The organism is Butyricicoccus sp. AM32-19, from assembly GCF_003480365.1.
In the GTDB taxonomy this organism is placed as follows: Bacteria; Bacillota; Clostridia; order Oscillospirales; family Butyricicoccaceae; genus Agathobaculum; species Agathobaculum butyriciproducens.
In genome coordinates this window covers 1-93260 of sequence record NZ_QUIX01000013.1, presented here as the reverse complement: position 1 = coordinate 93260, position 93260 = coordinate 1, and the positions used below count along the sequence as shown (strand labels likewise).

Sequence of the window (93260 nt, the reverse complement as noted above, 5' to 3'; positions counted from 1 at the left end):
ACGCCTACATCTAAGCAGCAACGAAAGTTGCTGCTTTTTCTATACTACTGAGAGGAAAAGCGCCGATGTATCAGTATATTTTATTTGATTTGGATGGCACACTTACCGATTCACGCGAGGGCATTACTAAATCGGTGCAGTATGCGCTGGATAAAATGGGCATCCACGAGCCGGAGCTCAAGCCTCTGGAGCGCTTTATCGGTCCGCCACTGTACGACGAATTCCGCCGCAGCTACGGCTTCGATGACGCCGAGGCAAAGCAGGCAATTGAGTTCTACCGTGAGCGATTCGGCGTGATCGGTTGGAAGGAGAACATGCTCTACAACGGGATTCCGGAGCTGCTGAAGGCATTGACGGACGCCGGAAAGACCCTGTCTACTGCATCGTCCAAACCGGCGTTTTTCATTGATAAAATCGTCAAATACTTTGATATTGCGCAGTATTTCACCGTGGTTTCCGGTGCAACGCTGGATGGCACAATCGGCACAAAGGCACAGGTCACACAGCAGGCGCTCGACCGTTTGCAGGTGCAGGATCTGTCACAGGCTGTACTGGTCGGTGACCGCCTGCACGATGTGGAAGGTGCAAAGCAATGCGGTATTGACTGCATCGGCGTGACGTTCGGCTTTGGCGGCCGAGAGGAGCTGGAGGACGCAGGCGCGAAGCATGTAGTCGACCGCGCGGAGGAACTGCTGCCGCTGCTGCTCTGAATTTCCATAAAAAGCTGTCTTTCGAGACAGCTTTTTTGCGTTTTCGAGCAGAGAAAACCGCGCAAAAATCTGCAAATTATGCAGGTTTTCTCTCCTATTATGGGGCACATTGTGCTATAATATAAACTGAATAAAAGTGCATTGAAAGGAGTTCTCTCCGTGGCAGATATTACCGTACAAAACCTGACCAAATATTATGGTGACCGCCTGATCCTGAAGGACATTTCCTTCGACATTCAGCCGGGCGAAAAGGTTGCTATTTTAGGCGCAAACGGCGCCGGAAAGACCACTTTACTCAATATTTTGACCGGCAGACTGTCGTATGACGGCGGACACGTTGCGTTCGGACAGGGACGAACCGCAGGTGTCATTGATCAGATGCCGGATTTTCCGCCGGAATCGACCGTGGAGGATATTCTCCGTCTGGCGTTCAAGGAGTCCGACGAAGTTGCGGCAGCAATGGACGCGCTGACCGATGAAATGACGCGCAAGCCGGATGACGCATCGCTGCTCAAGCGTTACGCGCAGCTGGAAACGCGGCTGGAAATCCTCGGCGGCTACAACCGAGATTACGAGATCAATCGTGTGTGCAACGGTCTTGAAATCGCGCAGGAAATGCGCTCGCAGAAGTTTGACTTGCTCTCCGGCGGCGAAAAAACGCGCATCAACCTCGCCCGCATCATTCTCGAACAGACCGACGTGCTGCTGCTCGATGAGCCGACCAACCACCTCGACATGGACGCTGTGGACTGGCTGGGCAATTATTTGGAGAATTACCGCGGCACCGTGCTCATTATCTCGCATGACCGCTGGTTTATCGACCAGTGCTGCGACCGCGTGATTGAAATCCACGATTGCACCTGCGATTTCTACAACGGCAATTACTCGTACTATGCGGTCGAGCGTGAGCGTCGCCGTGAGGAGCAGCTCAAGCACCACGAGCACGAGCTGGCGGAGAAAAAGCGTCTGGAGGCGACTGCGCGTTCCATGCACGAGCACGGCACCGAGCATCTGGCAAAGCGTGCCGCGTCCATCGAGAAGCGCATTGCGCGTATGAAGGTCACTGACCGGCCCAAGACCGACAAAAAGATGACCGTCACGTTTGGTGACCCGAACTACGAGACTGAGGAAGTGCTCAAGGTTCGTGATATTACAAAGAGTTATGACGGACGAGAAATATTACACAATGTATCGTTCAACATCCGCAACCGCGAGCGTGTCGCGCTGCTTGGCGCAAACGGCGCCGGAAAGACCACCATGCTGAAAATCCTGCTCGGCGAGGAAGTGCCGGATGGCGGCGTCATCCGCAAGGGCGTTGGACTCAAGCCGGCGTACCTGCCGCAGCAGGTGTATTTTGCCAATCCGCACCGCAACCTCATCGACACGCTCATCTACGACAAGAACGTATCCATGCAGGTGGCGCGAAACCGGCTCGGTTCGTTCCAGTTTACCGGTGAAACCCAGCTGAAAACCGTGGATATGCTGTCCGGCGGTGAGAAAAGCCGTTTGCGCCTGTGTGAACTGATGTACGATCCGCTCAATCTGCTCATCCTCGACGAGCCGACCAACCACCTTGACCTTGCATCTCGCGAGTGGATTGAGGAGGCGGTTGAGGCATTCGACGGCACGCTGCTGTTTGTTTCGCATGACCGCTACTTCGTCGAGCGCTTTGCAACCCGCGTGCTCTACCTCGAAAACGGTTACCTGACCGACTTTATCGGCTCGTACAGTGTGTTCCTCGACTGGCGCGCCAAGGGCGGCGGCGCACTGCCGGAAGCGGCGCCCGCACCGGCGCCCAAAAAGAAAAAGGCCGCCGTCCCGACACTGGACGACGGACCCAAGCCGCCCGAAAAACCTAAGCGCACCGGCGGCACAAAGAATCTGCAAAAGCTGCTGAACACGCTTGAGCGCGAGATTTCACAGCTGGAAACGCAGTCGTCCGACCTCGAACAGCAGATGGTGGACGCGGCATCGGATTCCGGCAAGCTGCTCGAGCTGATGACCGAAAAAGAAGCCTGTGACGAAAAACTCGCCGCAAAAATGGACGAATGGGAAGCCGTTGCGGCCGAGCTGGAGGAACTGCAATGAAAGAAAAAAGGGTATGGATAGGGCTTGCGGTGCTGTTCGCTGTCATTGGCGTGCCGCAGCTGTTCTGGAAGCCGTCGCGGTTCGGCGGTATTTTCCTGCTGGCGCTTGCCATCGGCTGTACGGGGGAATGGCTGATGCTTTGCGGACGCGAAAAGCATAAGGCGTGTCGCCTTTTGTCGCGCGTGGGACGCGTACTGTTTGCATTGTTTGTGCTGTCGTTTGCGGCGGTGCAGATGTTTGTGATCGGCATAGCATTCGACGAGGATGACCCGTCAGCTGCGCCGCAGGCGGATTACTATCTGGTACTGGGTGCGCTCGTCAATCCGAACGGACAGCCGTCGGCGGCTCTGGCGGCACGATGCGATACGGCGATCGCGGTGCTGAACGTCAATCCGGGCAGTCAGGCCATCCTGTGCGGCGGTCAGGGCGGCGATGAGCCGTGCACCGAAGCTGCCGCCATGCAGGATTACATGGTCGCGCACGGCGCAGACGCAGAACGGCTGATCCTGGAGGACAAGTCGAGCACGACCATCCAGAATATCGCCAACGCAAAAAAGCTGTTGCCCGAGGGCGCAGCGGTTGCCGTAATTACAAATGATTATCATCTTGCCCGTGCACGCCGCCTGCTGGCGCATGCCGGTCTGGGCGACGCAGGCGTTCCCGCGAAAACGCCGTATCCGGGGCAGTGGATGGCGGTAAGGTGCCGCGAATACTGCTCCATCATGGGCTTGATATTCACCGGACGCTGGTAAACGCAATTTTGATGAATTTTCCGTGCTTCACACGATTTGGAGATAGAATATGTTTGAAAAACTGAAAGTCTTAGCGGCGCGGCTGGACGAGCTGGAAATGCGGCTTTCCGCGCCGGATTTATACGACGACCCCGACCGGGCGGCCAAGCTGCTGCGCGAGCGCAACGAACTCGAGCCGATCGTCACGGCGTTCCGCGAATACGAGCAGGCACAGCGCACGCTTGCGGACGCGACCGAAATGCTGTCCGACCCGGACATGAAGGAGCTGGCGCAGGAGGAGCTGCAGCAGGCGAAAAGCGACATTGCCCGTATGGAGGACGAACTGAAAATCCTGCTGCTGCCCAAGGACCCGAACGACGAGAAGAATATCTACGTTGAGATTCGCGGCGGTGCAGGCGGCGAGGAAAGCGCGCTGTTTGCCGCTGACCTCTACCGCATGTATACGATGTACGCCGACAAGCGCGGCTGGCAGACCGAGGTCATGAACAAATCCGAGACCGAACTCGGCGGCTATAAGGAAATCGTGTTCCGCGTGGCAGGCGACAAGGTGTACTCGCGGCTCAAGTTCGAGAGCGGCGTACACCGCGTGCAGCGTGTGCCCGAGACCGAAAGTCAGGGCCGCGTTCACACCTCGACAACCACCGTGGCTGTCCTTCCCGAAGCGGAAGAACTCGACTTCTACATCGACCCGAAGGATTTACGCATCGACACGTTCCGCGCATCCGGTGCGGGCGGTCAGCACATCAATAAGACCTCATCGGCTATCCGTGTCACCCATATTCCGACAAATACGGTCGTAGAGTGCCAGGATGAGCGCAGCCAGCACAAAAACAAGGACAAGGCGCTGTCCGTTCTGCGTTCGCGGCTGTACGAGGCCGAGGTGGAAAAGCAGCGTGCGGCCATCGCCGCCGACCGAAAAAGCCAGGTCGGCACCGGCGACCGTTCGGAGCGCATCCGCACCTACAATTTCCCGGAGAATCGCGTGTCCGATCACCGCATCAAGCTGACCATCTACAAGCTGGATCAGTTCCTGAACGGCGATATGGACGAGATTTTAGACGCACTCATCGCGGCTGACACAGCGGAAAAGCTGAAAGAGCAGAGCGAAATGTAGCCTTAGAACTGGATTTCGTCATCCTCATTGTCCCAATCGTCCCACTTGTCCTCGGTCTGGCTCTCCAACTCAGCATTCAGATCGGACATATCGCCGAACTCTACGCGGCATATAATTTTCGTGCAGGTGGTGAACAGCACGCGGACGTAAAACCGCTTGGGCACGCGCTCGTAAATGCGCGATGCGCTTTCCGTGCCGCCGGCCTTGGTCTGCGGGCTGTTGGCAATGTAGCCGACCTTGCCGATGTACGGCAGAAACGCGCGGATGGCATCACTGTCATACGGGTTGCTCGGCTCCTTGATGCATCGGATAAGATTGCCGATCTTGAACGGTTCGAGGCCGTAATAGTGATTAAAGCCTGTTATCGTGACGAAAATGTTCTTGTTCTTTGCCATGCGAAGCACTCCTTTCTTTTATAATTGGAGTATAGCATGGTGAATGTACGATAAACCTCTCTTTGGTGGGAAACAAGGGTCACAGACCCTTATAATAAAAGGAGGATTTTCATGTTAAGAAGTGGTGTAATTTTACTTGTTCTGGGCATCGCCGTATTTCTTGCGGCGAGTGTGCAGCTGTTTCGCGGCGGGACGAAGAAAGTCCACTGGTGTATTTCGTGCGTGCTGGCAATCCTGCTCGTGGGGAGCGGGATTTGGAACGCAAACCGTTATTTTGACCTCGGTATCGGCGTGCCAAAGACGTTTTCTGCGGAAAACTGGGCGAAAACCGCACCGAGCCAGCGGCATTTCATGGTCAGCGACCTGCAGGACAGCATCGAACTTGTCGGCATGAGCGCAGACGAGGTGCGTGAGCTGCTCGGCACGCCGGACTATACAGACACCGATACCTGCCTTTCGTACCTCATTGCACAGCCGTTTGATGAGGTAACGCTCGACCTGACGCTGGAAAACGGCATCGTCACCAAAGTGGAAGAAAAAGACCATTGATATCATAAATGGAAGTGTAAACTGATGAAAACAACTCTTTTGACACCGGAAACCGACGAAAACGCGGTAAAAACCGCCGCAGAACTGATTCGAGCGGGCGAGGTCGTCGGCATGCCGACCGAAACCGTATACGGCCTTGCGGCGAATGCGCTGAACGGCGAGGCGGTAAAGAAAATTTTCCTTGCGAAAGGCCGTCCGCAGGATAACCCGCTGATCGTCCACATCGCGGATTTCGAGCAGATTTACGACCTGTGTCCGGCGGTTCCGCCGCAGGCAAAGCAGCTTGCCGAGGCGTTCTGGCCGGGTCCGCTGACCATGATCGTGCCCAAGGGCGACTGCATTCCGGACGAGGTTTCGTGCGGACTGGACACCGTGGGCATCCGCCTGCCGTCGCACCCGATGGCGCGTGCGCTGATTCGGGAGAGCGGCGTACCGCTGGCGGCTCCGTCCGCGAATACGTCCGGCAGACCGTCCACGACCACGGCGGCGCACGTCATGCATGATATGGACGGCAAGATTGCGGCTGTATTGGACGGCGGCGCGTGCGGCGTCGGCGTGGAGAGCACGGTAATCACACTCGCGCTCGAGCGTCCGCGTCTGCTGCGTCCGGGCGGCATCACGCTCGAACAGCTGCGCTCGGTGCTCGGCGAGGTGGATGTTGACCGCGCGCTGTACGAGAAGATCGGGGATGACGTGAAGGTGTCGGCGCCCGGCATGAAATACCGGCATTATGCGCCGAAAGCGCCCGTAACGGTCGTGCGCGGCGATCCGCAGGACACGGCAAAGTACATTGCAGCGCATATCGGGGACTCCACCGGCGTACTGTGCTTTGATGAGTACAAGAATATGTTCCCGAACTGCATCGTGGAGTGCTTCGGCTCGAGGGACGATCTCGGTGCACAGGCGCGCGAGGTATTCGACCGCCTGCGGGCGTTCGATGATACCAGCGTAACGCAGATTTGGGCGCAGTGCCCCTCAGATGAAGGTCTCGGTCTTGCAGTGGCGAACCGTATCAAGAAAGCGGCGGGGTTTTCGGTGGTGGAGGTTTAACATGGCTATTCCGAAATATGATGAAATGTATGCGGATTTTTTGCGTGTATTAGCAGATAATCGAATACATAGCCTATCTGATATACAGGATGCGATTGCTAAAAAACGTCATCTGACAGAGGATGAATTGGCGGAGAGGGCACCTAACAAACCGGGAACTGTGTTCAGCAATAGAGTAGCTTGGACAAAGGCATATCTGATGAAAGCAGAGTTGATTTGTTCTGCGAAGCGTGGTTATTGCCGAATCACAACAGATGGGCAAAAACTCCTTTCCAAACGCTTGAAAAAGATAGATAATACGGTTTTAAGCCGCTATAAAGGATTTACAGAATATCTGAATTCTGAAAAAGTTCAAGATGAAAATGTTGAATTACGTTGTGAAAGTCCCCAAAGCGACGTACAACCTTTGATAGATGAAGCACCGGATGAACTGATTACAAAAGCAGTTGATACACTAAACAAATCGCTGGCTGATGAATTGCTTCAAGAGATTATGGAACAAACGCCGGCATTTTTTGAATGGTTGGTGCCATACTTGTTGGGTAAAATGGGATATGGCGTTTCAGAACGAGATCTCAGCAAAATAAGCCATCAATCGCGTGATGGTGGCATAGATGGCGTGATTCGGCAAGATAAATTGGGCTTTAGTAAAATCTATATTCAAGCGAAAAGATGGGACCCGCAAGTGGTAGTAGGCCGCCCGGAACTGCAAAAATTTTATGGTGCCTTACCGAGCGGGACTGCACACGGATTGTTTATCACAACAGCACGGTTTTCGGATGATGCGAAAAAATATGCTGAAAATAGAGGAAACATTGTTTTGGTGGATGGGATACGCTTGGTCAATCTGATGATTGAACATAATGTTGGCGTTTCGGTTGAGACACAATATGTGATAAAAAAGATAGATTCGGACTTCTTTAAGGGAGAATAATCAGGAAGTGAAACTAATGAAAATCATCGGCTTGACCGGCGGCAGCGGCACCGGCAAAGGCACGGTTGCCGCGCGTATGCGCGCTCTCGGGGCAGGCTGGGTGGACGCGGATGCCGTCTACCGCACGCTCTGCGCGGAGAACCGCGAAATGCTGTCCGCGCTCGATACCGCCTTCGGCGGCGTAACCGACGCGAACGGCGTACTTGACCGTCCGAAACTCGCGAAAATCGTGTTTTCCGACCTTGCAAAGCTGCAGCAGCTCAACGAAATCACCACACCGTATATTCGCACGGCTTCGCTCGAGGCCATCCGCGCGCAGAGCGCGTGTCCAATCGTGCTGTACGATGCGCCGACCCTGTTTGAAGCCGGTGCGGATGACTTCTGCGACAAAATCATCGCTGTGCTCGCGCCGCACGACACGCGCGTTGCCCGTATCATCGAGCGGGACGGTCTGTCCGATGAAGCCGCACGCGCCCGCATCGATGCGCAGCCGAACGACGCGTTTTACCGCGAAAAATGCGATTTTATCATCGAAAACAACGGCGATCTCGATGCACTCTATCGGGACACCGATGCTTTATACAGTCAACTCATTAAGTGATTCGGATTAAAAAAGGAGAATGCAACATGACTTCCGAACAGCTTTTTTACGACAAAAAGACCGGCTTTGACCGTCTGACCGACGAGGACAAGCAGGGCATTCAGACCTACGCCGAGGGTTACAAAAAATTCCTCGACGAGAGCAAAACCGAGCGTGACGCTGTGCTGGAAATCGCCCGCATGGCTGAGAGCAAGGGCTTCCGTGCCTGGACGCGTGACGACACGCTTCGTCCGGGCGACAAGATCTACCGCATCAACCGCCACAAGGGCATCATGCTGGCTGTTATTGGTGAAAAGAGCCTCGCCGAGGGTGTGCGCCTGACCGCCGCGCACCTCGATGCACCGCGCGTTGACATCCGCACCGTGCCGCTGTACGAGGACAACGGCATGGCGTTCTTCAAGACCCACTACTACGGCGGCATCAAGAAGTACCAGTGGACGGCCATTCCGCTCGAGCTGCGCGGCGTTGTCTGCGTGTGCGAGAACGGCGAGGTCAAGCGCGTGCAGGTGCGCGTAGGCGACAAGCCGACCGACCCGAAGTTCGTTATCACCGACCTGCTCCCGCACCTTGCAACCGAGCAGATGACCCGCAAGGCGACTGAGGTCATCAAGGGCGAGGGTCTGAACATCCTCATCGGCTCGGTTCCGAGCGAAACCGTGGACGAAAAGTGCAGCGAGAAGATCAAACTCGCCATCATGGAGCACCTCAACCGCGAGTACGGCATGACCGAAGCGGATTTCCTGTCTGCAGAGCTGTGCTGCGTTCCGGCGTTTGACGCCTGCGACATCGGCTTTGACCGCTCGTTTGTCGGCGCGTACGGCCACGACGACCGCGTTTGCTCCTACCCGGCGGCAACCTCTCTGTTCGACCTGACCGAGACTCCGGCACATACCGGCGTCTGCCTGCTGGTGGACAAGGAGGAGATCGGCTCGGACGGCGTAACCGGCATGCAGTCCCGCGCGTTCGACACCTTTATGGCCGACCTCTGCCGCGCCCAGGACGTGCTGCTCGACGAGTGCTTTGAGAACTCGGTCTGCCTGTCTGCCGACGTTTGCAACGCCTTTGACCCCAACTATCCGGAGGTCTCCGAGAAGCGCAACGATGCGCGCGCAAACTGCGGCTTCGCGCTCGTCAAGTACACGGGCGCACGCGGCAAGTCCGGCACCTCGGATGCAACCGCTGAGCTGATGGCGCGCATCCGCTGCATCTTTGACAAGGCGGGCGTTATCTGGCAGACCGGTCAGCTTGGCAAGGTTGATCAGGGCGGCGGCGGCACGGTTGCCATGTACCTCGCAAACCGCAACATTGACACCGTAGACGCAGGCGTTCCGGTGCTCTCCATGCACGCACCGTTCGAGTGCATTGCCAAGCTGGATCTGTATATGGCATACAAGGGCTTTGGTGCGTTCTACCGCGATTAAACGAGATAAAACGGAGGTTTTACCATGCTGTTGATTCAAAACGGACGGGTTCTCGACCCGTATACGCAGATGGATGCGCTGTGTGATGTGCTGATCGGTGACGACGGCGTTATCGCGCAGGTGGCAGAGCACATCGACGCGCCCGCGGGCTGCACGGTGTATGACGCGAGCGGGCTGACGGTATCTCCCGGCTTTGTGGACGGCCATGTGCACTTCCGCGATCCGGGTCAGACCCAGAAAGAGGACGTGCTGACCGGTGCAGCGGCGGCAGCCGCGGGCGGCTATGCCACGGTAATCTGCATGGCGAACACCGTGCCGACCTGTGACACACCCGAGATCATCCGCTACGTTACCGACAAGGCGAAGGACTGTCCGGTGCAGGTTTTGCAGGCAGGCTCGGTCACCAAGGGCCTGAAAGGGCAGGAGCTGACCGACTTTGACGCACTGCTCGAAGCGGGCGCGCCGTGCCTGACCGATGACGGCATCAATCTGACGAGTGCGGCGCTGTGCCGCACCGCCATGGCGGAAGCCGCCAAGCGCGGCACGCTGCTCTCCTTCCACGAGGAGGAGCCGTCGCTCGTGCCGTCCCCGGGTGTGAACTACGGCTCGGCGGCCGCCAAGCATTTCGGCGTACCGGGCGCAATGGCGAGCGCGGAATCTGCAATGATCGGCCGTGACATTGCGCTGGCGCTCGATACCGGCGCACGGGTGCTGTTCCAGCACGTTTCGTCCGCGCAGTCTGTCGCGCTCATTCGGGCGGGCAAGGCGATGGGCGCGAAGATTTACGCCGAGGTCACGCCGCATCATCTGTCGCTGACCGAGGATGATGTGCCGGCACACGGCACTTATGCGCGCATGAATCCGCCGCTCCGCAAGGAGGCTGACCGTCAGGCGCTGATTGCGGCTCTGGCGGACGGCACCATCGACATGGTGGCAACCGACCATGCGCCGCACACCGCGGAGGAGAAGGCCCGCGAGTTCGCAAAGGCGCCGTCCGGCATCACCGGCCTGGAAACCGCATTCTCGGTGTGCAATACTTACCTCGTTCAGACCGGCAAGCTCACGCCGATGCAGCTTGTTGACCGCATGAGCAAGGCTCCTGCCGAGATTTACGGTCTGACCGACCGTGCTGTGCAGGCAGGCAATTTCGCCCGTCTGGTGCTGCTGGACTGGGATACCGAGAAGGTATACGAAACGTATAAATCCAAGGGAATCAACACGCCGTATACCGGTAAAAAACTCACCGGTTCGCCGAAGGCGATCGTTACCGGCACGAAAGTTACCGAATAAAGCCTGAAAAGGGACCCGAGAGGGTCCCTCGAGGCTGTCAAAAAACTATCGTTTTTCGAACAGCCTTTCGCTCGAAACCACGCTTTCGAGCGAATACTGAAGAAAAACCGCGCCCTGCGGGCACATTTTTTCTTCCCTTGTATAAATTCCGAGATACATGCTCCCGGAATTTATGAATTTGCTTCGCAAATTCTATTTTATGCGTGCTACCGCACGAAACGTAAAAATTAAAATAATACTTTTTTGACAGACTGAAGGGACCCGAGAGGGTCCCTCTTTGACATTCTGCGCGGAAGCAAAAAACTTGCGAAAAAATTTTGCAAAACCTATTGACAAATAAGCTGTATCCGCGCTATAATATACAAGCTGATTGCGATAAACCATCCAAACAGCGTGTGCCAGCATTTTATATTCCTCAATAGCTCAGTTGGTAGAGCATGCGGCTGTTAACCGCAGGGTCGTTGGTTCGAGTCCAACTTGAGGAGCCACTTTATAGGGGTATAGCTCAGCTGGTAGAGCATCGGTCTCCAAAACCGAGTGCCGTGGGTTCGATCCCTACTGCCCCTGCCAATGCTGCTATAGCTCAGTCGGTAGAGTGCATCCTTGGTAAGGATGAGGTCACCAGTTCAAATCTGGTTAGCAGCTCCATGAAGAACCGCTTATAAGCGGTTCTTTTTTTATGAAAAAATCCGCAAATGAGGGAGAAAAACAGATATGAAGCTGCGAAACTCTTTGTTTCTGCTGCTGACGGCCACGATTTGGGGTGTGGCGTTCGTGGCGCAGAGCGTCGGCATGCAGTATGTCGGACCGTTCACCTTTGTGTTCGCGCGCAACGTCATCGGCGGACTGGTCCTGCTGCCGGTCATCGCGGTGTTGGGCAAAAGCGGCGGCCCGCATCCGAAGCAAGCGCCCGAGGAGCACCGCAAAGCCCGCAAAACGCTCGTTATCGGCGGTATGTGCTGCGGCACGGCGCTGTGCGCGGGCAGCATCACCCAGCAGTTCGCGCTGCTGTATACGCCAGTCGGCAAGGCCGGATTCCTCACCGCGTGCTACATCCTGATCGTGCCGCTGCTCGGCCTGCTGTTCGGCCGCAGATGCGGTGTGAAGCATTGGTGCGGCGTTGCGCTGGCAATGGCCGGGCTGTACTTCCTGTGCATGACGGGCGGCAGCTTCGGCTTCGCGATGGGCGACCTCATCGGTCTGTCGTGTGCGCTGCTGTTCTCCATCCATATCACAGTCATCGACCATTTTTCGCCGCTGGTGGACGGCGTGAAGATGGCGTGCATCCAGTTCTGGGTCTGCGCATTCGTTGCGGGTGTCGGCATGCTGATTTTCGAGCATCCCACCTGGGCGAACATCCTCGCGGCATGGAAGCCCATCCTGTATGCAGGCGCGATGTCGTCCGGCGTGGGGTATACCCTGCAGATTGTCGGTCAGAAGGGCATGAACCCGGCGGTAGCATCGCTTATCATGAGTCTGGAGTCGGTTATCTCGGTTATCGCAGGCTGGCTTATTCTCGGTCAGGCGCTGTCCGGCCGAGAGATTTTCGGCTGTGTGCTGATGTTTGGCGCTATCGTGCTGGCACAGCTGCCGGAACAGAAAAAACAGAGCGTATAATGCAAAAGACAGACGGAGAGACGGTTATTTACCGTCTCTGAGGCTGTCGAAAAACTAACGTTTTCCGAGCAGCTTCTCGCTCGAAACCACGCTTTCGAGCGAAACCGAAGAAAAACCGCGCCCTGACGGGCACATTTTTTCTTCCCTTGTATAAATTCCGAGATACACAAGGTGAATTGCCGCATAGCGGCAAGAGAGGGTGGCCTGGGCCATGCTCCCGGAATTTATGAATTTGCAAAGCAAATTCGATTGAATGCGTGCTGCCGCACGAAGCATAAAAATCAAATATTGCTTTTTCGACAAGCTAAGAGACGGTTATTTACCGTCTCTTTTTTGCGTTTTGTGCTCGCCAATCATCGTATAGAGCGCTTCCAGCGCATCCGAAAGCGTGCCGACCTCATCAATCAGTCCGAGTGCGGCGGCCTGATTGCCGGAGATCACGGTGCCGACATCGGCGGTCAGCTGACCGGTTTCGCGCATAAGCTGCTGCAGACGCTCGGCGGTGATATGTGAGTGCGAGGTGATGAAATCCACAATGCGCTCCTGAATTTTTGCCAGATACTCGAATGCCTGCGGCACAGCAATGATCGTGCCGTTCATCCGCACCGGATGAATGGTCATAGCGGCGGAAACGGCAATAAAGCTCTTTTTGGCGGCAACGGCCAGCGGTACGCCGATCGAATGCCCGCCGCCGAGCACGAGCGACACGGTCGGCTTTTTCATGCCTGCAATTAGCTCAGCGATGGCAAGTCCGGCTTCTACATCGCCGCCTACCGTGTTGAGCAGCACGAGCAGACCGTCGATCTCCTCCGCCTGCTCCACTGCCGCAATCTGCGGGATGAGGTGCTCGTACTTGGTGGTTTTGTTCTGTGCGGGCAGTTCCATGTGGCCCTCGATCTGGCCGACAATGGTGATGCAGTGTATCGTTCCGCGCGCTGTTTTTGCCGTAATCGAGCCGGTTTCCGCGATGGCATTCTGTTCCGGTGCGGCAATGGACGGGGTTTCTTCGGACATAGATGATCCCTCCTGAAGTGGTGAATTTGCCCTAATCACAAGTTTTCCACAAGGTGCGGTGGATTATGCAGCGGTGGTTTTTCCACAGCCGATATTACAATGCGTAGTCGAAAAACCGAGATATACGGCGGCTTGCGAGGGTGTATACAAAAAGTTATCCACTTTATGCACAAGGTTATCCCCAGATACCCTGTGGAAAGTCCTGTGGATAAAGTGGATTACCAGTTTTTGTGACAGGTTTTTACAGCGGTATCCTGCGGAGCGGTCGCCGCTCTCTGATTTGCGCCAGACTATCTAACAAGGAAAAGGTAGGCGTTCAAAAAGGAAGGGCACTCATTTAATCCGAGCACGGCGCGGAAACAAGGTTTAGCAGCCTACGGGCAAACCGCAGATGTCTCTTCCTTTTTGTCCCCGCCGCGGACACGGCAATTCCCTGCTGAATTTCAGCGAAAAACACCATGCCCGGACAGGGTGAACCGCCTGCACGGTTCAAGTGCCCCAGCCGATCAGCGCAAAATAATGGATAGCTGCCGCTGTTCGACAAACACCACTTGCCGTTCTACTCCAAATTTGCTACAATAGAGGTACATATATGTACAGCTCGGCTGTGCATATGCTGCAAAATGACAAAAATTATGGAGTTGATATCAATGAGCAATCCTATCGTTACGATTGAAATGGAAAATGGCGGCGTAATCCGCGCAGAGCTGTACCCGGAAGTTGCACCGAACACGGTTCGCAACTTTGTTTCTCTGGTGCAGAAGGGCTTTTATGACGGCACGATCTTCCATCGTGTCATCCCGGGCTTTATGATTCAGGGCGGTGACCCGGAAGGCACCGGCATGGGCGGCCCCGGTTATGAGATCCGCGGCGAGTTTACCGCAAACGGCTTCCAGAATGACCTGAACCACACCCGCGGCGTTCTGTCTATGGCGCGTACCGCTGCACCGGACTCCGCAGGCAGCCAGTTCTTTATTATGACCGAGGACGCACCGCATCTGGACGGTCAGTATGCTTCCTTCGGCATGGTTATCGACGGCATGGACATTGTTGATGCCATCGTTAACACCAAGCGCGACTGGCACGACCGTCCGCGTGAGGAGCAGAAGATGAAGTCCGTTACCGTGGATACGCAGGGCGTAGAGTACGAGGCTCCGGAGACCCTGTAACAGAGGGAGAGGATCGGTATTGTACTATACCAATAAGGAGATTTTTGTCCTGTCTGCGGATGGCTGCATGGATACCGAACGCGGCGGACTGGAATCCATTCTGGCCGGCAACGACGAGGGCGCAAAAGGCTGCTGTTTTTCGGTTGCCATGTCATCGGACGGTATTGCTGTGCTTTCGTCGGACGGCTGTGTTGCCGCGCCCGACGGCACGAGGCTGCCCGTCCGCGATTACAGCTACGCGGAGCTGCATCAGGCGGCGCCGCAGCTGACGCCGGTTAGTCAGGCGATCGAGCTGGCACGCACCTGTCAGGGCAAGATTGCCATCACCGTGCACGATCAGACCATGCTGCGGCAGCTGCGTATGACGCTGCGGTATGCGGATTGTCTGGATGACACGATCATCATCGGTCTGGGACTGGTGGAAGCAGCTCGTGTTGCGTCTGCCAACCCGGATTTACATATCATGGGTGAGATGCCCAATCTGCCGAGCGAGATTGACGCGCTGGTCAATGCCGCGCAGACAACCGGTTTGTTCGGTCTGCGGGCCGAGCCGAAGGATTTGTCCGAGCGGCTGGTTTCGGCGTGCCGACAGGCGGGGCTGTTCACCATGAGCCGGTGCACGGACGATCCCAATACGCTTGCGGAACTCATCCGCAAAGGCGTAAACTTTATCGAAACACGCCGGCCGGACATCACGGCGGCGCTGCTGCCTGCCGGTGAGGCTGAACCGCACGGTATTCTGCTGAGATACTGATGAAATCCCGTAAAAGGACGCACATAGTGCGTCCTTTTCAGCTTGTCGAAAAAGTCAGATTTCTATTTTGTGCTTCGTGCGACAGCACGCATAAAATAGAATTTGCGCAGCAAATTCATAAAAACCGGGGGCGTGTACCTCGGTTTTTATACAAGGGAAGAAAAAATGTGTCCGGAGGGCGCGGTTTTTCTTCAGCATTCGATCGAAAGCGTGGTTTCGATCGAGAGGCTGCTCGAAAAACGATAGTTTTTCGACAGCCTCAAAGGACGCACAATGTGCGTCCTTTTAAAGTTAATTCGCGCGATAGCGCACATCAAATAGAATTTGCTGTGCAAATTCTAAAAATCCGGGGATATGTGCCACGCAGCGCGGCCGAGAAGCCGCGCAAGGATAGCGTTCGGCTTTTTGACTTATAGAGGGAAAAAGTTTCGACCATCGGGAGGAACTTTTGGACGACTTTGGAACGGCCTGCGGTCCGTTCCTCTTGTCGGCGAAACTGCAGTTTTGCGACAGCCTGAGGGCGGACCAACGGTCCGCCTTTTTTCTATCCCTTTCCGCTTGAAATCCTGCAAAATTTGCGTAAATTTCAGTACCACACACTGTCAGAATGTGCTATACTTAATATGTATAGGTGCCTGCACCTGTCAACCAATATTTGCATCATTTTAGGTAGGAGAGCTCCATGAGATCACTGCGAATTTTACCGGCGCTGCTGTTCCTTTTGCTGCTGGGCGGCTGTGTGTTTCCTTCGGGCGATGAGCTGCTGGCTGCGCCCAAACCATCCAGCAATTACCAAAGCCTGCAGACTGAGCTGGAAAAGCAGCTGGCACAGGGCGTATCCTACGCCTCGCCGAGCGAGGGCGAAAACCGTTCGTCTATTCAGCTTGCCGATCTGGACAACGACGGCGTAGAGGAGGCCATCACGTTTTTCCGCGGCGCCACCTCGGCGACGAGCAACAAATTTACGGTAGCTGTTTACCGCAAGCAGGATGACAGCTACGTCTGCACCGGCACGATCGACGGCCGCGGAACGGCATTGCGTTCGGTCGAATTTCCGGTACTTGAGCCGAGCGGCAAGCGCGGCATGGTCCTCACCTGGCGCCTGCCGGGAGACGGAACAGGTGCGCTTACCATGTGCGATTTTGACGAAAACTGCACGCCGGATATCATTCTTGAAACCGAATATACCGCTATGGAGCTGACCGATCTGACCGGCAATGGCGCAAAGGATCTGCTGCTGATTACGAGCGACACCTCCGGCAAGCGCGTGGCACGCCTGTATCAGTATGACAACGGCTCCATGCTGCCGGCCGGTGAGACGGCGACCAGTCAGGGGACAGCTGCGGTTGAGCGCATGCAGTCCGGCCGTGTGCAGGACAGCAAGACCGCCGTGTTCGCTGAGGAAAAGGTGGCGAATGGCGCCGGTCTGACGACGGATATTTTCGTCTACTCGAACGACACGCTGCGCAATCTGGCACTGGACGGCGAGGATACCGCCAGCCACAGCACCTACCGTCCGGTGGCGGTCTACGCGAGCGACGTCAACGGCGACGGCATCACCGAGCTGCCGCGTGCAGTGCTGATGGCGGGCTATAAGGACACATCCTCGTCCGATGCGGTGTATATGCTCGACTGGTATGCCTACGGCATCGGCAAGGTTCCGGCCAAGGTTGCAACCACTTATCAGAACATTTCGGATGCGTGGAGCCTGCTGATCGACCAGAAATGGCATGACCGCATCACCGCAATCAAGGCAAACGACGGCGGACTCAGCTATGTGGAATTTTTTGAGTACCGCAAGAACAAAATGTCCATCCCGCTGTTTAACATTTACTGCGCGACCGGCTCCAACCGTGAATACTACGCCGAGCGCACCGATTTGATCCAGCTGGGACAGACCACGCAGGCCATCTACTTCGCCAAGCTGACAAATGAAGGCGAGCAGAGCGAGCTGGCGCTGACCGGAGACGAGATCAAAGCCCGATTCTCGCTGGTCAACCAGGCGTGGAACAATTAAGAATCATCAAACGCCGCAGAAACGCGGCAGTTACCAATAAGCGCTAAAAGTACAGGAGGATATTACAATGAAGCGCAAAATTCTGGTTCTGGAAGATGAAGAAAATATCCGCTCCTTTCTGGTTCTCAACCTGAAACGCAGCGGTTACGAGGTAATAGAGGCCGAAACCGGCGAAATAGCACTGGAAAAGTACCATGAAAATCAGGATATCGCGGTTGCGGTGCTGGATGTTATGCTGCCCGGCATCGACGGCTACGAGGTCTGCCGTGCCATGCGCGGCGCGGGCTATCAGGCGGGCGTTATCATGCTGACCGCCCGCACGCAGGAAGCGGATAAGGTAACCGGTCTGATGAACGGTGCGGACGATTATGTCACCAAGCCGTTTTCGGTTATTGAACTGGCGGCTCGTGTGGATGCGCTGTACCGCCGCGTATCCGGTTCGCCGTTCTCCGAGGATGACGTGATCAAGTCCGGTCCGTTCAAGCTCAATCTGCGTGCCCGCGAGGTGCTCAAGAACGGTGTGAAGATCGAGCTGACGCAGATCGAATACGGTCTGCTCAAGGCGTTCATGCAGAACATCGGCAAGGCGCTTTCGCGCGATGAGCTGCTCGAAATGGTCTGGGGACACCACTATGTGGGCGAGCTGAAGATTGTGGATGTGAATATCCGCCGTCTGCGGATTAAAATTGAGGATTCGCCGGCGGACCCGACCCATATTGTAACGGTCCGCGGCTACGGTTATATGTGGGAGGGCTGATATAGCCAATCGCCGCACCCGCGGCGGGGGGAACGGCGGCGGTTTCGCCGCGGAAACCAAAAGGGTAGACACCTGCGGTTTCTACCCTCTTGGAACTCCCGTTTCCCTTTGTTTCCTAATCTGGTGCAGACCAGAGACCGGCGACCGCTCCGAAATAGGGGAACGGCAGTCGGGTTACCGTTGCGTGTCTTTCGCAACCTTTTCGCAATTCACCTTGTGCCGCTCTCTGCGTGGAGTAAACCGCATGTGTAGCAGTCAGAAAACAGCTTGAGCGGCTGAGGTTGCGTAATGGGCGGCCAACGGCCGCACCTACGGAAGATGAATAGTACGCCCGTTCCCCTATAGTCTCAGTTATGAATTATCGCCGTGCCCTCTAAGGGAAAGAGGAAGATTCACAAGAAGGAGGAAACCGCAGGTTGCTTCCTTCTTGTGCCCCCGCCGGGTAGGCGAATTCCCGCGCGGCGTCAGCGCACATTCCGCCGCTTGGTAAGCGGCATTAGAAAGGTCATTTTCTATGACAAATCGCAAGCAAAAACGCAAACCGGAACCGTCTCCGAAGCCGGAGGCACCGAAGGTGCAGCACTCGCCAGGCGGCATCAAGGGCCGCTGGCTGGTGAACTCTTTGTCCTTCGTGCTCGTCATTCTGGCTGTTGTGGTCATTTTGATCTCTGTCGGTGTTTCGGGATATTACTATGCCACCGTGCGCGACAACCTCGCGTCACGCGCGGCCACAACGTCGGACACGTTCCGCAAATACTTCACCGACACCTACGATCAGTTTTACACGCAGGCGGAGGCAACCGTCACCACATTTCAGGATCAGGACAAGTTTGAACAGCAGTTTCTGGACGCAAACGGCCGCATTCTGCTGTCCACCTCCGGATTATCCGGTGGCGGCGTTGCTTCGACCGAGGATGCGTCGCAGGCGCTTTCCGGCCAGAAAACCGCGGTTTTCACTGGCAGAGACCCGCTTTCTGGCGAGCGCGTGATGAGCGTCACAGCGCCGCTGCTGAGTGCGCGCGGCGATCTGGTCGGCGGCGTGCGGTATATCACCTCGCTGCGTATCGTCGAACGGCAGATCTGGATGATCGTCGGCTTCTCTCTGCTGGCGTGCCTGCTGTTCCTCATGCTGGTTGTGGCGTCGAACAGCTATTTTATCCGGTCGATCGTCGATCCGGTGCTCAAGATCAACACCATCGCCAAGGAGATCGCGGCCGGACGTTACGGCGTGCGGCTGCAGAAGACCTATGATGACGAGATTGGTGAGCTGTGCGATACCATCAATTATATGTCGGACGAGATCAGCCGCGCCGAACGCATGAAAAACGATTTCATTTCTTCGGTTTCACACGAACTGCGTACACCGCTGACCGCCATCGGCGGCTGGAGTGAGACACTGCTGGCCGGCGGCGGCGAGGACCCGGAGGAGGTCATGCAGGGCCTGACGATCATCCAGAAGGAGGCGGGCCGTCTGACCCGCATGGTCGAGGAGCTGCTGGACTTTGCGCGCATCGAATCCGGCCGCATGAAGCTGGAGATCGAGACGTTTGATATGTCCATCGAGCTGTATGAAGCGGTCTATATGTATGAAAATCTGCTCAAAAAGAGCGGAATCCGCCTGCTGTACGACGAAGATGTGGATGCAAACTATTACATCAACGGCGATCGCCACCGCATGAAGCAGGTGTTTCTGAATATTCTGGACAACGCCGCGAAATACGGCGGCGACGGCAAGCAGATTGATATTGACCTTAAACGTGATGGCGGCAACATCGTTGCGTCTGTGCGCGACTACGGTCAGGGTATTCCCGAAGCGGAGCTGCCGTTCGTCAAGGAGAAATTCTACAAGGGGTCATCCAAGCAGCGCGGCAGCGGCATCGGCCTTGCCGTGACGGAGGAAATCGTTTCCATGCACGGCGGTACGCTGGATATCGCGTCCGAGGTCGGCAAGGGAACGACGGTTACCGTCACCATGCCGTCCGCCAAGTCCGAGGAGGCGCTTGGCATTACCGGTGCCATTTCGAAGGCATCTGAAACCCCGTTTACCGAAGGAGAGCATTCATGACAACGCAAAAGAAAACCACCATCGGTGGTCAGGCAATCATCGAGGGTATTGTAATGAAGGGACCTAAGAAGTCCTGCACGGTTGTGCGTAAGGCGAACGGCGAGCTTGTCAGCAAGACCGAACCGACGCCGAGCCGTGCCCCGATTTGGGAAAAGCCGATCTTCCGCGGCGCGTATACGCTGTTCACTGCTATGAAGGAGGGCATGCAGGCCATCAACTACTCCGCGTCCTTCTTTGAGGACGAGGAAGCCGATGTGCCGCCGTCCAAGTTTGAACTCTGGCTGGAAAAGAAATTCGGCTCGGAGGGTCTGAACAAGATCATCCTGAGCATTTCAACTGTCATCGGCATTGCCCTGCCGATCGGCCTGTTCATCCTGCTGCCGAGCTTTCTCGGCGGTTTTGTGCCGAAAACCTGGGGTGTGCTCGCGCGCAATGTGCTCGAGGGCTGCGTGCGCGTCATTCTGTTCCTGCTGTTCATGTGGTCAGTGTCGCATATGAAGGACATCCGCCGCACGTTCGAGTACCACGGCGCAGAGCACAAGACCATTTTCTGCTACGAAGCAGGCGAAGAACTGACCGTTGAAAATGTCCGAAAACAGGGAAAATATCACCCGAGATGCGGCACCAGCTTCATGTTTGTGCTGATTATCATTGCGACCATCGTTTCATCGATCGTCTTTTCCATCATCGACATTACCAATCCGTTCGTGCGTATGCTCGCGCATTTGATCCTGCTGCCGCTTGTTGTCGGCATAAGCTACGAGTTTAACCGCTACGCCGGCCGCTCGGAGAGCCTGCTCTCGCGTGCGCTGCGCTGGCCGGGACTGATGGTGCAGCACCTGACTGTATTCGAGCCGGACGATTCCATGATCGAGGTTGCGATCACCGCGATGAAGGCGGTCATTCCGGATGACGGCTCGGACGAGTGGTAAGCGCCATGCACTATTATTTTGCGCCGATGGAAGGCGTGACCGGTGCGGTCTATCGCCGGACGCACCACGAATTTTTCTCAGGTGTGGACAAGTATTTCATGCCGTTTATCACACCGACCACGAATGAAAAGCTGACGCCGCGGCAAAAGCGCGATGTCCTGCCGGAGTACAACGAGGGCGTGCCTGCGGTTCCGCAGCTGCTCACCAAGTCTGCCGCGGACTGCATCTGGGCGGTGAATGCACTGCATGACCTCGGGTATCCCGAGGTCAATCTCAACCTTGGCTGTCCGTCCGGCACGGTGACGGCCAAGGGAAAGGGAGCCGGATTTCTCGCACATCCGGACGAGCTGGACCGGTTTTTTGACGAAGTCTTCGCAAAATGCGAGGGGATTTCGGTAAAAACCCGTCTCGGCGTGCATGAGGCAAGCGAGTTTGACAAGCTGCTCGAGATTTACAACCGCTATCCCATCACCGAGCTGACCATCCATCCGCGTGTGCGGCAGGATTTCTACAAGGGCAAGGTGCGCGAGAGCGATTTCGCGGCGGCGCTTTCGCGCTGCAGCATGCCCGTGTGCTACAACGGCGATCTCATCACCGAGCGGGACGTAAGCGCCGTCAGCGAACGCTATCCCGATTTGCCGGCGGTGATGATCGGTCGTGCGCTGATCGCCGATCCGTCTCTCGTGGCGCGCATGACCGGCGGCAAGGCCGCGGACGCAAAAACGCTCGAGACCTTCCACGATACATTGTTCATGCGATACTGCGAAGCCTTCGGCGACAGCCGGATTGCCATGCTGCGCATGAAAGAAATCTGGTTTTACCATCTGAATCTGTTTGAAAACAGCGAAAAACCGGGAAAATCGATTAAAAAAGCCAAAAATGCCGCAGAATTTCAGTCGGCGGCCGCAGCCGTGTTCCGTAATTGCAGGGTGCGGGCGAACGCCGTGCCGCTGTGGTTCAAACCCGCGCAAATTTTAGGAGTTGACCCTGTGTGACCAAGACTATCAACGATGTTTACATGCAGCTTTTCCGCCGTTTGAAAGAGGGCGGCGACCCGATGCCGCAGCTGACCGCGCGGGAGATTACCGCCTACGCCTGCAAAGCGGACAAAAAGCAGACGGCCGGCTGGTCCCATTTCTACGTTGAGGATACGACCGTGGATTACGCCGGTTTGCTGTGCGACCGCTGTCTGGACGGCGAACCGCTGGCGTACATTATCGGCGAATGGGATTTTTACGGCCTGACCTTCAAGGTGGATCGTTCGGTGCTCATTCCGCGCTCGGATACCGAGCGCCTGTGCGAGCTGGTCATTGAGCAGGCCAAAGAGCGGGTTTCACCGCGTATTCTCGATTTGTGCTGCGGCTCGGGCTGCATCGGCATTGCGGCGGCGCACACGGTCGAGGATGCCCGTGTGACCGCGATCGACCTATCGGACGGTGCGCTGCACATTACCCGCGAGAACGCCCGTGATCTGGGCGTGAGCAGCCGTTTGCTGACCATGAAGGCCGATGTCATGCACGCACCTCCGCGCGGACTTGGGCAGTTTGATATCATCGTTTCCAATCCGCCGTACGTCACCGAGGACGAAATGCAGATGCTCGACCGCAGCGTAGCCGATTTTGAGCCGCATGAGGCGCTTTACGGCGGCGAGGACGGTCTGGATTTCTATCATGCCATCTGCGACAGCTGGGGTGAACTGCTGGTGCCGAACGGCAGGCTGCTGTTCGAGTGCGGCTGGCAGCAGGCCGATGACGTGGCCGGCATCATGCAGCGGCACGGCTACAAGGATGTCACTATCACCGAGGATTACAGCGGCGTGCCTCGCATTGTGTACGGCACGAATAACCGTCCGGATGTGGATTTGACGAGGGATGCGTAAATCGGGATTTGCGGGAGTGTCGCCGTTATGGTTAGAGAATTGCGGAAAGAAGATATAAATAAGGTTGCAGATATATGGTTGGACACCAATATAAAGGCACATTCCTTCATCCCTGCGCAATATTGGAAAAGTAATTTTGAATCGCGCGTTGTAAAATGAAGTTGCGCATTTAGTCAAATAAAAGGTCCACAGCGAGGGCCTCTGTGTTAGAATCAAATTCAACACAGAGGCCCTCGCTATGGACTATCCCAATCATATGTAAAGGAAAGTAGTAGATTAGCTATCAGCTGCGGGAGAACTTACGGAAGAATTCTTCCCAAATGCGGAACGACATTTCCGGCATAGTAGCATGCGGCATGTAGTCCACCTGCGTGAACTGCACGGGAGCCGTGCCCTCACGGTCGAAGTAATGATCTTTGAAGCGACCATTGACCGTGTTGGCGCACTGTGCCCAATCAGCAGGGATCATATCTGCCTTACCATTGCGTTTCAGCCACAGCTCGACGGTCAGACCGGTTTCGTTCTCGTGGGCGGGTTCACTCGGAATGAGCCATTCCTCATTCATGCCCCAGAACATCCAGATTGGAAGCTGTACGCCGTTTTCGGCGGCATACGGTAGGGAAGTCATTTTCTCATACGCACCGCCGAAGAATGCACCCGAGCAGGGGGCGACAGCGGCAAAGCGCTCGGTCAGTCCCAACGCCAGCATTTCGGTCATCAGCGAGCCCCACGAGTGACCGGTTGCGAACACGCGGTGCTCGTCCACCGGATACTCGGCAATCATCTTGTCCAGCAGGAACGAGAAGAATTTCAGTTCATCCGGGCGGTCGTCCTCAAGGAACACGTTCCATGCGTTGAGCGGCGCCCAGTCTGACATGAGACCCTGCTCAGGCATGTCAACCTTGGCATGCAGTGCGGACGGAAACACAACAATGAAACCATGTTTGTCCGCCACATCATACCAACCGCTGTTGCCGGCGTAGATTTCACCGGTACAGGTGTAGCCATGCATCGCGAGCACGAGCGGCACCTTCTTTTCGGGATTTTGCCGTACCGACTGCGGAATGTAAACATACCATTCGCGCATCCAGCCGTCAAATTCCTCGTAGTGGTACTCCATGCCGAGGTCGCGGACCGGATCCTTTGTCACGCGCAGTTCACCGCCGGGACTGCTCATCCAGCGGCGCTGACGATAGAGAAAGTCCTTCCAGATACGGCGCTGCAGGCGTTTGGCATACTGCTCGGATGCACCGGGAATACTGCTGTGGCAGACACGGTACGCTTCCTTCTCCTGATTAGGCGCGTAAGGTGTTTCCTTCACGCGGTAATACTCGTACTGATCGGGAGACAGCTGACGGCCTTCTTCGGCTTCACATGCATTGCGCCAGTAGGTGAGGATAGCGTCGCCGGTACCGGTAGATACGGTCGGATCGTCGATAATCCACGCGGGCATCGGGATATCCTGCTTGTGAATGTCCTTGCGATGTTCCGGATCCTCAAAGCCGTCCAGATTGAGGGCATACGCCTGTCCGCAGTCGGTCAGATACTGCTCGGAAACTGCCGAGCCGCCGACCGAAGCCACACCTGCGAAGAACGCCGGATCGTAAGCCGCCGCCATATTGGCGAGCACGCCGCCTTCCTTACAGCCAACCAGATAGAACTTGGATTCGTGGACACAGAACAGCTTGCGGTCTGCGGCGGCAAGGGCTGCTGCGTTGATATACGCAACATCGCCATCCGGTGTGCCGTAGGCTTCGTTCGTGTTCCATGTGCCGTTTTCCGGCTCAAGGAAGAACACGATCAGACGTTCCTTGCACTCCTCGGTGTCCGCGATCTCACACCAGCCGCTGTGCTCGAGCAGATCATCGGCGGTCTGGCCGTTTTCTCCCAGCACAAGAATACCGGCGGTGGATTCGCGGATATCATGCGGCACATAGGCCAGCATGCGGCGCTTTTTGCCCGCGTACTCTACCGGCAGCTCAAATGTGCCGGAGAACTTGGGGGCGTAGGGATTTTTCGGGTCGCATATGTCTAAAATTTTATGGGTATACATGTTGTTCACGCTTTCTGTTACGCCGTACGGCCGGTGAGATCCTTCATAATGCCGTCGTATTCCTTATCCAGATGGTAAACCAGCATAAGGATGATAACCAAGGCCCATGCGATCATGTTGCCGTAAATGTAAAGGTTCTTGACCATGCTTATTGCGGAGGGAATCTCCATTTCCAGACCGGTAAAGCCGGAAACCTCCATCAGCTGACCAACAAGCCAGCCTGCAACGCCGCCGCCGAACTTCTGGCCGACAGTGAATGCGGAGAAGATGAGGGCCTGTACACGGATACCGGTCTTCCAGTGACCGTACTCGATAACATCAGCCAGCATGGTGAAGATGCAGCCGTAGAACGGGGCTTCGCCGATACCGCGCATAACAGCAGCGGCCATAACCATGGTCATATTCTGCGGTGCAAACAGGACAACGACCTGACCGAGCACGCAGAGCACTGCGCCGAACAGAACCAGATTGCGCTTGCCGAACTTCTTGATGAACGGGGCAAGACAGATGATAGCAATAATCTTCGGAATGTTCTCGAAACTCTGCATAACGCCCATGACTTCGACGTTACCCAGCATATACTGTGCGTAGTAAGTAGCAACGATGCCGTTTACGTTCTGGTACAGAGCAACGGCTATCATCGTGAGTGTAAGTACGATGAAATACTTGTTCTTCAGGGTAGCCTTCAGGCGCTGTGCGAACGGCATAGCCTCGGCTTCCTTGGCTGCATCAGTGTGGAAACGCTCCTGACAGCCCTTGTAGCAGAACAGCAGCATGAAGAAAGCAACGATGGAGTAAATCGCGCAGACCGTGATCCATGCCTTCTGACCGCCGCCGAGCATGTTGATGAACGGCAGGGTGAGTGCGGTAACGATCAGGTTACCGATCGGGGACATGGCCATGCGGAACAGATTGAGTTTAGCAAGGTCATCGTCATTGCGAGTCATCATCGGTGCCAGATTGGAATACGGCAGGTTGAGTGCGGTATATACGCCGGTGGTGCACAGGTTATAGGTGATGAATACATAGATCGCCTGCACCATCGTGCTTGAATGTGGCGGCACGCAGAACATCAGCACGGAGGCAATACCGTAAGGTGCGGCCATCCAGAGTATCCACGCACGAGCCTTGCCCTTCGGGGAGTTTACCTTGTCTACAATCTGGGCGATCAGCAGGTCGCTGATGCCGTCAAATACACGAGATGCTAACAGAATCGTTCCGACAAGTGCCGCAGACATGCCGATTACGTTCGTGTAGAAGTATACGATCAGACTGGAGGTGATTGCAAATACGACGTTGCAGGCGGTGTCGCCCATGCCGTATGCGATTTTTTCCATCAGACTGGTTTTGAATGAGGTGTCATTCATTGAAAGCTGTTTTTTCGTCATTTTCCTTACCACCTTTTTGTTCAGAATCGGCTGCGCAGCGTTTCTGTTTGGGATTTGACTATAGTATAGTACGAAAAGAACGAAGAAAATACGGGATATTCATTTTAGACATAGCAATATATTTTGTATTTACTCGGAGGAGAAACCGTGCTTTTGTCGCATAATATGAAATGACAGATAGAAAAAGGTCAAAAAACAGATATTTTAGAAAAGGTTTATGTAAAATTCATCTTTCTGATGCGGAAGAGCCGTACCTCAAGCGGCTGCAGTGTTGTCTCGAGCCGCAGAGCGGTATCCACCTGTTCGGTGGTCAGTGTGCGGTGTGCGGAAGCGTGCTCGGCCAGATATTGCAGGAAGGCTCGGTCAGGGGACGGCGGTGCACCGGCGGCAAGCCACAGGTCGAACGAGGAACCCGAGGTGCGGGTGATTTCCTGCTGCTCAATCTGGTACAGACCGCGTCTGAGAGCGGGAAATGTGACCTGAAACCGCACGATCTTGCCGCTCTCGAATACCGAATAGGCGTCTTCCGGATGCTCTAGACGGCGGTAGCGATAGCGGTAAATGTTGTCGTAATGGGTGTAATTATATAGAATCAGCTGCCATTCCCGTTCGCTTTGGGTGAAATACCAGCCGTCACCGGAAGCAATGCAGCAGTTGCCGAGCTGTCCGAGCAGGCGCAGTGCCTCATAGCCGCTCTTCGGCACGCCGTTATAGGTGAACAGACCGTAGCCGCCGTGGTACATGGAATCGAAGTTCGCACGCTCGTCCATCAGATCGGAGATTGTCCAGTAGCCGAAGGCGGATACGGCATCCATATTTTCGCAGATGTTTTTGGTCAGCCAGACGGATTTGTAGCAGGTGTCGCTCGAAAGGTCGCGCTGCCATAGCGTGGAGTTCCATTCCTCGATGAAAATGTCCATGTCGGGCAATTCAAATTCGCGGCATATACCGTTCAGGTCATAGAGGAAGGTTTTAACGAAATTTGTATCCTTGGATAATACGGATGGGATAGACTGCTGACTGAGCGTATAGCTCATAAAATTTGCATCGGCGGACGAAGATTCATGCGGATAGCTTTGCACGGTCAGGAAATCCGGCAGACAGTCGTGGGCGGTGGCATACTGCAGAAAGACACGCATACCGCGCGGGTCCCATACCACACTGGACATGGCGCCCGGGCCGCCGAATTGCAGCCGTGTATCGACAGCTTTGACCGCATGGTACACGCAGTCATACAGTTCGAGATATTCATCCATGGTCATGCAGTCGAAGAACACATAGTTAATCTGAAAGGTAGAGAACTTCCACTGGGATACCTCGTCCCAGCCGTATCGGCAGATTGCATGCCGCAGAATAGCTTCAACCAGTGCGCCGAATGCTGTGCAGTCCGCACATGCAGCGGTGATCGAGCCGGTCTCGAAGATGCTGGTCTGTGCTTTCGCCAGTTCCCGGGGAATAAAGCTGAATTCCAGGAACGGGCGCAGCCCCTGCTCGAGCAGGAAGTCGATGACCATATCGAAGTAGGTGAAGCAGCACTTCACTTGGCCGTTTTCCATACCCTGATAGATGTGAAGCTCCTGATCGAGCATGCCGTGGAACCGCAGATAGCGGAAGCCGATCTCCTGCTGGATTTTGATAATCTGCTGTTGAATAGCGGCGGTCAGCAGATGCTTGGCGTATCCGGCGTTGAGCAGGGTTTTCCACGTATGACGAAGCCTGCGCGGCTGTACATTCTCATCAACCGTGATGTACCGCGTTTCGTGCGGCAGCTCGCGCTGCGGATCGGGCGGAACGGCAAACTGCAGCAGATAGGTAACGCCGTCCTGCAGTAAAGTTTCCTCGCCGGATGGGTCAGCGGCGGCTTTCTGGGTGGCATGCTGGCGGTATTGCCGCGGTGTCAGGCCGTGTTTCTGACGAAAATGTTCGATGAAAGCACTGGCGTTGTGAAATCCGCAGTCGTAGGCGATCTGAGTAATGGAGTGATCCGTGCTGCGCAGCTGCTTTTCGGCGTGTTCCAGACGCAGCCCCATGACATACTGGGAGTAGGTCATATCCAGATTCTGCTTGAGGAATCGGGACAGATAGCCTTCGGACAGAAACTCGCGTGCAGCAAGCTCGCGCAGGGAAATATCCTCATTCCAGTTGGAATGAATATGATCCATGATGCGCTTCATGCGGCGCATGGTCTCCTCGCGCTTGGTATTGCTTTTTGGCACATCGGAAATGAGGAAATGCTCTGTCAGCAGATCAACGAGCTTGAGTACATTGGTGACAATACCGGAGGCGTTCTGCTCCGGATTCTGAAAGAAATCCTGAAAAATCGTTGCAAATAATACGCGGATGGTCTGGTACTCCTGCTTTTCATTCTGGCTGGAGGCGTAGCAGAAGCAGACATTCTGTCTGCTCCAGCTGGCAAGCTGCAGCAGATTTTCGGGGATCTGCATGGCGATCATCTCGGCATTTTCCGAGCAGTTCACCTGATATAATTCAAACGGGTTGACAACCAGCAGCGCGCCTGCGGGCATGGAGTACTCGGCGGACTGGTATCGGATTGAGCTGTTTCCGTGCAGCCCAAAAAACAGCGTCAAACCGCTGCTGAACTCTGATCGGCAGATCTGGTCATGAAATGCCTGAAAGATAATCTGTTCCCGTTTGGTGCGCATGGCTGTTCCTGCTTTCTGTCGAATGTAGTGGTTTTATTGTAGCATACGGCTTCGGAAAAGTACAAGTGCGGCCTCGCGCGGAGCATAGAGACGGCACAAGTCTATTATAAAAAAGCTGCCCATGAGGTAGCTGTCTATAAAGCGGGTTTTGAGAAACAAATACTATGGCAATTGCCGGACAAGGGTTGCTGACAAAAGGGATATGTACCGTAAGATATACTATCTAACAGATGGGGTGATTTTATATGCGAAAAGGAGCAGTATATAACTGCTCCTTTGAGGCTGTCGAAAAACTATCGTTTTTCGAGCAGCCTCTCGATCGAAACCACGCTTTCGATCGAATGCTGAAGAAAAACCGCGCCCTCCGGACACAATTTTTCTTCCCTTGTATAAAAACCGAGGTACACAAGGTGAATTGCAGCATAGCGGCAAGAGAGGGTGGTCTGGACCACGCCCCCGGTTTTTATGAATTTGCTGCGCAAATTCTATTTTATGCGTGCTGTCGCACGAAGCACAAAATAGAAATCTGACTTTTCGACAAGCTGAAAGGAGCAGTATATAACTGCTCCTTTTTTCATGCCATCCGGCGTATTTGGTTTTACTTTTGAACGATTTTCTCGCACCAGCGCTGCATGATTGCTGCGATCTCGGCACGAGTTGCGGTGCCGGTCGGGGCAAGAAGGTTGTCGCTCTTGCCATTCAGCACGCCCGCGCCGACAGCCCACTGCAATGCGGGAATTGCGTACTCGCTTGCCTGCAGGGCATCCGCGTAGCTGAGAATGTTGGTGTCCTCGCCTACGCTTACGTCAATGCCCTTGCTCTGTGCGTAGCGGTACAGGATTGCTGCCGCTTGTTCACGGGTGACGGCTGCATTCGGTCGGAACGTGTCGTCTGCGTAGCCGGTTACGACCTTGTTTGCCGCTGCCCAGCCGACCGCCTTGGCGTACCATGCGTCCACCTTAACGTCGGAGAAGCTGGCCGAAGCGCTCTGCGGCTTGCCCTCCAGATTGAACAGAATCTGCACAAGCATACCGCGTGTCAGATTGCTGTTCGGTGCAAAGGAAGTGCCGGAAACGCCGTTCATTATGCTGTGCGTCAGCACATAGTCGATGGATACATGATACCACTTACCGGTGTCAACGTCCTTAAACGGTGCCGACGGACAATCCTTGCCACCGTCACACGGCTTGGTTTCGCCGGACGCGGCAAATGCCACATTGACCTTGGAGGACGGCATCTTAAAGGTGTATTTGCCGCTGCCGAGGTCGGTCAGCGCAACGGACTTGCCGTTTGAGTCCGTGACGGTCAGCGTACCCTCGTCGGAAACGGTCAGCGTTACGGTGTCGCCTGCCGCCGCCTTAGTCTTATCCGCTTTGACGATGTTCGCCAGTGCAGACGGGATAACGATATCGTAAGTGGTCGGCGCAACGGCTCCGCCGCCGCCACCACCGCCGCCGCCGGAGGTACCGCCGGTGCTCTTAAAGCTTGCGCTGACGGAAACCGCTGCCGCATCGACCTTGTAAGTGCCGCCCGGCTGCTTGGTCGCGCCGGAAACGGTCAGCTTATCGAGCGTGTAGCCGGTTGCCGGATCTGCGGCAATGGTGAGTATATCGCCTGCCGCCAGCTTTGCGCCGTCTGTCAGAACGGTGTCGCCCAGCTTGACCGTCAGTGTGCCGTTTTGCGGTGCGGTAATGGTCAGAGAAACCATCGAATAGATGTCGGCCTTAAACGTGATAGTGCTGACAACATTTTCCATGCGGATACTCCAACTGCCGTCTGTCTGCAATGCGCAGCGCGTTACCGTACCGCCTTGGAAATCCAGATTGCGGATCAGGTATCCCTTTGCGGGGAGCATTGCAAATTCGATCGTGCCGCCTTTGCGAATCTGACGTTCCGTGCCGTAATCATTGGGTGTTCTGGAACTCGTGCGGAAGGTATACTTTGCGTTGTCGGCAGGCAGATCAAACAGCGTTACATTCTCAAAATCCACTTGCACCTTGCTGTTTTCGGTCGGAGTGAGCGTGAAAGTGTTGGAGAGCTCGTCTGCTGCCGTGCCGTTTACCGTCCACGCCCGAACCATCTTACCGGAATCCGGTGCGGCGGTCAGCGTCAGCGGAGCGCCCTTGGGTACCTGAATGCCGCCGGAGGCGTCAATGGTCGTGCCATCCGCGCGTTTAACGGTCAGCTTGCCGCCGTCACCGCAGACGGTCGTAAGCGTCACCATCTGGCTGACGCCGAATGCTGCGTCAATGATGTGGTTCTCCGTCACGTTGTTCAGGTTGAGTGTCAGCGCGTTGCCTCCTGCTGTGCCATCCAGCGTCCAGCCGGTCAGATATGCGCCGCTGCTCGGCTGTGCGGTGAGAACAACCGCCGCATGGTGCGGAACGGTCAGCTTGCCGCCAGTAATAGCAACGTCTGCACCGTTTACCTTGGCGGAAACCGCGCCATTGCCGCTGATATTGACGGTGACGGTGTGTGTCGGAATCGGCACAAAGCGGACGTAAACCGAGGTGTTGCCGGTCAGCGGGTCAATGACATAGGTTGTGCTCTCCTCCGTACCGATGGCAGTGGTGCCTGCCGCGTCTGCGTACCAGTTTTCGACCATGTAACCCGTATCGGGTACTGCCGTAAACGCAACGCGTGTACCGGATTTTGCCTTGCCGTTCTCGTCCGGACCGGAAACCGTCAGCGTGCCGTTATCCGCGCCGCTGGTCGGGATCACGCCGTAGGTTACGGTGTATTCCGCGTCCGCGATTTCGTAGCACGCAATGATTTCGGTGTCCTCGGTGACGGTCAGGGTGTAGGTCGTTGCATCGGGTTTGTGCATCGTGCCGTTTACCTTCCAGCCGATGAAGGTGTAGCCGCTTGCCGGTGCGGACGCGGTGAACTTGATTTCCGTATCACCCTTGACGGTGCTGCCGCTTGTCAGCGATTTATCATTCGTAATGCCGCCGCCGGTCTGCGCCGAGAAGGTCACTTCGTAGGATTTGCGCTCAAGCTTTACGCGGATATCCGCGCCTTGTGTTGCCGAAACGTCACAAGCGAGGCTGTTGCCGGTATACGGCTTGCCGTTTTGCTCGTAAGCGGCGCCGTTCAGCGTCCAGCCTGCGATTTTGTAGCCGTCACCCAGATTTTCGACCGTTACGGTCAGCTTGCCCTCGGCGGTGACGTTGTTGCCGCTGGCAATGGCATCGGGCTGACTCATGCCGGCACGCAGGAAGGCGGCGGACAGGCTTGCACCATGACCGGTGTCGCTGTCTTCGGCAATGCCGAAGGTAACAGCACTGCTGATCTCGGTGAACTGCACCTTGACCTCGTGTACGGTATCGCTATCCGTGATGTTGAGCGTCGGTGCGCCTGCCTGCTCGGTGCCGTCCAGATACCATCTCTGCACCTTGTAGCCCTGATTGGGCTGTGCGGTGAACATAACCTCCGAGCCGCTGAGAACTTCATTGCCGCTCCGGAGCGGGGTATTCGTGCCGTTGCGGGTCGCTACAGCGGAAAGTGTGCCGTTTTCGCCGGAATTGTCGTCCTCCGGTGTGGTATCCACAACCGAGAAAGTGATTTTCGCGGTCGGGATTTTCTCAAACACAACGGAAACAGTCACATCCTCGGTGATTCCGTCGGCGTTCGGTGTATAGGTGTACGTCTGGTCATCCGAGTTTACAACCGCCGAACCGGAAACATCATTGTCGTTTACCGTCCAGCCTGCAACGCGATAGCCGATCTTCGGCTGCGCGGTGAAGGTCAGCGCGTCCTTGCTGCCGCAGGGCAGATAGAAGCTGCTGCCGGTATGAGAGGCGCAGGTCAGCGTGCCGTTTTCACCTGCCAAAAGCGTGATTTTCGGCTGCTGACGGAAGGTTACGACCAGAGCAGCGTTGCCGTTCAGCGAGGGGATTTGATAGGTACCGCTTGCAGTCGGCGTAACGGCGTTGCCGTTCAGCTTCCAGTCGGCAATCTCATAGCCGATGTTCGCCTTGGCGGTGAACTGAATGGTCGAGCCTTGAAGCTGGCTTTCGCCGCTCGTCAGCGCACCTGCGCCCAGCTTGACCGCCGATACCGTACCTGCCGCATCGGTGATTGCGGAGCCGTCCGCCATCTTGCCCTGAAAGGCTACGGTATAGCGGTTGAGTGCGGTGCATTTTACAACGAAGGTGGTGTCATGGCGCAGATCATGCAGCGCCATGACGCGGTTATCGGTGCTGAGCGTGCCTGCTGTGTCAGGTGTTGCCGTCCACGAATCCACCAGCAGACCGTCCGGCGGCGTTACGGTGATGACCGGATTTTCACCGGTGTGTGCCGTGTAGGTGAACACACCGTTCATGCCGGTCAGCTCGGTACCGCCGACCGAGACTTTTGCGCCGGTCAGCGGATTGCCGTCATTGTCCACCGGCTTAATGGTCACAACCGGATGGCTGTTTTCGACAAAATATACGGTTACTGTCACATTCTCGGTGAATTTATCGAATGTATAAGTGCTGCCGGTGTAATTGTGCGTGCCATCTGCGGTTTTGAGCGTTTCGCCGTTGACCACCCAATGGTCGATGGCAAATCCGTCCTTGGGCTGCGCCGACACGCGGATGGTCTGACTGTAATTGACGTTTCCGCCCGAGACAAACGCACTGCCGAGTGCACCGTCCGTCAGGTAGTTAGCAGAAACCGTACCCATGGTATCGTTATTCGATTGATAGGTAAACGCGCTGGCTCCGGCGGTAAATTCTACGGAAACATCGGTATCTGCGCCCAAATTGTCAATAGTATAGCTGATATTGTTGTAATATGTGCTGCCGCTGTCTGCAACGTAATCCGTGCCAACCTTCCAGCGGCTGACGGTGTAGCCTGCCTTGGGTGCGGCGGTGAAGGTCACCTTGCTGCCTTTGGGCAGGCTGCTGCCGCTGGAAACCGGAAGCACTGCGCTCGCGGCATCCGCCTGATAGGTGATGGAAACCGTGCCGTTGGTATCGCCCTTGGCGTTTACGGTGTAGCTTTCGCCGGAAAGCGTGTAAACCGCGTTTTTCAGCAGGATATTGTACTTCTCCTGCAAGGATTGAATCTTCTTCGAATCCTTTAGCGCGATATAGATGGGGTATTTACCCGGAAGGGCTGCGGTGGTGCCTTCGGAGGTCAGCGTGTAGTCCGTGTCTGCCGTTAGGGTGTCGTTGTCCCATGCCGCAAGACCGGAAACCTCTGCGGCGGCAGGCGTGCGGTTGGTGTCGTTCAGCGCCTTGCTCGTATCGGCAGCGGACAGCGTGAGCGTGCCCTTGCTTACGATAATAACCTTGGAATCGGTAAGATTCTGACAGGTTGCCGTAATGCGGTAGTTCGTCACCAGTTTGGGCGTAAATACGCCGTTTTCGAGGGTATAGTCTGTGGCGGATACTGCCGAAACGTACTTGCCGCTTACCAGCTTTTCCACCGTATAGGTAGCTGCGACATTCTGCGAAGTGCCATTTTGACTGGTCAGCGTTGCGGCGAGATTTGCGCTCTCACCGTAGGTGACATTCGCGGGTGCGGTCAGCGACAGCACCGAGTGGTCTGTCTTGTTCAGCACGAAATAGACATTCACAGACGCGGTGCTCGGCGCGTAGACGTCATCGCCGGAGTACATGGCGGTGATGGTTGCCGCGCCCTCACCGCGCGGCTGGAAATCGGGCTTGGAAGCGTTGGCTTGGTTGGTATCAAGGTCTACCGTAATGGTTTGTCCCTCAATGCCCGCACCGGAAATGATAAAGGTGACGGTGCCGGTCATGCCGGTCGGCTTGCTGCCGTTTTCCAATACCGAGGCGGTCAGCGGATATTGCTTACCGGTGATATTTTCGGTTTTCGTGTTCGTGCCGGTGGTTTCGGTCGCCTGATAGACCGGTGCCAGCGTGTTGACGTCCGTTCTGCCGACAAGAGTGCTCGCATAGCGCAGCGTAAACGGCAGGTAGGTCGTGCCGCTGTCCTTGGTGTACAGATATGCGATTTCGCCGTTTCCGTTCGCCTCGTAGAAGGTGTAGCCGGAATACGCGCTGTCGGTCGGCTGGAATTTGTGTACAGCGGTGTACGATACGCCATTATAGGGAATAGAGGTGCTGTCACTGACCGGATTGCCGAGCGCCAGCGTTTTCGTATCGGTTTTGCCGTCTGCGTCCGTTTCGGTGAGGATCGCCTGCGGTCCTTCGGATTGAATATCCAAAGCGCTGCCGATTTTGTCGGCGGAAAGCGCCGTGTCCTTATCCAGCAGACCATTGCTCAGCGTCGGCGCGGGACCTTTATAGGCGTAATACGCCGCACCGTCAAACCAGAAAAATTGGTTGCCGCCAGAGAGCAGGGAATAGGTCTTATCACCGCTCGTCAGCGTTACCGCCTTCTGACCGGTGACAGTGGTTCCCGCACTGGTCGTCAGCGTGCCGCCGGACAGCCAAACGGTGCCGTTCTTCGGTGTGATTTGAATGCTGGTCGGCACGCGAGAAACGTCCAGTGCTGCAGATTTGGTGTACAGCGAACGGTTTTTCACATACACGCGGCAGCGGTATGCATAGCCGTTCATCTCCTCTGCAGCGGTGATGGTGAGCGACGGGCCGTTCGCGCCGGAAACACCGGTGCTGTTTTTCAGTTCGCGCCACTGCGACTTGCTGTCGGTCGTTTTCACCTGCCACTGATAGCTGATCGGCTTGGCGCCGCTGTCATCGGTGTAGGTCGCGGCGGTGGTGAAGGTCGCAGTTTTACCTGCGGCGGTCGAGGCGTCCTTCGGGTGGGTGGTGATCTCAAAATTCGCCGTACCGTTCAGCGTAGTAGCGTAGGCGATTGGGCTGTCGATACTGCTGCCCTTGGTTGGACTGACCGCGCGTACGCTGAACCGGTAATCGGTGTTGGCATCGAGGTCGGTCACCTGATATTGTGTTACCGTATAGGGGACTGTTGCGATCTTGTTGTATTCGCCATGCTGGTCAATCATGCTGATCTCGTAATATGCTGCGCCGCCGCTGGATTCCCATTCCAAATCCACCGTGCTGGTGCTGACCTCGGTAACGGTCAGATTCTGGGGCATTCTGGGTGGCTGATTGACGTTTTTGACCTCGTAGCCGACGATCCAGACCGGTGTTCCGTCAAGCTGTGCGTTGTTGACGATCAGCTTCCATTCGAAGCCGTACTGCGTTGCCTCAGCAGGCAGGGAATCGACCGTGCCGGAGAACGCCGTGCCGTCCGCGCTGGACTTGCTCCAGCCGCCGCCTGCGCCGGTGCTGCCGGTCACGCCGACATAGCCCTTATTGCCGAGCAGTGCGCCGCCGCCGCCAACCTTGTAGTTCAGCTCCAGATTAAAGGCGTGGCTGTGTTCTTTGCCGGTCGTCTTGGTGATCTCCTGCGTGGTATCGGCAGTGGTGCTGCTTGCGCCCGTGTGCGCATAGGCACCGCCAAAGGTAAACTCGCGCGTACCGGCGGGTTGATTGGCGTAGGTTTCCGGTTCGCCGGGCGTGGAGTAAAGCAGGTTGCCGGAAATCGGCTCCAGCCCCTTGGTTTCCGCGGCGATCTCGTCATAGCTTTCCACATCGAGCACCGCAACGGTTGGATCGAGTGCTGCGGGCAGGATGGTAGTGCTCCACTGCTTACTGTCCGGGTCGTACATCTCATAAATATAGTACTGATACGGTATGGTGTACACAACGGCCATATCGCCGCCGCCTGCCTGCGCGTTGTAGGTGACGGAGTGCTCGATTTCGGTCGATTCTGCGTAGTCATAGCTGTAGCTTGCGGACAGCTCAACCTCGTATTCGCCGCCGGCGAGCGCCTGTACCTCGAGCGAGTGATATACGCCGAGCGCCTGCGAAACGCTTGCGGTTTTGGTGTCGCCGGTGGATTTGCTTGTGCCGTAGGCGGTGCCGCCGTTGCCGATGTAGTCATACGTTTCGTTGAGGTCGGCAAAGTACGGCGTCGCCTGCAGGACTGCGTATACCTCGGGATTGGTGTATACCGTATAGTCGGCAACGTAGCGCATGGTGATCGAGTCGTTGCCGAAATCCGGCAGTGCCAGACTGACGAACGTGCCCGTATTGTCATTGCGGCGGCTGGATTCCGCGATAACGCCCTCCTGCGTGCTGTAGAATATGTGGTTTTTGGTGCTGTCTGATGCGCCGCTCTTTGCGCCGGTCAGATATGCCGCACCGAGGTCCATCCAGTAGTAATCATCGCTGCCGTTGACCGGCTCCTTGCGGTGTACGCCGGCAACATAAACGAAGGATTCGCGCCATTTGTTGTACTGATCTACCGCACTTTTGTCGGATGGGTTGCTATCCACTACGCCCGCCTGCACATCGCTGATCCAGACCTGTTCCTTGGCCTTGTTCTTGCCGTTGATGTTGACCTGCGAGGTGCACACGCTGACGGACGAAAGCTGGGTCGTGATACCGCCGGTGGTGTCAAAATCGTAGATTTCTCCGCCGAGCAGTACCTCATCGTTGCTGTTGTTTGCACCGATGCCCTCCATATCCGCGCAGCCGAGCGCGATAGGCGCATGGATCGGACGGTAATAGTCCTCATCCGGGTCATCAATGTAGCTTTGAGCGATTTTCTTGCCGCTGTCACCGAGTGCCTGTGTGCGGTACTCGGACAGCTTAAATTTTTTCGACTGCGGATCGTAGTAGGCAAAGCGGTACGCAGCGGTCGTATACGCGCCGGAGTCGTGCGCGGAAGAGGCGTTATTGCTCTGATAACCCGCTGTGATGAGCACCGTACCGGTGATGCCGGTATCCGGCAGGGAGAACGTGCCGAACGCGCAGTTTGCGGATACCATCGCATGCTCGCCATCGGCAAGCGATACGGTATCCAGACCGCTGACCGGCGTGAGCGTGCCGGATTCCTCGGTGAATACGGTCAGGTGCGCCGCCGAGGCCACATTGCTGTTGTCGGTCGGTGCGGATGCGGTAACGGCAATTTCCTCCTTGCCGTCGCGGTCGAGGTCGCCGCCGGCAAGCGTCACGACCGGGATTTTCTCGATCTGCCACTGCCACTGCGTTGCCTGCTGATACGAGGATGATTTACCGGCATTGATTTTTAACTCGTCAATGCGTTTCATGGAAGATTTCATGGAAGCGGTGTCGAATACGTCCACATAGGCGTAGCGCGTGCCGTTTTCGTCTTTCCAGCGTCCGGCGTAGACGAACAGCTCGTCCTTGCCGTCGCCGTTCACATCTGCTGCGGCAACGTCCATGATGGCGTCCATTTCCTGCACATAACGGCGGGTAAAGTACGCCATGCCGTCGCCGTAGGTCATTTCTGCGGTAGCGATCGGGGATAGCGTACCGGCAGGGGAACGCTTGCCGTTATCGTTTACCTTAAACAGCGCGAGTTCGAATTTACCGTCGTACTTTTTGCTGCCGATGGTGGTTTTTTCGCCGCGACCGTAAGCACGAAGCTCGGCAACGTAATTATCCTTGCCGCCGCCATTGTTGAACGCGGTGCTGGTGGCATAAATGCCGGAAAAGCCGTTTGTGTTGTAATCGGTCACATTTGCGGAATTAGAGCTGAGCTTGCTGACATAGGTGTTGCCCTTGTCAGAGGGCAGCCCGTAGCCGTTGACGGCATAGCGGATATATGCGCCGTCCAGATTGCCCTGCACATTGCTCTTGTTGTCGCCGTCCCATACAGCGGAATCGCGGTTGTTGGTCTCCATGCGGTCGAAGCCGTCCCGGATGAGGTAGCGGTTCGCCTGCGAACCGCTCGCCGCAACATAGACCTCGCTGGCGGTGAACGCCTGCGAAACGTGCTTCTTGCTGTACGGCGCTGTCAGAGACGCGCCCTTGTCCTCGGCATTGAGCGACAGACCGAGCGCCGCATAGGTGCTGCTGTCGATCTCGCGCTCCGGTATATTGGCTGCCGCTGCCTTTGGCAGTACGATCTGCGGCAGCATTGACAGCAGCAGCGCCGCTGTCAATGTCAAGCTGATCCCTCTTTTGTATTTCATTCTGTTATGCCTCCTTTATTGTATTCCGGCTGCTGCCGCAGCAGGCGGATGAGCTCCTGTGTGATTTGATCGGATGGGACGGTATCGGGCGGTCCCACGGGATAGAAGTGTACGCCGAGCCGCCGCGCTTCTGTGGAAAACTCGGGCCGGCGGCACAGCCACAGTATGCGCTCTCCGGGCAGACGGCTGCACAGAAAATCGCACGCGGTCAGTCCCGCCGCGCCTTGATAGCCGACTACCGCCAGCCGGATCGGCACGCCGTCCCGCAGGGCATAGGCAAGCCGAACGTCGCCGCGCCGGTCGGGTGCATCGGCAAAATACAGCACCGGACAGCCGCACGCCTGTTCTGCTGCGCGGAACTGCTCGCGGTTGATGCCGCAGCAGGCAATATTCATGCAGATTCCCTCCTTATGGTGTTGATCGCGCTGCGTAATGCCGCGGTGGAAGCATCGCGCAGCAGGAATGCCGTCACGCGATAGCGGAACGCGAACACCGCGTATTCCATCTCATCTGCGATCCAGAGGATCGGCAGCAGCGGCGCCCGCTGGCGCAACTCGCGTACCGCTGTCAGACCGTCCGGACCATCCAGTGCTACAACTGCCGCATCGTAGGCGGCGGCGCAGCCGGAGAGCGCGGAAAGCGCGTTGAATTCATCAACCGGCAAAGGCTCTTCGGGAATAGCAGCGCACAGCCGCGCCTCCCACAAGTCACCGTCCAGATATCGTGCCAGCAGTGCCAGATGCATATGTTCTCCTCCTCATCAGTACGCAAAATTTACTCACAAATCGCTCTTGTTCAATTATGCGGGATTGCCATAAAAAGACAGACTCCGTATCGAGTCTGGCTGATTATAGTAAACTACGCTGTCCAGCCCGCGGCAAGCGGTTTTACCGAATGGCTGCTTTTAGCGACCAAACGGTTGCTCGACCGCGTTGTTTTTGTGCTATAATGAAAATGGAATAGTTTATTCAGGAGGCGTTGTATGCTGCGTATCGCAATTATAGATGATCTGTCCGCCGACCGCGCGGTTCTGCGGGAGGCGCTCGAGCGGGAGCTTGCACCGCGCGGCGCTGCGTTCACCATCGAGGAGTTTGCCTCCGGCGAGGAATTTACCGCCGCGTTCGTGCCCAGACGGTATGACGCCGCATTTATTGATATTTACATGGGCGAGGTCAGCGGCATGGAGGTCGCGCGGCTGCTGTATCACCGCGACCCGGCTTGCCGGATCATTTTCCTTACCACCAGCCAGGAGTTTATGTTGGAAAGCTATGCGGTGCGCGCCACCTACTATTTGGTTAAGCCCTTTGCCGAGGAGCGCCTGCGGCAGGCGTTGGATTTCTGCTTTCCTGCGCCCGATCCGTCCGATCTTTTGACTGTACCCACCAAAAGCGGCGTGCAGATGCTTTCCCGGCGGGAGATTGTGTGCATCGAGTCGATCGCACGGCATGGCGTGGTGCGCCTGTGTGAGTACAGTATTGAGAGTGCAGCGACCTTTGCCGAACTGACCGCGCCGCTGGAGACGGACAACCGTTTTCTCGGCATCGGGCGCGGTATTTTAATCCAACTCGGGCATATAGCCGCGCAGGAGGGCAGTGATTTTATTATGGATAACGGACTTCGTCTGCCGATTGCGCGGCGCTGCCGCAGCGAGGTGCTGCGCAGCTTTCAGGCGTTTGCCCTGCGGGAAATGGAGAGGGGATTATGAGAGCATATGCGAAGCTGATTTTGCCGCTGCTGTGCGCGGCAGCGTGTACCGGCGCGGCATTGGCGTACGAACTGCCGGACCTGCCGGAGCACGGCGCGGAGCAGCCGCCTGCTGTTGCGGAAAATCAGCCTGCCGATACGGAAACCATCGAGGAAACGCTGGAAGTATCGGACGAAAATGAGGAAAACGGCGCGATTCAGCCGTCAGAACCCGATATGGACAGCGGCTTTTTGATCGAGCCGGAACCCGAACCGCCCGAATCCACGCCCGAACCGGAACCGAAAACCATCGTGCTGACGCGCTTCGACACACAGGTGAATGTTGACGTAGCCGCGATTGCCTGCGGAGATGCGAACGCGCTGCACGCCTTTTTCTGTGATGCGAGAGACGGCTTGTGCGGCTATGATGCGGATGGCACACCCTACGACTTTTTCACCGGAGCGTGGGAGCTGTCGGCGGTCGATTGGAATACGCCCGGCGTGTATGATGCTGTGGCGCCGCTGCTTTTGGTCGATGGGGAGGACAGAGCGTGCTTTTCGCTTGCCGAGGGCGTGGAAGCGCCGATGATTCGCTGTCGCGTGAGCGTACAGCAGACCGGAAAGCCGGAGATCGGTGAGTTTATCACGGCACGCGGTCAGATGATTTTTCCGTGGGTGCTGACCGAGGAGCAAAAGGCGCAGCGCGACCGGTTCACGGTATGGCTTAAGCGGGAAAACGGTGCATGGGAGGCGCTGACGCGCGGGATTTCGGTCGGGACGGACGCGCTGAAACTCTATCCGCAGACCTGCGGACTGATATCGGGAACGACCTGTGCATTGCAGGTGGAATATCCCGGAGGGCAGACCGGCATTCTGACCTTTACATACGACGTCGCTCCGCTCAAGCACGGCTACAGTGCGGGCAGCCGCGACGGCGGCGGTGAGGATACCTATCTGCCGGATATTATTCAGCCATCGCCCGGCGGCTCACATTCGGGCGGCTCGCATCATCGACCGAGTACCTCCGAACCGGCGGCGGACGAGCCGGAAACGCCGTCGACCGAAACGCCGGAGGAGCCGATAAAACCGACCGAGGAACCCGAAAATACAGAGGAACCGGCACAGACCGCGCCCGTCCTCGAGCAGGACACCGCAGACGGCGCGGTGCTCTCCGGCACGCGCCTGCGGGCGCTCATCGACATGGACGAGCCGCTGACACTGAACAAAAACGGCGTTGCCTTCTCGCTGCCGTCCGATGCGCTGCGGGCGCTGGAGCTGACCGATGCGGATACTCTTGCGGTTACGCTCACTCGATCGGCAGAGGGCAGAGCACAGGCGGAACTGCGACTGAACGGAGAGAAGATCGACCTGCCGGACGGTATGACGCTGACGACCGATGAGGCAGAAGCACCTGCCGAACCGGAACAGAAGCTGCCGTTTGCGGCTGCAGGCGCGGCCGTGCTGGCGGCAGTTTTCGGTCTGATGTGGTGGAGGAAACACCTGTGAGCCGGTTCTTTCGCCGTTTGCTGACGGCTTTGCTGGTATTTACGGCGGCATCTGCGTTCTGCCTGCTGTTGTACCACTATGACAACAAATATACGCAGTCTGCGCCGCAGGCAATCGCCGGAACGCTGTTCGTTTCTGAGGACGATTTGGCGGCGTATCCGGTGCGCAGCCTGTGGAACGGCTGGAATTTCTATCCCGATGTGCTGCTTTCCCCGAAAACCTGCGAAAACCGCGATAAAAGCACCGTTCGTTCCGTGCAGATTGGCGCATACAGCAATTTTGCTTTCGGCAGCACGGAACGGACGCCGCATGGCTGCGGCACCTATATGCTGACGCTGCTGCTGCCCGAAACGCCGCGGCGGTATTTGATCGAGCTGCCCGAGATCTTTTCCGCTTACCGGTTTTATATTGATGACGAGCTGGTGCTCTCCGCGGGCGAGACGAACGCCGAGCAGTACCGCTCGCGGCTGCAAAACCGTGCGGTCAGCTTTAAGGGCAGCGGCACGGTGCGCCTGCTGCTGGCGGTGCGAGATGAAAGCTGGATATACAGCGGTATGACCTATCCGCCGGCGTTCGGCACAGCGCTGGGCGTGAATACCCAGCGTGCGGTGCGCGTGTGCATCTCCGCCGCTATGCTGACACTTATGCTGCTGTTTGCGTCCTTTGCGCTGTGGCTGTGTCTCGGCTCCATGCGGTGCCCGCCCAATTCACGGCTGTTTCTGCTGCTGAGTCTGAGCGCGGCAGTGCTGCTGTCCGGTCCGGTCGTTCATGCGCTGAAGGCGCTGCCGGTGCAGCCTTGGTACACCATCGAGCTGGTCAGCGGCTACCTGACCACGCTGCTGATCGTTCTGCTGCATGGACGTATTTGTGCGCTGCCGAATGCCGTGCGCAAGGCGGCGGTTCTGGTCTGCGCCGGCATATGTGGTGCGGCGCTGCTGTGCGGTGCGTGTGCCGCGCACCTGTCCGAATGGGGTATCCGCGCATTTTCCGATCTGACGGTGCTGTTTCGGCTGGCGGTGACAGTCTATCTGCTCGGCTCGGCCCTCTATGCGGCGCGCCGACGGGAATGGCACGCCGGAGCGCTGTTCTGCGCGGATATTTTCTACGGCACGCTGTTTTTGTGGGACTGCCTGCTGCCTGCCTACGAGCCGATTCTCGGCAAATGGTTTTATGAATGGGGTTGTCTGCTGTTGGTGTGCGTGCTGGGCGCGGTGTTCTGGCAGGATATCGCACAGGGCTACCGACGCAGCCTGACCTTTACGGAGGAGCAGCGGCAGATGGCGCGGCAGCTTGCCATGCAGAAGGCGCATTTTGCGCAGATTTCGGAGAAGATTGAGGAAAGCCGCCGCCAGCGGCACGATTTCCGACAGCATCTGCGCACGATTGCGGGTATGGCGGGCGATCCGGAGGCGCAGCTCGCGTATATCAGCCGCATTACTGCGCTGTCCGAAGCGACCCGACCGGAAAGCTACTGCCACGATCCGGCGGTGGATGCGATGCTGTACTATTATGTCAGCTCTGCGCGGCGCACAGGAATTCGGGTGTCGGTTCGCGCCGAGCTGTCCGAGGATACTGCTGCGTTCAGCGTGCAGTTCTGCACCATACTGGGGAATCTGCTGGAAAATGCGCTGGAGGCGTGCTGGAGACTGCCCGAAAGCACGGAAAAGTCCATCTGCCTGCACATGAAGCAGCAGTTTCGGCGGCTGTATGTGGTGCTCGAAAACAGCTATGACGGCGAGGTGAACCGGCGCGGCAGTGCGTTCCTTTCGCGCAAGCATACGGGCAGCGGAATCGGAACCGCCTCGGTGCGCGAGCTGACTCGCCGTCTTGGCGGAACGGTGGAGTTCGAGCCGCAGGAAAGCATATTCCGCGTGGTGCTCATCCTGCCGGAACGTGCGGATGAAGAAGAATAGCGAGGAAAACACCTGCTTGGACGTAGCCCCATGTCCTATTTATGAAACAGAACAAGAACCCGATACCGTGCTTTACACCGTATCGGGTTCTTGTCATCTTCGTTATTCGCTGCGGCTCTCGGACTTACTCCTCGTTTTTCGGCTTTTTCTTCTTCGAGGCAGTCTGCGTGCGCAGATATTGATATGCCTACTGGATGAAATACGGCGTTGCATTGAACAGATAGGTCGAGTTCAAATACGCGTCTACCAGTTCTTCAATGGTGCCCGGCCGATAGCCGTGCATTCCCCGTTCCATACGCAGGCTGTACCCATCGTGCTTCGCCTCCAGACGCATGAATTTCTTTGTGTCTCGGTTTACTTTAGCAAGGCGGTTCAAATAGTCTTTCGCCTTGTCGAACTGGTTCTGCTTGTAGTACAGAATGGCCAGCGGAAGCAGCATCTGCGTTTCCTCATATCCGCCGTACTTTTTGTGCAGCGCCAGCGCATGCATTTCGTCCTCGGTATAGGCGTACAGGTGCATCAGCTGATCACGAACGCCGAGGCTATCACCCTCGGACAGCTTCAGCAGGCGTTCTCCCTCGTTGATTGCGCAGCGCATCATGCCGCACTCGATCAATGTTTGAAAATAGGTATAGCAGACCCGCATATACGGTCTGGTTCTATAGCTCGCCAGCTCCAGATAATCGGATGCGTCTTCCGGCTCGGTCTGTTTCGGCTGCAACCGGCTGTTGTGCTGCGACATAAAGGTTATCGCCAGACGATGCATGCTGTCCTCATCAGTGATTTCGTCCTCATGCTCGCGCAGGAACTGCTGAAGCTCTCTTATCGTCTTTTCTGTATCTCTGCTGCGCATAAGCTGCATCTCATCTTTTCATTTTGCCGTTGGGTTCACTGTTTCTGCATCGAAACGGTGAAAACAGGTTATCCGCATAGCGGCTTTCCACACTGCCGTGATGTATAAGCTCTACTCAGATGAGCGGTTTCTCACTCCGATGGAAATCTTCACTATAATTGAACAAGAGTGCTTTAATTGTGCGGTGTTTCCCAAGGTCTCTGCACAGGAAATGCACTGTGCAGGGACCTGCTGCTCTGCGTACATTTGAATCGGTGTACACAAAAGATATTGTCAATCTGCACAATTTGAAATACAGTGTTTTAAGCAAAGTGCCGTATTTGTAAAAAAACTAAAAATTATCACCCCTAATGTGAAGATTGTGTGTTTTCTAATTTCGGCGGCTTTGATAAAATTATCACAAAGAAATGACACATGAGGAGGGAAGAGCAGCATGGAGTATGTACTGGAAATGAAAGATATCAGCAAGTCTTTCCCGGGCGTAAAGGCGCTTGATCATGTGCAGCTTCAAGTGAAGCCGGGCGAGGTTCACGCGCTGATGGGCGAGAACGGTGCCGGTAAATCCACCCTGATGAAAATTCTGATGGGCATTTACACCAAGGACGAGGGCGGCGAGATCATCTTCAACGGTCAGCCGTATCACGTTTCTAACCCGAAGGAAGCCATGGACCATGGTGTTGCCATGATCCATCAGGAGCTGAACCCGATTCTGGATATGTCCGTGTATGAAAATATCTTCGTCGGACGCGAGCTCCGCAAAAACGGTCTGGTCGATGCAAAGACAGAGATCGCAGAAGCGGAAAAGCTCATCAAGGAGTGCGGTCTGCACGTTTCCCCGAAGGAAAAGCTGCGCAACCTCACCGTTGCACAGTGCCAATTGATCGAGATCATCAAGGCAATTTCCATCAACGCCAAGGTCATTGTCATGGACGAGCCGACCGCCGCTATCACCGACCGTGAGGTCGAGCTGCTGTTCGAGCATATCCGCAGCCTGACGGCAAAGGGCGTTGCAATCATCTACATTTCGCACCGCATGGACGAGATCTTCTCCATCTGCGACCGCGTCAGCGTTTACCGCGATGGTCAGTACATCGGCTCGGGCGATACTAAGGATCTGGACGAGTCGCAGCTCATCAAGATGATGGTCGGCCGCGAAATCACCGATGTATTCCCCAAGCTGGATGCGGAGATCGGCGATGTGATCTTTGAGGCAAAGAACATCGTTCGCGCCGACAACAAGGTAAAGGGCGTCAGCCTTTCGGTTCGCCGCGGCGAGATTCTCGGCATCGGCGGTCTGGTAGGCGCAGGTCGAAGCGAACTGGTGGAAGGCATCTTCGGTATGCACGAGCTGTCGCAGGGTGAGATTTTTGTCAAGGGCAAAAAAATCAAGGTCCACTCTCCGAAGGATATCATCAAGGAGGGCGTGGCCCTCATCACCGAGGACCGTAAGGTCACCGGTTTGAACCTCAGCGGTTCGGTAAACGACAATATCGCCATGGTAGCGATCAAGAAGCTGCTCAGCCATGGCCTTTATAACAAGGGCAAGGCACGCGCCGCTTCCATGGAGTACATCAAAAAGCTGAATATCAAAACTCCTTCCGGCGACCAGATCGCGGGCAACCTGTCCGGCGGCAACCAGCAGAAGATCGTTATCGCCAAGTGGCTGCTGAACGATCCGGACGTCATCATTCTCGATGAGCCGACCCGCGGCATTGACGTCGGTGCTAAGCGCGATATTTATCTGCTGCTCGGCAAGCTGGTGCAGCAGGGCAAGGCGGTTATCATGATTTCGTCCGAGATCCCCGAACTGATGGGCGTCTGCGACCGCATCATGGTAATGTGCGAAGGCAATCTCTCCGGCGAGGTGAAGCGCAACGAGTTCTCGCAGGAACGCATCATGACGCTGGCATCCGCGCTTGAAGTATAAAGGAAGGGGAACAACATGAAACAGAAAAATCTTAAAGGACTGATCAGTGAATACTTCATCTTCCTGATCTTTATCGTACTGGTCGTTGCGCTGACCATTCTGAAGCCCAGCTTCATCAGCCCGAACAACCTCGTCAACATCCTCAAGCAGGCTTCCATCAACGGCATTCTGGCGTTCGGCATGATGTTCGTCATTATTGCGGGCGGATTTGATATGTCGGTCGGCTCTACCGTAGCATTCACCGGCATTCTGGCAGCGCTGCTCGGCAAGGGTGACCTGCCGCTGATCGTGCCGCTGGTCATTGCGATGCTGGCCGGTCTGGCAGTCGGCATGGTAAACGGTATCGGCGTTGCCATCGGCGATTTGCCCCCGTTTATTATGACACTCGGCTCGATGACGGCTGTGCGTGGTCTGGCGCTGCTGACCTCCAACGGCAAGCCGATCACCGGCATCAGCAAGGGCTACAAGGCTGTCGCTGCATCTTCTATCGCAGGCATTCCGATGCTGTCCATCTTTCTTGTAATCGTTATCATCATCTGTGCATTTGTTTTATCTAAAACGGTTTACGGACGACGTGTTTACGCTTGCGGCGGCAATCTGCAGGCAGCCCGCGTTTCCGGCATCAACACCACCGCGATCCGCATCTCCACGTTCGCCATTGCCGGCCTGCTGGCTGGTCTGTGCGGCTTCCTGATGACCTCCCGCGTTACCATCGGCCAGCCGACCGCAGCCGAGAGCTACGAGATGGATGCCATCACCGCGTGCGTAGTCGGCGGCGTATCCATGACCGGCGGCGTAGGCAAGCCGTGGGGCGTTGTCATCGGCTGTCTGCTGATCACCGTTATCGCAAACGGTCTGGATATCATGGGCGTATCGTCCCACTGGCAGAAGATCGTCAAGGGCGTTATCATCGTGGTAGCCGTTCTGATCGACGTAAAGGGCAAGACCAAGAAAAACTGATTTCCATTGTTGACTGTGAGGACCGCAGGAGCGTGCGAACGCTCCTCTCTCCTCCTATCATAACCACAACTTCTCTAAGGAGGAAAAAGAAAATGAAAAAGAGACTTCTCGCTATGCTGCTTACCGGTGCCATGACTCTGAGTCTGGCTGCCTGCGGTGGTACTTCCACCGGTTCTGATGCAGGCACCGATTCCGGTGCTGATTCCGGCAGCGATTCCTACAAGATCGCCCTCATCCAGCAGCACCAGACCAACGCATTCCAGATTGCCGTATCCGAGGCTGCTGAGGCCAAGGCTGACGAGCTGGGCGTTGACCTGACCATTCTGAGTGCCGATCAGGACGCCGCTACCCAGATCAGCCAGATTGAGCAGTGCGTATCCGAGGGCTATGATGCCATCCTGTTCGAGCCTGTTGATCCGGACGGCCTTGCTGATGCTGCAAAGTCCGCAGCTGATTCCGGCGTTGTTATGATCAACATCATCTCGGCCTGCACCGACTGGCAGAACAACGGCATCTCCGCTGTTTCCTACGGCAACAACGTAAAGGCCGGCGAAACCGAGATGGAGCAGGTTGCAAAGCTCCTCGGCGGCAAGGGCAACATCGCTATCCTGACCGGCCCGTCCGGCGACGCAGGCGGTCTGCAGCGTATGGAAGGCTACGAGAACATTCTGAAGAACTACCCCGAGATCAAGCAGGTCGTTGCTCCGGCTGACTGCCAGTGGGATACCGCAAGCGCACAGTCCACTGTTGAGAGCTGGCTGTCCGCTTACGATCTGGATGCTATCGTTTGTGAGAACGACGGCATGGCAGTAGGCGCCGGCAACGCAGCAGGTGCAAACTCCGGTATCGTTATCACAGGCGTTGACGGCACGCCGGACGGCTTTGAGGCTATTCAGGACGGCCGCATCACCGGTACCGTTTCTCAGAACGGCGGCGCTATGGCTGCAAACGGCATCGAGGCTGCTGTTAAGCTGCTCAAGGGTGAAACCCTCGACACTACCGAGATCGTAACCGACAACACCTGGATCGACTCCAGCAACGTAGGCGATTACGAGTAATCTCTCGGAAACACTTTGCAAATCCTTGTAAACAGTGTTATTATGAATAAGAAAAAGGGAAAACGGATACGTTTTCCCTTTTTCTTATCAACAAGCGAAATTCATTTTCCTAAAATTACCTTCAAAGGGGAATATGTATGTTAAGGGTCGTACTGGCAGATGATGAAAAAAAGGTCCTGCTGCTGATGCGCAAGCTGATTGACTGGGAAGGTCTTGGCTTTGAGATTGTCGGCATAGCGAGCGACGGTATAAGCGCACTCGATCAAGTGCGCGAAAAGAAGCCGCACTTGCTGGTGACCGATATCCGCATGCCCGGCTGCGACGGCATTGACCTCATTCGGCAGGCAAAGCAGATTCAGCCGGGACTGCATTTTATCATCGTCAGCGGCTACCGCCAGTTTGAATATGCGCAGAATGCGCTCAAATACGGCGTAGAAGGCTATCTGCTTAAGCCGCTCAAGCAGGAGGAAATGGTCGATTTGCTGATCAGCCTCAAGGAGAAGATGGGCGAGGAAGCAGCGATAGAGTACCGCTTGAAAAAGAGCAGCGAGCGCGAGCAGGAGCGCATCATCGACACCCTGATGACTGAGGTGCGCGGCGGTGTACGCACCTCGAGCACCGTGCGCTCGTTTGATCTGGAGCGTGGTCTGCCCGAAGGCGGCAGCTACTTTGCGGCTGTTATCAAGCCGAATATTCCGTCCGCGGCAGAAAATCAGGACGGCTTCCGTGCCATGCAGAAGCACGCGCTCGAGATCGTCCGGCAGGAGCTGGGACAGATGGACTGCGGCTTTGTGGCATCGGCACGCCGCGAGGGTATCGTGGCGGCCGTGTATACGCCGGAGTATCAGCCGGTCGAGGTCAAGCGGTGCTTCACCAAGATACGCAAGGAGATCGAAAAGCAGCGCGACCTGTTCTGGGGCATTCGCGCCGCCGTCTGCCTTGGCAGTCGGCAGAGCACCGCAGAAAAGCTGTCCGTTTCGCTGAAGGAGGCGCTTTGGCTGTGCATCGACGGTCTGTGCCACACACCGAACTGGCGGGACGCCGAAGCCGAAACACCGGATTTTTCCCTGCATTATACGCTGGACGGCGCGCAGAAGTGTCGCTTTCAGGAGGCTGCCGCATGTCTGAACACCGAGCAGTACGCCGAGGAGCTGGAGGACAGCTACCGCGCAGTTATGTCTATGCAGCCGCTCTGGGGACAAATGCTGGAGGACTGGTTTCGGCAGATACTAACTGCGGTGCGCTACGGCTTGCAGCAGGACGGCAGCGCCGATGAGCAGTTCTATCAGCGCATGGAGGACGGACTGTGGCAGTGTACCAACGCACAGGAGCTGCTTCGGCTGCTGCAGGACGGCGTCAGCGGTGAGCTGAACCGCCTGCGCCGGGAGCGCTCTCAGCGCGAAGCGCGTCCCATTACGGACGCAAAGCACTTTATCCAGCAGCATTATCAGGAATCTCTGCGGCTCGAGGATGTCAGCAATGCGGTCGGCTTCAACGCGACCTACTTTTCCGCCATGTTCAAAAAGGAGACCGGACAGAATTTCATGGATTATCTGACCGAGCTGCGCATGAATAAGGCGAAGGAATTGCTGTGCGGCGATGAATGCTCGGTGCAGGACGTTGCCGAACAGGTTGGATACCGTGACCTGAAATATTTTTCCCGCCTGTTCAAGAAAACCACCGGAATCAGTCCGTCGGACTATAAAAAGCTGTACAGGTAGGTGAAGGGCATGTGGCTGAAAACACAATGGAAGCTGCGCCGGGCGCTGCGCCGCTATCGGCGGGACGGCAATCTGGACGCGGTGCTGCACGAGGATTGGAGCCGCTGCCGCGATATTTTTGCCTTTTTCCACGAGATCGAGGATCGTCTGCACGGCGAGGAGATCACCCGCCTGCGGCAGAAGCAGGCGGAGTATCTGGCGCTGCAAAACCAGATCAATCCGCATTTTCTGTACAATGCGCTTGAGGCGATCCGTTCGGATGCGCTCTTGGCGGATTGCGAGGACATCGCGGAGACGACCGAGGCACTGGCGACTTTTTTTCGCTACACCATCTCCAATGTGCAGGAATATGTCACCTTTTCGGACGAGTTGGACAACGCCGAGAACTATTTCACCATCCAGCGCTGCCGCTTCGGTGACAAGCTGGATATGGAACTGGAAATGGAAAACGAGGATTTGCTTGAGGCGCGTATGCCCAAGCTGATCCTGCAGCCGCTGGTGGAAAACGCCGTCGTGCATGGTCTGGAGAGCAAGATAGGGCAGGGAACCGTACATATTTCGGTGGAAAACAGCGAAAACACGCTGTTCCTGCGCGTCAAGGACGACGGAATCGGTATTTCCGAGGAGCAGGTGGAGCAGCTGAACGAGGAGTTTGCCCATGGCAGCGCGAACGCCGTCAGCCGCAAACGCGGCGGCATTGCGCTGCGCAATGTTAACAGCCGTATACGGCTGATGTTCGGAGAAAATTACGGTCTGCGGATATTCAGCGCGAAGGGAATCGGTACCGAATGCTGCGTTACACTGCCGCTGCTGCTGCAGGAGGAGTGATATGAAGGAAGAACTGATACGCATTGAGCATGGTGTATTCCGCAGCGATACCGGCGAATACCGGTTTGATATCTCGGTTTCCTGCGGCGAGTGCATCGGCGTATATGTGGATGAGTATTTGACCTCCGGTACTGCATATCTGGATCTTTTCAAGGGACGCCTTGCACTGACGGACGGACGCGCCTTCTGCTGCGGCAGCAAGACAGGCGCCGCAGTGATCGAGCACTGGATCCGGCAGAACACCATGCTGGTGGACAAATCCCGCTTTGCGGGCAGGGAGCTGACCATGCGCGATTTTGTGCTGGCGCTTGGCAGAACGACCTCATACCGGCAGAAGAACCGCAGTGCGGCACGGCTGAAATCGCTTGCCGCGACCGATATGCTGCGGCAACTTGGGCTGGAGCATTCGTGGGAGACGCGCCTTGCCGACCTTTCGGTGCTGGATTATTACCGGCTTTCGGTGTTCCGCGCATGGTTCACCGGCTGCCGGCTGCTCGTCCTCGATCGGCTGACAGAGGCACTGCGCCGGCAGGATCAGGACCGGCTGATGCAGTGCGTACAGCTTCTGCTCGGGCATGGCATGGCGGTGCTCCTTTTCGATATGGATGAGATGTTCATGTTCCGCTATGCCGGCCGCATTGATGTGATTAAGGAGCGCCGCACCTTTTTCCGGCTGTATCCTGAGGAATACGGCCCGCGCCTGTTTGAGCTGCTCGGTTGGGAGCGTGCCAGCCGTCCGGCATGGATGGAGCGCACAGCGCCCGCAAAGGGCAAGACGGTGCTTTCCGTATTTGAACTGTTCCTGCCGCCACTGCCGCCGCTGTCCTTCGAGATATGCGCCGGCGAGATCGCCTTTCTGCACGATGAGAATTACAGCACCGGACGCCGTCTGCACGACTGCTTTCTGGGGAATCAGGGCTGGCAGAACGGCATTTTCCGGCTGGACGGCAGAATTTACGACCACAGCGAGCTGAACCGTATCATCGGCACTGAGATCGGCATCCAGATTGAGCAGCCCGACCGACCGGGCGGCGTGCTGTTTGACAACATGACCGCGCTCGACAATCTGTGCACCTGTCTGATTCCTAAGGCAGACAAGTGGCTGATCCGCAAAAAGCTCGTCTCCAGTATTCTGGAGGAGGCGACTCGCTGGTTCCCGCGCGAAATGCTGCTGCGTCCGCTCAGCGCATGGTCACTGCCCGATCGTCTGCGGTTTTCGTATTATCGGTGGTATCTGCTCAATCCCAAGCTGCTGATCTGCTTTTTCCCGTTCGCGGGACAGGAATCGGCGCATCACAAGATGATCATTGATATGCTGGTGCTGTGCGCGCGGCGCGGCATGGCGGTCTGGATCATCTCGTCCGGCATTGACGCCATCTGCGAAAAAACCGATAACGAAGAGTTTCTGCGCCGTCTGCGCTACATCAAGGAATGATGTGTGCAGACGGCGTTTTTATGCGTCGGACAGCGGGAGCAGCTCAAAAAGCTTGATGACCCGTCCGAGCAGCAGTGCGGAGAGCACTGTGCCGACACCGATGCCGTAAAACGGGCAGTAATGGAACAGGCACAATCCAGCGCTGATGGCAACCATAGAGAGGTCAAACCCGTTCTTGACGGTGGAAAACCGCAGATGAAATACCCTCTACATATGCCGGAAACCCGGCTGCAGCCTAATGCGCAACCGGGTTTCCGGATAAACTGTTCATGATTCTTCGTTTCTTGCGGATTCAATATCCTGCAGAAGCTGTTTCTGCGTATCATCGAACAGCAGGCGCTTGTTATGCGCGAAATACGCATCGCACCCGAAGTTCTGGATAAACCACGAGGTAAACCAGTTCGCGGTCAGTTCGGTAGCGAACAGCACCAGCTCCTGCGAGTCCGGAATGGCGGCATCGAGGAAGGCAAATGCGTTTGCCAGTTCGGCATCGGTCTTGTCTGCGGCGGCTGCGCGTGCGTCCACATCGGCGGAGAAAAGCGCCTTCAGACGGTCAAACTGCTGCTCCTCGGGTACTTTTTCGAGTGTGAGCGTCTGCCGGTAGGCATCCAGACGTTCCACCTCACGGGAGGCGACATAGAGCGCGTCCTTGTCGAACGAGCCGCCGTTTCGCTTGTCTGCAAGCGCGGCACGCTTTTCATCCGGCAGGGAAGTGATGGCTTTTTCGCCTTCTCGGATGGCGAGCAGGTCGGCATGAAGCGCATCGGTCAGCGCATCCAGACGGTACGCGTCACGGGCACCGTCTGCCAGCCGGCTTAGCAGCAGACCGAGTACGCCCAGCTTTTCGTCAAACGGCGCGTCCCGCAGTTCGGAAGCGCGAACCGGCTCCCAGGTGCCGGAAAGCAGCTCATCTACGCGGTAAACCTGCTTGTATTTGTCATAAAGCTGCAGATAATTTGCAAAATCGCTTGCCACCTGCGGCAGCTGCAAATACTGCTCCACAACCTGACGATCAACCGGAATACCCAGCGACTCGTACACCTGCATCAGCTCGGACAAATCCTCCCAGCCGCGTGCGGTGACAAACTGCAGTCCGTCGGCGGTAGTCTCTACGCGGTAAAAATGCTCGCGCCGGATCTCAAGATAGGACAGGATGGCACCATGGATGCCGCGTCGGTACGCGTACTCCTTCCACACGCCGAAATCCTCTTCGATGTCGATTTTTTTGACGCGGTCGAGTGTTACCACGTCAAATTCCCGCACGGATTTGTTGTATTCCGGCGGATTTCCGGCCGCTACGACCACCCATCCGGCAGGCAGCTGCTGGTTGCCGAAGGTCTTGCACTGCAGAAACTGCAGCATCATCGGCGTGAGTGTCTCGGAAATGCAGTTGATTTCATCGAGGAACAGAATGCCCTCTTTGACGCCCGTGCGTTCCATTTCGCGGTACACCGAAGCGATAATCTCGCTCATCGTGTAGGCGGTGACCGTGCGTTCCTCGCCGCCGAGCATCACCTTGTCGATGAACGGCAGACCGAGCGCGGACTGGCGCGTGTGGTGCGTCAGCGTGTAGGAGACAAGACCGACGCCGGTCTCCTCGGCAATCTGCTGCATGATCTGCGTTTTGCCGATGCCCGGAGGACCCATCAGCAGGATTGGCCGCTGCCGAATCGGCGGAATACGATACGCGCCGAATTCATCGGTCGTGAGATACGCCTTGAGCGCATTTTTGATTTCGTTTTTTGCTCGTTTGATGTTCATAACTGCGCCTCGTTAGTCAAATTGATCCAGAAAATTATGTTTACCGTTCGCATCGCGCCAGCCGAGCAGCTTGGCAGTATCGACGTTCTTGACCGCGTTGAAGATATTCGCTTCGATCTGCGGGTTGTTTGCCGCGAGAGACGCGATCAGCTGCTTGATTTCCGCGCGTTTGGTGTCGCTTTCCAGCTTTTTTGCCGGACAGTCGCACGGCAGAAAGGTCAGACCGCAATATTCCGCCCAGTCAATGACGCTCTGCTCGCGCGTGAAATACAGCGGACGGATCAGCTCCATGCCCTCGTAATTCTTGGCCTTGACGCGCGGCAGCATGGCCTGCACCTGACCGCCGTAGATCAGTCCCATCAGCACGGTGCCGATGGCATCATCGTAGTGATGACCGAGCGCGATTTTATTACAGCCGCGCTTGCGTGCTTCGGTATACAGGTAGCCGCGCCGCATCTTTGCGCACAGGAAGCACGGATGCTCGGCAGAATGCACCCCTGCCACGCGCAGTACATCGGTATCGAAAATTTCGAGCGGAATGTCCAGCCGTTTCGCGTTTTCCTCGAGGTGCTTGCGGCCCTCCGGCGCATAACCCGGGTCCATTGCAAGGAACACGAGGTCAAAATCCACCGTGTGCTGCAAATCCTGCAGCAGCAGCGCCAGCAGCATGGAATCCTTGCCGCCCGAGATGCAGACCGCAACCTTATCGCTCGGTTTTACCAGTCCATATGCTTTTACCGCATCCACGAACGGCTTGCGCAATGTACGCACAAATTCGCTTTGCAGCGTCCTTTTTATCTCTTTTGCAGTCATTTTGCGCCCTTCTTATGCTGAAAATGATAGGTGATACGGGCAAGAATGCTGTCCGGCGCGAAATGCCGCGCCAGTGTCATGGCCTTCATGGCTGCACCCGGAACGACAACTGCCTTGCCGGCAAACAGGCCGTCAACAGCTTCGCGCGCCACACGCTCTGCCGACAGACCGGAGAGCGAAAACCGCACGCCTGCGACCTTGTTGAACTCGGTGTCCACCGGTCCCGGACAGAGGGCGCACACACGCACCGGAGAACCGGCGCGGCGCAGCTCCTCGCGCAAGGCTTCTGTCAGACGTAGAACATAGTTTTTGGTGGCGTAATAGGTCGCCATCAGCGGTCCCGGCAAAAATCCCGCCGAGGACGATACGTTGAGAATGTAGCCGCGTCCGCGCTGCACAAAATCCCGCACAGCCAGCTTGGTGAGAATGTGCACGGCACGCACGTTGGTGTCGATCATGCGCAGCTCCTCATCCAGATCGGCGGTGACAAACTCGCCGAACAGACCGAACCCCGCGTTGTTGATCACGACCTCCAACTCCTCGCTCTGTACCGCCTCGTACAGCAGGCGGCATTCCTGCTCGTCCGACACGTCCGCCGCGATGACGCGGCACGGTACCGGCAGCTCTGCCGCCAGTTCGCGCAGGCGTTCCTCTCTGCGGGCGCACAGGATCAGCTCGTAGCCGCGTGCCGCCAGCAAGCGCGCCATTTCGCGTCCCAGTCCAGAGGACGCACCCGTGATGAGTGCTTTCATGCAAATTCCCTCCAAATCACTGTGATAACTTATTATATAGTACCATGCGGACTTGTCCGCGTCAATTCATGTTGTTCGTCACATTCTGTACAAATTTGCGGATGGTGATGGGTTTACTTGGTTTTGGCTTTTCAATAAGATTTGAGAATGGTATAATAACAATGAAATAGTGCATTGATTTTTCGCCAGAAGCCGAAGATTGGAGGGGCGAACATGAAAAATAAAGAAGCAGACACCGAATTGGAATCCAGACTGTTGGAAATTCTGGTGCACCCATGCCGCATTGAGGACATCCGGCGCGAGCTGCCGAATGCAGGCAAAAACAATCTCAAAAACGCGCTGGACGCGCTCATTGCGGACGGCAGGGTGATGAAAAATAAGAAAAACCGCTTTGCGGTCTCCGCGCACTACGGCTGTGCGGCCGGAACCTATCTGGCTACCGAGCGGGCATTCGCGTTTGTCGCGCCGGATTATCCGGAGGGCGAAGCCAAGCCGGATGATCTGTTCATCCCGCCGAATGCGTCCGGCGGTGCGTGGCACGGCGACCGCGTGCTCGTCAAGGTGAGTGAGCGCAAGAACAACCGCGGCCGCAAGGAAGCAACCGTTATTCGCGTGCTGGGACGCGCCGGCAAGGAGCTGACCGGCGAACTCGTGCAGCGCGGCAAGGCATTTTTCGTGCAGCCGACCTCGAAAAAGTATCCGGAGATTGCGGTGGACAAGCATGACCTCGGCGAAGCCGCCGTTGGTGACTGCGTGGCTGTTTCGATCTCGCACTACGGCGATGAGCAGTTTATGCCGCAGGGCGTTGTCCGCGCGGATTTGGGCGAAAGCGGTACGATGGAGGCCGCTATCGCGGCTGTTCTGCACGAAAATGGCGTGTACGATGTATTCCCGAACGAGGTGCTCGAGCAGGCCCTTGCCATTCCACAGGAGGTCGATATGGGCACCGCCGGCAAGCGGCTTGACCTGCGTGACAAGCTGATCTTTACCATCGACGGCGATGACGCGAAGGACTTTGACGACGCGGTTTCACTCGAAAAGCTGGAAAACGGACACTATCTGCTCGGCGTACACATCGCGGACGTGAGCCATTACGTCACGCCGGATTCGCCGCTTGACGCCGAGGCGTTCCGCCGCGGCACGTCGGTTTATTTCCCGGGACACGTTGTGCCGATGCTGCCGTTCGCGCTGTCCAACGGCATCTGCTCGCTCAACCCGAAGGTGGACCGTCTGGCGTTCTCCGCGCTGATGGAGGTCGATAAGGACGGCCGTCGGTATGGTGCGAAATTTGCCAAGTCGGTCATCTGCTCCAAGGCCCGCATGACCTACAACAAGGTCAACAAAATCCTCGCGGGGGACAAGGGGCTGCGCGAGGAATACGCCTTTCTGGTCGAGACTGCCGAGACGATGAACAATCTGGCGCACGCGCTGTATAAGCGCCGCATTGAGCGCGGCGCACTCGAGCTGGACATTCCGGAGGCGGAAATCCGCGTGGACGAGAACGGCAAGCCGGTTGAAATCCGGTTCCGTGAACGCGGCGAGAGTGAAAAGCTGATTGAGGAATTCATGCTGCAGGCCAACGAAGCGGTTGCCGAGTATATGTGCAAGCGCGAGCTGCCGACCGTCTACCGTGTGCACGAGAATCCCGATCCGGACAAGCTGCGCGTGTTTGCGTCGTTTGCGCGTCCGTTCGGCTACCGCATCGACCCGTCCAAGCCGGAGGATACGGCGCAGTTCCAGACCGTGCTGCGCGGCGCAAAGAACGACCCGAAGCAGCGCGTGCTGCCGACGCTTCTGCTGCGCTCGCTGGCGCGTGCCCGCTACGCGGATGAGTGCATCGGCCATTACGGCCTGAAGGCAAAGTTCTACATGCACTTTACCTCGCCAATCCGCCGTTATCCCGATCTGGTAGCGCACCGTATGCTGCAGAAGGCGCTGCTCGGTGAAGAATTTACCGCGGCAGACGAAACTATGTGCGAGGAAGCCGCGGACCAGTCCACCAATCGTGAGCAGGCTGCCGACAACTGCGAACGCGACATCGACAAGCTGTATATCGCGTCCTACATGCAGCAGTTTATCGGTGAGGAATTTGACGCGGAGGTTTCCGGCGTGCAGTCGTTCGGCGTGTTCGTTGCGTTGGAAAACGGCTGTGAGGGTCTGATTCGAGCCGAGCTGATGACCGGCGACTTCTACCAGTATGACGAGGAGCGCATGGCGATGGTCGGCCGCCACACCGGCAAGCGGTTTACAATCGGCACGCCGATGCGTGTTAAGCTGCTTGCCGCAAGCGACACCACCGGTCAGATCGACTTTGCACCGGCAGACGGCTCGCTTCCGGTTTCGGAAAAGCTGGATCGTCCGCGCCGTGAGGACACCGACCGTGCACCGAGAGGCAATCGCGCGGAGCGCCGCCGCCACAGCGGCAAGGGGCGCGGCGGCAAGCCCGGCAAGGGCAAAAAACCGCCCACGCGCAAGAGAAGATAAGGCAATACCGCATAATTGAACAAGAGTGATTTGCGAGCAAATTTTGCGTTCTGCTTAGGCGCGGTTTTGCGGTAATACTTTGTGTATTACCGTGAAATCGCAACGACAGCAGAGCACAAAATTTCCGCAAAGCACCGCAGCTTTAATTGTGTGGTGTTGCCGCTATAAAGGAGAGAATCTTTTATGTCCAATAAAGTAACCGTTGCTGCGATTCAGATGACCTATGGTCTGGATGAAGCCTGCGAGAAGGTTCGTGAAGCGGCATCTCAGGGTGCGCAGATCATTTTGCTGCCCGAACTGTTTGAAAACTGGTATTTCTGTCAGGAAAAAAGCTATGAAAATTACCATTTAGCGACAACGCTCGAGGAAAATCCGGCGGTCCGCGAGATGCAGACTATTGCTCGTGATTTCAAGGTCGTCATTCCGGTCAGCTACTACGAGCGGGTCGGCGAGACCACGTTCAACACGGTGGCTGTCATTGACGCGGACGGCACGATCATGGGTCAGTACCGTAAGACCCACATTCCGGATGACCATTTCTATCAGGAAAAGTTCTATTTTACGCCCGGAAATACCGGATTCAAGGTCTGGGATACGGCTTATGCGAAAATCGGCGTCGGTATCTGCTGGGACCAGTGGTTCCCGGAGTCCGCGCGCTGCATGGCGCTGCAGGGCGCCGAGCTGCTGTTCTACCCGACGGCTATCGGCTCCGAGCCGATTCTCGACTGCGATTCCATGCCGCACTGGCGGCGCTGCATGCAGGGTCACGCGGCGGCGAATATTATGCCGCTGATCGCTGCAAACCGCATCGGCACCGAGACCGTAAAGCCGACTGAGGATAACCAGAACCAGTCGTCCTCGCTGACGTTTTACGGCTCGTCCTTTATCGCGGATGAGACCGGCGCGCTTGTCGAGCAGGCTGACCGCGAAAACGCAGGCGTGCTGACGCATACGTTCGATTTGGATGAAATCTGTGAGATGCGCCGTTTGTGGGGTGTCTACCGCGACCGGAGACCGGAAATGTATGGTGCAATGCGCGGCTACGGTTTATAAAATGGAAAATTGAGACACCCACCGCAGTGGGCGTCCGGCGAGTAACCGCCCACAGGGCGGCTCTTAGCGAGTCGGAATGGATAATGGAAAATTCTATTCACAAAAAACGCAGACTGAGAATATTCTCAGTCTGCGTTTTCTATATCATAGATATTATTTTGCGAGTTCCGCCAGGGATTCATCCATGTTGGTGTCTTCCGTCATGGTAATGCGGTGCATGCTGTACAGCGTCTGCGGCAAACCCTGTACGACCGCATTCACGCCCGGCTGGGTGGTGAACGTCAGCTCGATGCCCTGACTGCGCAGCGCATCCATCGTCAGCGTGCCGTATGCGCCTTCCGGATAGGACAGCGCGTTGACCTTCTCACCGGTGAGCGGCTCGATGGCCTGCTGGCTCTGCTGGATGTCAGCCCTGACAGCGGCTTCATAGTCCGCATCGCTTTCGCCGGGCAGCTGCGCGAGTGTTTCCCGAACACGGTCGTTTCCGTCCTCGAACGGCGGCCACTGGTGCATATCATAGGTGTGGCTCTGGATGGAAATCAGGCCGGAATCCACCATTTCCTGCATTTCAGCCGCGCCGAAGTGCGGTGTCATGGCGTGGTCGGTATCCTTGTAGGTGTCCTTGCCGATGGAAACGCCGATGGCGAAAATGGTCGCCTTCATGTTGTATTCCTTGAGGACAGGGAATGCGTCCTCGTAGTTGCTCAGATAGCCGTCGTCAAACGTGAGAACAATCGGCTTTTCGGGCAGCGGCGTACCGTTGTAGACGTAATCACGCAATTCCTCGAGCGAAATCGTGTTGCAGCCGGCATCGGAAAGCGCCTGAATCTGTTTGCGGAACGTCTCCGGCGAAATGGTAGCTGAGCCGCTCACCTCCTCGGTCAGCTGGTGCCACGTTAGCACCGGAACCTGAACGGCGGTGTCGTCGTCCGTGCGCGGTGCAGGACGCTGCGTGAAATAGTCATGCGGCGTGTCAGAGGTCACATAAGTGCCGAAATCCGATGGAATTGCGGTGATAGCAGGCGTAAAGTCGGGATACTCCTTCTCGGCAATGCGGGTTGCCATCATCTCGCCAATGTTGTTACGGAAGTGCGTGCTGTCGTAGAAGAAGCGCGGCTCGCTGCTGACAGACGAGGACGAAAAATCCCAGTAATCGGTCACTTTGGCAAGAGATTCGTAGAAATTCGTGATATCCTCGTCGTAAAAGTTCTTGTAATAGTCGGTGTACACCGGAGCGGTCAGCACAATCAGATTGACGCCGTTTTCCTCACAAACCTTGCGGATTGCGGCCACCGACTGCATGCAGGCTTCGGTCTTGTACAGGTGCAACGGCTCGTGGTTGGGATAATTGGTGAATACCGGATAGGCGTTCAGATAATCCGCGGTAGAGCCGATCGGCTCCACATCACGCACGCGCTTGTCATACGCACCGGTCTGCTCGTCGAATACGTCGAACGACTGCGGCATGAGCGTGTCCTTGCTCTTATTCACCAGCTTCTGATAGCCGTATCGCGGGTCCGCGGGGAGAAACCGCGAGTAATACGACAGCGCGGACATATCCGGGTCGGTTTTGTAGTGCAGACTATGGGTCAGCTTGTTGGACTCATCATCGTAGGTCAGTCCGTTGTCCAGATACACATTCAGCACCAGATTTTTGACCGTGTAGTTGTCGATCAGGTAGTTTGCAATCTTTTCGCAGTCCTTCATATCCGCGCCGTACATGATCATGTTGTAGAATCTGGCGTTCAGCATCTCGTTAAACGACTCGGTCGGCAGCGAGCTGGTGGACGAGCAGCCGAGAAAATACGAGTCGTACTCGTCATGGTGCTGCTCGAGATAGGAGATCTTCGCCGCACGCGGATTGTTGGTCTCGTCATACGAAAACCACTGCATAAATCGGTCACCGAATGCGCCGAACGGGTCGGTGACGTAGTTGAATCCGGCCAGCAGAACGGCCAGAATCAGCGCGATAACGGGCAGAGAAAGCACCCATTTTTTTGCGTTCATGTTCTGCCTCCTTAAAATTGCTTGTAGATGAACTCGGACGAGATGTATCCGGCACGGAAAATGCCGAACAGCAGCAGGACCACGAGCGAAACGGTTAGCACGGTCAGCTGCACGAGCGCCGGGCGCTCGTTGAGCCACGCCTGCACATCGGTGCCGCGTTCCTCAAAGAACTCCACACCGTGGACGATGAGAATGCCGACAAAAATGATGATAAAGTCGGAAATACTCAATCCAAGCGTCGGCACAACCGACGAAAACTCACTGAAATGCGGATGCAGCACGGTTGTGCCGAGCAGCGTGAATACAGTTTTGAGACGCGGTGCGCGGGTGAAATAACGGCCGATAAACACCAGTCCGAACGTGCGGACGGTCATAAAGATGCGCCAGCCGGTCGATTTGTCGTTGATGTGCAGCTTTTCCTTCCACGAAAGGAAGCGGCGCTCCATCAGCAGGGAAGCGGTAATGAGGATACCGTTCCACAGGCCGAACGCAATGTAGCGGAAGTTGGCGCCGTGCCAGATGCCGATGATCAAATACACGATAAACGTAGCGGTCGAGGTGGCACAGATCTTGCCCATCATGCCCTTGAAATGCTTGCGCGCCCACTTGCCGAGCTTGCCGAACGGCTTGGAAAACGCCAGAGGATAGAACACATAGTCGCGCATCCACGCACCGAGTGTGATGTGCCAGCGGCGCCAGTAGTCGGTGAGCGAGGTGGAAAACAGCGGTCGGCGGAAGTTGAGTGTCATATCGATGCCGAACATGCGCGCGACGCCGCGTGTGATGTCGATGCCGCCGGAAAAATCGCAGTACAGCTGAATGCAGTAAAACAGAATACCGAGCGCAATGACAGCACCGCCGTAGGGACAGTTCTCCATGATGACGTTGTTTACCAGAACAGCCGCGCGGTCGGCGATGACGATTTTTTTGAAGTACCCCCAGAGCGCCAGCTGAATGCCGATCTGCAGGTCGTCCCAGCACAGCTTGCGCTCTGCGGTAAGCTGCGGCGCCAGCTGATCGAAACGGCTGATCGGTCCCTGCACCATCTGCGGGAAGAACGATACGAACAGACCGTAGCGCAGCGGATTGCGCTCGGGCGCATATTTGCCGCGGTACACGTCAATAACGTAGCTCATGGACTGGAAAATGAAAAACGACAGACCGAGCGGCACGACAAAATCCCATCGGGGAATGTGATTGCCGAGCGCGGACGGCAGCAGCTCGAGCGTGAAATTCCAGTATTTCATCGCGTAGAGCAAGCCAAAACAGCAGACCGCGCAAATTACCGCGATCTGCCTCTTTTTGTGCTGTATTTGGGTCTTTTGCGCCTTGTCGGCAGGCTTGATGGCGTTATAGCACCCGAGAATGAGTCCGGTTACCCAGGTCATTCCGGCCACCAGAACCACCCACGCAAACGCCTTGACCGAGCCGGCCATGTAAAACGCCGCACTCGCCAGCAGCAGGATGCACCACTGTGCCTTTTTCGGCACGATGTAGTAGAGCAGCACGCTCGCAATGGTAAGTACGATAAATGAAGCGGAAGTAAAAGCCATTAGTCCTGCGCGTTCTCGATCAGTTCAACGATGGCGTCAACCGAGTTGAAGTTCTCCGGCGTCAGGTCGTTGACACCCAGCTGAACGTCAAACTCCTCCATCAGCTCGGAAATAACGGCTACGATGTCGAGGGAATCGATGATGCCGTCGTCGATGATGGCAGTTTCGTTCTCAAAGTCGTTGCCGGGGCAGATCTCATTCAGAATTTCGATAATTTTTTCTCTCATGGTCGATTTCTCCTTTAATTATATTGCAGCACGGCGGAAGTCCATCCGTCGGGCCGGTAGCCGTGTTGTTCGTAAAAATGCTCGGCCGGAGCATTGCCGGTCCGCGCCCATACCTGACTTTTTGCGCCGTCTGTCACATTCAGGTAGGCGGTGAGCAGTTCACATGCAAGTCCGCGTCCGCGGCAGTCCGCACGCACGGCAAGGTGCCGAATCTCGGTCGAGACGCGGGAAACCGCAAAATGCAGCACGCCGGAAACGCCCTGTTCGTCCCGGGTGATAACGGTGTGGCCGGTTGCGAGGTTTTCACGCAGATCGTCCGCAGTCGGCAGACAGCCGGTGAGAGCGGAGAAGTGCTCACTTAAAAAGTGGGAAACATCCTCGAAATCCTCCGGCTTTGCAGGAACTGCGGTTGTTTCCGCCGGAAATGCTTCCGGTTTGCGGGTGCGCCGCGTGCGGCGCAGCACCTGACGAAAACCGAGGGCACAGAACTGCTCGGCGGCATTAGCCATGACCTCCGCGTCTTTCGCGCGGCAGGACAGCTCGGTCACAACCGGTCTGTCCGTCTCCGGCAGGGAAAGCACCGCGTTCGGGTGCAGATAAAACGTCATCACAAGGTGGTCGCCGCGTTCGCGGAACAGCAGCAGTGCGCCGTCTGCCTCGTGGATGTACAGTCCGTTTGCGATTTCGCGCGTGTAGTCCTCACCGCGCAGAAAGTTGTTGGTGAGGACACCGCGCTTGAGCTGTGCGTTCAGCAGATCGGAAATCTGTGCGAAATTCTCAATCTTCCGCATGGATAAATTGCTCCTTCAGCTTGACACGGTCGATCTTGCCGTTGGCGTTCATCGGCAGTGCGTCCAGCTTTTCGTAGATGTTGGGCAGCATATACTTGGGCACCAGCCTGCGCATGGCACGCGCGAGTGCCGCGGCGTCCGGCTCGCCCTCGTAGATGCAGAGGATGCGGTCGCGGCTGCGGTCAAACAGGCAGGCTGCGGCCGCGATGCCGTCCACGCTGTGCAGCGCGGTCTCGATTTCGCCAAGCTCGATGCGGTAGCCCATGTGCTTGATCTGTCCGTCCTGCCGCGACAGGAAATACAGCAGACCGTCGTCCTTCTTGACGGCAATATCGCCTGTGCGGTACAGAATATCGCGGAAATACGGGTTTGTCGGGTTTTGGATGAAGCATTCGTTCGTCTTTTCCCAGTTGCCGAAGTAGCCGCTGGCCAGTCCGCTGCCGCGCACGCAGATCTCGCCGGCCTCGCCGTCCGGAACGGGCTTGCCGTCCTTGTCGAGCAGTATAATCTGCATGTTGCGGCAGGCTTTGCCGATCGGAATGGCTTCATCGTCGCGGTAGTCGCGGGTGAGATGGAATGCGGCACAGTCCACGGTGGTCTCGGTCGGTCCGTACATATTGACAACCTCGAGACCCGGAATCGCGGCCTTCCACGCGTTCACATAGCGCGCCTGCAGCGCTTCACCGCCGAGAGCGGCTTTGCGCAGCGTGGGCGGCGCGCACTTGCTCAGTGCACCCGAGCTTGCCACAAAGTGGAACGCGCTGGTCGCCCAGTTGATGGCGGTCACGCCGACACGCTCCATCTCCTTGAGCAGCAGCATCGGGAAGGTAAACAGCTTTTTCGAGAAAATATGGCAGGTTGCACCGAGCGAAAGGGTCTGGTACAGATCCTTGCACGAAAGATCAAAGTAAAACGGCGCCTGATTGCCGAAAATATCATGCTCGGTGTAGCCGCAGAACTCGCTCATCCAGTCGGTGAAGTCGATGACCGCACGGTGCGGAATGACGATTCCCTTCGGCGCACCGGTCGAACCCGAGGTGAACAGCAGGTAAACCGGGTCGATATCCAGTACGCTCTCACGGATGGACTGCAGCAGGTTTGCGTCAGCCGGTGCTGCAAAGCCCTCGTCCATCGAGATGAGCGGGGCACAGTCGGCAAGCGGCTCAGCCTGCCTGCGGTTGCCCTCGGCGTAGACGATGGCAACAGGATGGACCTGCTCGAAAATACGGCGGATACGCGCTTCCGGCATGTGGTCGTCGATCGGAACGTAACAGCCGCCCGCATACAGCACACCCTGCATCGCGGCAACGCTTTCGGCCGTGCGGCCGATCAAAACCGCGACCGGCTTGTGCAGCGTATCGACGGTTTTGGCAAGGTGGGTGCCCAGACCCTGTGCGGCCTTCAGCAGCTCGCCGAAGGTGAACACGCGGTTCTCATCGCAGAACGCAGGCTTGTCCGCGTGCATTCGGGCAGAGGATTCCAAATATTCGAGTACATTTTTTCTCATAGACATACTTCCTCATTATGATAGTCTATTTTATCATAGAGGGCGGAAAAAGTAAACGGAAAACGGCGGTCACGCCGGAGAATCCATCCATTCTGCAGTCTGCTGCAGGATGGTATGCAGAACGGTAATATCCCGCAGAACGTCGCCGGTTTCCATTGAGTGGTTGGCGTTTTCGGTCAGATAGAGCGGAATGCCGATTTTCCGGCAGCCGTCCGTGATTATCTCGGTATCCGCCCACGGATCGGCGGTGCCGTGAAAGGCAATGCCGGTCGGGTCGAGATAGGGCAGGGCTTGCTCAATCGGTGTGTAGTACACCTGCCGCGGATGAATGCCCTGCCGGACGGCGTAGCGTGCGGCAATCGCAGTGCCGATGCTTTTCGAGAGGAAGAAAACGCGGTCGTAAGCGGTCCAGTCGATGGCGGTAAGCTGTTCCTCTGCGGCAGAAAGCGCGGTCTGCACAGCTTGTTCGATTTTTTCGGTGTGACCTCTTAAACCGGTCGGCAGAGCGGGATACTGCACCGCGAGCAGGTAACAGCCGCGTGCGCGTGCAAGTTTTGCGCTGTAATACAGCAGCGGTTTGTCGATATGGTAGCCGATGCCGGGGAACAGCACGGCAAGCTGGTTGCTCATAGGTAAGGCTCCTTTGGGGAAAATGCAGGATTACTCCGCCAGCTCCCGCACGGCGGCAATTGCGGTATCGACCTCATTTTCCGTGTTAAAATACGAAAAGCTGAAGCGAACCGCGCCCTGCTGCACGGTGCCGAGCGCCTCGTGCATGCGCGGCGCACAGTGTGCACCGGCGCGTGTGGCGATGTCATAATCGGCAAACAGCGCGTCCGCGACCTCGGCGGAGTCATAATCGCGGATGTTAAGTGCCACGACAGCTGCGCGTTCCGGCCGGGAGAAATTGCCGTAGACGGTCACGCCGTCAATGCCCTTCACACCGTCGTAAAACCGCCGCATGAGTGCGCGTTCGTGTGCTCCAATAGCCGAAACATCGGCTTTTTCGATAAATTTCAGCGCGGCATGCAGTCCGGCGATGCCGTGCGTATTGAGCGTGCCCGCCTCGAGCCGTGCAGGATACGCCTGCGGCTGTTCGCGGTCGTAGGAGTGAATGCCGGTGCCGCCGCGGAGCAGCGGCCGAAGCTCTACGCCCGGTCGGATGCACAGACCGCCGGTTCCCTGCGGACCCATCAGGCCCTTGTGGCCGGTGAAGCAGAGCACGTCAATGTTCATGCGCTGCATGTTGATTGGCACCGCGCCTGCCGTCTGCGATGCATCGACAACCAGAAGGGCACCGTGTTCGTGCGCCATTGTACCGATTTTGGCGATATCGAGCAGGTTTCCGGTCAGATTGGATGCATGCGTGCAGACAACGGCCTTGGTTTCCGGTCGAAAGAGCGTTTCCATATCCTCATAGCGGATATTGCCCTGACGGTCCGCCGGTACAAAATCTACCGATACGCCGCGCATCTGCAGATCATACAGCGGACGGAGCACGGAATTGTGTTCCAAATCAGTCGAAATGACGTGATCACCGGACGAAAACAGACCGTAGAGTGCAATATTCAGCGCCTCGGTGGAGTTCGCGGTGAACACAACATGGTCCGCACGCGGACAGCCGAACAGCTTCGCCAGCTTGCTCCGCGTTTCGAACACCATGCGTGACGCGGAAAGCGACACGCCGTGTGCGCCGCGCGATGCATTTCCTGCGGTAAGAATGGCGTTTTTGACCGCCTCTGCGACTTCAGGCGGCTTGTGCAGCGTGGTCGCTGCGTTATCCAGATAAATCATGATTTCCTCCGTCAGTCGAACAGTTCGACGAGAGCATGTGTCTCGAATCCGATGCCGGTTTCATGCAGAGTGTCGAGGAGCACCTGTTCCTCACTTGTTTCGGCCTTCCATGCCAGTCCGCAGCCTGCGCTCACCTGAGAGGGAATCGGGATCATACGTCCGGGCAGACCGCGCTGCGTGAACATGGCTTCTGCCGCGAGTGCCTGCTCGGTGGACGCGAACGCGATGACCGCAAACGGCCGTTTGCGCCGCATCACGGGCGCAGAATGAGGTCGGCCTGCATCTGCTTCTCTGTGATGACATACATGTTGGTCACGTCACCAACTGCCAGCTTGTCGGTCAGGCCATAGTGGTTGAGACAGGTACCGCAGGTCAGAATCTCCACACCGAGCGATGCCAGGTTTTTCAGATCCTCGAGCGATGCCGAGTCTTCGCAGGTCAGGCGTGCGCCGCCGTTGTAGAACAGAATCGTGCTCGGCAGGTGCTCCTGCTGGGTGAGCGCAAAAATAAAGCCCTTGATGAGAATGCGGCCCAGCTCCTCATCGCCATCGCCCATATGGTCGGCGGAAATGACAACGACCGTCTTTTTCTGCGCCGCCGGTACGGTGCAGGCAATCTGCTCATCGGCTTCTGCCTTGCCGATGGAATTTTCAGTCGTGATCGTCACGCAGAATTCCTTGTCCGAGCGTTTTTCGGTCGTGATCGAGCAGCCCTTGCTCTCCGCAAGGCGGGTCAGGTTCTGCACCGCAATTTCGTTATCTACCAGCGTCTGAACCGTGCCCGCACCTTTCAAATCCTGCAGCGCGTGCAGCGTTTTGATGACCGGAATCGGACATGCGTCACCGAGCGCATTCACTTGTACCATAATAAAGTTCCTCCTTTTGGGGATGTTCTGTGGATAGTATAGCACAATAAATCACTGAAAACCATAATTTATCCATAGGATTGTGGAATACTGGGATGAGAGGACGGTTTTTCTTGACGGTGCTCTCTTAAAAAGGGTAAAATTATAATGTATTTTACAAAAGTACGCAAAATTTATTCGCAAATCGCTTTTGTTCAATTATGCGGTATTGCCTTAAATGATAATTATCTATTCGTAACCTTATATAGAACACATTTACAGATATTACTTGCTTATTTGAACTGTGTTACCGGAACATTATCTATGGATAACCCGAATATCCGATATCTGATACAAAATCGTTATCTGATTGACTGACACGCAGAAAGGAGGCATAACCATGCGATCCCACACCTACCTTGCCATCGACCTGAAATCCTTTTATGCCTCCGTGGAGTGCCGGGAGCGTGACCTCGATCCGCTCGACACGCACCTTGTTGTCGCGGACGAGACCCGCACGGACAAGACCATCTGTCTGGCAGTCACGCCGTCGCTGAAAAGCTACGGCATTTCCGGCCGCGGACGGCTGTTTGAGGTACGTCAGCGCGTTAAGCAGGTCAATGCCGAGCGGCAGCGCCGTGCGCCCGGGCATACATTCACCGGCGCGTCTTACTCTGCTGCGGAACTGCGGGAAAACCCGTCTCTTGCGATGAATTTCATCATCGCACCGCCGCATATGGCGAATTATATGGCGTACAGCAGCCGGATTTATGCCATTTATATGAAATATGTCGCACCGGAGGACATGGTTGTGTACTCGATCGACGAGGTGTTCATGGACGTGACCGGCTATCTTCAGACCTACGGCCTGACCGCGCGTGAGCTGGCACGGAAAATCATTCTCGATGTGCTGAACACCACCGGCATCACGGCCACAGCAGGCATCGGCACCAACCTGTTTCTTTGCAAGGTGGCGATGGATATTGTTGCTAAGCACGTTCCCGCCGACCGCGACGGCGTGCGTATCGCCGAGCTGGACGAGCGCAGATTCCGGCATGAACTGTGGTCACATCAGCCGCTCACTGATTTCTGGCGCGTGGGACGCGGCACCGCGAAAAAGCTCGAGCAGTACGGCATGTGCACCATGGGCGATATCGCGCTGTGCTCGGAGAAAAGCGAGGATCTGCTGTATAAGTTGTTCGGCAAAAACGCGGAGCTGCTCATCGACCATGCGTGGGGATGGGAGCCGTGCACGGTCGCAGATATCAAAGCCTACAAGCCGAGCACCAACAGCATCAGCACCGGGCAGGTGCTCGCGTGTCCGTATACAGCGGACAAGGCACGTCTGGTTGTCCGCGAAATGGCGGATCAGCTGGTACTCGATCTGGTGAGCAAGGGCTTTGTCACCGACCGGCTTGTGCTGACCGTCGGATACGATATTGATAACCTGAACGATCCGGCACGGCGGATTAACTACCACGGCAAGACCGAGACCGATCGCTACGGGCGCACGCTTCCAAAATCTGCACACGGCACGCAGAGTCTCGGAGAACTGACCTCGTCTACGCGAAAGCTCATGGACGCAGCGACCACGCTGTTCGACCGTATTATCGACCCGAATCTGCTCATCCGGCGCATGTATCTGGTGGCAGATCACATCCTTCCGGAATCTGACGCGCCCCAGCCGGCTCGGTGTGAGCAGCTTGACCTGTTTACCGACTATGCTGCCGAGCAGGAGCGCCGGAGGGCAGAGCAGACCGCACTCGAGCGGGAGCGAAAGCTGCAGCAGGCGGCGCTTGCCATCAAGGGCAAATACGGCAAAAACGCGCTGCTTAAGGGCATGAACCTCGAGAAAGGCGCGACTGCCATCGAGCGAAACGGAAAAATCGGCGGGCATAACGCATAATCGGAAAAACATGCTAAGGCAATGTAAATATATTGCCTGATTCTGCCTCTTCACGGACGTTCTGTGTCGAAAATTCGACATTTCAGGCAGTCATCCTTGTATATGGCAATCAAAGGAAATATAATATATTCATAATAATATGGGAAATATATCTTTTCTGGAAGGATTGCGAAGCCGCAAGGCAGCTGCATACGGAGAAGCTAATGAAAATTATCTGCGAAAAAGGCTATCACGCCGGAAATGTCCTGCGTCTGGTAGCGGAATATTTGGAAAAACGATATCCGGATGATATGATTCTGGATGAAAATATGGAAATCACGCTTTCACTCAAGAACGGTGAGAACGGTCAGCCCATCGTGCTCGGTGAAGAGGAACTGCAGCTGTCGCACCATACAGCCGACCATTCCGAGGACTACTATAATCATGATGTGCTGACCCATTTGTACACGCGCTGCAAGTACGAGCACGACCTCAAGGTCTTTCAGCTGGCGAATTATGCGCGGCTGACCTGCATTTATATGGATGCCGTCGGCCTGCATGAGATCAACAACCACTTGGGACATGAGGCCGGAGACCACATGCTGTGCTCGATTGCGGACGGGATTCGAAAGTATTTCCCGGATGACTGCGCGTATCGTATTGGCGGTGACGAGTTTGTCCTGCTGTGTCCGGCGCGTCAGCCGGAGGAGCTTGCAGAAAGCCTTGCGGCGTTCTGCGGCACAATCCGTGAGATGGGGTATGAGGTCTCGGTCGGCGTATCTGAGAGCACGGACAGACAGACGCTGAACGAGACGGTCAATCAGGCTGAAACGGCCATGCGGCATGACAAAATGGAGTTTTACCGCAATAACGGCGGTATCCGTCAAATGCGTATCATCGACGATAAGCTGAAGCAGCTGCTCATCAAAAAGCGGGATGTCACCCGTTTTCTGCAGGCGATCGCACCGCTTTACAGGGGAGTGTACATGGTCAATATCAAGCAGGATACCTGTCGGTATATCTATGTTCCGTCATATTTTAAGACCATGCTGGAGAATAATCATCATGCGTTTATGTCTTCCGTGCGTGAGTACTGCCGCGAACTGGTCCACCCGGAGTATCATGACGAATTTGCAAAGCTGCTGGATTACAGCTATATAGAGGAGCAGATTGCGGCGCATGGTTCGCTGAAGATGACCTATCAGATACGGGACGGCAGCCGGGTACATCTCAAAATCACCATGGCCGACCGGAGTTCCGCAGACGTACATGAGCTGCTGTGGATTTTTCTGGACGAAACGCAATAGAAGAAAGCAGGTGAAGCATGTCCGTAATAGACAATCGAAAATACGCCGGGATTATGAATCTGCCGCATCATGTCTCCTCAACCCGTCCGCAGATGCCCATAAGCGACCGTGCGGCGCAGTTTTCACCGTTTGCGGCGCTGACCGGATATGCCGGTGTTATCCGTGAGACAGCGCGGCTGACCGACCGTAAAATCGAGCTGGACGAGACCATGCTGACCGCACTTAACGAGCGGTATCGGCTGCTGCTTTCCGTGCTCGATACAGAACCCGAGGTGGAGATCACCTATTTTGTGCCGGATGAACGCAAATCCGGCGGTGCATACCGCACAGTTTCCGGTGTGGTCAAAAAGGCGGATGAATTCGCGCGGCGGCTGACCCTGACAGACGGCACGGTGATTCCGATGGAGGATGTGCTGATGCTGGACGGGGCAATATTTGGACAGAATGAATAAGAAAATCCACGCTCTTCACAAAGAAGAGCGTGGATTTTTGTATAGTTAGCGCAAGGAATCGAGTTCTTCCTGCAGATACCGGAAGAACAGGCCTGCGTGGTATCCATCTGCTACCGCATGTGCGATGGTGATATTGACCGGCATATTGACCTTGCCGCCGCATTTTTCATACCTTCCCATGACAACGATGGGGAAGTATGCAGGCTGTCCGTCCGCGACGCGGCTGCCGCAGCCGGTAAACGCCGTCCACGGCGTACAGGATACGCAGTAGAAATTCGCAGGCTGGTTCGGCTTGGTCTTGATGCCCTTGACATCCTTGTAGGTCTGCATATCTGCGGTAATGGCGTTGTAAAACGTGGGGAAATCCTCGGAAAAGTCCGTCCAGCAGTCGGAAAATGTGCAGTCATCCGGATGAAAGAACGTGAAATTCGGCACGATTTTATCCCAGACACAGAGTTCGCCGTCCGCGTTTTTGAACATGCGGAAGTTCTCGATGCGGCCCAGCGCCTTGGTGACGCAGTAAATCGCCGCTGCGTAGAATTTACAGCCGTGTGCATGACAGAAACGGAGCAGGTTTTGCACATCCACCGGCGCCGTCATATTGAATTCAACCTTGAGAGCCTCGGTATAGTAGCGGTAGTGCTCACGGCGAGGCCAGCTTTCCATATCGACTTTTTTGAAGGCTTGCATAGCGTTCCATCCTTTCCGAACCCTGCAGATACACGCCCTGACTTTTTTGGCATTTGCAAAGCAAATGCTATTCATGCGCACTAACGCGCGAAATTCAAAATATTGATGATACGACTTGTTCAATAATCTTGCTGCTGTCAAATCTGCTGCTCCGCAGCGAACTGTGCCGCGCCTGCGGCAGCTTCCTCACGGCCATCGGACAGCGTGAGCGGACAGCCGAAGGCAGTCTCAAAGCGCTGCTGCAGATACCGGTTCTGCCGCAGACCGTTGCCCGAGCCGATCAGCCTTTTCGGCGTACCGCCGGCCTGCCGATATGCGGTGTACATGCGGTGCAGCTCGTCGGCCATGCCGTCCATCACGCCGTAAATCAGGTGTAAAGGCGTGAAATTATGCGTTGTAAGACCGGAAATACTGCCGGTCAGGCTGCTGTCCGCACGCGTGCCTTCAAACAGGGTGCAGATGGCAGGCACATCATCCGGACGCGGATTTTCATCCAGCAGACGCGCCATTGCGTCGTAGCAGCTGTGCACTTCCGTGCCGAGCATGGACGCGGTGGAGCGGAAAAACTGCTCGAGCAGCGCGTAAGCGCGTCCGCCGCACAGCGAAGCACCGGCCAGAAGATAGCCGCCGCCCGGCATGGGACGGGTCTCTAAGCCGTCTGCCTGCAGATAGTGCGGCGTAAACACGGAAAACTGACTGCCGGTGCCGACATTCACGAGCATTTCAGCGGTTTTGTCGCGCACCGAGCGCAGAAAGCTGGCTTGATTGTCACCGATGGCGGCACAGACAGCCGCATTCCGGAAGTACCCGATTACCGGTTCAGCAGCAAGCTGCGGGACAAAGCTCGGGGCGATACCGGCTTTTTGCAGAGCGTTTTGGTCGAAAGCACAGCGTTCCGCGTCGAAGAAGCCGATGCTTGCGGCGTTGCTGGCATCCATGCGCGGCGCAGCCAATCCGCACAGCCGCATGGCAAGGTAGTCACCGATGGTGCAGCAGGTGACGGCGGCGGGCGGCACAAGTCCGGCGGCAAGGTTGTACGCGTGCGTTACCAGACCATAGCCTGCCGCGGCAAGGTATCCGGTCACGCGCGTGAGATACTGCACCCAGCTTTCGGTTTTGCTGTGCGGCAGGCTGCCGCGTGCGTCCTGCCAGGTGTACAGCGGACTGACGGCATTACCGTCCGCATCCACATACAGAATGCCGTGCATTTGCCCAGTTACGCCGATGGAATGAATATCCGGATAGCGTTCAAACAGCATTTGCACGACAGATAGTGCGGTTTGCGTGATCTTTTCCACGTCTTGCTCGCGTGCGCACGCCAGCGCAGACGGAATAAAGGCACTGTTTGCCCGCGTTTCGCTGGCGAGGAACTGCTCGTCCTCGAGCACAGCCGCGCTGATTGTTGTGGTGCCGATGTCAATGCCTAATGTTTTCATGCTGGGTCCCTCGGTTCGCCTGATGGTTCTGTCAGCAGTATAGCACAGCGGAGCGTGTATGAAAAGAAATTGCGCACAAATTTGTCCACAAGTTTGTGGATAATTTACCGACTTGAAAAACGAGTTGCACATGCTATAATAAAGTCGCAAAACAGAGAAAAGGGGAGCGAACAACATGGACCGAAATTTTCTCAAGCAGAGCATTCGGCGTGGGCTGGACTATTACAAGGATGGCCTGTTCAACGAGGACGAGGATGAATACTGGGAGCGTGCATGGGCGGCGCCGGACGATGATGACAGCATGGCGGAAAACGGCTTTCTCAATGTAGCGATGGCGCACCTGCAGGGCGATGAATGCGACGAAATCGTGCTGCTCGGCACGGAATACGGCTATCATGAGCCGGATTACGACAGTTATATCGACATCGGACACGCCTTTGTCAACGATATGGGCACCGGATTTCTGCAGACCGAGGGCACCGAGGATGACTGGGAACAGCTGATTGACGATATTGCGGAAATTCTGGATGGAAAGATGGAGTAGCTTTCCACCGAGTTATCCACATTGCTGTGGATAAAAAATAAAACGCTCGAGTAATCTCGAGCGTTTGAGGCTGTCGAAAAACTCCGTTTTTCGAGCATCCTCTCGATTGAAACTACGCTTTCAATCGAATCTCGACGAAAAGCCGCGCCCTACGGGCACAATTTTTCGTCCCTTGTATAATTCCCGAGGTACACAAGGTGAATTGCCGCATAGCGGCAAGAGAGGGTGGTCTGGACCATGCCCCCGGGAATTATGAATTTGCTGTGTAAATTCTATTTTATGCGTGCTGCCGCACGAAAAGTAAAAACGATAGATTGACTTTATCGACAGACTGAAACGCTCGAGTAATCTCGAGCGTTTTTCATCGTCGCGCCTTAAACCTTAATTATTATTGCAGGGGTGTTTGCAGGGGTGCTGTTTTACAGCACCTGCGACATCAAAATCGCGCAGATCATAATCGGAATATTAAACGCGATAAACGTTGGGATGCAGGTATCGCGGATATGATCGTGCTGACCGTCGGCGTTGAGACCGGAGGTTGGGCCGAGCGTGGTATCGGATGCGGGCGAGCCTGCATCACCGAGGGCAGCGGCGGCCGAAATGAGCAGGATGGTAGCCGGAGTGGAGAACCCAAGCGAGCTGCACATCGGCACGAACAGCACAGCGAGCACGGGCACAGTGCCGAACGAGGTGCCGATGCCCATCGTCACCAACAGGCCGATGAGCGTAATGACAATCGCAGCGACAACCTTGCTGCCGCCTACGGCGGAAATACCGGCGTTTACGAGCGCGTCAATGCCGCCGGTGGCCTTGATGACCGAGGCGTAGCCGCCTGCCACCAGCATAATGATGGCAATCTGACCCATCAGACGGATACCGCCCTCGATCTGCTCGTCAATGTCACTCCATTTGATAGCGCGGAACGCGATGATGATGATCAGGCCGCACAGCGCGGAAAGCGCCAGATCCTGACTGATAACCTGCACGACTGCGACAACAATCGCGGCGGCAAGCATGACATAATGGCGATACTCGAGCTTTTCCGAAATTACCTCGGCAGCGGAGGTGTCTGCTTCAATGTCGTGGTAGTCACGCGGCTTGCGGTACAGGACAAACACGGCGATGAACAAACCGATCAGCATGGCAACGCCAATACTCCAGTTGGCGGCGGTAACGTCCTTGACCGTTACAGAAAGACCGTTTTCACTCAGATTATCCGCGATAACGCGTTGAAAAATCAATCCGAAACCAAACGGAATGGTGATATACGGCGCTTTATGGCCGAACGCCAGCGCACACGCAACGGCACGCCGGTCAAGCCGCATACGGTTCATCATGCGGAGCAGCGGCGGCACGAGAATCGGGATGTATGCGATATGCACCGGAATGAGGTTCTGCGACAGGCAGGCAACGAGCGTCAGCACACCAATGAGCGCCAGTTTGTGTCCGCCGAGCAGGCGCGACAGCTTTTTCGACAGAATGTCGGCCAGACCGGTCGTGGCGATGCAGGTGGCAAACGTGCCGAGCAGGATGTACGCCAGCGCAGTCGTGGCGTTGCTGGCAAAGCCGCCGGTCAGCAGCTGCATAACGGTCTGCGTGCCCTCGGGCGCGTTCAGCAGCGGGATACCGCCGGCCACGCCGCCGATGATGCACGCGATGAGCATGGACAGCAGCACATTCAAACCGGTCAGGCACAGAACACAGAGCACCAGTACGGATATCGTGACCGGGTTTGTGAGCAGGCTGAAAAGAATAGACATGTATCATTCTCCTTAGAAACAAAAACCGCATGCAGCGGGACTTGCACACGGTAAAGTATTGAAGTTTTTCTTATTGTAGCAGAAAAAAGCCAAACCGTCAAGAAATGTTTCTTATCGAAAGAAGTTATTGGAAAAGCAAACGGCACCTGCGGGGAACAGGTGCCGAAAAAGGATACTATATAAATAGATATACCGGAAATCACTGGCGGCGCTTAAAATCCAGATAGCCCTGCAGGATAAGCGTTGCCGCGACTGCATCGACGTTCTGACGGTGCTTTTTCTCTTTTTTGCCGCTGCGGTGCAGGATTTCGTGTGCGGCGACCGTCGTGCGGCGCTCGTCCCACAGCACAACGTGCAGTCCGGTGCGTTCCTCCAGCTCCTTCGCCAGAGTCTCGCACTTCTCGGCACGAGGGCCAACTGTGCCGTCCATGTTCTTCGGGTGGCCGAGGACGATCTCCTCAATCTTGTTTTCCTGAATGAATGCCGCCAGCTTGTCCACCAGCTTGGCGTAATTCCATTCGTGGATCACGCTCGGCGAGCCGGCCAGAAAGCCGGAAGGATCGGAGATCGAAAGGCCGGTGCGGGCGTCTCCGTAATCAATGCCCAAAATACGCATAGTCATACTCCTGTTTCTTGGGCAGTTTTTCAAATCGGTGTTTTCTGCCCGTGTGATTACCCTGAGTATACCATAAAAAACGAAAATAATCAGCACTTTTTCAGAAAAAATGCTTGACCGCAAATCCCTCACATGCTATACTAAAAACACCTATGCAGGTTCTTTTTTTGCGCCTATTTTTCGTGTGTCTGAAAAGTTGACGTCGGAACGCTGACAGAGGGAGGCAATTAGCTTCAAGCCGTGTCACAGGGATACGGAAACGAAGCGAGATATTAAAAGGAGGTGCCGTTATCTATGCGCGTAAAGATCACGCTGGCCTGCACCGAGTGCAAGCAGAGAAACTATGACACAATGAAGAACAAGAAGAATGATCCGGATCGTCTGGAAATGAACAAGTACTGCCGTTTCTGCCGGAAGCACACGCTTCACCGCGAAACGAAGTAAGGGAAAGGAAGTAGCTTAATGGCTGAAGAAACCAAAGCGAAAAAGCCCGGTCTCTTTGCTCGTATCGGCAAGTGGTTCCGCGAATTGAAGAGCGAATGCCGTAAGATCGTCTGGCCCACCCGTGAGCAGACGACGAACAACACGCTGGTCGTTATCGCCTGCGTAGTCATCATCGGTATTTTCATCTGGGTGCTTGACATCGTATTCGGTCTTGGTGTCCAGACGCTGCTTAAACATTTCGCCGCCTAACTTAAAAGGAGGCAACAATGTCAGACGCTGCAAAATGGTACGTTGTTCATACGTACTCCGGCTACGAAAACAAGGTAGCCTCTTCGATCGAAAAAGCGGTCGAAAACCGCAAGCTGCATGACCTGATCCAAGCCGTCAACATCCCGACCGAGAAGGTCGTTGAGGTAAAGGACGGCAAAAGCCGCGAGGTAGAGCGCAAGCTGTACCCGGGCTACGTGCTCGTTAAGATGATCATGACCGATGAAACCTGGTATCTGGTTCGCAATACGCGCGGCTGCACCGGTTTTCTGGGTCAGGACAAGTCCGGCGGCTCCAAGCCGATTCCGCTGACTGAGGAAGAGATCATCGCAATGGGCGTGGAAAAGCGCGAGATCGAGGTAAACTACGCCGCAGGCGACAGTGTTCGCGTTATCGACGGCGCGCTGGCAGGCTTTATCGGCGTTGTATCGTCGGTTGAGCCGGATAAGAACAAGGTAAACGTAACCGTTTCCATGTTCGGCCGCGAAACCCCTGTCGAGCTTGAGCTCGATCAGGTTGAAACTCTCGACGAGTGACAATGAGCGGAAGATAGATTTCCGCATTTACGGCAAGTGGGAGAGTTCCGTGCCAATTAGGAACTCGCCAGCCACCACATTTTTTGAAGGAGGAACCTTTCAACATGGCACAGAAAGTAGTAGGTTATATTAAGCTCCAGATTCCCGCAGGCAAGGCAACCCCGGCTCCCCCGGTAGGTCCGGCTCTCGGCCAGCACGGTGTAAACATCATGTCTTTCACCAAGGAATTCAACGAGCGCACCAAGAACGATGCCGGCATGATCATTCCGGTTATCATTACGGTTTATGCTGACCGTTCGTTCAGCTTCGTTACCAAGACGCCTCCGGCGCCGGTTCTGATCAAGAAGGCTTGCGGCATCGAGTCCGGTTCTGCTGTACCGAACAAGACCAAGGTTGCAAAGCTGTCCAAGGCTGACTGCCAGAAGATCGCAGAGACCAAGATGCCCGACCTGAACGCTGCTTCCCTGGAAGCTGCTATGAGCATGATCGCGGGCACCGCCCGTTCGATGGGTATCACCGTCGAGGAGTAATCTCCGGTTTTTATTTGTTGTACGAAGCTGCGGCTATCTGCCGCATACAGTGGGAGGGTTATTCAAGTTCCCGCTTAACCACTTAAGGAGGATTTATTGTGCATAAAGGTAAAAAGTATGTAGACAGCGCAAAGACGATCGACCGCACCAAGCAGTACGATCCGGCTGAAGCGCTTTCCACCGTTGTTTCCACCGCGAAGGCTAAGTTCGATGAGACCATCGAGCTGCACGTAAAGCTGGGCGTTGACTCCCGTCACGCTGACCAGCAGGTTCGCGGCGCTATCGTTCTGCCCCACGGCACCGGCAAGCAGGTTCGCGTTGCTGTATTCGCTAAGGGCGCAAAGGCTGACGAGGCTCTGGCTGCAGGCGCAGACATCGTTGGTGCAGAGGACCTGATGGAGCGCATCCAGAAGGAGAACTTCTTTGAGTTCGACGTAGTTATCGCTACCCCGGACATGATGGGCGTTGTAGGCCGTCTGGGCCGCGTGCTTGGTCCTAAGGGCCTGATGCCGAACCCGAAGGCTGGTACCGTATCTATGGACGTTACCAAGGCTGTTCAGGAGTCCAAGGCTGGTAAGATCGAGTACCGTCTCGACAAGACCAACATCATCCACTGCCCGATCGGCAAGGCTTCCTTCGGCGCTGAGAAGCTGCAGGACAACTTCGACGCTCTGATGGGTGCTATCATCAAGGCTAAGCCGGCTGCTGCAAAGGGTCAGTACGTTCGTTCCTGCGTTGTTGCTTCTACCATGGGCCCCGGCATCAAGGTAAGCACCGCAAAGATGATCGGCTAATTCAATAGCATTTTACTCGGCGGTTTTCCGCTGAGCGTCAGAAAGACAGACCGATGATTTCGATTGTTGGTCTGTCTTTTTGTAAAATAGCGTGGATTTTTACTGCACCAGACAGCGTGTGCCGAAAAATACGAAAACTCTCTTGATTTCAGAAAAATAGTAAGAAAGGCAGGTTAATTATGCCCGGTTTAGTCTTAGAGGGCGGAACCTTCCGCCCGGTATTCTCCTGCGGCGTGATGGACGCGCTGCTCGACAACGGCATCATGTTCGATTACGTCATCGGCGTGTCCGCCGGCATCACCTATGCGGCGTCGTATCTCTCACGGCAGCGTGAGCGCAACATCAACATACTGCGGCAGTATCGTGGCGACAAGCGCTATTTCGGCGCGCGCAACCTGCTGCACGACCACTCCATTTTCGGCACGGATTTCGTATTCGACACCATCCCGAACCAGCTCATGCCGTTTGACTGGGACGAATTTCACAAATATCAGGGAAAATATCTGGTCGGTGTCACCAATGCAAAGACAGGCAAAGCCGAATATCTCGACGGCATGCGCATGGACCGTCCATGCACGATGCTGCGAGCGACCTGCGCCATCCCGATCTACTTTCCGCCGGTGCAGATGGACGGCGAGACCTATTACGACGGCGGTCTGGCCGACCCGATCCCGATTCTGCGCAGCCTGCACGACGGCAACGAGCGCAATCTGATTGTGCTCACGCAGCCGGAAAGCTACCGCAAGACGCTGACGCGTGGCGTGGAGCTGGCCGCAAAGTGGCTGAAGCGCAAATATCCGGCAATGCCCAAGGTGCTGCTTGAGCGTGCCAAGCACTACAACGAGACAGTCTGCTTCTGTCACCGACTTGCGGAGAACAAACCGCAGGACACCGTGCTCCTTCAGCCCGAAAAATCGCTGAACAGCTTTGAAAAAGACGTGAAAAAGCTGGAATGGGGGTACGAAATGGGGTATAATATGACATGTGCCCGGATGGAGCAGATCAAAAATCTGTTCCGCTGACGGGTTTTGGTAAAAGAGAAATATTTTAGGGGGAATGAAAAAACGATGCAAAGCAACAGAATCATTCAGGTAGAGGAAAAGGTGCCGCCGCGCCTGCTCGTGCCGCTGTCCATCCAGCATATGTTTGCGATGTTCGGCGCGTCCGTGCTCGTGCCGTTCATCTTCAAGATGAACCCGGCGATTGTGCTGTTCATGAACGGTATCGGCACGTTGCTGTTCATCCTCATCACCAAGGGCAAGGCGCCCGCGTATCTCGGCTCGTCGTTCGCATTTATCGCACCGGCGACCATCGTTATCAACAACTGGGGTTATCAGTATGCACTCGGCGGCTTTGTTGTCGTGGGTGCGTGCGGCTGTGTGCTCGCATTCATTATCTATAAATGCGGTACGGACTGGATCAACGTCGTTCTGCCGCCCGCAGCCATGGGCCCGGTCGTTGCGCTGATCGGCCTTGAGCTGGCAGGCTCTGCGGCTTCTACCGGCTGCATTGTCGGTGACAGCGTCACCACCGGAACGGTTGTCACCTTCCTTGTAACGCTGGCCGTTGCGGTATTCGGCAGCGTGCTGTTCCGCGGCTTCTTCTCGACTATCCCGATTTTGATCGCCATTATCTGCGGCTACATCGCGGGTGTGCTCACCGGTGTTATCGAGACTCAGACCATCATTGATGCGCTGCACACCAGCTTTATCTCCATCCCGAATTTCCAGACCCCGAAGTTTGACATCAACGCCATCCTGATCATTCTTCCGGTCATTCTGGTTATCGCAAACGAGCATATCGGTCATCAGCTGGTTACCGGCAAGGTCATCGGCCGCGATCTGCTGAAAGATCCCGGTCTGCACCGTTCGCTGTTCGCGGATAACTTCTCGACCATGATCTCCGGCTTTATCGGCTCGGTGCCGACCACCACCTACGGCGAGAACATCGGCGTTATGGCAATCACCAAGGTGTACTCCGTGCGCGTGATCGGCGGCGCGGCTGTGCTGAGTATCATCTGTTCGTTCGTTGGTCCGCTGGCGGCGCTTATCCAGACCATTCCGGGTCCGGTCATCGGCGGTATCTCGTTCCTGCTGTACGGCATGATCGGCACCTCCGGTCTGCGTATTCTGGTTGATAATCATGTGGATTACAGCAAGAACCGCAACATGATCCTGACCTCGGTTATCTTTGTTACCGGCCTGTCCGGCGTGACGCTGGCGCTGGGCGATGTATCGCTCTCCGGTATGACCCTCGCCGCTATCGTTGGCATGATCATGAGCCTTGTGTTCTATGCGTTCGATAAGTTCCATCTGTCGAATGATGCGTAAGTGAATATGGAAAAAGCGTCTGCGTGAGCAGACGCTTTTTTATTATGACAATCATGAAACAGGTGCGGAATCGGACGGATCAGCTTGTGCAATCGCTTCCAGATGGAGCAGGGTTTGATTTAACATATTTAACTGTGCCGGTCCGATCGACGTCAGAGCAAATGGAAGCGATGGAATAGCAGAGAAACGCTTTTGAATCTTGATATCGGTATCACAGCCTGCATATGAAATGCTGAATTTAGTCTCGGTTTCAAAGATATTTCCTAATATGCCGGAGGTCTGAAGGTTTTTCCACAGTTCAGATACCGCGGTATGATTAGAAAAGTCTAATTCTATATATGGATGATTGGGATTCTTGATTTGAATAACGATTGCTAATTTGTCATAGACCGTTTGCCCGGCGGCATGCTGTTCGGCGGTGCCTTGAGAAATGCCGCCTTTCGTTTTCATTTGCGTATAGGCGTGCTTTGAAGTAATAAGCTGTGCCTGGAGAATATCGGAGTAGGGGAGAGAAAAACACTCAAATGCTTCTAACGGGTGGGCATTTGTGCATTGAAGGGCATGTAATTCCGGCAAATCCTTTGTTTTATAATAGAGTAATTGCTGATTGGCACTGTCCAGAATAATACCTTGCGAACCGGAAAAATTGATACGGCATCGATCAATAACAGCATGGGAGGGGCATGTAATTTCTATGCTCCAGTCACATTTGCTGCCCTGTGTCTGCAAATGTTGGTATAAGGCGGTATAAGCTGCTTCTAACCATTTAGGTAAGTCTCGATTAAACAGATGTACAACATCCTGTCGTGCCTCGTCATGAAGCCACTTGTTGGATAGTATGGAACGAAGGGCAGCATAGATTCCCCGGAGTATGAGAGCTATGATCAGACATACTAAGAGCGTTAGTAAGATTACCATGTACAGTCCTCCTATTATCTTCTTTAGTATAGCTGGAAGAAATATGTATGTCAATTAAAAATATCATAATGATATCGTAATATCATCGTGATTAGCATACCCTATAATAAGGTGATAGCATGCTGATTATAGGGGAACGAATTAAAATGCTGCGGGAGAGCCACAACATCTCACAGGCCGCGCTGGCAAAGCGGCTGGGCATCACACGGTCGAGCGTAAATGCGTGGGAATTGGGCCTGAATGTACCGAGTACGCAGTATATTATCGAATTATCCGAGATTTTCAAGGTATCGACGGACTATCTGCTGTGTGTTGCAAAAACGCAGACGTTGGATTTAACAGGTCTGGACGAGGAGGATATCGCCGTTCTGTATGCGCTGGCGACCTATCTGCGTAGAAAGAACCGCGAAATGAAATTATAAAAATAATTTGAAAGGTGTCTGCTCATGCAGATGCTTTTTATTATCCCATTGTTGAAAACCGGAAATCCGTACTATATAATTGTAAATATTCTGACAGATAACGGAGAAAACACAATGCAGAACGAAAAAACATCCGTTTTGGTGCTCGCGCAGTGCGATTGGACCATGCGCGAGACGTTAAATATCCGATTCGGCACGCAGTGCGCGTTCACGTTCGCGGAGAACGGCGAACACCCGACCGCAGAGCAGCTTCGCGCGGCTGCGGTTATTTTCGGCGAGCCGAGTGGAGCCCAGCTGGCGCAGACCGAAAACCTGCGTCTGCTGCAGCTGACCTGGGCGGGCGCGGACAAGTACACGCGCATGGAAAATCTGCCGCGGAGCGTGGTGCTGGCAAATGCATCCGGTGCGTTCGGCACGATCATCGCGGAGTACGCGATTGGCAGTCTGGTGGCGCTGTACCGCTCGTTTGGACGGTACTGGAGCAATAAACAGGCGTATATCTGGCAAAAATACGACCATTCGGAGACGATTTCCGGCAAGACCGCGCTTGTACTCGGCATGGGCGACATCGGCGCGAATGTGGCCCGCCGATTGAAGGTCTTTGGCGCAGCTGTGCTCGGCGTGAAGCGCACAGCGGTTTCGGCTGTACCGGAAGACTTCGAGGAGGCGCATACGCTCGATGCGTTAGACGCTCTGCTCCCGCGGGCGGACATCGTCATCGGCTGTCTGCCGAACACGCGCGAGACTGCAGGTCTGCTGACTGCGGAGCGTCTGCACGCGATGAAAGCAGGCGCGGTGCTGGTCAATGTCGGACGCGGCAGTCTGGCAGGGACGGACGATCTGGTGTCGGCTCTGCAGGACGGCCACCTTGGCGGTGCCGCACTCGATGTGTTCGAGACCGAACCGCTTCCAGCGGACTGTCCGCTGTGGGACATGGAGAACGTGCTGCTCACGCCGCATATCGCAGGCCCGAGCTTCGGCGGCAGCGCGGACGTGCAGAACACGATCTGGCATATCTGCATGGACAATCTGGACCGGTATTTGACCGGAAACCCGCTGAAAAATGTCGTAAACCGGTCGGAGGGATACTGATACGCGTTTCCCGCAGGTATAGCAACAAAGAGAAAACGAGCCGAAAGCCATGCTGTCGGCTCGTTTTTTGGTGCTCAGCAGTTTTTGAAAAACCAGATGATAAAGTTGATAACCTCTATGCCGAGGAAAATCAGGGCAACCACGCAGATGACCGCCGCTGCCGTCATAAACTGGATGGACGGTTCACCCAGGCTTTCAATAATCACGCAGGTCAGCGCAATAAACCAGCTGATCATGCACGCCGTATGCAGCGGATGCTGCAGGATCCACTTGCTGATCTGACCGGATTCGTCGGATTTCGGTGCAGGCTCGGTTGTTTTCTTCTCTGCGGAGACAGGCCGGCGGCCGCCGGACGCATTCGGTGCATTGCGCGCCGCTTCCTGCATGCCCTGCCGGTAGTGCACATAGCCGTCAAGTCCCTTGCCGTAGAAGCCGTAATCGTCTTTTTTCATATGCCATGCCTCCTTTTCATGCTTTGAGTATCGCATATCGGGTGTCCGATAAAACGGACTCAGAAGCGGTTGAACACAAATGTTCCAAATTACTGCGTTTACCATAGCATAACCGGGCGCAAAATACAAGCGGCGGTGGTAAAAATGTATAAATGCGGGCAATTCTAATTGTGCAAAAGCAATGAAAAAGTTATAATTATGCCAAAACGACACAAAATCGACAAAGTTTTATGATAAACGGCATTGCAAAAAATGTAAAACGGTGGTATGATGTAGGCAATAAAGCGGCACAAGGGTACCCTTGTGTCTGAGGTGCTCGCCCTCAGACACAAAACCTTCCTAAGTACAAATTTTGCGAAGGAAAGGCGAAACGGCACCGCTTTTGCCGGAAAAAATAATTTTGAGGAGGATAAACATGAAAAGAAGATTGTTATCGGCTTTTCTCGCTGTGATGATGGTGCTGACCATGGCACCGGTGGCATTTGCGGCGGATACGGAAACCACAACTGAATATGTTGCTCAAGTTGATGGTACTAATTATGAAACGCTAGCGGATGCTATTGAAGCAGCAAATAATAAGACTTTGACACTGCTGAAAGATGTAAACGGTCAGATTGTCATTCCAGAGGGCAAAACAGTTACACTGGATTTGAACGGTAATACTGTTACAGCACCGAGTGGCAGATATGACGCTGTTATTAACCAGGGCACATTGACTGTGACTGACTCGCAAAAGACCGGTGAAATTATTTCCAATGGAAATGGCGGTATTGGCATTAGTGCTGGCTCTGATACCACCATTGAATACGCGAAGGTTACGGGACGAGAAGGTGCCATTGGTGGCGATAAGAGTACCGTTGGTGCAAAGCTTACGATTAACGATGGCGTATTTACAGGCGTTGATAATGCTGTTGTAATTTTCAATGGTTCCAAGCGAGATGGTGATGCTAACAAAATCACCATTAACGGTGGTATCTTTAATGGTAAGATTCAGAGTCCGGGCTATATTGCTTGCGGTATTTATGCACCGTGGAAAGACGATATTACCGTTAATAACGGCACCTTTAATATTGAAAATGGTGCAGGTATTGTTGCTCGTGGCGGTATGGTAACTGTTAAGGGTGGCGAGTTTAACACTACTGGAAATATTACTGGCATGGTTGGTGATTACAAGGGAACAGTTCCGTGCTCTGCGTTGGTATTTGACAGCACTGCTGGCTATCCAGGGATGAACGACGATTCTCAGATTGTAGTTGAAGACGGCAAATTTAAGTCTGATGTTGCTGCGGTTACTGTTATAAAGCAGACATCAGACGCAGGCAATCGAGTTAAAGTTACCGGCGGTACATTCTCCTCTGATGTTTCTGCATATGTTGCAGAGGGTTACGTTCAGAATAACGGCACTGTTGAGCAACTGGGTGAAACCAATGCGGTAGCTGAGGTTGGCGGTACCTATTATAAGACGCTGGCTGAGGCTGTTTCGGCGGCTGACAATAATACTGTAACTCTGCTGAAAAACACAGTTGAAGATGTTGTTATTCCGGCTGACAAGACCATTACTCTCGACCTGAATGGCAAGAAGATTGTAAACAGCACAACTGCACAGGATAGCAAGGTTGCGAATGATGCTCGTAAGCATACCATTACCAATAATGGTACACTGACAATTATGGATAGTGTTGGCGGTGGTGTCGTAGATAATGTAAGCCACCAGCGCGCAGCACTCTATAATAATGGTACTATTACCGAAATCAAAGGTGGTAAGTTTACGCGAAGCGTAGATAATAGCACAGACAGCGAAAGCGCTAATGGTAATAGCTGGTATGTAGTCTACAATGCTGAGGGTGCGACCATTTCTAAGATTTCTAATGGCGAATTCTTGGCTCTGGGTCATTTTTCGTCCCTGTTCAGCAACTGTGGTACGATTGATGAAATTTCGGGTGGTACGTTTACTCAGGACCATTTTATTGCTTTTAAGAACGAGGGTACTGTAAACAAGATTAGCGGTGGTGTATTCTCTTCCACAGATGAATCTTGCATCCAGAACTGGGGTACTATTGGCGAAATTTGCGGTGGCACTATCACAGCAGGTAGTCTGGGTATTTGGAATTTTAGTTCTGATGAATATAAGTCTAATGGCACAGTTGAAAAAATCTCTGATGGTGTAATTTCTGGTACAAAGGCAGCAATTCGCCTGTCTAACTATGATGTCGAATACCTTAACAAAAGTGCAGATAGCCTGAAAAACTGGGCTTCTACTACTATTGTGGGTGGTAAAATCAATGGTGCACTTAAAGTAGGTAATGGTACTAGCGTGTCGATTTCCGGCGGTTACTTCACCGTTGACCCGTCCGCTTACTGCGTAACCGGCAAGACCGGCGTTTCCAGCGGTGACAGCACTTACCCGTGGACTGTTGGCGAGAAGATTGCGGACACCAAGCCCGCAGAAGTTGCAGATGCAACGGTTGCCGCAACGGTTGACAAGAATGCTTCTGAGGCCGCTAAGGATGCCGCTAAGGACATCGGCGGCGCAACGATGGCTCAGAATGAAGCAATCAAGGCTGCTACCAAGAACGAAGCAAACAAGAACACGATTGAAGCTACTACCAAGGTAGATGGCGACAAGACTGTTGCTAAAAAGCTGAGTGATGCAATCGGTAGTACTGTTGCTGATGACAATGTCAAGATTGTTTATCAGACCTACATTGATGTTGAAGTAAAGGATGCGACGAAAGAAAACAGCAACTTTACGGAGCTGACTGTTGAACTGACCCCGATGTATCGCGTTATCGCAGCACCGAGCACCGAGACCAACTACAACGTTGATGTTGACAAGGACACGTCCAAGGCTGTCAATGCAGTTCAGATCGTAGGCGAAAAGCCGCTGACTCTGACTGGCAAGTATGAAGTTACTTTGCATTTGCCGAACGACTTTGTTGTACCGTCTGACAACAAGCTGAGCATTAAGCACCAGAAGTCCTCCGGTGTTGAGTATTATACCGGTACGGTAACTGCTACGAACAGCGCCACCAAGATGGTAACGTTTGAAACCAACGGTTTCAGCCCATTCACGATTTCTGCGGTTGCTGCTTACGTTGGCACCACCGCTTACCCGTCCTTGCAGGAGGCTGCAAATGCAGCTAACAGCGGTGATACTATCGTTGTAAAGAATGGTGCTTCTCACGACCTGACTTTCACCGCTACCAAGTCTGTTAAGGTCAAGAATGAAACCGGTGCTGATGTTACTGTTAAGTTCAACGGCACGGATAAGAAGTTTGGCGATGGCGAAACCGAAACGTTCACCTACACCAAGCCGTCCTCCGGCGGTTCCTCCGGCGGCAGCTCCTCCGGCAAGACGACCTACAAGGTAACCACCTCGGCGGTCAACAACGGCGGCGTAAACGCTTCTCCGTCCAACGCGGAAAAGGGCGCGACCATCACCATTACCCTGTCCCCGGACAAGGGCTACAAGCTGGACAAGCTGACCGTTACCGACGGCTCCGGCAAGACGGTCTCCACCGTTAAGAAGAGCGACACGGTTTACACCTTCACCATGCCTGCTTCCGCAGTGAAGGTTGGCGTAAGCTATGTTAAGGCCACCGAAACCCCGTCCAAGACCAAGTTTAACGACGTTTCCGCGAACGACTGGTTCGCTTCCGCGGTTGATTATGTAACCGGCAAGGGCATGATGAACGGCACCGCCGACAACACCTTCTCCCCGAAGGCGAACACCACCCGCGGCATGGTCGTTACCGTGCTGTACCGCCTGGAGAACCAGCCGAGCACCTCGGCGGCTTCCTTCACGGATGTGGCTTCCGGCGCGTACTACGCAAATGCGGTTGCCTGGGCGAATGCTAACGGCATCGTTTCCGGCTACGGCAGCGGCAAGTTCGGCCCGAATGACAAGGTTACCCGCGAGCAGCTTGCGGCTATCCTGTACCGCTACGCGCAGTACAAGAAGTACGACGTTTCCGGCGCGAAGAGCCTCGACGGCTACACGGACGCGCAGAGCGTAAGCAGCTATGCTGTTCCGGCGCTCCAGTGGGCGAATGCGGTTGGCGTTGTTACCGGCAAGTCCGGCAATAAGCTGGACCCGAAGGGCAATGCTACCCGCGCTGAGGTAGCGGCAATGCTCATGCGTTTCTGTGAGAACGTAAAGTAAGCAAAACCTTCCTAAACCGCACAGCTTCGGCTGTGCGGTTTCCTTTTGCTTGCCAAAGACGCTTTTCTACGGTAAAATGGAAAACAGAGGAGAAGGGGAAAGAGAAAGAAGGAAATCCTATGCCAATCGGAGTAATTGTCAACTGTATCTCGGTGCTGGCCGGCGGCGTGATCGGTTCCGCACTGGGACACGTCCTGCCGAAGAGCCTGAAAGAGCACCTGCCGACGCTGTTCGGCATGTGTTCGATCGCTATCGGTATCAATTCCATTATCAAAGCGGTCAGCATGACAGCGGTCGTGCTGGCGATTCTGGTGGGGTTTACCATCGGGCACCTGCTGCACCTTGAGGATTGGGCAAGCCGGTTTTTTCATCGGCTGGTCAAAACCATGCACCTCGGCGGGGATAATATTGATATGGAGTTTTACATCACGGCGGTCGCGCTGTTCTGCTGCTCTGGTTTTGGCTGGTACAGCACGCTGACCGAGGGCATCGCGGGCGATCCGAATCTGCTGTTTGCAAAGTCCGTGCTGGACTTGTTCACTGCGATGATCTTCGCGTCCACGCTCGGCAAGGCCATCTGCGCTATCCCGCTGCCGCAGTGCGTGATTCTCCTGTGCGTGTTTATCGCAGGGCGACTGCTGTCCGGTGTGCTCACACCGGAAATGTTCGCGGATTTGTCCGCGTGCGGCGGCGTGCTGACTATGTCGGCCGGTTTTCGTGTCTCCAAGATCAAATCCGTGCTGCTGGTCGATCTCATGCCCGCGCTGATACTCGTCATGCCGTTCAGCGCACTCTGGACCATGCTGATGGGATAAATTTGAAGCAGACTCTTTTACGGGTCTGCTTTTCTTTTACTTGACAATAGTCCTAAATCATACTATAATGAAGTGGTACGATTTAGGACTATTGAGGTGCATTATGGATTTTCGCAGACAAATGAACGACTTGTGCGCATGTATTTTTCGACAGGATGAGCTGTACGACATCTGGGCGAAGCACAGCGGCATGAAACCCAGTACAGTAACGGTGCTGTATATGTTAGATCAGTTTTCAGAGATGACACAAGGAGGAATCGCGCAGATGTGTCTGCTGCCCAAGCAGACAATTCATACGGTGGTGCAGGAGCTGGAGCAGGCCGGTTATCTGGAAAAGGTGAGCGTATCCGGCCGCAAGGAAAAGCCGCTGCGCTTGACCGAATCCGGCAAACGCTACACAGCGGATAAGCTGGGCGGTCTGTATCGCGCAGAGGAACGCGCCGCCGCTGCCATGGGCGCTGAGCAGTTCGCCATGATGGTGGAAATGACCCGAAAATTTACCGATTCTTTTGAAAAGGAGATTCGCAATGGAGCAGAATAACGCGCTTGCGCGCAAATTCAACGCCGCATCGCTGCTCCGATTCGCACTGCCGAACATTGCAATGATGCTGCTGCTGTCGATGTACACCATCGTGGACGGCATGTTTATTTCGCGGTTTGCCGGCACAACCGCGCTTTCCGCAATCAATATGTCGTATCCGCTCAACTGCCTGCAGATGGCTACCGGCATTATGCTCGGCACGGGCGGCAGCGCTATTATCGCCCGACGGCAGGGAGAGGGACGCACAGACGAGGCGCGCCGCAACTTCACCATGCTGATTGCAGTTGCGCTGGGTATCGGTCTGATTTTCGCCGTGTTTGGCAATCTGTTTCTGAACCCCATCCTGCGTCTGCTTGGCACGAGTGAGCTGCAGTGGGCAGACTGCCGTATTTACACACGCATTCAGCTGGTGTTTGCACCCATGCTGTTTCTGCAGACTGCCTTCCAGACATTGTTCGTCACCGCAGGCAAGCCGGGCTTGGGTCTTCTGACCTCGGTGGGCGGCGGCATTACAAACGTGGTGCTTGACTGGCTGTTCATGGGCCCGATGAACATGGGCGTTGCCGGTGCGGCGATTGCCACCTGCCTCGGCTATTGCGTGCCGTCCATCGTTGGTTTGGTGTATTTCACCAAAAACCGCACCGGGAGCTTGTACTTTGTGCCCTTCAAATTCGACGGACAGACTCTGCTTGCCGCGTGCGGCAATGGCTCGTCCGAGATGGTCAGCAACATTGCGAACGCCATCACCACATTCGTGTTCAATACGCTGTTCATGCGCTACCGCGGCGAGGACGGCGTAGCCGCCATCACGATTGCAATGTACTTCCAGTTTGTGTTTACGGCGGTGTATTTCGGCTTTTCGATGGGCGTTGCACCGGTTATCAGCTATAAATTCGGCGAGAAAAATATCCCGCAGCTGAGGCATATCTTCCGCATCTGCATAACGTTCGTGCTGGCGTGCTCGCTCGGCACATATTTGCTCTCGTGGCTGACGCTCGAGCCGGCGCTGACCCTGTTTACGCCGCGCGGCAGCAGTGTGTATGAGATTGCCATGCACGGCTTTCCGATTTATGCGGTCAGCTTCCTGCTCATGGGCACGAGTATTTTCGCGTCCTCGCTGTTTACCGCGCTCTCGGATGGTCTCGTGTCTGCAATCATCTCGTTTTCGCGCACGCTTGTGTTCCTCGTGGCGATGCTGCTGCTCCTGCCGCTGATTTTGCAGGAAACCGGCATCTGGCTGGCTGTTCCGATAGCAGAGGCGCTCGGCGTGATGGTTTCGGTGTTTTTTCTCGTCAAGGGACAGAAAAAGTATCAGTATTAAGGGAAAGAGTGCTGTTGAGGGAACAGCACTCTTTTGTTATATACAGATAAAATATAACGAATTGTATATAGGATGAAGGTGTAGAGTAAAGGCAAAGCGAAAGGGCCTGCCGCCTGTAATTCACAGGCAGCAAGCCCTTTCGGTCGCTTGAACAATTTTTGACTGACTTTTAGAGGTCACTTCAAAAAATGCCTTGCTGTTGTATTCGAGGGAATGAAAAGCATTTGGAGCTGCTTTTCTAATTTAGAATAGAGAGAGGAGAAAGAAATTCTAAGAAGAATTACTCGCCGACCTTGACGAACACGCCGCCAGCCTGGCAGGACTCGGTAGCAGCCTTAGCCATGAGAACCGGACGCAGGCCGTCGATAGCGCCGACAGCAGTCGGGGTATCGTTGTTGATTGCATCAACGAAGGAGATAACCTGGTTGATGAATGCCTGGTTGTAACGCTCGAGGAAGAACCACAGCGGCTTCTCGGAGTGAGCGCCGTCCTTGGTCAGTACGGTGGTGGTGTTCAGCAGGTCGTTGGCATCGGAAGCCATGCCCTTAGAGCCGAACGCCTCTACGCGCTGGTCGTAGCCGTAAACTGCCTGACGGGAGTTGTTGATAACAGCGATGCAGCCGTTAGCCATCTTCATGGTAACAACAGCGGTGTCAACATCCGGAATACCGGACTCTTCCTGCAGGTTCGGGTTAACGAGGCAGGAACCAACAGCGGAGATCTCAACAGCCTCGGAACCGGTTACGTAGCGAACCATATCGAAGTCGTGGATCATCATATCGTAGAAGATACCGCCGGAAACTGCAACGTAGGAAGCCGGGGGCGGCTCCGGGTCACGGGAGGAAACGATAACGATATGCGGATCGCCGATCGTGCCGTCCTTAACTGCGTCTGCAACTGCCTTGTGGTTGTGGTCGAAGCGGCGGTTGAAGCCTACCTGGAACTTAACGCCCTTCTCCTCAACGAGTGCGAGCAGCTTCTTGATCTTGTCGATATCATAGTCGATCGGCTTCTCGCAGAATACGTGCTTGCCAGCCTGAACTGCTGCCATGGAAACATCGCAGTGCGTATCAGTGGAGGAGCAAACGAATACTACGTCTACCTCAGGATTGTTGATAACGTCCATAAAGTCGGTGGAAACGTTGGTGATCTTGCGCTCTGCCAGCCACTCGCGTGCGCCGGACTTGTCAAGCATCGGGTCAGCAGCAGCTACTACCTGAACGCCCGGTACGGAGTTGATCAGGTTGTTGATGTGCAGCTTGCCGATTCGGCCGCAGCCTACAACGCCAATTTTCAAAATGCCCATTGGAATTCTCTCCTT

General features: G+C 55.4%; 76 protein-coding genes and 3 tRNA genes. 50 read left to right on the top strand and 29 right to left on the bottom strand.

Annotated features, from left to right (window positions below; all coding sequences use genetic code 11):
- Nucleotides 1-65 precede the first annotated feature (65 nt).
- The 4 genes from DW806_RS11110 to prfA all read left to right on the top strand — a co-directional run bounded on the left by DW806_RS11110 (nt 66) and on the right by prfA (nt 4664).
- Nucleotides 66-710 carry an HAD family hydrolase gene (locus tag DW806_RS11110; RefSeq protein WP_118729993.1) on the top strand — a complete coding sequence of 215 codons (645 nt, stop codon included), beginning with the start codon at nt 66-68 and terminating at the stop codon, nt 708-710.
- A gap of 159 nt (nt 711-869) precedes the next feature.
- Nucleotides 870-2798, top strand: coding sequence for an ABC-F family ATP-binding cassette domain-containing protein (locus tag DW806_RS11105; protein ID WP_118729992.1), 1929 nt, complete (start codon nt 870-872; stop codon nt 2796-2798).
- Nucleotides 2795-3550, top strand: coding sequence for a YdcF family protein (locus DW806_RS11100; RefSeq protein WP_158578356.1), 756 nt, complete (start codon nt 2795-2797; stop codon nt 3548-3550). Before DW806_RS11105 ends, DW806_RS11100 begins: the two co-directional genes overlap by 4 nt.
- A 49-nt stretch (nt 3551-3599) precedes the next feature.
- Complete coding sequence (gene prfA / locus DW806_RS11095; protein WP_118729990.1) at nt 3600-4664, top strand: peptide chain release factor 1; 1065 nt, start codon at nt 3600-3602, stop codon at nt 4662-4664.
- Between the two features lie 2 nt (nt 4665-4666).
- On the opposite strand, the gene DW806_RS11090 is transcribed toward prfA, so the two are convergent.
- Complete coding sequence (locus tag DW806_RS11090) at nt 4667-5059, bottom strand: HIRAN domain-containing protein (protein ID WP_188886712.1); 393 nt, start codon at nt 5057-5059, stop codon at nt 4667-4669.
- A gap of 111 nt (nt 5060-5170) precedes the next feature.
- On the opposite strand from DW806_RS11090, the gene DW806_RS11085 reads away from it, so the two are divergent.
- The 10 genes from DW806_RS11085 to DW806_RS11040 all read left to right on the top strand — a co-directional run bounded on the left by DW806_RS11085 (nt 5171) and on the right by DW806_RS11040 (nt 12521).
- Entirely contained in the window at nt 5171-5608 is a 438-nt protein-coding gene (locus tag DW806_RS11085) for a hypothetical protein (RefSeq protein WP_117492616.1), read from the top strand.
- Nucleotides 5609-5632: 24 nt separating this feature from the next.
- Nucleotides 5633-6658, top strand: a complete 1026-nt coding sequence (locus tag DW806_RS11080; RefSeq protein ID WP_118729989.1) for an L-threonylcarbamoyladenylate synthase — start codon at nt 5633-5635, stop codon at nt 6656-6658.
- 1 nt (nt 6659) lies between these two features.
- Complete coding sequence (locus DW806_RS11075) at nt 6660-7592, top strand: restriction endonuclease (protein WP_118564557.1); 933 nt, start codon at nt 6660-6662, stop codon at nt 7590-7592.
- 16 nt (nt 7593-7608) lie between these two features.
- Complete coding sequence (gene coaE / locus DW806_RS11070; protein WP_118729987.1) at nt 7609-8193, top strand: dephospho-CoA kinase; 585 nt, start codon at nt 7609-7611, stop codon at nt 8191-8193.
- Between the two features lie 26 nt (nt 8194-8219).
- The gene (locus DW806_RS11065) at nt 8220-9614 is read left to right on the top strand and encodes an aminopeptidase (protein WP_118729986.1); all 1395 of its coding nucleotides are present in this window, start codon (nt 8220-8222) and stop codon (nt 9612-9614) included.
- Nucleotides 9615-9638: 24 nt separating this feature from the next.
- Nucleotides 9639-10904, top strand: a complete 1266-nt coding sequence (locus DW806_RS11060) for a dihydroorotase (RefSeq protein ID WP_118729985.1) — start codon at nt 9639-9641, stop codon at nt 10902-10904.
- 412 nt (nt 10905-11316) lie between these two features.
- Nucleotides 11317-11392, top strand: a tRNA-Asn gene (locus DW806_RS11055).
- Between the two features lie 6 nt (nt 11393-11398).
- Nucleotides 11399-11474: transfer RNA gene (locus tag DW806_RS11050), tRNA-Trp, on the top strand.
- Nucleotides 11475-11476: 2 nt separating this feature from the next.
- Nucleotides 11477-11552 (top strand) — tRNA-Thr (locus tag DW806_RS11045).
- A gap of 66 nt (nt 11553-11618) precedes the next feature.
- A complete protein-coding gene (locus tag DW806_RS11040) occupies nt 11619-12521 on the top strand; it encodes a DMT family transporter (RefSeq protein ID WP_118729984.1) in 903 nt (300 codons plus the stop codon).
- A gap of 315 nt (nt 12522-12836) precedes the next feature.
- On the opposite strand, the gene DW806_RS11035 is transcribed toward DW806_RS11040, so the two are convergent.
- Nucleotides 12837-13535 (bottom strand): ClpP family protease, encoded by a 699-nt coding sequence (locus tag DW806_RS11035; protein ID WP_118729983.1) that lies wholly within the window; start codon nt 13533-13535, stop codon nt 12837-12839.
- Between the two features lie 650 nt (nt 13536-14185).
- On the opposite strand from DW806_RS11035, the gene DW806_RS11030 reads away from it, so the two are divergent.
- From DW806_RS11030 to prmC, 8 genes are all read left to right on the top strand, one after another.
- The gene (locus DW806_RS11030; RefSeq protein WP_110435791.1) at nt 14186-14704 is read left to right on the top strand and encodes a peptidylprolyl isomerase; all 519 of its coding nucleotides are present in this window, start codon (nt 14186-14188) and stop codon (nt 14702-14704) included.
- Between the two features lie 19 nt (nt 14705-14723).
- On the top strand, nt 14724-15458 hold the full coding sequence (locus DW806_RS11025; protein ID WP_118729982.1) for a hypothetical protein: 735 nt from the start codon (nt 14724-14726) through the stop codon (nt 15456-15458).
- Nucleotides 15459-16140: 682 nt separating this feature from the next.
- On the top strand, nt 16141-17475 hold the full coding sequence (locus DW806_RS11020) for a hypothetical protein (protein WP_117491546.1): 1335 nt from the start codon (nt 16141-16143) through the stop codon (nt 17473-17475).
- A gap of 67 nt (nt 17476-17542) precedes the next feature.
- Nucleotides 17543-18232, top strand: a complete 690-nt coding sequence (locus DW806_RS11015; protein ID WP_110435794.1) for a response regulator transcription factor — start codon at nt 17543-17545, stop codon at nt 18230-18232.
- 514 nt (nt 18233-18746) lie between these two features.
- Nucleotides 18747-20297, top strand: a complete 1551-nt coding sequence (locus DW806_RS11010; RefSeq protein WP_118729981.1) for an ATP-binding protein — start codon at nt 18747-18749, stop codon at nt 20295-20297.
- Nucleotides 20294-21229, top strand: a complete 936-nt coding sequence (locus DW806_RS11005) for a DUF1385 domain-containing protein (RefSeq protein WP_118729980.1) — start codon at nt 20294-20296, stop codon at nt 21227-21229. Before DW806_RS11010 ends, DW806_RS11005 begins: the two co-directional genes overlap by 4 nt.
- 5 nt (nt 21230-21234) lie before the next feature.
- Nucleotides 21235-22224: a tRNA dihydrouridine synthase gene (locus tag DW806_RS11000; protein ID WP_118729979.1), complete on the top strand. Its 990-nt coding sequence runs from the start codon at nt 21235-21237 to the stop codon at nt 22222-22224.
- Nucleotides 22221-23108 carry a peptide chain release factor N(5)-glutamine methyltransferase gene (prmC, locus tag DW806_RS10995; protein WP_118729978.1) on the top strand — a complete coding sequence of 296 codons (888 nt, stop codon included), beginning with the start codon at nt 22221-22223 and terminating at the stop codon, nt 23106-23108. The genes DW806_RS11000 and prmC overlap by 4 nt, the downstream gene beginning before the upstream one ends.
- A gap of 283 nt (nt 23109-23391) precedes the next feature.
- Here prmC and DW806_RS10990 read toward each other — a convergent pair whose 3' ends face one another.
- The 6 genes from DW806_RS10990 to DW806_RS10960 form a co-directional block, all read right to left on the bottom strand.
- Complete coding sequence (locus tag DW806_RS10990; RefSeq protein WP_118729977.1) at nt 23392-25161, bottom strand: alpha/beta hydrolase-fold protein; 1770 nt, start codon at nt 25159-25161, stop codon at nt 23392-23394.
- Nucleotides 25162-25178: 17 nt separating this feature from the next.
- On the bottom strand, nt 25179-26549 hold the full coding sequence (locus DW806_RS10985; RefSeq protein ID WP_118729976.1) for an MFS transporter: 1371 nt from the start codon (nt 26547-26549) through the stop codon (nt 25179-25181).
- Between the two features lie 215 nt (nt 26550-26764).
- Nucleotides 26765-29212 (bottom strand): GH39 family glycosyl hydrolase, encoded by a 2448-nt coding sequence (locus DW806_RS10980; protein WP_118729975.1) that lies wholly within the window; start codon nt 29210-29212, stop codon nt 26765-26767.
- Between the two features lie 598 nt (nt 29213-29810).
- Nucleotides 29811-39155 carry an InlB B-repeat-containing protein gene (locus tag DW806_RS10970; protein ID WP_118729973.1) on the bottom strand — a complete coding sequence of 3115 codons (9345 nt, stop codon included), beginning with the start codon at nt 39153-39155 and terminating at the stop codon, nt 29811-29813.
- Nucleotides 39152-39550 carry a hypothetical protein gene (locus DW806_RS10965; RefSeq protein ID WP_118729972.1) on the bottom strand — a complete coding sequence of 133 codons (399 nt, stop codon included), beginning with the start codon at nt 39548-39550 and terminating at the stop codon, nt 39152-39154. Before DW806_RS10965 ends, DW806_RS10970 begins: the two co-directional genes overlap by 4 nt.
- Nucleotides 39547-39900, bottom strand: a complete 354-nt coding sequence (locus DW806_RS10960) for a response regulator transcription factor (RefSeq protein ID WP_118729971.1) — start codon at nt 39898-39900, stop codon at nt 39547-39549. The genes DW806_RS10965 and DW806_RS10960 overlap by 4 nt, the downstream gene beginning before the upstream one ends.
- A gap of 237 nt (nt 39901-40137) precedes the next feature.
- Between DW806_RS10960 and DW806_RS10955 the strand changes: the two genes are divergently transcribed.
- The 3 genes from DW806_RS10955 to DW806_RS10945 are packed head-to-tail and all read left to right on the top strand — an operon-like array spanning nt 40138 to nt 44257.
- On the top strand, nt 40138-40860 hold the full coding sequence (locus DW806_RS10955; protein ID WP_118729970.1) for a LytR/AlgR family response regulator transcription factor: 723 nt from the start codon (nt 40138-40140) through the stop codon (nt 40858-40860).
- Nucleotides 40857-42344 (top strand): hypothetical protein, encoded by a 1488-nt coding sequence (locus tag DW806_RS10950; protein ID WP_118729969.1) that lies wholly within the window; start codon nt 40857-40859, stop codon nt 42342-42344. Before DW806_RS10955 ends, DW806_RS10950 begins: the two co-directional genes overlap by 4 nt.
- Entirely contained in the window at nt 42341-44257 is a 1917-nt protein-coding gene (locus DW806_RS10945; RefSeq protein ID WP_118729968.1) for a sensor histidine kinase, read from the top strand. Before DW806_RS10950 ends, DW806_RS10945 begins: the two co-directional genes overlap by 4 nt.
- 187 nt (nt 44258-44444) lie before the next feature.
- On the opposite strand, the gene DW806_RS10940 is transcribed toward DW806_RS10945, so the two are convergent.
- The gene (locus DW806_RS10940) at nt 44445-45110 is read right to left on the bottom strand and encodes a tetratricopeptide repeat protein (RefSeq protein ID WP_118729967.1); all 666 of its coding nucleotides are present in this window, start codon (nt 45108-45110) and stop codon (nt 44445-44447) included.
- A gap of 433 nt (nt 45111-45543) precedes the next feature.
- Between DW806_RS10940 and DW806_RS10935 the strand changes: the two genes are divergently transcribed.
- The 6 genes from DW806_RS10935 (at nt 45544) to DW806_RS10910 (ending at nt 53039) form a co-directional block, all read left to right on the top strand.
- A complete protein-coding gene (locus tag DW806_RS10935; RefSeq protein ID WP_118729966.1) occupies nt 45544-47037 on the top strand; it encodes a sugar ABC transporter ATP-binding protein in 1494 nt (497 codons plus the stop codon).
- Nucleotides 47038-47052: 15 nt separating this feature from the next.
- Nucleotides 47053-47997 carry an ABC transporter permease gene (locus DW806_RS10930; RefSeq protein WP_118729965.1) on the top strand — a complete coding sequence of 315 codons (945 nt, stop codon included), beginning with the start codon at nt 47053-47055 and terminating at the stop codon, nt 47995-47997.
- Nucleotides 47998-48089: 92 nt separating this feature from the next.
- Nucleotides 48090-49055 carry a sugar ABC transporter substrate-binding protein gene (locus DW806_RS10925; RefSeq protein ID WP_118729964.1) on the top strand — a complete coding sequence of 322 codons (966 nt, stop codon included), beginning with the start codon at nt 48090-48092 and terminating at the stop codon, nt 49053-49055.
- Between the two features lie 137 nt (nt 49056-49192).
- Nucleotides 49193-50776, top strand: coding sequence for a response regulator transcription factor (locus DW806_RS10920; protein ID WP_118729963.1), 1584 nt, complete (start codon nt 49193-49195; stop codon nt 50774-50776).
- Nucleotides 50777-50785: 9 nt separating this feature from the next.
- Nucleotides 50786-51604, top strand: a complete 819-nt coding sequence (locus DW806_RS10915) for a sensor histidine kinase (protein WP_118360885.1) — start codon at nt 50786-50788, stop codon at nt 51602-51604.
- A gap of 1 nt (nt 51605) precedes the next feature.
- Complete coding sequence (locus DW806_RS10910; RefSeq protein WP_118729962.1) at nt 51606-53039, top strand: hypothetical protein; 1434 nt, start codon at nt 51606-51608, stop codon at nt 53037-53039.
- A gap of 18 nt (nt 53040-53057) precedes the next feature.
- Here the strand turns inward: DW806_RS10910 and DW806_RS15230 are convergent, their stop codons facing one another.
- The 4 genes from DW806_RS15230 to DW806_RS10895 form a co-directional block, all read right to left on the bottom strand.
- The gene (locus tag DW806_RS15230) at nt 53058-53195 is read right to left on the bottom strand and encodes a hypothetical protein (RefSeq protein ID WP_158578355.1); all 138 of its coding nucleotides are present in this window, start codon (nt 53193-53195) and stop codon (nt 53058-53060) included.
- A gap of 111 nt (nt 53196-53306) precedes the next feature.
- On the bottom strand, nt 53307-54800 hold the full coding sequence (locus DW806_RS10905; RefSeq protein ID WP_118729961.1) for an AAA family ATPase: 1494 nt from the start codon (nt 54798-54800) through the stop codon (nt 53307-53309).
- A gap of 12 nt (nt 54801-54812) precedes the next feature.
- Nucleotides 54813-55613 carry a tRNA lysidine(34) synthetase gene (locus DW806_RS10900; protein ID WP_118729960.1) on the bottom strand — a complete coding sequence of 267 codons (801 nt, stop codon included), beginning with the start codon at nt 55611-55613 and terminating at the stop codon, nt 54813-54815.
- Nucleotides 55610-56365: an SDR family NAD(P)-dependent oxidoreductase gene (locus DW806_RS10895; protein ID WP_117751914.1), complete on the bottom strand. Its 756-nt coding sequence runs from the start codon at nt 56363-56365 to the stop codon at nt 55610-55612. The genes DW806_RS10900 and DW806_RS10895 overlap by 4 nt, the downstream gene beginning before the upstream one ends.
- A 213-nt stretch (nt 56366-56578) precedes the next feature.
- Between DW806_RS10895 and rnr the strand changes: the two genes are divergently transcribed.
- Both rnr and aguB read left to right on the top strand, forming a co-directional pair.
- Nucleotides 56579-58849 (top strand): ribonuclease R, encoded by a 2271-nt coding sequence (rnr, locus tag DW806_RS10890; RefSeq protein WP_118729959.1) that lies wholly within the window; start codon nt 56579-56581, stop codon nt 58847-58849.
- A 183-nt stretch (nt 58850-59032) separates the two neighbouring features.
- Entirely contained in the window at nt 59033-59902 is an 870-nt protein-coding gene (gene aguB / locus DW806_RS10885) for an N-carbamoylputrescine amidase (RefSeq protein WP_118729958.1), read from the top strand.
- A gap of 153 nt (nt 59903-60055) precedes the next feature.
- On the opposite strand, the gene DW806_RS10880 is transcribed toward aguB, so the two are convergent.
- The 9 genes from DW806_RS10880 to yedF all read right to left on the bottom strand — a co-directional run bounded on the left by DW806_RS10880 (nt 60056) and on the right by yedF (nt 68646).
- Entirely contained in the window at nt 60056-61909 is a 1854-nt protein-coding gene (locus DW806_RS10880; RefSeq protein ID WP_118729957.1) for a polysaccharide deacetylase family protein, read from the bottom strand.
- 11 nt (nt 61910-61920) lie between these two features.
- Nucleotides 61921-63462 (bottom strand): MBOAT family O-acyltransferase, encoded by a 1542-nt coding sequence (locus tag DW806_RS10875; protein ID WP_118729956.1) that lies wholly within the window; start codon nt 63460-63462, stop codon nt 61921-61923.
- Nucleotides 63462-63689, bottom strand: coding sequence for an acyl carrier protein (locus DW806_RS10870; RefSeq protein ID WP_110435814.1), 228 nt, complete (start codon nt 63687-63689; stop codon nt 63462-63464). The genes DW806_RS10875 and DW806_RS10870 overlap by 1 nt, the downstream gene beginning before the upstream one ends.
- Before the next feature lie 14 nt (nt 63690-63703).
- Complete coding sequence (locus DW806_RS10865) at nt 63704-64480, bottom strand: GNAT family N-acetyltransferase (RefSeq protein ID WP_118729955.1); 777 nt, start codon at nt 64478-64480, stop codon at nt 63704-63706.
- Complete coding sequence (locus DW806_RS10860; protein ID WP_158578354.1) at nt 64467-65987, bottom strand: amino acid adenylation domain-containing protein; 1521 nt, start codon at nt 65985-65987, stop codon at nt 64467-64469. The genes DW806_RS10865 and DW806_RS10860 overlap by 14 nt, the downstream gene beginning before the upstream one ends.
- A 69-nt stretch (nt 65988-66056) precedes the next feature.
- The gene (locus tag DW806_RS10855) at nt 66057-66617 is read right to left on the bottom strand and encodes an alpha/beta hydrolase (RefSeq protein WP_118729953.1); all 561 of its coding nucleotides are present in this window, start codon (nt 66615-66617) and stop codon (nt 66057-66059) included.
- Nucleotides 66618-66647: 30 nt separating this feature from the next.
- Entirely contained in the window at nt 66648-67781 is a 1134-nt protein-coding gene (locus DW806_RS10850; RefSeq protein ID WP_118729952.1) for an aminotransferase class V-fold PLP-dependent enzyme, read from the bottom strand.
- 11 nt (nt 67782-67792) lie between these two features.
- On the bottom strand, nt 67793-68035 hold the full coding sequence (locus DW806_RS10845) for a DUF3343 domain-containing protein (RefSeq protein ID WP_118729951.1): 243 nt from the start codon (nt 68033-68035) through the stop codon (nt 67793-67795).
- Nucleotides 68035-68646: a sulfurtransferase-like selenium metabolism protein YedF gene (gene yedF, locus DW806_RS10840; RefSeq protein ID WP_118729950.1), complete on the bottom strand. Its 612-nt coding sequence runs from the start codon at nt 68644-68646 to the stop codon at nt 68035-68037. The genes DW806_RS10845 and yedF overlap by 1 nt, the downstream gene beginning before the upstream one ends.
- A gap of 379 nt (nt 68647-69025) precedes the next feature.
- Between yedF and DW806_RS10835 the strand changes: the two genes are divergently transcribed.
- The 3 genes from DW806_RS10835 to DW806_RS10825 all read left to right on the top strand — a co-directional run bounded on the left by DW806_RS10835 (nt 69026) and on the right by DW806_RS10825 (nt 72269).
- Nucleotides 69026-70531: a Y-family DNA polymerase gene (locus tag DW806_RS10835; RefSeq protein WP_118729949.1), complete on the top strand. Its 1506-nt coding sequence runs from the start codon at nt 69026-69028 to the stop codon at nt 70529-70531.
- 203 nt (nt 70532-70734) lie between these two features.
- The gene (locus tag DW806_RS10830) at nt 70735-71817 is read left to right on the top strand and encodes a GGDEF domain-containing protein (protein ID WP_118729948.1); all 1083 of its coding nucleotides are present in this window, start codon (nt 70735-70737) and stop codon (nt 71815-71817) included.
- A gap of 17 nt (nt 71818-71834) precedes the next feature.
- Nucleotides 71835-72269, top strand: coding sequence for a hypothetical protein (locus tag DW806_RS10825; protein ID WP_118729947.1), 435 nt, complete (start codon nt 71835-71837; stop codon nt 72267-72269).
- A gap of 45 nt (nt 72270-72314) precedes the next feature.
- Here the strand turns inward: DW806_RS10825 and DW806_RS10820 are convergent, their stop codons facing one another.
- Both DW806_RS10820 and DW806_RS10815 read right to left on the bottom strand, forming a co-directional pair.
- Complete coding sequence (locus DW806_RS10820; protein WP_118729946.1) at nt 72315-72959, bottom strand: CatA-like O-acetyltransferase; 645 nt, start codon at nt 72957-72959, stop codon at nt 72315-72317.
- 137 nt (nt 72960-73096) lie between these two features.
- The gene (locus DW806_RS10815; RefSeq protein WP_118729945.1) at nt 73097-74395 is read right to left on the bottom strand and encodes a sedoheptulokinase; all 1299 of its coding nucleotides are present in this window, start codon (nt 74393-74395) and stop codon (nt 73097-73099) included.
- Between the two features lie 175 nt (nt 74396-74570).
- On the opposite strand from DW806_RS10815, the gene DW806_RS10810 reads away from it, so the two are divergent.
- Nucleotides 74571-74939, top strand: a complete 369-nt coding sequence (locus DW806_RS10810; RefSeq protein ID WP_118729944.1) for a hypothetical protein — start codon at nt 74571-74573, stop codon at nt 74937-74939.
- A gap of 419 nt (nt 74940-75358) precedes the next feature.
- On the opposite strand, the gene DW806_RS10805 is transcribed toward DW806_RS10810, so the two are convergent.
- The gene (locus DW806_RS10805) at nt 75359-76699 is read right to left on the bottom strand and encodes a Na+/H+ antiporter family protein (RefSeq protein ID WP_118481006.1); all 1341 of its coding nucleotides are present in this window, start codon (nt 76697-76699) and stop codon (nt 75359-75361) included.
- 199 nt (nt 76700-76898) lie between these two features.
- Nucleotides 76899-77315 (bottom strand): Holliday junction resolvase RuvX, encoded by a 417-nt coding sequence (gene ruvX, locus DW806_RS10800; protein WP_117491465.1) that lies wholly within the window; start codon nt 77313-77315, stop codon nt 76899-76901.
- Between the two features lie 294 nt (nt 77316-77609).
- Here ruvX and rpmG point away from each other — a divergent pair, with 294 nt between their 5' ends.
- The 7 genes from rpmG to uraA all read left to right on the top strand — a co-directional run bounded on the left by rpmG (nt 77610) and on the right by uraA (nt 82216).
- A complete protein-coding gene (rpmG, locus tag DW806_RS10795; protein ID WP_110435831.1) occupies nt 77610-77759 on the top strand; it encodes a 50S ribosomal protein L33 in 150 nt (49 codons plus the stop codon).
- 18 nt (nt 77760-77777) lie between these two features.
- On the top strand, nt 77778-78008 hold the full coding sequence (gene secE, locus DW806_RS10790; protein WP_110435832.1) for a preprotein translocase subunit SecE: 231 nt from the start codon (nt 77778-77780) through the stop codon (nt 78006-78008).
- Nucleotides 78009-78025: 17 nt separating this feature from the next.
- The gene (gene nusG, locus DW806_RS10785) at nt 78026-78562 is read left to right on the top strand and encodes a transcription termination/antitermination protein NusG (protein ID WP_110435833.1); all 537 of its coding nucleotides are present in this window, start codon (nt 78026-78028) and stop codon (nt 78560-78562) included.
- A 104-nt stretch (nt 78563-78666) separates the two neighbouring features.
- Complete coding sequence (gene rplK / locus DW806_RS10780) at nt 78667-79092, top strand: 50S ribosomal protein L11 (protein ID WP_118481005.1); 426 nt, start codon at nt 78667-78669, stop codon at nt 79090-79092.
- A 98-nt stretch (nt 79093-79190) separates the two neighbouring features.
- On the top strand, nt 79191-79886 hold the full coding sequence (gene rplA, locus DW806_RS10775) for a 50S ribosomal protein L1 (RefSeq protein ID WP_118360867.1): 696 nt from the start codon (nt 79191-79193) through the stop codon (nt 79884-79886).
- Between the two features lie 179 nt (nt 79887-80065).
- The gene (locus tag DW806_RS10770) at nt 80066-80908 is read left to right on the top strand and encodes a patatin-like phospholipase family protein (RefSeq protein WP_118729943.1); all 843 of its coding nucleotides are present in this window, start codon (nt 80066-80068) and stop codon (nt 80906-80908) included.
- A 45-nt stretch (nt 80909-80953) separates the two neighbouring features.
- Nucleotides 80954-82216 (top strand): uracil permease, encoded by a 1263-nt coding sequence (uraA, locus tag DW806_RS10765; protein WP_118729942.1) that lies wholly within the window; start codon nt 80954-80956, stop codon nt 82214-82216.
- Between the two features lie 51 nt (nt 82217-82267).
- Here uraA and DW806_RS10760 read toward each other — a convergent pair whose 3' ends face one another.
- The gene (locus DW806_RS10760) at nt 82268-83134 is read right to left on the bottom strand and encodes a hypothetical protein (RefSeq protein ID WP_118729941.1); all 867 of its coding nucleotides are present in this window, start codon (nt 83132-83134) and stop codon (nt 82268-82270) included.
- 119 nt (nt 83135-83253) lie between these two features.
- Here DW806_RS10760 and DW806_RS10755 point away from each other — a divergent pair, with 119 nt between their 5' ends.
- The gene (locus DW806_RS10755; protein WP_330423312.1) at nt 83254-83556 is read left to right on the top strand and encodes a helix-turn-helix domain-containing protein; all 303 of its coding nucleotides are present in this window, start codon (nt 83254-83256) and stop codon (nt 83554-83556) included.
- Between the two features lie 114 nt (nt 83557-83670).
- Nucleotides 83671-84648, top strand: a complete 978-nt coding sequence (locus DW806_RS10750) for a D-2-hydroxyacid dehydrogenase (protein ID WP_158578353.1) — start codon at nt 83671-83673, stop codon at nt 84646-84648.
- A 74-nt stretch (nt 84649-84722) separates the two neighbouring features.
- Here DW806_RS10750 and DW806_RS10745 read toward each other — a convergent pair whose 3' ends face one another.
- The gene (locus DW806_RS10745) at nt 84723-85100 is read right to left on the bottom strand and encodes a hypothetical protein (RefSeq protein WP_116705449.1); all 378 of its coding nucleotides are present in this window, start codon (nt 85098-85100) and stop codon (nt 84723-84725) included.
- 415 nt (nt 85101-85515) lie between these two features.
- Here DW806_RS10745 and DW806_RS15760 point away from each other — a divergent pair, with 415 nt between their 5' ends.
- The 4 genes from DW806_RS15760 to DW806_RS10725 all read left to right on the top strand — a co-directional run bounded on the left by DW806_RS15760 (nt 85516) and on the right by DW806_RS10725 (nt 91939).
- Nucleotides 85516-89262: an S-layer homology domain-containing protein gene (locus DW806_RS15760; protein ID WP_243022719.1), complete on the top strand. Its 3747-nt coding sequence runs from the start codon at nt 85516-85518 to the stop codon at nt 89260-89262.
- A 119-nt stretch (nt 89263-89381) separates the two neighbouring features.
- Complete coding sequence (locus DW806_RS10735; protein ID WP_118729939.1) at nt 89382-90077, top strand: DUF554 domain-containing protein; 696 nt, start codon at nt 89382-89384, stop codon at nt 90075-90077.
- 103 nt (nt 90078-90180) lie between these two features.
- The gene (locus DW806_RS10730) at nt 90181-90618 is read left to right on the top strand and encodes a MarR family transcriptional regulator (protein WP_118761798.1); all 438 of its coding nucleotides are present in this window, start codon (nt 90181-90183) and stop codon (nt 90616-90618) included.
- Complete coding sequence (locus tag DW806_RS10725; protein WP_118729937.1) at nt 90605-91939, top strand: MATE family efflux transporter; 1335 nt, start codon at nt 90605-90607, stop codon at nt 91937-91939. The genes DW806_RS10730 and DW806_RS10725 overlap by 14 nt, the downstream gene beginning before the upstream one ends.
- Nucleotides 91940-92219: 280 nt before the next feature.
- Here the strand turns inward: DW806_RS10725 and iolG are convergent, their stop codons facing one another.
- Nucleotides 92220-93239 carry an inositol 2-dehydrogenase gene (gene iolG, locus DW806_RS10720; RefSeq protein WP_118729994.1) on the bottom strand — a complete coding sequence of 340 codons (1020 nt, stop codon included), beginning with the start codon at nt 93237-93239 and terminating at the stop codon, nt 92220-92222.
- Nucleotides 93240-93260: the final 21 nt, after the last annotated feature.

Bases quoted from the DNA above. Each gene is read 5' to 3' on its own strand.
- DW806_RS10980 (WP_118729975.1), bottom strand. From the start codon at position 29,212: ATGCGCACCAAACGGGAACAGATTATCTTTCAGGCATTTCATGACCAG.
- DW806_RS11010 (WP_118729981.1), top strand. From the start codon at position 18,747: ATGACAAATCGCAAGCAAAAACGCAAACCGGAACCGTCTCCGAAGCCG.
- DW806_RS10865 (WP_118729955.1), bottom strand. From the start codon at position 64,480: ATGCGGAAGATTGAGAATTTCGCACAGATTTCCGATCTGCTGAACGCA.
- DW806_RS10910 (WP_118729962.1), top strand. From the start codon at position 51,606: ATGAAGGAAGAACTGATACGCATTGAGCATGGTGTATTCCGCAGCGAT.
- DW806_RS10725 (WP_118729937.1), top strand. From the start codon at position 90,605: ATGGAGCAGAATAACGCGCTTGCGCGCAAATTCAACGCCGCATCGCTG.
- DW806_RS10825 (WP_118729947.1), top strand. From the start codon at position 71,835: ATGTCCGTAATAGACAATCGAAAATACGCCGGGATTATGAATCTGCCG.
- prfA (WP_118729990.1), top strand. From the start codon at position 3,600: ATGTTTGAAAAACTGAAAGTCTTAGCGGCGCGGCTGGACGAGCTGGAA.
- DW806_RS10830 (WP_118729948.1), top strand. From the start codon at position 70,735: ATGAAAATTATCTGCGAAAAAGGCTATCACGCCGGAAATGTCCTGCGT.
- DW806_RS11005 (WP_118729980.1), top strand. From the start codon at position 20,294: ATGACAACGCAAAAGAAAACCACCATCGGTGGTCAGGCAATCATCGAG.
- DW806_RS10930 (WP_118729965.1), top strand. From the start codon at position 47,053: ATGAAACAGAAAAATCTTAAAGGACTGATCAGTGAATACTTCATCTTC.
- DW806_RS10875 (WP_118729956.1), bottom strand. From the start codon at position 63,462: ATGGCTTTTACTTCCGCTTCATTTATCGTACTTACCATTGCGAGCGTG.
- rnr (WP_118729959.1), top strand. From the start codon at position 56,579: ATGAAAAATAAAGAAGCAGACACCGAATTGGAATCCAGACTGTTGGAA.
- DW806_RS11090 (WP_188886712.1), bottom strand. From the start codon at position 5,059: ATGGCAAAGAACAAGAACATTTTCGTCACGATAACAGGCTTTAATCAC.
- nusG (WP_110435833.1), top strand. From the start codon at position 78,026: ATGTCAGACGCTGCAAAATGGTACGTTGTTCATACGTACTCCGGCTAC.
- DW806_RS10805 (WP_118481006.1), bottom strand. From the start codon at position 76,699: ATGTCTATTCTTTTCAGCCTGCTCACAAACCCGGTCACGATATCCGTA.
- DW806_RS11075 (WP_118564557.1), top strand. From the start codon at position 6,660: ATGGCTATTCCGAAATATGATGAAATGTATGCGGATTTTTTGCGTGTA.
- DW806_RS10850 (WP_118729952.1), bottom strand. From the start codon at position 67,781: ATGATTTATCTGGATAACGCAGCGACCACGCTGCACAAGCCGCCTGAA.
- DW806_RS10895 (WP_117751914.1), bottom strand. From the start codon at position 56,365: ATGAAAGCACTCATCACGGGTGCGTCCTCTGGACTGGGACGCGAAATG.
- rplK (WP_118481005.1), top strand. From the start codon at position 78,667: ATGGCACAGAAAGTAGTAGGTTATATTAAGCTCCAGATTCCCGCAGGC.
- DW806_RS10855 (WP_118729953.1), bottom strand. From the start codon at position 66,617: ATGAGCAACCAGCTTGCCGTGCTGTTCCCCGGCATCGGCTACCATATC.
- DW806_RS11040 (WP_118729984.1), top strand. From the start codon at position 11,619: ATGAAGCTGCGAAACTCTTTGTTTCTGCTGCTGACGGCCACGATTTGG.
- DW806_RS15230 (WP_158578355.1), bottom strand. From the start codon at position 53,195: ATGGTTGCCATCAGCGCTGGATTGTGCCTGTTCCATTACTGCCCGTTT.
- DW806_RS10905 (WP_118729961.1), bottom strand. From the start codon at position 54,800: ATGAACATCAAACGAGCAAAAAACGAAATCAAAAATGCGCTCAAGGCG.
- DW806_RS10985 (WP_118729976.1), bottom strand. From the start codon at position 26,549: ATGACGAAAAAACAGCTTTCAATGAATGACACCTCATTCAAAACCAGT.
- DW806_RS10950 (WP_118729969.1), top strand. From the start codon at position 40,857: ATGAGAGCATATGCGAAGCTGATTTTGCCGCTGCTGTGCGCGGCAGCG.
- coaE (WP_118729987.1), top strand. From the start codon at position 7,609: ATGAAAATCATCGGCTTGACCGGCGGCAGCGGCACCGGCAAAGGCACG.
- DW806_RS10730 (WP_118761798.1), top strand. From the start codon at position 90,181: ATGGATTTTCGCAGACAAATGAACGACTTGTGCGCATGTATTTTTCGA.
- DW806_RS10920 (WP_118729963.1), top strand. From the start codon at position 49,193: ATGTTAAGGGTCGTACTGGCAGATGATGAAAAAAAGGTCCTGCTGCTG.
- DW806_RS10935 (WP_118729966.1), top strand. From the start codon at position 45,544: ATGGAGTATGTACTGGAAATGAAAGATATCAGCAAGTCTTTCCCGGGC.
- yedF (WP_118729950.1), bottom strand. From the start codon at position 68,646: ATGGTACAAGTGAATGCGCTCGGTGACGCATGTCCGATTCCGGTCATC.
- uraA (WP_118729942.1), top strand. From the start codon at position 80,954: ATGCAAAGCAACAGAATCATTCAGGTAGAGGAAAAGGTGCCGCCGCGC.
- DW806_RS10750 (WP_158578353.1), top strand. From the start codon at position 83,671: ATGCAGAACGAAAAAACATCCGTTTTGGTGCTCGCGCAGTGCGATTGG.
- DW806_RS10925 (WP_118729964.1), top strand. From the start codon at position 48,090: ATGAAAAAGAGACTTCTCGCTATGCTGCTTACCGGTGCCATGACTCTG.
- DW806_RS10940 (WP_118729967.1), bottom strand. From the start codon at position 45,110: ATGCGCAGCAGAGATACAGAAAAGACGATAAGAGAGCTTCAGCAGTTC.
- DW806_RS11035 (WP_118729983.1), bottom strand. From the start codon at position 13,535: ATGTCCGAAGAAACCCCGTCCATTGCCGCACCGGAACAGAATGCCATC.
- DW806_RS10835 (WP_118729949.1), top strand. From the start codon at position 69,026: ATGCGATCCCACACCTACCTTGCCATCGACCTGAAATCCTTTTATGCC.
- DW806_RS10745 (WP_116705449.1), bottom strand. From the start codon at position 85,100: ATGAAAAAAGACGATTACGGCTTCTACGGCAAGGGACTTGACGGCTAT.
- DW806_RS15760 (WP_243022719.1), top strand. From the start codon at position 85,516: ATGAAAAGAAGATTGTTATCGGCTTTTCTCGCTGTGATGATGGTGCTG.
- DW806_RS10755 (WP_330423312.1), top strand. From the start codon at position 83,254: ATGCTGATTATAGGGGAACGAATTAAAATGCTGCGGGAGAGCCACAAC.
- DW806_RS10870 (WP_110435814.1), bottom strand. From the start codon at position 63,689: ATGAGAGAAAAAATTATCGAAATTCTGAATGAGATCTGCCCCGGCAAC.
- DW806_RS11060 (WP_118729985.1), top strand. From the start codon at position 9,639: ATGCTGTTGATTCAAAACGGACGGGTTCTCGACCCGTATACGCAGATG.
- DW806_RS10900 (WP_118729960.1), bottom strand. From the start codon at position 55,613: ATGACTGCAAAAGAGATAAAAAGGACGCTGCAAAGCGAATTTGTGCGT.
- DW806_RS11020 (WP_117491546.1), top strand. From the start codon at position 16,141: ATGAGATCACTGCGAATTTTACCGGCGCTGCTGTTCCTTTTGCTGCTG.
- DW806_RS11065 (WP_118729986.1), top strand. From the start codon at position 8,220: ATGACTTCCGAACAGCTTTTTTACGACAAAAAGACCGGCTTTGACCGT.
- DW806_RS10965 (WP_118729972.1), bottom strand. From the start codon at position 39,550: ATGAATATTGCCTGCTGCGGCATCAACCGCGAGCAGTTCCGCGCAGCA.
- ruvX (WP_117491465.1), bottom strand. From the start codon at position 77,315: ATGCGTATTTTGGGCATTGATTACGGAGACGCCCGCACCGGCCTTTCG.
- DW806_RS11110 (WP_118729993.1), top strand. From the start codon at position 66: ATGTATCAGTATATTTTATTTGATTTGGATGGCACACTTACCGATTCA.
- DW806_RS11015 (WP_110435794.1), top strand. From the start codon at position 17,543: ATGAAGCGCAAAATTCTGGTTCTGGAAGATGAAGAAAATATCCGCTCC.
- DW806_RS10845 (WP_118729951.1), bottom strand. From the start codon at position 68,035: ATGCGGCGCAAACGGCCGTTTGCGGTCATCGCGTTCGCGTCCACCGAG.
- DW806_RS10735 (WP_118729939.1), top strand. From the start codon at position 89,382: ATGCCAATCGGAGTAATTGTCAACTGTATCTCGGTGCTGGCCGGCGGC.
- DW806_RS10860 (WP_158578354.1), bottom strand. From the start codon at position 65,987: ATGAGAAAAAATGTACTCGAATATTTGGAATCCTCTGCCCGAATGCAC.
- DW806_RS10990 (WP_118729977.1), bottom strand. From the start codon at position 25,161: ATGTATACCCATAAAATTTTAGACATATGCGACCCGAAAAATCCCTAC.
- DW806_RS11100 (WP_158578356.1), top strand. From the start codon at position 2,795: ATGAAAGAAAAAAGGGTATGGATAGGGCTTGCGGTGCTGTTCGCTGTC.
- DW806_RS11030 (WP_110435791.1), top strand. From the start codon at position 14,186: ATGAGCAATCCTATCGTTACGATTGAAATGGAAAATGGCGGCGTAATC.
- DW806_RS10970 (WP_118729973.1), bottom strand. From the start codon at position 39,155: ATGAAATACAAAAGAGGGATCAGCTTGACATTGACAGCGGCGCTGCTG.
- DW806_RS10820 (WP_118729946.1), bottom strand. From the start codon at position 72,959: ATGCAAGCCTTCAAAAAAGTCGATATGGAAAGCTGGCCTCGCCGTGAG.
- DW806_RS10770 (WP_118729943.1), top strand. From the start codon at position 80,066: ATGCCCGGTTTAGTCTTAGAGGGCGGAACCTTCCGCCCGGTATTCTCC.
- DW806_RS10760 (WP_118729941.1), bottom strand. From the start codon at position 83,134: ATGGTAATCTTACTAACGCTCTTAGTATGTCTGATCATAGCTCTCATA.
- DW806_RS11080 (WP_118729989.1), top strand. From the start codon at position 5,633: ATGAAAACAACTCTTTTGACACCGGAAACCGACGAAAACGCGGTAAAA.
- rpmG (WP_110435831.1), top strand. From the start codon at position 77,610: ATGCGCGTAAAGATCACGCTGGCCTGCACCGAGTGCAAGCAGAGAAAC.
- secE (WP_110435832.1), top strand. From the start codon at position 77,778: ATGGCTGAAGAAACCAAAGCGAAAAAGCCCGGTCTCTTTGCTCGTATC.
- DW806_RS10915 (WP_118360885.1), top strand. From the start codon at position 50,786: ATGTGGCTGAAAACACAATGGAAGCTGCGCCGGGCGCTGCGCCGCTAT.
- DW806_RS10960 (WP_118729971.1), bottom strand. From the start codon at position 39,900: ATGCATCTGGCACTGCTGGCACGATATCTGGACGGTGACTTGTGGGAG.
- DW806_RS10955 (WP_118729970.1), top strand. From the start codon at position 40,138: ATGCTGCGTATCGCAATTATAGATGATCTGTCCGCCGACCGCGCGGTT.
- DW806_RS11085 (WP_117492616.1), top strand. From the start codon at position 5,171: ATGTTAAGAAGTGGTGTAATTTTACTTGTTCTGGGCATCGCCGTATTT.
- DW806_RS10880 (WP_118729957.1), bottom strand. From the start codon at position 61,909: ATGAACGCAAAAAAATGGGTGCTTTCTCTGCCCGTTATCGCGCTGATT.
- DW806_RS10815 (WP_118729945.1), bottom strand. From the start codon at position 74,395: ATGAAAACATTAGGCATTGACATCGGCACCACAACAATCAGCGCGGCT.
- DW806_RS11000 (WP_118729979.1), top strand. From the start codon at position 21,235: ATGCACTATTATTTTGCGCCGATGGAAGGCGTGACCGGTGCGGTCTAT.
- aguB (WP_118729958.1), top strand. From the start codon at position 59,033: ATGTCCAATAAAGTAACCGTTGCTGCGATTCAGATGACCTATGGTCTG.
- DW806_RS10810 (WP_118729944.1), top strand. From the start codon at position 74,571: ATGGACCGAAATTTTCTCAAGCAGAGCATTCGGCGTGGGCTGGACTAT.